The sequence below is a fragment of the Microbispora sp. NBC_01389 genome (genome assembly GCF_045040095.1).
Taxonomy (GTDB): Bacteria; Actinomycetota; Actinomycetes; order Streptosporangiales; family Streptosporangiaceae; genus Microbispora.
The window spans coordinates 5,470,966-5,584,716 of the sequence record NZ_CP109552.1 but is presented as its reverse complement, the minus strand read 5'-3'; the positions used below and the strand labels follow the sequence as shown (position 1 = coordinate 5,584,716).

Genomic DNA, 113,751 nt, shown 5'->3' with positions numbered 1-113,751 from the left:
GGTGCGGGTGCGGGCGCGGGCGCGTGTGGGGGCGCTGACGGGCAGGAGCCTGTCACCGGCCGCGCGGCCGCCGGTAGCTCGCCCATGGACGGTCCGGCTGCCGCCTGGCCGCACTTCGACCCCACCGGCGGCCACGAGCGCGGCAACGAGCGCGGCGATCTGCGCGACGGCGATGGCGTCCAGCAGGGCCACGCCGACGACCACGCCGACGACCACGCCGACGACTCTGACGACGACCCCGGCACTCAGGAAGAGGGCATCGAGCGAGGACATCGCAGAAACCGAGTGCGGCCGCAGCAGGCACCCCCGCAGCAGGCACGCCCGAAGCAGACGCATGCCCCTGATCCCCCACCCGAGCCCGACGCCCCGCCGGATGCGGAAGGGAGCGCCTGCCCGGGAAGCGACGCCTGGCCTGGCGGCGACGCTTGGCCTGGCGGTGGCGCCTGGCCTGGCAGTGATGCCTGGGCGGGGGTGGGAGCCGACGCTCCGCCGGGAAGCAGTCCGCCGGGGGCGGGCGGCAATGTGCCGCCCGGGGTGTGGATGCGGGGGTTGCCGGGGCTGATCCTGGCGACCGGGCATCTGCTGCCCGCCTCCAGCGTGCACCGACTGGCCCGCACCAGCACCCTGGTGAGGATCGTCATGAACGCCGCCGGGCAGGTCCTCGACATGGGCCGCAAGGTCCGCCTGGCCACCCCCGCCCAGCGCCGGGCCGTCTTCGCCCGGTACGCCACCTGCTGGGTCGACGGCTGCCCCCTGCCCGCCACCATGTGCCAGATCGATCATTGCGACAACTGGTGCAGCGGCGGGCTGACCGACCTGAAGCTGCTTGGGCCGGCCTGCCAGTTCCACAACCGCGACCGCTACCGCCACCCCACCCGCTACACCCGCCGCACGATCGGCGACGACCGCTGGGCCTTCACCTACCGCAACCCCCGCAGCAGCACCCGGAAACGCGAATGAGACACGAGAAAGGCTCAGATCGGCACGGGCGGCACGGGCGGCACGGGCGATCGCGATCAGTGGCCTCGGCGGATCCAGTCGTCGAGGTGGGGCTGCTCGGCGCCGATGGTCGTGCTGTCGCCGTGACCGGTGTGCACGACGGTCTCGGGCGGCAGAGTCAGCAGGCGGTCGCGGATCGAGCCGATGATGACCCCGAAGTCGGAGAAGGAGCGCCCCGTTGCTCCGGGGCCGCCCTGGAAGAGGGTGTCGCCGGTGAAGAGGACACCCAGGTCCGGCGAATAGAAACAGCAGGCGCCGGGGGCGTGGCCCGGCGTGTGCAACACTTCGAGCCGGGTCCCGGCGACCTCGATGGTCTGCCCGTCGGCCAGGGTGGCGCCGGGCTCCCGGTCAGGGTGGGTGAGCCGCCAGAGCGGGAGGTCGGCCGGGTGCAGCAGGACGGGCGCCCCGGTGGCGTCGGCCAGGTCCGGAGCGACCCGGACATGGTCGTCGTGCGCGTGGGTGGCCAGGATGGCCAGAACCCGCCGACCGGCGATCAGATCGGTGATCGCCTTGACGTCGTGGGGCGCGTCGAACACGACGCATTCGGCCTCGTCGCCGAGCACCCACACGTTGTTGTCGACGTCGAACGTCTGGCCGTCCAGGCTGAACGTGCCCGAGGTGACAGCATGGTCGATTCGGGCACTCACGAGAAGATCACCACCGAGTTGCGCATGGCCCCATTGTGCAACAGCGCGGGATGTCAGTCCGCCCGCGACGGCTTGGGCGGAAGCACCGGCTCCAGCCGGAACAGGCCCGCCGAGGAGGAGTCCGCGTCCTGTGCCACGACCGTCCGTCTGCCCGCCACCGCCGCCAGCAGGTCGGTCACGGTGACGATGCCCTTCAGCATGCCGGAGGCCCCGATGACGGGCACCACGTCCACCTCCGACTCCAGCATGGCGGCCGCCACTCCGGGCAGGGGCTCGTCCGGCGGCACGTGCGGGCACCTGCGCCCTCCGAGCAGTTGCCGCACCTGGGCGCTCGACTGCTCGGCCGGGCCGCCGGACCAGTGAGCGGCGATGTCCTCCCGGGTGAGCACGCCGATGATGTGGAACCCGGAGTCGACGACGGGCAGATGGTGCATCGACCCGCGGCGCATGAGCTCCCAGGCCATGAGCGGCGACTCGTCCGGCTTCACGGTCACCAGCACGCGGCTCATCACGTCGGCGGCGGTCATAGCTTCCACGGTCATCCTCGTCCACCTCCCGCGGGCGGCGCACCCGGTATCTCCATTGGACCACCGGGACGCGGCCCGGCGCAGGTGCCGAACGTCCCGACCTGCGGGGACCTGCGGCCCGGCCGCCTCGGCGCCACCCCGGGAGAGGATTGGAGGCAGCGGGGATCGAAACAGTGAGGGCGCACAAGTGGGAGGTGGCCATGCTCGCCGGTGAGGTCATGAGCAGCCCGGCGATCACGCTGGGGCGGGGTGACACGGTCCGACGGGCGATCCGGGTGCTGTACGACCACGACATCACGGCCGCTCCCGTGCTGGGGGACCACGGCGAACTGGTCGGGATGGTCAGCGAGATCGACCTGCTGTGCGGCGCGTTCACACCCGGCATGTCCGCGCCGGCCACGGTGGCGGACGTCATGTCACGGCAGGTCAGCACGGTCGAGGAGACCACCGAGACGGCGGTGCTAACCGATCTGATGATCGCCAGGAGGATCAAGAGCGTTCCGGTGCTGCGGGACGAGCGGGTCGTCGGGATGGTCAGCCGCCGGGACCTCATGGCGCTGCTGGCCAGGTCGGACGCCGAGCTGCGCGACGCGGTCCTCGCCGCGCTCCGCGAGCGCTACCCCTCCGAGACCTGGGAGGTGAGCGTGCGGAACGGGGAGATCGACCTGCGCGGCCCCGAGGGCCAAGGGCCCGAGCACGTGGCCGACCTGCTGGAGCGGGCGGCTCCCGGGATACGGCCGTCCCGCCGCTGACACCGGCAACCTGAGACACGGGCGACCTGAGACACGGGCGCGGTCAGGGATTGTGCCGTACGACGGCCACCGGGCAGCGGGCGTGTTCGAGCATGGCCCGGCTCACCGAGCCGAGCAGGGCCACGGTGAGGGCGTTCCTGCCGTGGGAGCCGACGACGAGCAGGGCGGCCCGGGCTGAGGCGTCGACGAGCGCGGAGACCGGGTGGGCGCGGACCATGTCGAGTTCGGTCTCGACGTCGGCGAACCTGTCCCGCCACGCGGTCAGCAGGCGCCGCGCCCGGTCCTCCCGGATCCGCCCGATCTCGCCGGTGTCCACGGCGATCCTGGGCCCGGAGGAGATCGGCGGCTCCCACGCGCAGACGACCCTGAGCCGGTGCCCGCTCAGCCGGGCCTCCTCGAACGCGTACGCGAGAGCGGGCGTCGCCGCGTGCGAACCGTCGAATCCGGCCACGATCTCCGCGGCGGCGCCGGGAGACGCCGGGCGTACGACGACGACCGGCACGTCCACGTGACCGGCGAGCCGGGCGCCGACCGGCCCGTGGCCGCCCAGCACCACTTCGGCCGCGCGGCAGGCCTGCGCGCGCAGCACGCGGCCGGGCCGCCCGTCGGCCAGTTCCGTGGTCACCTCCAGGCCGGGCCACCGGTCCCGGGCGACCTTCTCGGCGTGGTCGAGCAGCTGCCGGCCGGACGGGATCATCCGGTCGTAGCAGTCGGGGATCGGATAGCGGGGGGCGTCGTACGGCAGGCGGTCGGCGGCGTGGACCACCCGCAGGGGCAGGCCCCGCCGGTGGGCCTCGTCGGCCGCCCACTCCACGGCATGGGTGGCCCCGGCCGTGCCGTCGGTGCCCGCCACGATCGGGCGGTCGGCGAAACTAGTCCTCATCGGAAGCCTCTCCATGTGGCGGTAGCGGGACGCTCCAGCTCAGGCAGGTGCCTCCGGCCGGGCCACGCCCGGCCGTGCAGCTCCCGCCCAGGGCCTCGGCCCGTTCCCGCAGGTTGAGCAGGCCGCTGCGGCGGCCCTGTGCCGGGATGCCGATCCCGTCGTCCTCCACGGCCAGCGTCAGCCGGTCGCCGTCCACGCGGACGCTCACCGTGGCGCGGGTCGCGCGGGCGTGCCGTACGACGTTCGACAGGCCCTCGCGCGCCACCGCCAGCAGATGTTCGCCGATGCCGGCGGGGACGCGGGTGTCGAGCGCGCCGTCCAGCCGCAGGGCGGGCAGGAAGCCGAGCTGCGCCCGCGCGCTCTCGACCAGCGCGACGAGCCGGGCGCGCAGCCCGGGATCGCCGGCGGGGGGCTGCAGGGCGAAGATCGTGGAGCGGATCTCCCGGATCGTGCCGTCGAGCTCGTCGATCGCGTACCGCAGGCGGGCGGACGCCTCCGGGCGCTCGACCAGCCGCGCGGCGCCCGTCAGGGTCATGGCGATCGCGAACAGCCGCTGGATGACCACGTCGTGCAGGTCCCTGGCGATGCGGTCGCGGTCTTCGAGCAGGCCGAGCCGCTCGGCGTCCTTGCGCGCCTCGGCCAGTTCCAGCGCGACGGCTGCGTGCCCGGCGAACGCGTGGAGCATGCACACCTCCGACCGGCTGAACGGGATGCGGCCGGGTCGCCGCCCGAGCCACAGCACCCCGCGTACGGCCCCCGGGGCGCCCAGCGGGACGGCGCACACCGGCCCCTCCTCCTCATCGGCGGCGTCCGCTGCCATGCGGGGCTCGGCCAGGGTGAAGGCCCGCCCGGCGAGCGTGCCGTCGACGGGGATCCGGCGCGCCGCCGCGCAGGTCTCGGCGAGAGCGCCGTCCGCGATCGCGACCCGGAGCGTGTGCCCGCCGGTGTCCGGCAGCAGGATCGCCATGGTGTCGGCGCCGGCCATCTGCCGGGCGCGGCGGGCGATCAGCGTGAGCACGCGCGGCGTCTCGGCGCCGGACAGCAGGCTGGTCGTGATCTCGCCCGACGCCTGCAGCCAGGTCTCCCTGCGGCGGGTCTCCTCGTAGAGGCGGGCGTTCTCGATCGCCACCCCGGCGGCCCCGGCGAGGGCGACGACGATCGCCTCGTCGTCCTCGTCGAACTCCCCTACCCCGCGTTTCTCGGTGAGGTAGAGGTTGCCGAACACCTCGCCCCGCACGCGTACGGGGACGCCGAGGAAGCCGTGCATGGGGGGATGGCCGGACGGGAACCCGTACGACTCGGGATGCCGGGAGATGTCGGGCAGCCGCAGCGTCCGGGGCTCCTTGATCAGCAGGCCGAGCAGGCCCAGCCCGTGGGGCCAGTGCCCGATTCTGGCGATCTCCTCCTCGCTCAGCCCGACGGGCACGAACCGGGCCAGGGTGTTGTCCTCCCCGATCAGGCCGAGCGCGCCGTATCTGGCATCGACCAGGGTGGTGGCGGTCTCGACGATGCGCCGCAGAACGGTTTCGAGATCGAGGTCCCCGCCCACCGAGACGACGGCCTCCAGCAGCGCCTGCACCCGGTCACGCGTCACCAGGACCGCCTGCAGCCGCCCGTGCAGCTCGGTCAGCAGCTCGTCCAGGCGCGTCCGCGGGATCACAGCGGGCGTCCCCGCCGCGGCATGTGGGCCACACCTGAAAGTGTCGCAAACAAGGACAGTCCGGACATCAGCTCTTTGCCAGGTCACGACGGGCTTCTTACCGGCACCAGCCCTCGGCGGGCCCGATCGCCCGGAGATACTCGAAACAGGGGGTGGGTCATGCCGGCTGAACAGCGTGACGGGGTCATCAAGGTCGCCTGGCACGGAGCCGGCCGTTTCGACGTCCACATCCGCCGGCACGCCGTCCGGTCCGACCAGCCCAGAGACGTCGGCGGGAGCGACACCGGCCCCACGCCGGCCGAGCTGTTCGTGGGCGGGCTGGCCGCGGGCATCGCGCACTGCGCCGAACGCTTCCTGCGCCAACGCCAGCTTCCGGCGGGAGTCGGCGTCACCGCGCGGTACGGCCTGGGCGTCTGCCCGGGGCGGATCGACCGCGTGGAGCTGTCGGTGGAGGCCCCCGGCCTTCCGGAGGGCCTGCGGGCCTCGCTCCTGTCGGTCCTGGAGCACTGCGCGCTCTACACCACGCTGCGGGTGCCGCCGCGGATCACCTTCGACGTCCGGCACGCCGCTCCCGGGACAGCCGTTCCCGCAGCTCACGAGCCGTACGGCGGACCGCGGCCAGGACGGGCGGGGTCATCGGCGCCCCCGGTGTGAAGTCGCCGCCCTCGATGCCGACGACGACGAGCTCTCCCGGCAGGCGGCCGAGGGCCCGGGCGAGGTCGACGGCGTCCACGAGGCCGAGCGAGTGGGTGCCACCGTGCCATCCCTCCACCGGGAGGGGCGCGGGGAGGGGCACCGGGAGCGACGGTAGGCGGTGGTGCACGGTGCCGGGGGGCGCGCCGGTGCGGACGGCGTCGACCACGATCGCGAGTGCGGCGCCCGACCACGCCTCGACCAGCGCGGCGGCGTCCCCGCAGGCCTCCACGGCGACGCCGGGTGGCGGCGCGTCGCCGTGGAGGCCCGCGAGCAGCCGGGCCACCGCCAGGCCCGCCGCGTCGTCGCCCCGCAGGTCGCTCCCCAGGCCGACGACGACCGTCTCTCCCGCGCTCACCCGCGATCCAGGCGGAAGTCGAGGAAGTGGGCGGAGCAGGAGATGCAGGGATCGTGGTTCCGGATCGCCCTCTCGCACAGGACGGCCAGCTCCGCCTCGGGCGGGTCGAGACCCGGGGCGAGGCGAGGCGCGAGCAGGTCACGCAGGTCCGCCTCGATGCGCGCCTGGTTCTGCGCGGTGGGCGGCACGATGTCCGCCTCCGCGACGAGGCCGTCCTCGTCCAGCCGGTAGCGGTGGTAGAGAGTGCCGCGCGGGGCCTCCGACGCGCCATGGCCGACGCCGGGACGCGGCTCGACCGGCACCGCGGGCCGGTCGGGCTCGGTGTAGCCGTCCAGGATCCGCAGCGCCTCGTCGCACGCGTGCACGATCTCCACGGCGCGTACGACGATGGCCCGGAACGGGTTGCGGCACACGGGCCCGAGGCCGGCGGCGGCGGCCGCCTCCCGCGCGAGGGGGGACAGCCGCGCCGCGTTAAGCGCGTAGCGGGCGAGGGCGCCGACGAGGTAGCCGCTTTCGCCGTCCAGCCGCGCGTGCAGCGCCGTGGAGTGGGGCACCTGTTCCTCGGTCACGTGCTCCGGCCAGTCCTCGACCGCGAAGCCCTCGCGCGTGCCCCGCCCGTCACCCGCCGTCATCATGGTCGCCACCCCTCCGGACAGGATCGCGTACTCCTCCGGATGGCTGAGGGCGAGGAACCGATAGTCGTGCTCGACGTCGGGGAAGTCGAACCCGGCGACCCAGGCGACGGTGGCCAAGGCGTCGTCGCGGGCGCGGCGCAGCCGCTCGGCGACGGGGGCCAGCTCGGCCTGGGCGGGCACCCGGTAGAAGCCGCCGACCCGGACGTTCACGGGGTGGATGGGCCGCCCGCCGATGACCGCGATCAGCTCGTTTCCGGCCTTCTTCAGCGCGAGGCCGCGCTCGACCAGGTCACGGCGGTCCGCGGCCAGCGCGATGCCGCTGTCGTACCCGAGGAAGTCGGGCGCGTGCAGCAGGTAGACGTGCAGCGCGTGCGACTCGATCCACTCGCCGTAGTAGAGCAGCAGCCGCAGGTCCCGCAGCGGGCCGGTCACCTCCGCGCCGCAGGCGGCCTCGATCGCCTGACAGGCGCTCATCTGGTACGCCACGGGACAGATGCCACAGATCCTCGCGGTGATGTCGGGGGGCTCGGTGTGGCCGCGCCCGCGCAGCAGCGCCTCGAAGAACCGGGGCGGCTCGTAGATCCGCAGCTCCAGGCCGGTGATCCGGCCGTCCCTGGCGTGTACGACCAGCCCGCCCTCGCCCTCCACCCGGGTCAGGCCGCCGATCCGCACCGTCTTGTGGGTCACTCGTGCTCCTCGGCTTCCTCGGCCGCTCTCCGGAAGGGCTCGGTGGTGGCGTGGTAGGTCCGGTAGATTCGCACCAGTTCGGGGGTGCTCATCCCCAGCCCGCGCAGCCAGTGGTTCAGCCCGGCGGCGTTGGGGCTCTCCATCGGGCCGAAACAGCCGTAGCAGCCCCGGTTGAGGGACGGGCACAGCGCGCCGCAGCCCGCCTGGGTGACGGGCCCGAGGCAGGGCGTGCCGTGCGCGACCATCACGCAGACGTTGCCCCTGGCCTTGCACTCCACGCAGACGCTGTGCGCGGGCACGACCGGCCGCCGCCCCGCCAGGAACGCGGAGATGACCTCCAGCAGCTGCCGCCGGTCGATCGGGCACCCGCGCAGCTCGAAGTCGACCGGCACGTGCGCCGATATCGGGGTCGAGCGATCCAGGGTGGCGATGTAGTCGGGCCGGGCGTAGACGACCGAGGCGAACTCCTTGACGTCGGCGAAGTCGCGCAGCGCCTGGACGCCGCCCGCGGTGGCGCACGCGCCGATCGTGACCAGGCGCCGCGACACGCGCCGCACGTGCCTGATCCGCTCCAGGTCCTCGGGGGTGGTGATCGACCCCTCCACCAGTGACAGGTCGTACGGACCGGGGCCGGGGGCGCTGGACGCCTCCAGGAAGTAGGCGATCTCCAGCCGGGCGGCCACCGACAGCAACTCGTCCTCGCAGTCGAGCAGCGTGAGCTGGCACCCGTCGCAGGAGGCGAACTTCCAGACCGCGAGGCGCGGCGCCGGCTCGTCCATCACAGCTCCCATCACAGCTCCTCCACGGCCAGCATCGGCCCCGCCTGGTCGTAGCGCAGCACCGGCCCGTCCTCGCAGACGAACAGCGGGCCGAACTGGCAGTGGCCGCAGCGGACCACGGCGCACTTCATGTTGCGCTCCAGCGACAGCTCCACCCGTCCGGGGGCGACCCCGCGTCGCAGCAGCTCCTCCGCCGTCGCCCGCATCATCGCCTCCGGACCGCACACGAACGCGTGCGTACGGCGCGGCTCGAAGACGATCCGGTCGACGAGCCGGGTGACCAGGCCGACCGGGCCGTGCCACGCGTGGTCGGGGTGGTCCACGATCACCTGGACGTCGGCGCCCTGCCGGGCCCACCGGGCCAGCTCCCGGGGGTACACGAGCGTGGCGGGCGACCGCGCACCGGCGATCACGCTGATCCGGCCGTACCTGTCGCGGCCGGCCAGCAGCGCCCGCACGACCGGCCGCAGCGGGGCGATGCCCAGGCCGCCCGCGGCGACGACGACGTCGAGGCCCGCCGCCGCGGGCACGCCCCAGCCGTGCCCGTACGGCCCGCGCACACCGACCACCTCGCCGGGGCGCTTGCCGCACAGGGCGGCGCTGACCGCGCCCACCGCCCTGATCGTCTGGGCGTACCCGCCGGAGCGGGACCGGCCGCTGATCGACACCGGGATCTCCCCGACCCCGGGGGCGTACAGCATGGTGAACTGCCCGGGCAGGAACGGCGGGCAGTCCCCGCGGACCGGCTCCAGCGTCAGCGTCACGGTGTCGACCCGGTCCGGGCGGCGGGAGCGCACCCGGTAGAGAGCTGGAGTCATGGGGTGGGGGGTCATCGGGTGGGGAGTCACGGCGTGGGGGGTCACGGCAGGTTCGCCAGTTCCTCGGTCACGTCGATCCCCACCGGGCACCAGGTGATGCACCTGCCGCAACCGACGCAACCGGACATGCCGAACTGGTCGATCCAGGTGGAGAACTTGTGGGTCAGCCACTGGCGGTAGCGGCCGGGGTTGGAGCTTCGCACGGGCGTCCCGTTGACCTCCGAGAACCCCAGCGTGAAGCAGGAGTCCCAGCGCTCGGCCCGCTCGGCCGTGCCGTCGGCGAGGGACGTGGAGTCCTCGACCGTGGTGCAGAAGCAGGTGGGGCAGACCATCGTGCAGTTGGCGCAGGTGAGGCAGCGGGCGCCGACCTGCTGCCAGCGCGGCGAGTCGTGCGCCGAGAGCCGCTCCTGAATGCCCTCGGTCTCCACGTGACGGCCCATGCGCCCGGCGGCCGTACGGGACACCTCCTCGGCGTCCGCAAGGTCGCGGGCCGGGGCGGGCGCGTACGGGAGCGCCCTGACGATCTCCTCGCCCCGCTCGCTGCCTATCTCGACCAGGAACCGGTGCGGCGCGGCCAGCTCGGTGAGCGCGAGGTCGTGGCCGGCCGTCACCCTGGGCCCGGTGCCCATCGAGACGCAGAAGCAGGTGCCGCCGGGAACCGCGCAGTTGACCGCGATCAGGAGCAGCGCCTCGCGCCGCAGGCGGTAGGCCGGGTCGGGGTGCCGGCCGCCGAGGAAGACCCGGTCCTGCACGCCGATCGCCGCGAGGTCGCAGGCCCGCACGCCGAGCAGGGCGATCCGGGGCGCCTCCTCCTCCGCCTCCTCGATCCGCTCGCCGCGCATGCGGAAGAGCACCTGGCGGGGCGGCTGAGTGTACCGCTTGGCCGAGTCGGGGCTCGCCGCGAACGAGAAGATCATCTCGTCGCCGGTCTCCCGCAGCCGGTAACGGCCGGGGTCCTGGTCGTCGGTGACCCCCCGCGGCAGCCGACCGGCCGAGGCGATCTCCTCGAAGCGGATCGCGCCGTCGCGCACGACCGGGCCCACGACGGCGAAGCCCCGCGACCGCAGCTCGGCGATCAGCGGTTCAAGAGATTCGATCACGACGGCGTCCATGGCGCCCCCTCGCCACTTGCCCTTATGACACATTCCCCGGCGGCCGTGACGGCAACCCTGCTCAGGGGCGTGTGAGGGCCGCCCGGTAGTCGGCGGCGATGCGGGCCGCGACGGCCAGCAGCGGGTCGACCAGGCGGGGCAGCTCGCGCACCCGCCGCGAGGACACCACGATCCCGACGGCCGCGACGGCCCGGTCCCCCTGTTCCCCGGCCGGCCCGTCGCCCGCCAGCACCGGCGCGGCGGCCGAGCACGAGCCGAGCGTCATCTCCTCGTGGGTCGTGGCGTACCCCTGGGCGCGCGCCTGGGCGAGGTCGCGGGCCAGCCGGCCCGGCTCCGTGATCGTGTGCGGCGTCGGCCGCTCCAGCGGCCGGGAGAGATAGGACATCACAAACCATTCCGGTTCGTACGCCAGCAGGGCCTTGCCGACGCCGGTCGGGTGCATCGGCAGGCGGGAGCCGGTCCGCGACAGGATCGGCACGGCCCGCTTGCCGTACACCTTGTCGACGTAGAGGACCTCCAGCCCGTCCCGCACGGCCAGGTGGACGTTCTCGCCGGTGTCGCCGAACAGCTCCTGCAGCCAGGGCCGGGCCACCTCCTGCAGCGGGTCGGGGGCGAGCTGCCCCAGCTCCCACAGGCGGCGGCCGACCTGGAAGCGCCCGTCGGCGCCGCGGCGGAGCGCCCGCCACTCCTCCAGCTCCCCCGCCAGCCGGTGGACGGTGCTGAGCGCCAGGCCGGTGCGCGCGGCGATCTCCGTCAGCGTGAGCCGTGGATGCCGGGCGTCGAAGGCGCCGAGGATCGCCAGCGCCCGGGACGTCACGGAACGCCCTGATTCACGTGCGCCGCCGGACATGTGACTCCCTCTTCCACTGATGGCTTCCACTGATGGCTTCCACTGGGCGGAAGCAAAGCCTAGGCGGCGCGGCGGGCGGCGCCGATGCTTGGGCCATGCGAACCCAGGTCGGGATCATCGGGGCGGGGCCGGCCGGCCTGCTGCTCTCCCATCTGCTCCACCTGCGCGGGATCGAGTCGGTCGTGCTGGAACGCCGGAGCAGGGAGTACGTCGAGCGGCGGGTGCGGGCGGGGGTGCTCGAACAGGGCACGGTGGACACGCTCGTCGAGGCGGGCGTGGGCGAGCGGCTGAAGCGCGAGGGTCTCCCCCACCACGGCATCGAGCTGCGGTATGGCGGAGCGGGCCACCGGATCGCCTTCGAGCGGCTGGTGCCCGGCCGGTGCATCACCGTCTACGGCCAGCAGGAGGTCGTCAAGGACCTCGTCGCGGCGCGGCTCGCGGCCGGGGGCGACGTCCGCTTCGAGGTGGACGACGTGGCCCTGCACGACATCGGCACCGACCGGCCCTTCCTCACCTTCGGCGGCGAGCGGCTGGACTGCGACGTGATCGCGGGCTGTGACGGCTTCCACGGTGTGTCCCGCGACTCGATCCCGGGCGGTGTGCTGACCGAGTATCGCCGGGACTACCCGTTCGCCTGGCTCGGGATCCTCGCCCGGGTGAAGCCGTCGTCGGAGGAGCTGATCTACGCGCGGACCGAGCGCGGCTTCGCCCTGCACAGCATGCGCTCCTCGGAGATCAGCCGCTTCTACCTCCAGGTGGCCCCGGACGAGGACGTCGCCGCCTGGCCCGGCGAGCGGATCTGGGCCGAGCTGCGGGCGCGACTGGAGACCGTGCCCGGCTTCGCCCTGGCGACCGGCGAGATCATCGAGAGGAGCGTCACGCCCATGCGGAGCTTCGTGGCCGAGCCCATGCAGTACGGCAGGCTGTTCCTGGCCGGGGACGCGGCCCACATCGTGCCGCCGACCGGCGCGAAGGGGCTCAACCTGGCGGTGGCCGACGTGCGGGCGCTGACCGAGGCGCTGGCCCGGTTCTTCGCCGGCGGCTCGGCGGAGGCTCTGGACGGCTACTCGCGGGCCTGCCTGCCCCGGGTGTGGCGGGCGCAGCACTTCTCGTGGTGGATGACGACGCTGCTGCACACTTTCGATTCCGACGACGCCTACGCCCGGCGGCTGCAGACCTCTCATCTCGACTACGTCACCTCCTCGGACGCGGCGGGTACGACGCTCGCGGAGAACTACGTGGGCCTGCCGTACGAGGAGAGCCTGTGAACAGCCCGGTGAACAGCCCGGTGACCAAGGTCGTGACGAGTCCGGCGGAGGCGGTGGCGGACGTCGGCGAGGGAGCGTCGCTGGCCGTGGGCGGCTTCGGGCTGTCCGGTGTGCCGTCGGTGCTGATCCGCGCGGTGCTGGAGCGCGGCGTCGGCGGGCTGCACGTGGTGTCGAACAACTGCGGCACCAACGGCGGCACCGGCGGCGGCACCGGCGGCGGCACCAGGGGGCGGGGCCTCGGCGAGTTGCTGGCGGCCGGCCGGATCGCCCGCGTCATCGGCTCGTACGTCGGGGAGAACAAGGAGTTCGCCCGGCAGTACCTGGCGGGCGAGGTCGAGGTGGAGCTGATCCCGCAGGGCACGCTGGCCGAGCGGCTGCGGGCGGGCGGCTGCGGCATCCCGGCCTTCTACACCCCGGCGGGGGTGGGGACGATGGTCGCCGAGGGCGGGCTGCCCTGGCGCCACCACCCCGACGGCAGCGTGGCGGTGGCCTCGCCGCCGAAGGAGGTGCGCGAGTTCGACGGCGTGCCGTACGTGCTGGAACGCGGCATCGTGACCGACTTCGCCCTGGTCAGGGCGGCGAAGGGGGACGCGTACGGCAACCTCGTCTTCGCCAAGGCGGCGCGTAACTTCAACCCGCTCGCGGCGATGGCGGGCCGGGTGACGATCGCGGAGGTCGAGGAGCTGTGCGAGCTCGACCCCGACGAGGTGCACCTGCCGGGGGTGTTCGTGCGGCGCGTGCTGCCGCTCACCCCCGAGCAGGCCGCCGGCAAGGGCGTCGAGAAGCGGACCGTGAGGGAGGCGTAGGTGGCCTGGACCCGGGACGAGATGGCCGCGCGGGCGGCTCGTGAGCTGCCCGACGGCGGCTACGTCAATCTGGGGATCGGGCTGCCGACGCTGATCCCCGCTCACCTGGACGGCCGGCGCGTGGTGATCCACTCGGAGAACGGCGTGCTCGGCGTCGGCCCCTACCCCGCCGAGGACGAGGTCGACCCCGACCTGATCAACGCGGGCAAGGAGACGATCACCGTGCTGCCCGGGGCGTCGTTCTTCGACTCGTCGCTGTCGTTCGGCATGATCCGCGGCGGGCACATCGACGTCGCCGTGCTCGGCGCGATGCAGGTGTCGGCCCGGGGCGACCTCGCCAACTGGGCCGTCCCCGGCAAGATGATCAAAGGGATGGGCGGCGCGATGGACCTGGTCCACGGTGCGAGACGGCTGGTCGTGCTGATGGAGCACACCGCGAAGGACGGCACGCCGAAGATCGTGCCGGAGTGCACGCTGCCGCTGACCGGCCGGGCGTGCGTCCACCGGATCATCACCGACCTCGCCGTGGTCGACGTGACCACCGGCGGCCTGCGGCTGGCGGAGACCGCGCCGGGCGTCACCGCCGGCGAGGTGCGGGCGAGGACGGGAGCCGAGATCTCATGAAGGCCGCGATGAAGGACGTGTTCGTCGCCGACGCCGTACGGACCCCGATCGGGAGGTACGGCGGCGCGCTCGCCGGGATCCGCCCCGACGACCTGGCGGCCGGGGTGATCAGGGCGCTGCTCGCCCGCGCCCCCGGCCTCGACCCGGAGCGCGTCGACGACGTGGTCCTCGGCGCGGCCAACGGCGCCGGGGAGGACAACCGCAACGTGGGCCGGATGGCCGCGCTGCTGGCCGGGCTGCCGGTCACGGTCCCCGGCACGACCGTCAACCGCCTGTGCGCCTCCGGCCTGGAGGCGGTGATCCAGGCGGCCAGGGCCGTGGCCTGCGGCGACGCCTCCGTGGTGGTGGCCGGCGGGGTCGAGTCGATGAGCCGCGCGCCCTGGGTGCTGCCCAAGCCCGAGCGTGGCTTCCCCCGGGGCCACGAGCAGCTCTACTCCACCACCCTCGGCTGGCGGATGGTCAACCCCGGGATGCCGGAGCGGTGGACGGTCTCCCTCGGCGAGGCGACCGAGACGCTCGCCCGCAGGCGCGGCGTGAGCCGCGAGGAGCAGGACGCCTTCGCCGTGCGCAGCCACCGCCGGGCCGCCGCCGCCTGGCGGGACGGCCTGTTCGACGCCGAGATCGTCCCGCCGGAGGGACCGGCCCGCGACGATACGGCCCACGACGAGACGACCAGGGACGAGACGATCAGGGACGACACGTCCGCCGAGGCGCTGGCCCGGCTGAAGCCCGCCTTCGCCGCCGACGGCACGATCACCGCGGGCAACTCCTCGCCGCTCAGCGACGGCGCCGCCGCGCTGCTGGTCACCGACGCCGACGGCCTCGCCGCGCACGGCCTGCGCCCGCTCGCCCGGGTGGTGTCCACCGGGGTCGCGGGCGTGGACCCGGCCGACTTCGGCATCGGGCCCGTCCCCGCGGTCGCCGGGGCCCTGGACCGGGCCGGTCTCGGTCTCGCCGACCTGGCCTCCGTCGAGATCAACGAGGCGTTCGCCGCGCAGGTGCTCGCCTGCCTCGGCGAGTGGAAGGAGCTCGACCCCGAGGTGGTCAACCCGCAGGGCGGCGCGATCGCGATCGGGCACCCGCTCGGCTGCTCGGGCGCTCGCCTCGCGGGCACCCTCGCCCACCGCCTCTCCCGCACCGGCGGGTACGGCGTGGCGACCCTGTGCGTCGGCGTCGGCCAGGGACTGGCCCTCATCCTCGAAGGAACCCCATGACCCAGCCGCCCTACCTGTATCCGGGCTACGCGAGCACGGTCCTGCGCGCGCCCTCCCACGCCCCGCTCCCGATGAAGGAGGACCCGGAGGCGGCCGAGCTGAGCGGCCCCGTCTTCGGGCACGAGGACGTGGACCCGCTCGACGCCGACCTGACCATCGGGCACGCGGGCGGGCCGCTCGGTGAGCGGATCATCGTCACCGGGCGGATCCTCGACTCCTCGGGCCGGCCGGTGCCGCGCACGCTGGTGGAGATCTGGCAGGCCAACGCGGCCGGCCGGTACGCCCATCCGGTCGACCGGCACCCGGCGCCGCTCGACCCCGACTTCACCGGCGCGGGCCGGTGCCTGACCGACGACGAGGGACGCTACCGGTTCGTCACGATCAAGCCCGGCCCCTATCCCTGGCGCAACCATCCCAACGCCTGGCGGCCGGCGCACATCCACTTCTCGGTCTTCGGCACCGCGTTCACCCAGCGCCTGGTGACGCAGATGTACTTCCCCGGCGACCCGTTGTTCGCGTTCGACCCGATCTTCCAGTCCGTCCCGGACCCGGCCGCCCGCGAACGGCTCGTCTCCGCCTTCGACCTCGACGTCACCGAGCCGGAGTGGGCGCTCGGCTACCGCTGGGACGTCGTGCTGGGCCGTACGCCCATCGAGACACCGATCGAGAGCACGCTGGAGGGCTCGTGACCACTCCCTCGCAGACCATCGGGCCGTTCTTCGGGTTCGCCCTGCCGTACGACGGCGGCTGGGAGCTCGTGCCCGAGGGGCATCCGGGCGCGGTCACGATCACCGGCCAGGTCCTGGACGGCGCGGGCGAGCCGGTGCCCGACGCGCTGCTGGAGCTCTGGACCGGTGCCCCTGGACAGGTCCGGCAGCGGGGCCCCGGCAGCACAGAGCCCGGCAGCGCAGGCAGCGCCGGGTTCGGTAGAGGTTTCGGCAGGGGGTTCGGCCGGTGCGCCACCGAGCCCGACGGCTCCTACCGGTTCCGCACCGCGCCACCCGTCCGGCCGTACCTCCCCCTGCTGGTCTTCGCCCGGGGGCTGCTGAAGCCGGTGCGGACCCGCGTCTACCTCGCCGACGTGCCCGACCCCCTGCTCGGCTCGCTGGAGCCGGACCGCCGCGCGACGTTGCTCGCCCGCGCGGACGGGAAGGACGCCTACCGGTTCGACGTACGGCTGCAGGGTGAGCGGGAGACGGTCTTCCTTGACTTCTGACGCGAGTTCCGAGGCGAGTTCCGAGGCGAGTTCCGACGCGGGTGCTGATCGGGGCCTGCTGTCCCCGGTCTGGGCGGGCACGGCGGTCGAGGCTGTCACGGGCGACGCCGCCTGGCTGCGGGCGATGCTGGAGGCGGAGGCCTGCCTCGCGCGGGCGCAGGCCCGCCTCGGCGTCGTCCCCGAGCTCGCCGCTGCCGCGATCCGCGAGGCGGCCCGGTTCCTGGGCGGAGAGGACGGCTACGACGTGGCCGGGCTCGCCCGGCGGGCCAGGGACGCCGGCAACCCCGTCGTACCGCTGGTCGAGGACCTGCGCGCCGCCGCCGGGGACGCGGGGAGGTGGGTGCATCACGGCGCGACCAGCCAGGACGTGCTCGACACGGCGGCGATGCTGGTGGCGGCGCGGGCCCGCGCGGTGATCCTGCCCTGTCTGGACCGGGTGCTCGCCGCGCTCGCCCGGCTGGCTGCCGAGCACCGCGACACCCCGATGGCCGGGCGTACGCTCATGCAGCGGGCGGTGCCCACCACGTTCGGACTGAAGGCCGCCGGCTGGCTGCTCGGCTGCCGGGACGCCCGCGACCGCCTCGCGGCGGTGCGGCTGCCGGTCCAGCTCGGCGGCGCGGCCGGGACGATGGCCGGGTACGGTGCTCGGGCCCTGGAGCTCCTGCCGCTCTTCGCCGCCGAGACCGGGCTGGCCGAGCCGGTGCTGCCCTGGCACACCTCGCGCGCCCCGGTCACGGACCTCGCCGCCGCGCTCGCCGCCGTCACCGGCGCGCTCGGCAAGCTCGCCGTCGACGTGATCCTGCTGGCACAGAGCGAGGTGGGCGAGGTCGCCGAGCCCGCCGCGCCGGGGCGGGGCGGCTCGTCGGCGATGGCGCACAAGCGCAACCCCGTGCTCGCCACCATGATCAGGTCGGCGGCGCTGCAGGCGCCCGCCCTGGCACAGATCCTGCTGTCGTCGCGGGTCGCCGAGCACGAGCGGCCCGCCGGAGGCTGGCACGCCGAATGGCAGCCGCTCCGCGAGTGCCTGCGCCTCGCCGGCGGCGCGGCGGAGACGGCCGCCGAGCTGACCGGGGGCCTGGAGGTGTTCCCCGGCCGCATGCGGCAGAATCTCGACGAGCTGCTCGCCGTGCTGCGCGAGCACGGGGAGGACACCGGGGCCGGGCCGGCCCCCGCCCTGGTGGACCGCGCCCTGCAATTCCACGCCGGGAAGTTCCACGCCGGGAAGTTCCATGCCGGAGAGTTCCATGCCGGAGAGTTCCACACGAGGAAAGACGGATGATCCCGCACCACCGATTCGACGGCCCGCCGGACGCCCCGGTCGTCGTGCTCGGCCCGTCCCTGGGCACGACGCTCGACCTGTGGGAGCCCCAGCTCGCGGCGCTCACCCGCACCTGGCGGGTGCTCCGCTACGACCTGCCCGGCCACGGCCGCTCACCCGCCGCCTCCCCCGGCCTGACCTGCGGCCTCACCGTCGACGATCTCGCCGCCGGGGTGCTGGCGCTGCTCGACCGCCACGGCCTGGCCCAGGGACACGGCCGCGTGGCGTACGCGGGGGTGTCGCTGGGCGGAGCCGTCGGGACCGCCCTCGCGCTGCGCGCGCCGGACCGGGTCGCGAGCCTGGTGCTGTGCTGCACCTCCGCCAGGTTCGGCGCCGCGGAGAGCTGGCGCGAACGCGCCGCGCTGGTGCGCGCGGAGGGCACCGCGCCCCTGGTGGAGGCGACCCGGTCGCGGTGGTTCACGGCGGGCTTCCCCGGCGCCGAGCGCTACCTCGACATGCTGCGCGGCGCCGATCCCGAGGGGTACGCGGCCTGCTGCGACGCCCTGGCGGCCTTCGACGTCCGCGACCGGCTCGGGGAGGTCCGCGCGCCCACGCTGGTGGTCGCCGGGGCCGAGGACCCGGCGACCCCGCCCGCGCACGCCGAAGTCCTGGCCGAGGGCATCCCGGACGCCACGCTGCTGGTGGTGCCGGGGGCGGCCCACCTGGCCAACGCCGAACGGCCGGACGTCGTCACCGAGGCGATCGTCCGGCACCTGACCACGACCATCGCCCGGAGGACGGCATGAGCGACGACGACGGCATGCGGGTGCGGCGGGAGGTGCTGGGCGACGCGCACGTGGACCGGGCGCAGGCGGCGACCACCGAGTTCACCGCCGACTTCCAGGACCTCATCACCCGGTACGCCTGGGGCGAGATATGGACCCGGCCCGGGCTCGACCGCAGGACCCGCAGCTGCGTCACGCTCACCGCCCTCGTGGCCCGGGGCCAGCTCGACGAGCTGGCCATGCACGTGCGGGCCGCGCGGCGCAACGGGCTCACCACCGGCGAGATCAAGGAGGTCCTGCTGCAGACCGCGATCTACTGCGGGGTGCCCGCCGCCAACGCCGCCTTCGCCGTCGCCCAGCGCGTGCTGGCGGAGGACCCAGGGGAGAATTCCGGGGAGGATACGGGAGAGGACGCCGCATGACGTTCCTCGTGACGGGCGAGAGCCTCGTCGACCTGATCGGCGCGCCGGGGTCGTGGACCTTCACCACCGTGCCCGGCGGCAGCCCGCTCAACGTGGCGGTGGCGCTGGCCGCGCTGGGCCGCCCGGTGCGGTTCGCCGGGGAGACCGGCGACGACTTCTTCGGCGGCCTGCTCCGCGACCACCTGATCCGCCACGGGATCGGCATCGGCGACCTCTCCCCCGCGGCGGCGACCGGCCTCGCCTTCGCCCGGGTGGGCGCGGACGGCTCGGCGTCGTACGACTTCCGCTTCGAGTGGCGGTTGTCCGCCCCGGTCGCGCTCGACGGGGTCGCCTGCCTGCACACCGGCTCCCTGGCCACCCTCGTGTCCCCTGGCGGTGATCACGTCAGGGCCCTGATGCGGGCCGCGAAGGCGGCGGGCGTCACGGTCTCCTACGACCCGAACATCCGGCCGTCGCTGGCCGGCGACCATGCCGGGGCCGTGGCCCTCACCGAGGAGTGCGTACGGCTGTCGCACCTGGTCAAGGTGAGCGCCGAGGACCTGGACTGGCTCTATCCCGGCGAGCCCGGCCTCGACGTGGCGCGGCGCTGGGCCGGGCTCGGCCCGGAGCTGGTGGTGGTCACCCTTGGCGGCGACGGCGCGGCGGCGGTGCTGCGTGCCGGGAGTCCGGGCGGCGAGGTGATCACCTGCCCGGCGCCGGCCGTCGAGGTCGTGGACACGGTCGGCGCGGGCGACACCTTCACCGCCGCCTACCTCGACGCGCTACACGACGACGCGCTACACGACGGCGCCCTCACCCCCGCGCGGGTGGCCGAGGCGCTGCGGCGCGGCTGCGCCGCGGCGGCGATCGTGTGCACCCGCGCCGGCGCGGTCCCGCCCACCCGGGCGGAGGTGAATTCCTTCTCCCTGGGTACGGGTCTGTCCCGAGCCGAGGAGGGACATACATGATCGAAATCGTCGCCGTCGGCACCCCCTCGCTGGGCGACCGCAGCTACCTCGTCACCGACGGGGAGGTCGCCTTCGTCGTGGATCCGCAGCGGGACGTCGACCGGATGCTCCGCCTGGCCGAACGGCACGGCGTCGAGATCCGCGACGTCTTCGAGACCCACGTGCACAACGACTACGTCACGGGCGGGCCGGCCTTGGCCGCGGCGACCGGCGCGGACTACCACGTCAACGCGGCCGACCCGGTGGAGATCCACCACTGCCCGATCCAGGACGGCGACGTGATCGAGGCCGGGGTCATGCGCCTGCGTGCGCTGGCCACTCCCGGCCACACCTTCACCCACCTGTCGTACGCGCTGGAGGCCCCGGGCCGGCCGCCCGCGGTCTTCACCGGCGGCTCGCTCCTCTACGGCGCGACCGGGCGGCCCGACCTGCTCGGCCCCGAGCACACCGGCACGCTGGTGCGGGCCCAGTACGCCTCGGCGCACCGCCTGGCCCGCGAACTGCCCCCGGAGACGGAGGTCTACCCCACGCACGGCTTCGGGAGCTTCTGCGCGTCCACCCAGTCGGAGGAGGTCACCGAGTCGACGATCGGCCGCGAGTCGAAGACCAATCCGGTCCTGACGCGGGGCGAGGAGGAGTACGCCGAGTCGCTGCTCGCCGGGCTGGACGCCTATCCGGCTTACTACGCGCACATGGCGGCCCTCAACCTGGCCGGTCCGGAGGCACCCGACCTGTCCCCGCCGCACCGGGCCGGCGCCGCCGAGTTGCGCCGCCGCCTGCGGGACGGCGAGTGGGTGGTCGACCTGCGGTCCCGCACGGCGTTCGCGGCGGGCCACCTGCCGGGGGCGCTCAACTTCGGGCTCGACGGCGGCTTCGCCGTCCACCTGGGCTGGCTGATCCCCTGGGGCACGCCGGTGACGCTGCTCGGCGAGACGCCGGAGGACGTGGCGGAGGCGCAGCGCGAACTGGTGCGGATCGGCGTCGACCGCCCGGCCGCGGCCGCCACCGGAGGCCCGGCCGACTGGACCGGCGACAACGGCGAGAAGCCCGCGTCCCTGCCGACGGCGACGTTCGCCGACCTGTCCGCCGTACGCCGCGAGCGGCCGGTCGTGGTCCTCGACGTGCGCCGCGAGGCGGAGTGGCGCGAGTCGCACCTGCCCGGGGCGGTCAACATCCCGCTGCACGACCTGCCCGCCCGGCTCGGCGAGGTACCGCCCGGCGAGGTGTGGGCGCACTGCGCGACCGGCTACCGGGCGGCCGTCGCCGCCTCCCTGCTCGCCGCCGCGGGCCGCGACGTCGTCGCCGTCGACGACACCTACACTCCCCCAACCGGGTGATTCGTACTGCCGGAAAGCAGACGTTCCACCCTGCGCGTCCCGGACGCGGGGGACCATAATGGCCGCCATGGCGGGAATATGGGCACTGGGGTTCACCGCCCTACTGCTGCTCGCGCCGGCGTCGGCGGCACACAGCGGTTCCGAGTGGGCCGTTCTGGCCGTCGCGGGGCTGTCGTTCGCGGGCGCGGTGCTCACCTTCCGCCGTCCCCCGCCGTCCGCGCGGTTCCTGCCGACGGCGCTGGCCGGGCTGCTCGCGGTGGCCGCGGTCGCGGCCAACGCCGCCTACGAGGCGACGGAGTGGCGGACGCTGTTCTCCCTGCTCGCGGTGGCCGTGGGCGTCGTCGCGCCCCTCCGCGTGGCGCCCTGGCTCGTCGCCGCGACGGCCGTGCTGTCCGCGGCCGTGGTGCTGGCCCGGGGCGGCTCCTTCGACTCCGCCCTGTGGGGCACCGCGCTGACCACCACGCTCGCGGGGATCACGGCGTACGGGTTCCGCCGGATGGGCCAGATCATCGGGGAGCTCGCCCACACCCGGGAGCAGCTGGCGGCCGCCGCCGTCTCGGCCGAGCGGCTGCGCTTCTCCCGGGACCTGCACGACCTGCTCGGGCACACGCTCTCGATGGTGGTCGTGAAGGCCGAGGCGGTGCGCCGGCTGGCCCCGCGCGACGTCGCGGCGGCCGTGCGGCACGCTGAGGACATCGAGGCGATCGGGCGGCAGGCGCTGACGGAGGTGCGCGAGGCGGTCACGGGCTACCGGGACGCGAGCCTCACGTACGAGCTGGACACCGCCCGGGCGGCGCTCGCCGCGGCCGGCATCGACTGCGAGGTGCGGGAGTCGGGGCCCGCGCTGCCCCGGGAGGCCGACGTGCTGCTGAGCTGGGTCGTCCGGGAGGGGGTCACGAACGTCGTGCGGCACTCCGGCGCGCGGCGCTGCGTCATCACGCTCCGCCGCGACCGTGACCCGGTGCTGGTGGAGGTCAGCGACGACGGCGCCGCCACCGGCACGGGCGGGGAGGTCCGGGAGGTCCGGGAGGTCCGGGAGGTCCGGGAGGTCCGGGAGGTCCGGGAGGAGGACGGCAGCGGCCTGCGCGGGCTGCGCGAGCGCCTGGCCGCCGCGGGCGGGCGGCTGCGGGCCACCCGGCTGCCCCGGGGGTTCGTCCTCTCCGCCGAGATCCCGCGCCTCGGCGGGGACCAGGGCCCGTGACGGAACCCACGAATCCGCCTGTGACCCCGCCCGTGACCCGGGTGCTGATCGCCGAGGACCAGGCGATGATGCGCGACGCGCTCGCCGTCCTGCTCGACCTGGAGGACGACTTCGAGGTGGTCGCGCAGGTCGCGAGCGGAGACGAGATCCTGCCCGCGGCGCTGCGGACGGAGCCCGGCGTGGCCCTGCTCGACATCGAGATGCCGGGCGGCGGCGGGCTCGACGCGACCGCCGGGCTGCGGGCGGCGCTGCCCTCGTGCGCCGTGGTCATCGTGACCACGTTCGGCCGGCCCGGCTACCTGCGCCGGGCGCTGGACGCGGGCGCCCGCGGCTTCGTGGTGAAGGACCGGCCCGTCGGCGAGCTGGCCCAGGCCATCCGGCGGGTGCTGGCGGGCGAGGTCGTGGTCGACCCCGCCCTGGCCGCCGCCGCCCTCAGCGCGGGGCCGAGCCCGCTGACGCCGCGCGAGCGGGAGGTGCTCGTCGCGGCGGCCGACGGCTCGACGGCCGCCGACATCTCCCGCCGCCTCCACCTGTCGGAGAGCACCGTACGCAACCACCTGTCGTCGTGCATCGCCAAGACCGGCACCCGCAACCGCATGGAGGCCGTCCGGGCCGCCCGCCACAGCGGCTGGCTCTGACCGTCTGGACCACTGTTGCCGGGGGGTGGGCCGCGGCGTAGCGTTGACGTCCGCCGCACGTGAAAGACGCACTTGTACGCACCTGACGCGACGTACCTGGCACGTGGAGGTTGGCATGAGCACTCCCGGCACGACGTCCGGCACCACATCCGGCACCACCGTCGTCGACCTGTTCGACCCGGAGCTGGCGAGCGACCCGTTCGGGGGCTACTCGCGGCTGCGGGAGCAGGCCCCGATGACGCGCGGTTCCTTCCCCGGCCTGAGCTCCCCGATCTGGATCGTCATGCGGTACGAGGACGTGAAGACGGTGCTGAGCGACCGCCGGTTCGTCAACAACCCGGCCAACGTGCCGGGCGCGGACGTGCAGAACATCCGCGAGGATCTCATCGAGGCCCGCGGCATCCCCCGCGAGTACGCACCGTACGTGCTCGACTCCGTCCTCGACGCCGACGGCGACGACCACCTGCGACTGCGCAGGCTGGTCTCCCGCGCCTTCACCGCGCGCCGGGTGGCGGACCTGCGCCCCCGGGTGGAGGCGATCACCGAGGACCTGCTCGACCGGCTCCCCGGGCACGCCGAGGACGGCGTCGTGGATCTGATCGAGCACTTCGCCTATCCCCTGCCGATCACCGTCATCTGCGAGCTGGTCGGCATCCCGGAGGAGGACCGCCCGCGGTGGCGGGAGTGGGGCAGGGGCCTCTTCTCACTCGAACCGGGAGCGGTGAGCGAGCCGCTGCGGGCCATGGTGGACTACATCCACGACCTCGTCGGCCGCCGTCGCGCCGATCCCACCGGCGACCTGCTCACCGGCCTGATCCGGGCCCACGACGAGGACGGCGACCGCCTGTCGGACACCGAACTGGTCACGATGGTCCTCACGCTCGTCCTCGCCGGGCACGAGACCACCGCCCATCTGATCGGCAACGGGACCGCCGCCCTGCTGACCCACCCCGGCCAGCTCGCCGCGCTGCGGGACGATCCCGGGCTGCTGCCGCGCGCCGTACACGAGCTCATGCGCTGGTGCGGGCCCGTGCAGGGCACCCGCATCAGGTACGCCGCCGAGGACGTGCCGATCGGCGACCTGACCGTGCGGCGGGGCGAACCGGTGATGGCGGTCCTGGTGTCGGCCAACTACGACCCCCGCCGCTTCGACGACCCCGAACGGCTCGACATCGCGCGGGAGTCCGACGGCCACAAGGAGGTCCACGTCGGCTTCGGCCACGGCCTGCACTACTGTCTGGGCGCCGCGCTGGCCCGGCAGGAGGGCGAGGTGGCCTTTGGCGCCCTCCTGCGCCGCCATCCCCGCCTCGCGCTCGCGGTCGCGCCGGAGGACCTCGGCCGCCAGTTCCTGCCGTTCTCCTGGCGCCTCACCCGCCTCCCCGTACGCCTGGGCTAGGACGCGCGGGACGCGGATCAGCCCTGGCCGGCGATGAGCGGCTCCAGGGTCAGGCCCTCGTGCTCGCGCTGGATCGACCGCATGCGCCACTGGTCGGTGAACACCGCGAGCAGGGCCTGGTCCCGGCCGCGCATGAGCACCTCCGCGCCGCGCTGGCGGCGCAGCACCTCGGCCGACTCGGCGTCGGTGCGGCGGGCCAGGGTGTACTCCAGCCGGTCCAGCACGATCTCCGCGCCGAACTCGGCGGCCAGGCGGTGCTGCACGACCTCGAACTGCATGGGCCCGACCGCCGCCAGCACGGGCGCCTGGTCGCCCCGCAGGTCGGAGCGCAGCACCTGGATCACGCCCTCGCCGTCGAGCTGGTCGATGCCGCGGCGGAACTGCTTGGCCTTGGCGGTGCTCCGGGAGCGGGCCACGGCGAAGTGCTCGGGGGCGAAGCTCGGGATCGGCGGGAACTCCACGGCCGCGCCCTCGTAGAGGGTGTCGCCGGGGCGCAGGGCGGTCGCGTTCACCAGCCCGACGACGTCCCCGGGGAAGGCCTCGTCGATGGTGGCGCGCTCCTGGCCGAACACCGACTGGGCGTACTTCGTGGCGAACGGCCGTCCGGTCGCGGCGTGGGTGAGCACCATCCCGCGCTCGAAGCGGCCGGAGCAGACCCGGACGAACGCGATGCGGTCCCGGTGGGCCGGGTCCATGTTGGCCTGCACCTTGAACACCAGGCCCGCGAACGGAGCGTCCAGCGGCCGGGCCGCGCCCTCGACGTCCGCCCGGGGCGCCGGCGCGGGCGCGAGGTCGACCAGCAGGTCCAGCAGCCGGGCCACGCCGAAGTTGGACAACGCCGCGCCGAACAGCACCGGCGTCGCCTCGTGCGCCTCGAACGCCTTCTGGTCGTGCTCGGCGCCGATGGCGGCGAGCAGGTCGCTCTCCTCCCGCGCCCTGGTCCAGTCGGCCCCGAGATCGGCCTCCGCCTCCCCCGGCGTCAACGTCGTCTCCAGCGCCTTGGTGGCGCCGCCCGGGGTGCGGGTGTAGCGGACGGCGCGGCCGTCGATCCGGTCGACCACCCCGTGGAAGTTCCCGGCGGCGCCGATGGGCCAGGTCACCGGGGTGGGCCGCAGGCCGGTCCGCTCCTCGATCTCGTCGAGCAGTTCCAGCGGCTCGTGGCCCGGCCGGTCCCACTTGTTGACGAACGTGATGACCGGGATGCGGCGGTGGCGGCAGACCTCGAACAGCTTCATGGTCTGCGGCTCCATGCCCTTGGCCGCGTCGAGCAACATCACCGCGCAGTCGACCGCGGCCAGCACGCGGTAGGTGTCCTCGGAGAAGTCGGCGTGGCCGGGGGTGTCGACGAGGTTGAACACGTGGCCGCGGTAGTCGAAGCGGAGCGCCGCCGAGGTGATGGAGATGCCGCGGGCGCGCTCCATCTCCATCCAGTCGGACGTCACGCCCCGCCGCCCGGCCTTGCCGTGCACCGCACCGGCCTGGGTGATCGCCGAGGCGTGCAGGGCGAGCGCCTCGGTCATCGTGGACTTTCCGGCGTCCGGGTGGCTGATCACAGCGAACGTCCGGCGCCGCGCCGCCTCACCCGTCACGGCGCTCATCGCCGCGTCTCCGGCGTACGGGCGAGGGTCGTCGTGGTGTGATCGTGCGATCGAGGCATCCGGGCTCCCAACTGCGGTGAACACCGTAGGTTACCGCGTCCGCGGGCACCTCCCACCCCATGACGTCAGACGGCGGGCTCCCGGTGGGCGGAGGCGACGACGAAGGACTCCAGCCGGTGCAGCAGGGTCTCCATCTCGCCCTCGGACAGGCGGGTGGTGTCGGCGTTCACCTCCACGCCGAGCGTGCCCTTGTGGCGCATCAAAGCCACGCAGAAGTCGCAGCTGCGCTGATCGGTGCCGGGAAGCCACTCCAGCTCGGACTCCTCGTCCGCGCGGCCGGCGGTGCCCTGATCCTCGCCGGGGCGCAGGTCGTTGAAGCAGCACGACGGGAACACCGAGACGCCCCGGTCGGCGCCGAGCCGGTCGATCATGGCCTGCATGGCCGGTGTGTCGTAGCGGGCCCGCCGGTAGGACGCGAGAACCGCCGGATACGCGCTCACGACCGTCTCGGCGAGGCCTCCGCCCGGGCCCAGGGTGAACAGCCCGAGCTGGTTGAGGCTGGTGACCAGGTCCCGGGTCCGGTCGTCGAAGCGGTTGTGCACGATCGGGGTGATCGCGGACACCTCGTGCCCGGTCAGTTCTCGCAGCAGCATGGCGACCGCCACCAGCAGGACGGTGGCGGTGCTGACCCGCGCCTGGCGGGCGAGCACGTACGCGGCGTGGTTCAGCCGGGGCGACGTCAGCACGGCCCGCGCGAACCTCGGCGTCGAGGCGGGCCGCGCCGCCTCCGGGAACATGGCGGACGGCACGGTCCGAAGCAGCGCCTCCCACTGCGCGATCGCGCGGTCCGAACGGGCGGGCGCCGCCCGCTCCTCCCGCACCAGGTCGAGCAGCTGCGACGACGGCGGGCGCGCGATCGCGCCGCGGAGCAGCAGCGTCCGCAGGTCGTTCACCACGACGCCGGCCGCGTGCCAGTCCGCGACGACATGGCTGATCACGAGGGCCACGTGCGTGACGGCGCCGTCGCGGACCACGAACCCGGCGCGCAGCGGCCGCTCGCCGTCCCCGAAGGACCGTGCGGCCAGCCGGGCGACCAGGGCCGCCGCCACGTCAGCCGCCTCGTCGCGGGCCGCCTCGGTCAGTTCCACCGGCAGCGTCCCGGCCGCGGCCACCTCCTGGTACGGGCCGCCCGCGCCGAGCCGCACCAGGGACCGCAGGGCGTCGTGCCGGCCCGTCACCTCGGCCAGGGCGGCGGCCACGGCCTCGGGAGGGCGCGGGCCGCCCGCGCGCGGGACGGCGAGGACCCTGGGCACGTTGAAGTAGTGCGCGCTGTCCGGCCCGACCTGCTGGACGGCTCCCCAGATAGCCCGCTGTCCCCAGGCGAGCTCCGCTGTACCGGAACGGCTGGCGGCGAAGCCGACCTCAAGCCGCATAGCTCTCCTTCGACGCGGGTGGCCGTGGTGCTATGAAGGCTAGGATGCGCCTCCGACCGGGTCAAGATCCGCCCGCGCGGTCAGATGAGGTTGTCCTCCACGGGCAGGCCGAACTCTCCCCTGCCGTACATCGCGAGGGCGCGCTCGACGTCGTTGGCCACATGGACGCCACCGGCGTGGGCGTCGCGCCAGGCCCGCTCGACGGGGTTGCCGCGGCGCAGGGAGTTGCCCCCCGCCGTCTTGAACAGGACGTCGATGGCCTCCAGCGCCCGCTCGGTGGCGCGGACCTGGTCCCGGCGCACCCGCAGCCGCAGCTCGGGCGGGATCGCCTCGCCCCGCACCGCGTGCTCGTAGACCTCCCGCATGTTGCGGTCGGTCTGCAGGGCCGCCGCGTCGATCTCCGAGGCCGCCCGGGCGACGGCGACCTGCGCGAACTGGTCGTCGGCGAACCGGCCGCCGCCGCCCAGGCTGAGCCGTACGCGGTCGCGCATGGCCGACACGTACGACCGGTAACAACCGGACGCCATCCCGATGATCGGCGCGGTGATCGTGGTGGTGAACACGGAGCCGAACGGGATCCGGTACAGCGGGCCGGTGTTCACCTGCTGACCCGGCCCGCGCAGCCGGGCCAGGTCGTGGTTGCGCACCACCCGGTGCGCGGGCACGAAGGCGTCCTCGGCGACGATGTCGTCGCTGGCCGTGCCGCGCAGCCCGATGACGTCCCAGACGTCGTCGATCGCGTAGTCGGAGCGGGGCACCAGCACGGTGACGACGTCCGCCGGCCGGCCCGCGGCGCCCATCACGAGACCGCCGAGCAGAGCCCACGACGCGTGCCCGCAGCCCGAGGAGAACCGCCACCGGCCGGACAGGCGGTATCCCCCCTCGGCCGGGACGAGCCGCCCGACCGGCGCGTACGACGAGCAGACCAGCACGCCGGGGTCGCTCCCCCAGACCTCGCCCTGGGCGGCCTCCTCGAACAGGGCGAGCTGCCAGGGGTGCACGCCGAGGACGGACACGAGCCAGCCGGTCGACCCGCACACCGCCGAGATCTCCCGCACCACCTCGTAGAAGCGCACCGGGTCGCTCTCCGCGCCGCCGTACCTCTTGGGCTGCAGCATCCGGAAGACCCCGGCCCGGGACAGCTCGCCGATCGACTCCGCGGGGACCCGCCGTTCCTCGTCGACGGCGCGGGCGCGGGCGGCGATCTCCGGCAGCAGCGCGCGTACCTCGTCCAGGACCTCGTTGCTCATGGGGGAATCCTTCGTCTCTCGGTCAGATGCCCAGCCGGGCCGCGACGCCGTCGAGCACGCAGTCGAGCCCCAGCTCGAACTGCCACTCGCCGTCGTCCTTGCGGACGCCCTCGCGGATGTAGCGCTCGAAGGCGGGATAGCGGCCCGACTCCAGCAGCCACCTCAGGTGCGAGGAGTAGAGGCCGCGCAGTTCGTCCGCCCGGGTGACGCCCTCGCGGCGCATGAGCTCGGCCAGTCCGACGGCGACCGCCACCGTCCCGTTGACGTAGGCGCTCACCGTGCCGACCACGGCCATGCGGCCGTCGGCGTCCAGACCGAGGTCCTCCAGCGAGGCGAGCAGCCGGTCGGCCCGCGCGACGAGGTGCGGCGTGAGCTGGCCCGACCTGGCCGTCGTCCGGACCATCCAGGGGTGCCGCAGCACGGCGCGCCGCAGGCCGCAGGCCGCCTCGCGCAGCGTCGTGCGCCAGTCCGCCGCGGGCTCCACCTGCGCCTCCTCCGCGATGACGGCGTCCAGCATCAGCTCGATCACGTCGTCCTTGCCGCGCACGTACCGGTAGAGCCCCATGGTCGCCACGCCGAGCCGATCGGCCAGGTGGCGCATCGAGACGGCGTTGAGTCCCTCGGCGTCCGCGATCTCCACCGCCGCGGCGGCGATCTGGGCGTGGGTCAGCGCCGCGCGGGGCGGCCGGGCGGGGCGTTCCATCCGCTGCCAGATGGATTCGACGGCGTCGCCCGCGACCTCGTCCGCGCTCTTCCCGGCCATCGCCACACTCCTCACCCTCGGTGCGGGTACATCGTACCTGTGCTTGTACGTCGTACGCAGTTGCGCGTACGGTGTACTCGCTGCGTACGACGTACTCACTCACGGAGGAACCATGCCCGGCGACGACCGGCTCGGAATCGCGTTGATCATCGGCAGCGTCCGGGACGGGCGGGTGGCGCCCCTCGTCGCGAACTGGTTCGCCGCCCAGGCCGAACGGCGCGGCGACCTCGCCCTCGACGTGATCGACCTCGCCGAGACCCGGCTCCCCGACGGGTTGCGCGGGCATTTCGGCGGCGACCGGCCCGAGGAGGTCACGGCGCTGCGGCCGCGGGTGGACGAGGCGGACGCCTTCGTCGTCGTGACCCCGGAGTACAACCGGAGCTTCCCCGCGGCCCTCAAGCTGATGATCGACAGCTATCACCGGGAGTGGGCGGGCGCCTGACCCCGCCTCCCCGGCACTCCCCTCAGCCCGTCGCCGGGCGGGCCCGTCCCGGCGGATCTCGTCGGGACGGGCGGGGCCGGGACGGCGTCAGCGGGCCTCGTGGCGCCGCTGACAGACGATGCAGTAGCGGGCCAGGGGCCGGATCTTCAACCGGCCGAACGGGATGGCCGCCGCGCAGTCGGCGCACCGGCCGTAGTGTCCCTCCTCCATCCGCTCCAGCGTCCGGCGCACCTCGGTGACCGCCCGCTCGGTGGCGGCGACGTCGGCGAGCAGGGCGAGCCGGGCCGTGTCCTGCTCGCCGCTGTCGACCGCGGCCCGCAGGTCGCGCAACTGCACCTCCCGCCACTGGAGCTGCTCCTCCAGCTCGGTGCGGATCAGCCGTGTCTGCGGCTCACTGATGGCGGTGAAATCGTCACCGGCGGTCGTCGTCTCATTGGTGGTCATCGTCTCATTGGTGGTCATAGTCGAGGTCCTTCGTTTCGTCGGCGGGGAGGAGGGCGGCGCGGCGCGCGACCGCCGGCAGCAGGCAGGCCAGGCCTCTGACGGTCGCCTGCGCGGGATCGACGGCGGGGGTGACGGTGATCCGCAGCCCGGCGCAGAGCGCGCGGGCCAGCTCCGGATCACGGGCGCCGCCGCCAGTGATCAGCAGGCCGCGCCCCCGCGCGATGCCCCGCAGGTGGGCGGGAACGCGCGCGAGGAGGTCGGCGACCATGGCGACGATGCGTTCCCGTACGTACGGCGGGAACCGCGGACCGTCCGGCAGGTCGCGGGCCCGGTCTTCGGCCTGGTTGTGGGCACGATCGTGGGAGCGGTCGTGGGCACGGTCATGGGCACGGTCCTCCGTGCCCATCTGGACGGCCCCCGCGTCGGCGATCCGGCCGCCGCGGATGACGACGGCCTCGGCGATCCCCGCACCGGCGTCGAGGAGCAGCCGGGGCCTCGGATCGCCGATGTCGACGCCGCAGCCGACCGCGGCGGCGAGCGGCTCCTCGATGATCGTGACCGGGCAACGGGCGGCGTTGCCGACCGCCGCGTACGCCGCGCGCCGGTCCAGCCGTGAGGCCGCCACCGGCACGCCGAGCAGGACGCGTTCCAGCGGCTCCTGCCCGGCGACCTCGCTCAGCGCGGCGCTGACCAGCCGCGCGCAGCCGGGCATGTCGGCGACCATCCCATGCCGCACCGGCCAGTGGCGCGGCGCGGCCGGAGCGCCGACCGCGGAGGGCCGCTCCCGGATCACCGGACTGCCGGACAGCAGCAGGCGGGTCCGCGCGGTGCCGAGGTCGAGGGCCAGGGCGGTCCCTCCGGCCGCTCCCCCGCCCGTCCCGCCACCGATACGGGTCGTGCCGTGCCCGGCCGTCATGCCGGTTGTGCCGGTCATGCCGACATCCGGCTCTCACCGGCGCAGGCGGCGCACAGTTGCACGTGCGGCGCCAGGCGGAGCCGGTCGAGCGGCAGGAACGCCTCGCACTCCGTGCACGTGCCGTAGAGGCCGAGGTCCATCCGTTCGATCGCCGCCTCGATCGCGGCGACGTCGCGGCTCGCCCGCCGTACGGCTTCGGCGGACGGGCGGACCCGCGTGACGGTCGGCGTCACCTCGTGTGGTTCACCCGCCAGGGCCAGCTCGGCCCGGGCGGCGTGCAGCCGCTCGTCGAGCAGCATGCGCAGCTCGGAGAGCTGCGCGTCGTACTGCCGGCACTCCTCCATGAGAGAGCCCGGCGACCTGATCTCCGCCATGATCGGCATCACTCCAGGTATGGGAAAGGTGGGTGGGACGCGACGCCCCCGCACCGGCGCGAGACGGGTGCGCGAGCGGCGGCCAGGGCTGACGGCCGGATCGGAGCGCGGCGAGCGGCCGCAGCCCGGGCCGCCCACTTACGCGGAACAGACGCGGAACGGACGCGGAACGGACGCGGAACGGACGCGGAACGGACGCGGAACAGACGCGGAACAGACGCGGAACAGACGCGGAACAGACGCGAGGTGGAGCGGCGGGCCCGGACGAGCACGCCCCCCGATCCGCCACACCGCCCCGCCACACCGCTCGAAGAGGCGGCGGCCTGGCGGGACGAGCGGGAGTGCACCTGACGCAAGCGGGATGCCCGACTACGCCACGTGCCCTGTCCCCGATCAGCAGACGGTGTCGCGGATCGCAGCCGGCGGTCACCCGGCGCGCGGACCGGCCCGCACCACTGGACGGGCCAGACGGCCGGGACGGCTCGGCGACGAGACCGGGTCGGGCCGGGACGAGGACGCGGCTCGGCGTGCTCCGGGGTTCTAGACCAGCGGTGGGCTACGTGATCCGACCGTGCGATGCCCGGTTTGCTGCGGGCTGAGGATGACGTCCTCGTCATGCCGGACGAGCGCCGGGGCGGGCGCCGGAGCCGCCACCGCGGCCACAGTGCTCCGCAGCCGCGACGACAGCGGCATGTGCTCTGAGCCGGCGCCCGCGGGCAGGGTGGCGGACTGGGGCGACCACGCCCCGGGCGTCCACACTTCGGCGGCGGTCTCGGGCGCGCGCTGCGCGGGATCGCCGCCGTACCAGGCGGGCGTGGAGGCGACCAGGGCGAGCCCGAGCATCAGCAGGCCCACCACCCACGTGAGGGCGGTGGACCCGCACATGTCACGTCGTGAGGTCGCCATGAGACCGACCATAGCCCACCTTCTCGAAACGGTCATCTACGTTTTCTGTTGCCCGTTTCTCCTCTTATTTCCACCCATTTCTGAAGATCGCTGCATTTTTCGCTCCAGTCCGGAATTACTGGACTCGGCGGGTCCGGGCCGGAGCGGCTACGGTGACCTGAGACCGGGCCGTCACGGGAGGGAGGGATCGTGCGAAGCAGGCCGACCGCCGCGCTGCTGTTCCTGCTGCACGCGATCTTCCTGACCAGTTGCTTCCTGACCAGTTGCTTCCTGACCAGTGGCTTCCTGACCACGGGTTTCCTGACCACCGGCGGCTCGCCCGCCGCGGCGGCGGCCACGGGCGCGCAGGGCGCCGCAGCGATCAACGGGCGACCGGCGGTCACGACGGGCATCGCACATCAGGCGGCCCGCGCCTGGTCCTCGGCGGCCGGCGACGCCCGCCTCCCGGCAACCCGCACCACGACCACAGCACCTACGGCAGCGCGCCCCATGATCGCCCGCCCCGCGAGGGCGGAGAACACGAGCGCACGAGACACGGCGGCGCGGCACCCGGCAACACGGCACTGGGAGTCGCCGAGCGCGGGCCGGCCCGCGCAGAGCGACCAGCCCCGGGTCCACGCGGGCGCCGGCGGCCCCGGCGCCACCGCCGGGCCCGCCCTGCCGCCCGCCTCCGCGTCGCCGCGCGGCGGCGCCCGGGTCACCCGCGCCGGGCCGCGGCACGACGATTCTCCCGCCCAGCGCCCGCGCCGCACGACGGCCGCGCGGGCTCCCCCCTCCACGGCGTACTGAGCCCCTTTTCTTCCTCGTACCCGCCTGTGGAGGCACGATGTCACGTGCGCCTTTGTGGCGCGCGGTGGCGGCGCTCGCCGTCATCGCCACCTCACTGCTGATCGCCCTCACCATGGCCCCGCGCCTCGGTCTCGACCTGCGCGGCGGCACCCAGCTCGTCTTCGAGACGAAGGACTCCCCCACGGTCAGGGCGGACGCCGACGCCACCGACCGTGCCCTCGACGTGCTCCGGCGCCGGGCGGACGCCCTCGGAGTCGTCGATCCCACCCTGGTCCGCTCCGGCGAGAAGCGGATCATCGTGGAACTGCCCGGCGTGCTCGACCCGCGCGAGGCCGCCGAGGTCATCGGCAAGACCGCACAGCTCAACTTCCATCCGGTGCTCGGCCCGGCCGACGACGGCGACAAGGACGGCGACAAGGACGCGATCGCCGATGAGAGCGGCCAGAAGCTCAAGCTCGGCCCGGTCGCCCTCAGCGGTGCCGGCGTCACCGACGCCGCCGCCGGCACCGACCCCCAGCTCGGGCCCGGCTGGTTCGTGACGATCGACTTCCGGGAACCGGGCCCCTGGCGGGAGCTGACCGGCAAAGCGGCCTGCGAACCGGCCGGCGATCCCAGGCGCAGGGTCGCCATCGTGCTCGACGACAAGATCATCTCCTCACCCCAGGTGAACGAGACGGTGGCCTGCGGGGCGGGCATCTCCGGCGGCACCACCCAGATCACCGGGTCGTTCTCCGCCGAGGAGGCGCAGAACCTCGCCGTGCTCGTCAAGGGCGGTTCGCTCCCGGTGCCCCTGGAGCTGGTCGAGCAGCGTACGGTCGGCCCGACCCTCGGCGCCGACGCGATCGCGGCGAGCGCCAAGGCGGGCGTCGCCGGGGTGATCCTCACCGCGGTGTTCATCGGCCTCGTCTACCGCCTGGTGGGCCTGCTGGCCGCGGTCGCGCTGGCCTGCTACGGCCTGATCTCGTACGCGGGGCTGTTGGCGATGGGCGCCACGCTCACGCTGCCCGGCCTGGCCGGGTTCGTCCTGGCGATCGGCATGGCGGTGGACGCCAACGTGCTGGTCTTCGAACGGGCCAGGGAGGAGTACGGCGCGGCGCCCCGCCGGGGCCTCAGGGCGGCCCTCGACCGAGGGTTCAAGAACGCCTGGAGCGCGATCGCCGACTCCAACATCACCACCCTGCTCGCCGCCGGGCTGCTGTTCTGGCTGGCCTCGGGACCGGTGAAGGGCTTCGGCGTGACGCTGGCCATCGGCGTGCTCGCCTCGCTGGTCTCGGCCATGCTGATCACCCGGGTGCTCGCCTCGGCCCTGATCGGCAGGGTCGGCCCGGGGGTCTCGGGCCTCGGCTCGATCGGCCGGGTCAGGACCTGGCTGACCCGGCGCGATCCCGACCTGATGCGGGCGGGACGGCGCTGGCTCGCCGTCGCGGCCGGACTGCTCGTGCTGGTGGGCGCGGGGCTGGTCACCCGCGGCCTGAACTACGGCGTCGAGTTCACCGGCGGGCGGATCGTGGAGTTCGCCACGAGCAGGCCGGTCGACGTCGCCGCGGCACGGCAGGCGGTGGCGGACGCCGGCTTCCCCACCGCCGTGGTGCAGCGGTCGGACGACGCGATCTCCGTACGGACCGGGCAGATCACCGCCGACGACGTCGTCCGCGTCGAGGAGGCCCTGGACCGGAGCGTCGGGGAGGTCGTCAAGCAGCGCGACGAGCTCGTCGGGCCGAGCCTGGGCGCGGAACTGCGCCGCAACGCGCTCATCGCGCTCGGCGTCGCGCTCGCGGCCCAGCTCGCCTACCTGGCGTTCCGGTTCCGGTGGACGTTCGGCGCCGCCGCCGTGGCGGCGCTGTTCGTGGACGCGGCCGTCGTCGTCGGCGCGTTCGCCTGGCTGGGCAAGCCGATCGACGGCGTCTTCCTGGCCGCGATGCTGACGATCATCGGATACTCGGTCAACGACAAGGTCGTGCTCTTCGACCGGGTCCGCGAGCTCTGGCCGATGTCGCGGAAGACGCCCTTCGGGCGGGTGGTGAACACGGCGATCCTGCAGACCGTGCCGCGTACGGTCAACACGGGACTCGGCGCGTTGTTCATCCTGGCGGCGCTGGCGGTGTTCGGGGGCGACTCGCTGCGCGACTTCGCGATCGCCCTGCTGATCGGCATCGTCGTGGGCACGCTGTCGTCGTCGTTCGTGGCGGGGCCGGCCGCGATCGAGCTGGAGCGGCGCGCCGGTCAGCCGCCGCCCCTGCCCGCCGCACCCCGTCGCCGGCCCGTGGCGCGCGACGGATCCGGCGCGGTGGTCTGAATCTGAAGGGGCCTGAATCCGAAGGGGTCTGAATCCGAAGGGGCCTGAATCCGAAGGGGTCTGAATCCGAAGTGGTCTGAGCGGGCCCTTCCCGGGGCGGGTGGCGCCCGCCCCGGGAACGGGCCTCAGGGACGGCCGAGGGCGCGCAGCTCGACCGGGCTGAGCGAGGAGACATTCTGGTCGATCGGTGAGTCGGTGTACTGGTGGATCGCCCAGGTCTTCCAGTCGGCCGGCGGGCTGATGTCGCCCGGGTTCCGGCTGTAGTGGGCCACCCACAGCGGATAGTCGCCCAGGCCCTGGCCGTACTTGTCGGCGAAGTTCCAGCCGCTGTAGAACATCGGCCTGACGCCGGTCTTGGCGGTCACGTACTCCAGCCACTTCCTGGCCCAGGCGTTGACGCGCGGCACCGACTGGCCGTCGGTGGTCTCCAGGTCGAGCACGAGGATGTCGCCCGGCTTGCCCGGCTGCGCGTTCACCACCCGGAGGAAGTGGTCGGCCTCGGCGATCGGGTCGTTGGCGGGATGGCCGTAGTGGTAGACACCGCGGACGATCCCCTTCTTGTCCAGCTCGCGCCAGTGCCGGGGGAAGGACGAGTCGACCCAGTCCGTTCCTTCGGTGGCCTTGATGAAGCCGAACTGCGCCCGGCTGTTGATCCAGTCGTGGTCGGCCTCATAGCCGGAGACGTCCTGGCCGTACGTGTGCGGGTTCGCGTAGGCGGGAGCGGGCGCGGCCGCGGTGGCGGCGAGCGTGGCGGCGGTGATGGTGGCCGTGCCGGCCGAGACCGCGAGTGTCGCCGCGGCGAGGGCGGCGCGCAGGCGGCGGGAGGGCCGCCCGGCGAGAGAGAACCTGAGGGTGGGCATGACGCGGGTTGAGCTCCTTGCTTCCATGCCGCCTACCGGGTTAGCTGACGGGTTCGGGCAGGAAGTGCCCTACGAGCGCATCTGGGGGGCTGCGCGGCGATTCACCCCGAAAAGTGGGTCCCCGGCTCCGCGGAACGCGGACTCGGCGGCCGCACGCCCTGGTGAGCGCACGGTCCGGGCAACGACACGGCAAGGGAGGCGACACGGAGGTCACCGGCACGCATGCCGTGACACCCAAAGGTACATACAGCTCAACAATGGTGTAAACCTGACAAAACATGTTTTTACCTGGGCGGACTCGTCGCACGGGCGGCCCGCTGGACGGGATCCCGTGCGAAGCGGCGCCGAGGAGGTTTGTAAGTTCGTGACTGACCTGAGCGCTGAGTCACGCGAGAGGTGGACCCATGACCGCAGCTTCCGCCGGCCCCGACCTCGGCGACCCCGGCTCCGGCGACGTGCCGCCGCCGTCGCCCGCGGAGTTCCGGCGCGCGCTCGGCACGTTCGCGACCGGCGTGACCGTGGTCACGGGTCTGGACGACGGAGAGCCGGTGGGGTTCGCCTGCCAGTCGTTCGCGTCGGTGTCCCTCGATCCGCCGCTCGTGCTCTTCTGCGCCGACCACAGGGGCCGCGCCTGGCCGCGGATCAGGAGGTCCGGCCGCTTCTGCGTCAACGTCCTCGGCGAGGAGCAGGTCGACGTGTGCGCCAGGTTCGGATCGAGCAACGGCGACAAGTTCGCCGGGCTCGCCTGGGACCTGTCCCACCGGGGCACGCCCGCCCTGCGTGACGTGCTGCTGCGCGTCCACGGCGAGGTGCGGGAGGTGCACGTGGCCGGAGATCACGACGTGGTGATCGGCCTGGTCCGCGAACTCGAACCCGTCCACCCGGAGCAGCGGCCGATGCTGTTCTTCCGCGGCAGGTTCGGCGTGTACCACGACGACCCCGCCACGGCGCTCGGCCCCAACCTGTGGGGCTGGGGCGACCACTGGGGGTGAGACGGCGGCGCGGGGACGACGCGAGGACGACGCGGGGTGCGGGGCGGTGACCTGCCGGTGACTTGACAGCCTGCCCGCTCCGCGAGATCGGTGAACAGGCGGCGAATCGGGGGCCTGATGCGGGAAGGGCGGGTGCGGCTCGGCGGAGCGCTGGACACGGCCCTGGACACGGCCGGGATCCTGTTCGCCGCGATCTTCTTCTGCCTGTCCCTCACGCCGTCGCTGCTGCCCCGCTCCTGGCCGCTGCAGGGGATCATCGCGGGGGTGCTGACCGCGACCGGATACCTCGCCGGGGTGACCGCAGGCGCCCTGGCCCGCCGGAGCGCCGCCACGGCCGCCCGGTGGTGTCCCGGGACCCGGCGCGAGAAATGGCGCGAGGGACGGCGCGAGGGACGTTGCGAGGGACGTTGCGAGAAATGGCGCGAGAAATGGCGCCGTACGGGACGGCGGCGGGTGCGCCGCCTGGTCGCGACGTTCGGCTGCGGGCTGGGCGCCGCGTCGCTGGTCCTCGGCGTACGCGCCCAGCGGGCCATCTACCCGCTGATGGGGCTGCGCCCGCCGGAACGGCTCGGCTATCTCGGCGTGCCGTTCGTCGCGGCGGCGGTCTTCCTGCTCCTGCTGGCCGCCGCCCGCGCGCTGCGCGTCGCGGCCCGGGCGCTCGGAGGCGTGCTCGGGCGATGGATCCCCGCCGCGGCGGCGCGGCTGGCCGCGGGGCTCGGCGTGGGCGTGCTGGCCGTCCTGCTGACCGACGGGATCCTCACGGAGGCCCTGCTCAGAGGGGCCGACAACAGCTTCGCGGCGATCAACAGCGAGACCGCCCCCGGCACCTCGCCGCCCCGGTCCGCCGCCGTCTCGGGCGGCCCCTCCTCTCTGGTCTCCTTCGCGTCGCTCGGCCTGGAGGGCCGGGCGTTCGTCGCCGGCGCCCCCGCCGTCGGGGAGCTGAGCGGTTTCACCGGGCGGCCCGCGCTCCCGCCGGTCCGGGTCTACGCGGGGCTCGACTCGGCGGCGACCGCCCGCGAGCGGGCCGCCCTCGCCGTACGGGAACTGGACCGGACCGGCGCGTTCCACCGGGCGGTGCTGTGCGTGATCACGACGACCGGCACGGGCTGGGTGGATCCCCAGGCGGCCGCCGCGCTGGAGTTCATGTACGGCGGGGACTCCGCGCTCGTCTCGATGCAGTACTCCTACCTGCCGAGCTGGCTGTCGTTCCTGGTGGACCGCGAGCGCGTCACGGCGGCGGGGCGCGAGCTGTTCGGCCAGGTGTACGCCCGGTGGTCGCGGCTGCCCGCCGGTCACCGGCCCCGGCTGCTGGTGTTCGGGGAGAGCCTGGGAGCGTTCGGCGCGGAGTCGGCCTTCCGCGACGACCGCGACCTGCGCGAGCGCACCGACGGCGCGCTGTTCGTCGGGCCGCCCGACAGCAGCCCGCTGTGGCGGCGGTTCGTGGACGGCCGCGCCCCGGGCAGCCGGGAGGTGCTGCCCGTCTACCGGGACGGCGAGACCGTGCGCTTCGCCAACGGGCCCGCCGATCTGGCCGCGCCCGCCTCCGCCTGGGCCGGGTCACGGGTGGTCTACCTCCAGCATCCCTCCGATCCGATCGTGTGGTGGACCCCGCGGCTGGTCCTCGGCCGCCCGGACTGGCTGGAGGAACGGCGCGGCGACGACGTGCTGCCCTGGATCCACTGGTATCCGTTCGTCACGTTCTGGCAGGTCACCGCGGATCTGGTGTTCTCCCTCGACGCGCCGCCCGGCCACGGCCACGACTACGACGGCGAGGTGGCCAACGCCTGGGCGCGGATCGCGCCGCCGGACGGCTGGGACGCCGCCCGGACCACCGCCCTGACCGCGCTCCTGGCGCGGCGCGGAGGCGGCTCGGACCGGACAGGCTCAGCCGGGCAGTGAGCCGATCTCGCAACGGGTCACCAGTTGGCCGGCAGGCCCGGCGTCGTGGCGGGCAGCCGGTGGCCCGGCGGGTGGATGACGTACACGATCCCGCCACTGCCGGTGCTGCGCAGCCAGACGTTCTCGAAGTTCGCCCGGGGGTAGACCCGCCGCACCGCGGCGTCGTCCCGCGAGGCGGGGTCGTTGGCGATCACGTCGCCCGTGGCGGTGAAGCCGATGATCACCATGAGGTGGCCGTTCGTGCTGTATCCCGCGCCGGGCAGTTCCTCCGCCTTGAACGACTGGGAGGTGACGACCGGGACGCCCGCCCTGATCAGCCGCTCCAGCTCGGTCAGTGAGCGCAGCCGGGTGACGAACCCCTCCATGCCGTAACGCCCGGCGTAGGCGGTGTTGAACGGCCAGTTGCCCGCGCCCTCGTACGCGTAGTCGTAGGTGTGGCGGGCGGCGTAGTCGACCTCGGGGGCCGGATCGGCGGGGTCCACCCAGGAGGTGTCCCGCGCGCTCGGCCACCTGCCCCATTGACGCGCTCCCCGGGCTGAAGGCCGGGGATTCAGCCCGTGCCGCGTCATGCGGCACCTCTGTGGCTTCCTGCTTCATCGGGCTGTGCCACCGCGAGCGGCGGTCTTACCGGCCCTCGACAGGCGTTTAGCCTGTCCGCCCGTCCGGCGGCCAGGATGTTACGTGCGGCGTTGACGTCCCGATCGTGGACCGCCCCGCAGGGGCAGGTCCACTCCCGGACGGAAAGCGGCATCGTGGCGGTGACAGTCCCGCACGCGGAGCACAGCTTCGAACTGGGGAACCACCGGTTGATCCGGTGGAAGACACGCCCGTACAGGGCGGCCTTGTACTCCAGCATGCCGACGAACGCCGACCAGCCCGCGTCGTGCACGCTCTTGGCCAGCCTCGTGCGCGCCAGTCCCTTCACGGCCAGGTCTTCCACGATCACCGTTTGATTCTCACGAATGATCTTTGTGGATTCCTGGTGGTGGAACTCGCGGCGCGCGTCGGCGACCTTCGCATGCCGGCGGGCAACCTTCTGCCGGGCTTTGGCCCGGTTGTTCGACCCCTTGGTCGTGCGGGACAGCGCCCGCTGGAGCCGCTTGAGTTTCTTCTCGGCCCGGCGCAGGAAACGCGGGGCGTCGATCTTCTGCCCGTTGGACAGGACGGCGAAGGCGGTCAGTCCGAGGTCGATCCCGGTCTCCGGCTCTACCGGAGGCAGGGGTTGTCCGGCGACCTCGACCACGAACGAGGCGAAGTACCGCCCGGCCGCGTCCTTGACCACCGTCACCGATGAGGGTTCGGCGGGCAGGGTGCGGGACCAGCGGACCGGAACGTCTCCGATCTTCGGTAGGCGAAGCTTCCCGCCCGCGGTGATGGCGAAGCGGGCGTTGCGGGTGAAGCGGATCGCCTGCCGGTTGTCCCTCTTGGACCGGAACCGGGGCGGGGCGACCTTCGGCCCCTTCCGCTTGCCGGTGATCGAGTCCAGGAAGTTCCGGTACGCCTTGTTCAGGTCGGCGAGCGCCTGCTGTAACACCACGGCGGAGACCTCGCCCAGCCAGGAACGCTTCGGGGTCTTCTTCGCGTCGGTGATGACCCGCGTGGACAACTCGCCATCGGAGATGTACGGCAGCCCGGCGGCCTGGGCGTCCTGCCGTGCGCGCAGCCCGTCGTTGAACACGACCCGCGCGCACCCGAACGCCCGGGCCAGCGCTTGACGCTGGCCCGGTGTCGGGTGGAGGCGGTAGTTGTACCTGAGCTGCACACTATGATTTTACCGATGATGCATGGCCGATTACAGGGAGATATCGGAACTGGCAGGCACTGCGTTTTCGTCCTGCACGCCCACTTGGTCTTGGTGACCATGTTCCGGCATCGGGTATTCACCGGCGCCCACTTGGAACGCATGGAATAAAAGGTGTCCTCCCGCAGGATGCGGACCGAGTTCCCCGAGCTGGCCCGCCACTACTACCGGGCGAACAAGCTGTGGTCGGGCTCCTACTTCGCCGGGAGCGTCGACGGCGCTCCGATCAGCGTCCTACGCCAATACATCGAGCAGCAAAACCGTCCCGTCTGATCCGCCAGGACGCTTCACCCCCGGCCTGAAGGCCGGAGCACGTCCCACTGCGGGTAGTGGCCCTCGTGGACGTTCTGCGAGCGGCGCGGCACGGGCAGTTCGACGCCCCACGCAACGCCGTCCGGGCCCACCGGAACGGTCTCCCGGTCCGGCACGGCGGAGGCCATCGCGCCGAGCGTGCGGACCACCGGCCGTACGGCCGAGCCCGGCGTGCGGTACAACGTCACGCGCAGCTGGTACGCGGTGATCGCCCTGCCCGCCGCGGCCACGAACGTGTCGACCGAGACCGTGCCGTCGGCGTCACGCTGTCCTGACAGCGACGTGCGGCGGATGTCCTCGTCGCCGTACGCCCAGCGGCCGAGGACATACCACTTCGTCTGCCCGGCGGCGTGGCGGCCGCGCATCTCGACCTGCAGCCAGCTTCCGGCCGGGACGTCGGCGGTCCACGAGGCCACCAGTTCGGTGGCGGCGAACCCGACCGGCCGCTCGGGGCCGGTCCACCGGGCGTACTCCCAGCTCTTCGTGCCGAGCGCGTCGGCGTAGGAGATCGTGCCCACGGGGGCGGCGAAGGAGAGGGTCTTCCCCGCCTGCACGCCCTCCTGCGTGCCGGGGCCGAAGACGGCCCGCTGGTAGACGACGTCGACGCCGGGCGGGGGTTTGGTCCCGGCCACTGCGGTGGTGGCCGCACACGCCGGCCCTCACCGCGCTACCAGTTATTTCTCAAACCTCCAGAAGTCACATTAGTCACGCGCTTTGCCGATTCTTTGCTGTTAATCATCCAAAGTGCAGGAATCGTCATGGCACGCTGAAACGCATGCCGACCCGTAAGCTTTCCCTTGGTGTCTTCATGGCGGCCTTTGCCCTGTTCACGGGGGTCGCGTCGCCCGCGCTCGCGCAGCCCGCCACGGCCGCTCCCGGCTTGCCCATCGCCTCGGTCCGCGAGCACACCGCGGCGTTTCCCGCGTACGCGGCGCCGCACGCGTACGGCCGGGCCGTCTATCTTTTCGACGCGACCACGGGCCGGGAACTGCTGGACAAGAACGCCGGCGAGCGGATGCCGGTCGCCAGCCTCACCAAGATCATGACCGCCTACGTCGTGTTGCGCGAGGCGAACCTGTCCGACCAGGTGACGATCAAGCGCGAGGACGTCTCCTACGCCGGCGACAACGACGGCACGGCGGCCGATCTCGACGCCGGCGACAGCCTTCCGGTCGGGGAACTGCTCTACGCGCTGCTGCTCCCCTCGGGCGCGGACGCCGCGCACGCCCTGGCCCGCGCGTACGGCCCGGGAGTGGCCGGCTTCGTGGCCAAGATGAACGCCGCCGCCAAGAGCCTCGGGCTGAACGACACGCACTACGTCAACGCCGACGGGCTGCCCACGCGGGGCGGGGACGGCTACTCCACCGCCCGCGACCAGGCCCGACTCGCGGCGATCGCGCTGCGCGACCCGATCTTCACCAAAATCACCTCGACCCGTCACCACTCGACCGATGACGGCAGGTACGACTGGTCCAACACCAACCACATGCTCGGCCTGCCCGGCGCGATCGGCGTGAAGACCGGCTTCACCAACGCCGCCGGGTTCTGCCTGGCGTTCGCGGCCGACCGCCACGACCACCGGCTGGTCGGCGTCATCCTCGGCGAGGACGACTCCAGCCGCCGCTGGGACACCGCCGGGTCCCTGCTCGACTGGGCGGCCGAAAGCTGATTTTTTACCAGGAAAGGTGGCGTCCGGAAAACCTTCCGGAAAAGAGGGCCTTCCCACATTGGCGGAACGCGGTTAGTTTCCCGATCAGTGTCCAGCGGAGGCCGATCTCGGTCCCCAGCCTGCTGGGCCGTCTCGGATCGTCATTGGACCCGAAGGAGAGCCCAATGCGCGCCACCCTCGGCATGCGGGCCGCAGCCGCCGTCGCGGCGTCCGCCCTCGTGCTTCCCCTCCTGCCCGCCGCACCGGCGAGCGCCGACCCCGATCCCGCGCTGATCGCGCAGACGATCGTCGCGTCGGCGGTGAAGAAGCACCTGACGAAGCTGCAGCAGATCGCCGACGCCAACGGTCACACCCGGGCCGCCGGCACACCCGGCCACGTGGCCTCCCGCGACTACGTCGCCGGGGTGCTGAAGAAGGCCGGCTACAAGGTGACCCTGCAGGCGTTCGAGTTCCCGTTCTTCAAGGAGAACGCCACCGCGGCCCTGGAGCGCACCGCTCCGGCCCCGAAGACGTACGCGCCGACTCCGCCGGACGGCAGCAGCGTCGGGGAGTTCGCGACGATGACCTACTCCGGCTCCGGCGACGTCACGGCCGCCGTCCGGAACGTCGACCTGATGCTGCCGCCCGGGCCGGCCCCCAGCAGTTCCACCTCCGGTTGCGAGGCCGCCGACTTCGCCTCGTTCCCGGCCGGCGCGGTCGCGCTGGTGCAGCGCGGCACCTGCACCTTCCAGGTCAAGGCGGAGAACGCGCAGGCCGCCGGGGCCGCCGGCGTCATCATCATGAACGAGGGCCAGCCGGGGCGCACCGAGACCCTGCAGGGCACCCTGGGCGCGCCCACCGTGCACATCCCCGTCGTGGGCGTGAGCTTCGCGGTCGGCCAGGAACTGGCCGGCGCCGCCGGGACCGTCGTCCACGTCAGGACGAGCACCACCAGCGAGATCCGCACCACCCACAACGTCATCGCCGACTCCAGGTGGGGCGACCCGAACAAGGTCGTGCAGCTCGGGGCGCACCTCGACAGCGTGCTGCCGGGGCCGGGCATCAACGACAACGGCTCGGGCAGCGCCGCGATCCTGGAGGTCGCCGCGAAGCTCGGCGCCATCCCGACCCGGAACGCGCTGCGCTTCTCCTTCTGGAGCGGCGAGGAGCTGGGCCTGCTCGGCTCGGAGCACTACGTCGCGAGCCTGCCGCCGGCGGACCTGGCGAAGATCAAGCTGTATCTCAACTTCGACATGGTCGCCTCTCCCAACTACGCGTTGAAGATCTACGACGGCGACGACTCCGACGCCACCGGCGCGCCCGCCGGCCCAGCCGGCTCCGACGAGATCGAGAAGCTCTTCGAGAAGTACTTCGACACCATCCGGCAGGGCCACGTCGGCACCGACTTCGACGGGCGGTCGGACTACGGGCCGTTCATCGACGCCGGGATTCCTGCCGGCGGCGTGTTCACCGGCGCGGAGGGCGTCAAGACCCCCGCGGAGCAGGCGTTGTTCGGCGGCACCGCCGGCCAGGCGTACGACGACTGCTATCACAAGGCGTGCGACACCATCGCGAACATCAACGACAAGGCCCTCGCGCTGAACACCGGCGCGATCGCCACGGCGGCCGTCGTATACGCCTTCAGCCGTGACCTGCCCGGGCCGGACACCCGTCCCACCGCCCGGATCGCCGGGGCGTCGGCCGCGGCCTCCGCGGGCGCCCACGCGGACCACGGGCACGTCCTGACCGTCAGCTGACTCCCCGGCCGTACGCGGGTCGTCACCGGGCCCCGCCGGACTTCGCGTCCGGCGGGGCCCGCCGGTGTCGGCGAGGCGTCGGGCGTCCGCGTCGCACCGGGGTGGACACCCGCGCAGACCCCGTGCCGCAGCCCGCCTGACCTGGCCGTCCACAGGATGACGCCGCGACTGGTGCTCGGCGGAGAACCGACCCGGCGCCCATGTACCTTTCAGGCCGTTGCCGCTCGCCGCCGGCTCAAGGCGCGGCGGGGCGGCCGTTCGGCCCCTGCTCCGACTTGTGCAGGAAGGGCGAGCGGCCGAGGACGACGATGCCCGCCACCAGCGCGACGAGCCCGCCCACCTCCCCCGCCAGGGCCGGCGGGTCGACGCGCAGGCGCTCGCCGAAAAGGACGACGCCGAGGAGGATGCCGACGATCGGCTCGGTCGCCGTGGTGGCGGGCAGCGAGATCCGCAGCGGCGCGGCGTCGAACGCGCTCTGGTTGAGCAGGATGCCGGTCACCGCGATCACCGGCAGCGCGTAGAGCTGCCAGGAGGCCAGCAGCGCCCCCGGTCCCCGCGCCAGCGTGAGCAGGGCCCCCCGGGTCAGCGCGTCCTGCAGGCCGTACAACGCCCCGGCCGCGGCGGCGAACAGCATCGCCTTGGTCTGCAGGGGCACGCGCAGCGCCACCACGACCATCCCCGCGGCGACGGCGACCACGACGAGCACGGCGATCCACACCAGGGATCCCGACGCCGGCATCCCGCCCCCGTGCGGGCGCCCGGCCACCAGGAACGCGGCGACGCCCCCGCTGACCAGCACCGCGCCCAGCCACTCCGTCCCGCCCAGGCGCTCCTGGTACAGCAGGGCCGCCGCGCCCAGGGCGAAGATGAGGTTGGTCGCGAGAAGCGGCTCCACGGACGCCACGTCGGCGCGCCGCAGCGCCAGCGCGCCGGCGACCTGGCCGCCGACCATCAGGGCGATCCCGGCCCGCCACACCGGCTTGCGCGCGAGGTCGAACAGCAGGCGCATGTGCAGCATCTCGCCCAGCGGCTCGGTGTACGCGACGTGCTGCTGCGCGACGAAGCCCAGCCCGAGGAGGGCCGCGGCCACGAGGCCGAGGAACACCGTGACAGTCATGATCCCGGGCGTCACCCCCTTGCGCGCCGGTCGCGTCCTCCCAGGTTACGCACCCGTCCCCACCGGGAGCCGGCCGCGCGCCACACGTGGTCCGCCGCCGAACGCCACCTCGCCTTCTACGCGGCACTCGCCGCGTGATCCGTAAGTAGGCTCTGGACCATGGCGGGCAGACCATTCGACGCGGTGTTGTGCGACTTCGACGGCGTCCTGAAACTGCAGGACCTGGAGCAGCAGACGGAGATCGAGCGCGCGTACGGCGTGGAGCCGGGGACCGTGGCCCGGGTGACCGGCGCGTCGCCGCTGCTCGTCCCGGCGCTGACCGGCCTGGTGACCCGTGAGGAGTGGCTGGCGTCGGCCGTACCGGTCCTCGCCGGGCTGGTGGGCTCGGCCGCGCGGGCGGGCGCGCTGATCGGCGAGTGGATCACGGCCCGCACCTGGGCCGACGAGGAGGTGCTGGCGCTGCTCACGCGGGCCCGCGCCCGCGTCCCCGTCGTGCTCGTCAGCAACGCGACCTCCGAGCTGGCCGCCCACCTGCGCGAGCTGGAGCTGCACGACGCCTTCGATCACGTGGTGAGCAGCTACGACGTGGGCGTGATCAAACCCGACCGGCGGATCTTCGAGATCGCCGTCGAGCACGCGGGCGCGCCGGCGGAGCGCTGCCTTTTCGTGGACGACCGGGCCGAGAACGTCGCCGCGGCGAGTTCCCTCGGCATGACCGGCGTCCACTACCGCGCGCCGGCGGACCTGGAAGCCGCGCTGCTCCCCCTGCTTGCGGATTAGTGCCGCGACCGCCAAGGTTCGTCCGGGGTGAAGACCGGCGGGAACGCACCAGGCTCCCGCTCATGGTGCGCTGGATCGTGGCCTTCGTCGACCGGCCCCGCGACCGTTTCGCGGCGGGCGCGGCGTTCGTGGCGGCGTTCGTGGCGCGCGGGCGGCACTGGATCGTCACGCGCGACCCGGCCGGCGGGGTCTACTGTCTCACCGGTCGGGATCCCGAGACCGGCTCCCTGCCCGGGTGACCACCCCCGGCCGGATCCCGGCCGTGTTCCGGGTGTCAGGCGGCGGGGCGCAGGTGCCGCAGCGCGGCGGCGAGCCGGGCGAGCTCGGCCAGCATCGCGTCCGCCGCGCCGTCCATGACGTCGTTGGGCCGCAGGCGGCCCTCCTCGTCGAGGAACTGGGCGACGAACGGGATCGACACCGCCTCGGACACCGGCACCATCTTCAGCGTGGTGACGACCTGCTTGAGCATCTGCACCGCGCGCGTCCCGGCGGAGACGCCGCCGTAGCTGACGAACCCGACCGGCTTGTACTGCCACTCGTGGTGCAGGTAGTCGATGGCGTTCTTCAGCACCGCGTTGAACCCGTAGTTGTACTCCGGCGTGACGAACACGAACGCGTCGCCGCGTTCGATGGTCGCGCTCCACTCCTTGGTGTGCTGGTTGACGTACTGGCGCAGCCGGGGATGGTGGGGCTCGTCCAGGAACGGGAGGTTCACCTCCGCCAGGTCGACGAGCTCGACCTCGAAGGCGTCGTGCGCGGTGGCGCGCTCCCGGAACCACCGCGCGACCGGCAGCCCCGTCCGCCCCGGACGCGTGCTGGCGACGACGATCTGCAGAACTGGCTTCCCCACGATTCCCCCAAAAAGTCATACAAGGGATATAACGCCCACCACGGTACGCCGTGATCGGAACGGGCACCGACCGGGTGGCCCGGTGGGGGTCGTCAGCCGGAGAAGCGCTTCGCGAGGTCCCGGGCCCATCGCGCGGCCTCGGCCGCCTGGGCGCCGGTCACGGGCGCGCCCGGCATCCGGGCCAGGCTCTCCACCTGCTCGGCGTAGCGCAGGTGCTCCCGGTGCGCGTGCTCGCGGCACGCGAGGCAGGTGACGCTCTCCGGGCGAGGCGAGGTCATCGCGTAGGGTACCTGCAGTCCGCACCTCCGTCCGCATCGTCCCGGTGGGAGATTCTAAAGGATGTAGCGATTCGGCCACGAAGCCGTCAGGCCGGCACGGCGACGGGGTCCAATTGAGCCATGAGTAAGGACTCGGAAACCCCCTCCAGTCACTCGCCTTCCCCGCTGCCCAAGAGCGGCAAGCGTCTCGTGCAGGGTGTGTACAAGGCCGCGACTTATGTTGCCATCGCCTTGACCACCGCCACCGCCCTTACGTTGATTGATCGGATTCCAGCTCCCGAAATCAATCCGCTGAGTCCTCTCTGGATTTTGACCGGTGCTCTCTTGTCGATACCGTATGTCGCCCTCGGGATTCTGGGCTGGCTGGGCCGTGGCCGCAACCGGGAACGACTCGGCGCAGCCGCTGACAAGCCCGGTAAGCGGCTGAACGACTGGATCAAAGCCGTCAACGACGCGTTCACCGAAGCCGCCACCCTGATGCACGAACTCCAGCGCGATCTCAGAGCCCAGCAGGCGGCCCGCGAAGCACTCCTCACCGAAGCCGAACGGCAGCAGAAGCTTCTCGAAGTCGACCAGGAGCAGGCCGAGAAGATCCGGGAGATCCTCGTCGGTGAGACCAAGGCCACCATTCGCGCCGAGCGGCGCCAGCAGTTGCTGTTCTTCGCGCTCGGCCTCGCCGCGTCCGTGCCTATCGGCGTTTTCGTCAACTGGATCAGCTGAGCCGTGGAACCGGCTTTCCGTACCCTGCTCCATGGCCGCGGCAACCCGCCCGCCTCCGTCAGCGACCGGTGCACGGACCTGGACGTATAGGGCCACTTCTCGCGGTGTTGGCCGAAACCGGACGTCGGCTCCCCTTGATTCCCTCTTTCCCGGTGAGAAGGTGGAGTCCCCGAATCAAAGAGGACGCGATGTCACACACTCACGCTCAAAACCCCGACGCGCGAACCGCGGCAATTGTGCGAGAACTTGCCACACTCCACGAATTCGCCTCAAAGGACCATCAAGTAGGAGAACCCGGGCTGTACTCCCGCATCATGGTGATCGTCGACGGCAACATCCCGTCCGAGGGCGACAGTGAGAATTGTTACCTGACCCCGGTCGCGGCACCCAGGTCCGGCCAGGGCTACTACACCCTCACGACGGCAGACGGTGCCGCACGTCCCGCAGAGATCAGCTTGGACGAGGCCAAGCTCTCGCAGCAGGACAGCGAGGTCACCACCCTGCTCGAAGCCTACGAGTGGATCACTGATCAAGGATTCAACGTCGCCGCCGAAAGCATCCAGGTCATCCTGATCAGCAATATCGGGCCGTGCACGGGCTGCAAGGCCCGCGTCCAGATCTTCCACGGTGACCTCCTCTCCGCGGCCCAGCAGGCCGGGAGCAAGGTCCCCATCACCGTCGAAAGCGTCTACGACACCCCCGAAGCCTCCCGGGACAGGACACGGGGCAACCAGATCCCCACGACGTACGGTTATCCGGACGCGGTGAGGACGCCGTACAACGTCTCGGGCCAGCAGGGAGCGTACTGGGTCTACAGGCTGCCCAAGCCCCAGTGACCTGCACCAGGCCGGCTGGCGGGTGTCGAAGAACCAGGTCGATGAGCTACTTGGCGAGGTGGCGGCTGATGACGAGGCGCTGGATCTGGTTGGTGCCCTCGAAGATCTGCATGATCTTGGCTTCGCGCATGTAGCGCTCGACCCGGAACTCGCGCGTGTAGCCGTACCCGCCGAAGACCTGGACGGCGTCGGTGGTGACCCGCATCGCGGTGTCGGTCGCGACCAGCTTGGCGACGCTGGCCTGCCTGCCGTACGGCAGGCAGGCGTCGCGGCGGCGGGCCGCGTCGATGTACGTGGCCCGGGCGGCGTCGACTCCGGCGGCCATGTCGGCGAGCAGGAAGCCGAGCCCCTGGTGGTCGATGATCTTCTTGCCGAACGTCTCGCGCTCCTTGGCGTACGCGACGGCCTCGTCGAGCGCGGCCTGGGCGAGACCGGTCGCGCAGGCGGCGATGCCCAGCCTGCCGGAGTCGAGCGCCCCGAAGGCGATGGAGAGGCCCTGTCCCTCCACGCCGACGAGCCGGTCCGCCTCGATCAGCGCGCCGTCCCAGTGCGCGGTGGTGGTCGGGATGGCGTGCAGGCCCATCTTCTCCTCGGGACGGCCGAACGTCAGGCCCTCGGCCGCGCCGGGCGCGAGGAAGCAGGAGACGCCGCGCGGGCCCGGGCCGGTGCGGGCGAACAGCGCGTAGAAGTCCGCCCGGCCGCCGTGCGTGATCCATGCCTTGGTGCCGGTGATCCGGTAGCCGCCCTCGGTCCTGTCGGCCCGGCAGGTCAGGGCGGCGGCGTCCGAGCCGGCCTGCGGCTCCGACAGGCTGTAGCCGCCGATCAGCCGCCCGGCCAGCATGTCCGGCAGCAGGCGCGCCCGCTGCTCCGGCGTGCCGTACGCCGCCAGGGGGTAGCAGGCCAGCGTGTGGACGCTGACCGCGACCGCGACGGCCGCCCACCGCGCCGCCAGCTCCTCGATGACCTGGAGATACACCTCGTACGGCTGGCCGCCCCCGCCGTATTCCTCCGGATAGGGCAGGCCAAGCAGCCCGGCGGAGCCGAGCGTGGCGAACAGCCCCTCGGGATAGGTCTCGGCGCGCTCGTGCTCGTCGACCCGGCGGCCGAGCTCCTTGTCGGCGATCTCCCGGGTCAGCTCGATCAGGTCCCGGGCGTCCTGCCCGGGCAGCAGCCGCTCGACAGTCACCGCGCCTCCCGAATCACTGTGCCTCCACAGGCGATGGGTCGTCCAGCCGGGCGAGAAGGGTCGCGGCCCGGTCGCGGAACTCGGCCACCCTGGCGAGCTTGATGCCCTCGTAACCGCGGATCATGTCCGGTAGCGCGGCGATCTCGGCGACGGCGGCGGCGTTCACCGGGGTGAGCCGGTCGAGGGCGCGCCGCACCAGCTCGCGATACTCCCCGGGCAGCGTGCGCTCCACCCTGCGGACGGCGGCGTACCCGAACACGTCGGCCGCGGTGCCGCGCAGCGCGCGGGCGGCCCGCAGCCCGCGGAACACGACACCGGCCGACCGGCGCAGCCTGATCTTCCGCTTCAGGCCCATCGCCCGCAGCAACGGCGGATGCAGTAGCACCGACACGTCGGCGTCCGCGCCGAACTCCCGCTCGCGCCTGGCGCGCTCCACCGGGTCGAGGTGCAGCCGCGCGACCTCGTACTCGTCCTTGTACGCCAGCAGCTTGTGCAGCCCCCGGGCGTACGCGATCGCGATCCGGTCGCCCGCCTTCTCCCCCGCGCGCTCGGCGGCGAGGGCCGCCACGCGGCGCACCTCGCGGGCGTACGACCCGGCGTACCCGGCGTTCTGGTATCCGGTCAGGTCGGCGATCCGCACGGCCAGCGCGGCTTCCAGGGTCTCCTCCGCGTTCTCCTCCGCGGTCTTCTCAGGGGCAGGCGCCCCCGGGATCGCGGCCCGGAACACGGCCTCGCGGTCCAGCACGGCGGCCCGGCCCCACCGGAAGGCCGCGAGGTTCGTCTCGACGGCGGCGCCGTTGAGCCTGATCGCCCGCTCGATCGCGTCCGCCGAGATCGGCAGGCAGCCGTGCTGGTAGGCCGCGCCCACCAGCACGAGGTTGGCGGGCATGTGGTCGCCGAACAGCGCGTCGGCCAGCGCGCCCGCGTCCAGGTGGACGTTGCCACCCGGCACGGTGGCCGACTCCAGGCGGGCGAGCGCGTCCTCGGGCCCGGGAAGCGCGGCGCGGCCGGTCACCATGGCGGCGGTCGGCACGATCGCGGTGTTCACGACGGCGACCGTGCGCCCGGGCGAGGCGACGGCGAGCGTGCCGTCCGCGGCGGCGCCGAGCACGTCGAAGCAGAGCAGGACGTCGGCCGCGCCCCGGGTGGCGCGCACCGAGCCCGTGATCGGGTGCGGGGAGACGCGCACGTCGCTGACGACCGGGCCGCCCTTCTGCGCCAGCCCGGTCTGGTCGAGCCCGGCGGCGTGCAGGCCGTCCAGGTGCGCGGCCATCTGGAGGATCTGCGAGACGGTGACGACGCCGGTGCCGCCGATGCCGGGCAGCCGCAGCAGCACCGGCCGCCCGGGGAACCTCGGCGCCGGCTCGGTCAGCGCGACCGGCGGCCCGGGCACCTCGTCCCGGGCCCGGGGGCGGGGACGGGGCTCGACGAGCAGGAACGACGGGCAGTCGCCCTTGAGGCAGCTCAGATCGGAGTTGCACGACGCCTGGTGGATGCGGGTCTTGCGGCCGAACTCGGTCTCCACCGGCTGGACCGACAGGCAGGTGGAGGCGTCGCCGCAGTCGCCGCAGCCCTCGCACACCCGCTCGTTGACCACCACCTTGGCCGTCGGCGTGGGCAGTTCGCCGCGTTTGCGCAGCCGCCGCTCCTCCGCCGCGCAGCGGTCGTCGTAAATCAGCACGGTCACCCCGTCGACCTCGGCGAGTTCCCGTTCCACCGCCGGGAGGTCGTCGCGGTGCCGTACGGACGCGATCGGCGCCAGCCGGATGCCGCGGTAGGTCTCCGGCTCGGGCGTGGCGACCACGATCCGGCGCACCCCCTCGGCGGCCAGCGACCGGGTGAGCGCAGGCACGTCGAGACGGCCCTCGGCGCGCTGGCCGCCGGTCATCGCCACCGCGTCGTTGTAGAGCAGCTTGTACGTGATCGGGACCTCGGCGGCCACGGCGGCGCGGATCGCCAGCGAGCCCGAGTGGTGGAAGGTGCCGTCGCCGAGGTTCTGGGTGAAGTGCCGGTCGGAGGTGAAGGGAGCCAGGCCGAACCACAGGGCGCCCTCGCCGCCCATCTGCGTGATGCCGACCTGCCTGCCGCGCCCCTCGGTGTGCAGCGCGACCATCGCGTGGCAGCCGATGCCCGGACCGACCAGCGTGTCGCCGGAGGCGCGGGTGGAGATGTTGTGCGGGCAGCCCGAGCAGAAGTACGGCGTGCGGGCAGCCACGAGCGGCAGCAGGGGGCGCGCCGCCGGGCGGGCGGACAGGGCGACCGCGCGGCGGGGCAGCCGCTCCCTGCCGAGGCAGACGGCGAGCGCCTCGGCGACGTCCTCGGCGGCGAGGGAGCCGCGGGCGGTCAGCAGTTCGCGGCCGATGACGTCGGGCCGGTGGTCGGCGTCGTACAACGCCTGCTTGAGATGGCCCTCCAGGAACGGCACCTTGTCCTCGACGACCAGCACCCGGTCGAGGCCGGCGGCCATGGCCGCGAGGTGGTCGTACGCGAGGGGGAACGGCATGGCGAGCCGGATGAGCCGCAGGCCGAGGTCGTCCATCGCGGTCTCGTCCAGGCCGAGGTCGGCCAGGGCGCGCAGGACCACCGCGTAGGAGGTGCCGGACGCGAGCACGCCCGTCGTGGCCCGCGGCGCGTCGTGCGTCACCCGGTTGAGGTCGTGGGCGCGGGCGTACTCGCGGGCCAGGCCGAGCCTGCGGGTGAGCATGTCGTGCTCGGCGTCGAGCGAGGCCGGGCCGACCAGGGTGGGCGGCGCCCCGCGGGGGGTGCGGTCCGGCGCGGGGACGCCCGCACGGAGCGGCCCGAGGTCGACGGTCGCCGAGGAGTCGGCGACGTCGGTGACGATCTTCATCCCGGCCCACAGGCCGGTGGCCCGCGACAGCGCCACGGCGTGCAGCCCGAGCTCGATGATCTCCGCCACGGAGCCGGGGGCGAACAGCGGCATCGTCAGGCTCTGGCACATCGGCTCGCACGTGCTGGGGACGGTCGACGACTTGCTGCCGGGGTCGTCGCCGATCCAGGCCACCGCGCCGCCGAGCGCCGCCGTGCCGGCGATGTTGCCGTGCCGGATCGCGTCCGCGGCGCGGTCGAGGCCGGGGTTCTTGCCGTACCAGAAGCCGGTCACGCCCTCGTGCCGGCGGCCCGGCAGCACGTCGAGCAACTGCGTGCCGGCGACCGCCGTCGCGGCGAGCTCCTCGTTCAGCGCGGGCCTGGCCACCACGCCCGCCGCCGCCAGGAACCGCGCGGCCCGCGCCATCTCCAGGTCGACCCCGCCGAGCGGCGAGCCGGGGTATCCGGAGACGAAGACCCGCGTGTCCAGGCCGCGCGCCGTGTCCAGGCGGCGCTGCTCAAGGGTCAGGCGGACCAGCGCCTGGACGCCCGACATCAGCACGGTGCCGCTCTCGGCGGCGTACCTGTCGTCGAGCGAGACGGGACGCGGAGACATGCTCACGCTCACGCGAACCTCCTGGGCTACTGGGGGTGACCCACAGCACAGCAATCTCCCGCCCCGTACGCAAGCACGGCGCGGCAGACGGCGGCCACGACGCAAAACTATGCAGATCCGCTCTCATATGAGTACTGTTCTTTGCGTCGGTTATGGAGGTGGCCCCATCGCGGAGATAGACGAGATCGACCACCAGGTGCTACGCCTGCTGCGCGAGGACGGGCGGAGGACCTTCTCGGAGATGGCGGCCGAGATCGGCCTCTCGGTGGCCGCGGTGAAGCGGCGCGTCGACCGGCTGCGCGAGATCGGCGTCATCACGGGCTTCACCGTGCGGGTCGACTACGCCAAGCTCGGCTGGGGCATCGAGGCGTTCACCGAACTGCGGTATCCCGGCACGACCCCGGTCGCGAAGATCATCCGCACCGCCACGGACGTGCCCGAGGTGCAGGAGGTGTTCACGATCGCCGGCGACCCGGACGCGCTCATCCACGTCCGTGTCCGCGATCTCAGCCACCTGCAGCAGGTGATCGACCGGCTGCGCCGCGCCGGTGAGGTGACCGGCACCAAGACCCTGCTGGTGCTCGGCTCCTGGACCCGCGACACCGGATCGGCCAAAGACACCAGATCGGCCAGAGACACCGGCGCCGCCGGAGACGCAGGCCGCCGCTCTCCCCGCTGATGCCTCAGCGTGGGCGGTCCGCGCCGCCGCCGGTGCCGACGCCGGTGGTGTTCAGGAAGCTCGTCAGCGGGCCGTCGGCGAGGCGGCCGTCGCCATGCGCCTTCCGCAGCTCGCGGACCAGGTCGTAGACGCGCCTCGCGCCCTTGTCGCCTCTGCCTCTGCCTCTGCCCCGGCCGCGGTCGTGGAGGAGGTCCCTGGCCGCCTTCCTGATCGTGTCGTGCGCCCGGCGCGCCAGCCCCTGCTCGATGCCGCCCTGGCTCTCCTGCTCCTGTACGGCGTGGTCGAACGCGGCCAGCCACTCCTGATATCCCCCGTAGACACGGCGCACGGCCGGGGTGGGCGCGGCCGTCGGGCTGCTGGACGCCATTGGCGTCGCGGGCCGGGGCGTCGGGCGCGGCGAGGCGGTCCTCGTGAGAGCGGGCGAGGTCTCGGCGCGGGTGGCCGTCACCGGGGACGCCGTGGGGGCGGCGGCCGTGGACCCGCTCTGCCCTCCGGGATTGGACAGCGCTGCCACTCCGATGACGATCACGGCCAATCCCCCCACCGCCGCGCCGAGCCGGATGAGCGTCCGCCGCTCGGGCGACCCACCCGCCGCCGACGGCCCGCCGGATGACGACCCACCGTACGGCGGCCCGCCGAAGGAGGGCACGTCCAGCAGCGCGGTGTCCCCCGCGCGGGCGCCGCCTCCGGCGGCGGGGAGCCCCGCGGCCGGGTGCGGAGCTCCCTGACCGGTGGTGGGAGCGACTGCGGCGAGGACCCGGCGCGTGACCTCCGCGGTGGGGCGGACGGCGGGGTCCTTGTCCAGCAGCGCCATGACGAGCCGCTCCAGCTCGGCGGGAATGTCCGGCCGATGCCGGCTCGGTGGCACCGGAGCCTCGTGAATGTGCCGGTATATCAGTTGCGGAGCCGACCCGGTGAACGGCGGCTGCCCGCACAGCAACTCGTAGCAGACGCACCCCAGGGCGTAGAGGTCGCAGGCCGCCCCGGCGCTCTGGCCCTCGATCTGTTCGGGGGCGAGGTAGGCGGCGGTGCCGACGACGGCGCCCACCGCGGTGAGCCGGGCCGCCTCCGTCGCGACCTGCGCGACGCCGAAGTCGACCACCTTGAGCGCGCCGCTCGCCGTCCGGTGCAGGTTGGCGGGCTTGACGTCCCGGTGCACGACCCCCGCGCGATGCGCGGCGTCCAGGCCGGCGGCGGCCTGGCTCGTCAGGTCGCACGCCTCAGCCACGGAGTAGCGGCCCCGGTCGGCCAGCTCCTCGGCCAGGCTGCGGCCGGTGAGCAGTTCCATCACGAGATACGGCCGGGCGTCCTCCTCGCCGACGTCCAGCACGGTCACCACATTGGGGTGGACGATCCGCGCGGCGGCGCGGGCCTCGCGGGCGAAGCGCTCCCGCGAGGCGAGGTCGGCGACCTGCGGCGCGAGGATCTTGACCGCGACCGGGCGGTGGGCCCGCAGGTCCCGGCCGCGCCAGACCTCGCCCATCCCGCCCCGGCCGATCAGCCCCTCCAGCTCGTAACGACCGCCGAGCACGGACGGCACCACGTCCCGCACCTCCCAGGAGCGACTCGCGCCAGATGATCGGGAGCCAACCTATCCTTCCCGGAGACCGGGAGAGGGCACGCGCCTCTCGCCCTGAGACGGCGGCCCGGGGGAAGACGCGTGAAACTTCCAGAGGATCGGCCTGTGGTGCGGGGTGGATCCTCCGCCGCGCACCGGTGGTCCGGCACAGGCCGGACCAGTGCGACTTCCGGGCCCGTCGCCCCGGCCGTCGCCGGGTCACGAGCGGCCGGGCCGAGCGAGGGTCTCCCGTACCTTGACACCTTTCATGGTCGTTTTCACACTGTCCCAAGACGGCTCCCCTGCCTGGTCGGTGGTGGCGGCAGGGCTCGCCGGACGTGGTACGCGTGCCCCGTCCGGCGACGCGGCGGGCCGTGCGTTTCACGTGCCTGGATCGTCGTATCCGTTGTCATGTCCGGTGTCATGTCCGTTGTCATGGTCCACGGCTCGACCAGGGTGAACCGGGCGGGAGCGCCGCCCCGCGGACACATGGAAGCGAACAGGTCACCGGCTCCACGGATCCGGTGTGCCCGAACCTGTTCCGCTGTCCGCGTCCGGTTCACACATTCGAACAGGCCGGCCGGGCACCCTCGGCCGGCGCCACCACGCACGGCGGTCTCACCGCCGTGTCCCTCCCTGGAGTGTGAATGACCACGTTCGCAAGACTCCGTACGGCGCTCGCCGCCGCCTCGGTGGCGGGGTTGGCCCTCGCGGCCGCTCCGGCCGGCGGCGCCTCCGCGTCGGCGGCCCCTGCCTCCGCCCCTGCCTCCGCACTGGCCGCCACACTGGCCGCCGCGCGGCTGGCCGCCTGGCCCTCCCCCAGCGGCCAGCAGGCCGTCGGCGCCACGATCAGCGTCTCGGGGACGTACGACGGGAAGCTCAAGCGCTACTACGGCACCGGCGCCCTCGGCTCCGGCGGCCAGGAGGAGGGCCAGTCACCGATCTTCAAGCTGGCCGACGGCGCCGTCCTGAAGAACGTCATCCTCGGCTCGCCCGCCGCCGACGGCGTCCACTGCATGGGCACCTGCACCCTGCAGAACGTGTGGTGGGAGGACGTCGGCGAGGACGCGGCGACCTTCAAGGGCACCTCGTCGTCGCAGACGATGACCGTCGACGGCGGCGGCGCGCGGGCCGCGAGTGACAAGGTCTTCCAGCACAACGGCCCGGGCACCATGGTCATCAAGAACTTCCAGGTGCAGGACTTCGGCAAGCTCTACCGCTCCTGCGGCAACTGCTCCAAGCAGTACAAGCGCAACGTCGTCATCCAGAACGTCACCGCGACGACGCCGGGCAAGGTCCTCGCCGGCATCAACACCAACTACGGCGACACGGCGCGCCTCTCGCAGATCACGATCGTGAACGACGGGAGCAGGAAGGTCGTCGTCTGCGACAAGTACAAGGGCGTGACCAGCGGGGAGCCGACGAGGATCGGCAGCGGCGCCGACGGCGTCAACTGCCTCTACTCGTCGTCGGACATCGTCTACCGGTGAACCCGGTCCGCGCCTCCCACGACCTCCGGGCCCGGCGGCGGTTCCCCTTCCCGCCGCCGGGCCCGGGCCGACCGTCGCGACAGGTCCTCCAGCACGCGCACCGCCCGGGCGGCGTGCTGGTACGGCACGAACAGGTGATCATGATGGAAACCGGCGACGACATTGCAGCTCAGGCCAGCGGCGGCGAGCTCCCGCGCGACGGCGGCGGTCAGGCCGACCGCGTCGAGCGCCGAGTGGACCCCCAGGGTGATCCACCCGGCGACGTACTCGTATTTCAGCCCCGCCGCGTCGGCGTCCCGCTGCGGCACGACCAGCGTGAGCCCCTCGTCCTCGGCCACCGTGACGACGGGACGGACCCCGGGCGGGATGTCGCCGTCGACGACGGTGAACACGTAACGCCCGGGGTTCCGCCGCGGGCGCATCGTGGTCAGCAGTTCGCGCAGGTCGGTCTCGCCGGTCACGATCAGCACCCTACAAGCGCCGCGCCGGGACACCGATACGAGCACGTGCCGGTGACCGCACATGGAGCTCCCGGACGCACGCGTCGTGATGTCAACGCTCACACCAGGAGGCATCCCTCATGAAGGCCCGTTCACCGGTACGCGGCGCTCTGGCGTCGGCGCTCACGTTGCTCCTGGCCTTGGGCCTCGGGCTCGTCCTGGCCGGCCCCTCCCGGGCGGCGACGATCGACACGAACGCGTCGTACGTGCTGGTCAACCGCAACAGCGGCAAGGTCCTGGACGTGTACAACTGGGCCACCAACGACGGCGCGCCGCTGGACCAATGGTCCCGCAACGACGGTGCCTGGCAGCAGTGGCAGTTCGTCGACTCCGGCGGCGGCTACTACCGCCTCAAGTCGCGCCACAGCGGGAAGGTCGTCGACATCTCCGGCCGCTCGACCGCCGACGGGGCCGACGTCATCCAGTACACCGACAAGAACGCCACCAACCAGCAGTTCCGGGCCGTCGACACCGACGGCGGCTACGTCAAACTCATCAACCGCAACAGTGGCAAGGCCCTCGAAGTCTGGGAGTGGTCCACCGCCGACGGCGGCCGCGTCTCCCAGTACACCGACCTCAACGGCGCCAACCAGCAGTGGCAGCTCGTCAAGCTCGTCTCCTACCCCGATCCGGGGTACATCACCGGTGACGTCACCGCGCACGACCCCGAGGTGACCAAGAAGCCGGACGGCTCCTACCTGCTCGCCTACACCGGCGACAACATCGCGCTCAAGACCTCGGCCGACCGGACCGCCTGGCGCAACGCGGGCGTGGCCTTCCCCGGCGGGGCCTCGTGGACCCATGCCTACACCAACGGCGGCAACACGCTGTGGGCGCCGGACATCACCTACCTCAACGGCAGGTACTACATGTACTACGCGGCCTCGACCTTTGGCTCCAACCACTCGGGGATCTTCCTGGCGACGAGCACGACCGGGGCGTCGGGGTCGTGGACCAACCAGGGCCTGGTCATCGAGTCGAACACCTCCGACAACTGGAACGCCATCGACCCCAACCTCGTCGTCGACGACCAGGGCCGCTGGTGGCTCGACTTCGGCTCGTTCTGGTCGGGGATCAAGATGGTCCAGCTCGACCCGGCCACCGGGAAGCGGCTGAACAGCACCATCCTCAGCATCTCGGGCCGTAACGGCGGTGCGACCGAGGCGCCGTTCGTCTACCGGCACGGCGGCTACTACTACCAGTTCGTCTCCTTCGACCTGTGCTGCAAGGGGGCGTCGAGCACGTACCGGATCATGGTGGGCCGTTCCACCTCGGTCACCGGCCCGTACGCCGACCGCAACGGGACGGCGATGACCTCGGGAGGCGGCACGCAGGTGCTGGCCGGACACGGGAGCATCCACGGCCCCGGACACCAGTCCGTCCTCGCCGACAACGACGGAGACATCCTCTTCTACCACTGGTACGCCGACGACGGCTCCTCGCGTCTCGGCATCAACAAGCTCGGCTGGGACAGCGCGGGCTGGCCCTACGTCTACTGACCGGCCGATCGCACCGGCCGCGGGGCGGGGAATTTCCACCGCGGCCGGAAATCGGGCCTTGACGCGGGAGAGTCAGAAGTCAAAACTGAGCGCACCGATCCCCATGCACAACTGTGAGACGACGACTCACGGTTGTGAATGTTAGCGCTAACAAGAATGGTACGCACACCAGCAAGAGAAACCCCCCACCAGAAGGGCACAAACGATCATGATCTCCGCATTACGACGCCTGAAGACGGCCTCGCTGGCCGCGGGCTCGGCGATCACGCTCACGGCCGGCCTGCTGGCCGGTCTCTCCGCACCGTCGGAGGCCGCGACGCAGGGTCCGTGCGACATCTACGCCGCGGGCGGCACCCCGTGCGTCGCGGCGCACAGCACGACCCGCGCCCTGTACGGCAGTTACAACGGCGCGCTCTACCAGGTGCGCCGCGCCTCGGACAACACCACCCGGGACATCGGCGTGCTGAGCGCCGGCGGAGTGGCCAACGCCGCGACCCAGGACTCCTTCTGCGCCGGCACGACCTGCCTCATCACGATCATCTACGACCAGTCCGGTCGCAACAACCGCCTCACCCAGGCGCCTCCCGGAGGGTTCAACGGCCCGGCCGCGGGCGGGTACGACAACCTCGCCAACGCGACCGCCGCGCCGATCACGGTCGGCGGCCAGAAGGCGTACGGCGTCTACGTCGCGCCCGGCACCGGCTACCGCAACAACGCCACCAACGGCGTCGCCAAGGGCGACCAGCCGGAGGGCATGTACGCCATCTTCGACGGCACCCACTACAACGGCGGCTGCTGCTTCGACTACGGCAACGCCGAGACCAACAGCCGCGACAACGGCAACGGCACCATGGAGGCCATCTACTTCGGCAACATCAAGGTCTGGGGCTACGGCGCCGGCAACGGCCCGTGGATCATGGCCGACCTGGAGAACGGCCTGTTCTCCGGGGTGAACACGGGCTACAACGCGGGCGACCCGAGCATCGGCCACCGCTTCCTGACGGCGATCATCAAGGGCGAGCCGAACCACTGGGCCATCCGCGGCGGCAACGCCCAGTCGGGCGGCCTCGGCACCTTCTACGACGGCAAGCGGCCCAACGCCTCGGGCTACAACCCGATGAAGAAGGAGGGGGCGATCATCCTCGGCATCGGCGGTGACAACAGCGTCGGCGCCCGCGGCACCTTCTACGAGGGTGTGATGACCTCCGGCTATCCGACGGCCGCCACCGAGGACGCGGTGCAGGCGAACATCGTCGCCGCCGGCTACGCCACGTCGGGCGGCGGCACCCCCGGCACCGGCCAGCAGATCGTGGGCGGCCAGTCCGGCCGCTGTGTCGACGTGCCGAACAGCACCACCACCAACGGCACCCAGGTGCAGCTGTGGGACTGCAGCGGCCAGAACAACCAGCGCTGGACCTCCACCTCCAGCAAGGAGCTCCAGGTGTACGGCAACAAGTGCCTCGACGCCAACGGGAAGGGCACGACCAACGGCACCCAGGTGATCATCTGGGACTGCAACGGACAGACCAACCAGCAGTGGAACGTCAACTCCAACGGCACGATCACCGGCGTGCAGTCCGGGCTCTGCCTGGACGCGAACTCGGCCGGCACCGCCAACGGCACGAAGCTCATCCTCTGGGCCTGCAACGGCGGAACCAACCAGCAGTGGAGCCTGCGCAACTGAGGCTCCGCATGATCGTTGCGTGACTCCAGCGTGATCCGCGGCCGGGCGCCCCCCTGACCAGGCGTCCGGCCGTACGCCGAAAAAGTTGCATCAAGCAAAATGCCTGTTAAGCACACCTTTTGAGCTCCGCAAAAGGCCGTGACACGAGGACCGCGCCGTTTGGCGGAAACGGCATCGGGAAGGGCGACCGCGAGCGGCCCGATCCGCCCGCGCCCTATTCGAACGGAGAGGCAGATGACTGAGATCGTCGGTGAGAGCCTGGCCAGACGGCTGGTGGAGTGGGGAGTCGACACGATCTTCGGGCTTCCCGGCGACGGGATCAACGGCCTGATGGAGGGCTTCCGGCGGCAGCGGGAGAAGATCCGCTTCATCCTGGTCCACCACGAGGAGGCCGCCGCCTTCATGGCCACCGGCTACGCCAAGGCCACCGGCCGCCTCGGCGTGTGCGCCGCCACCTCCGGCCCCGGCGCGATCCACCTGCTCAACGGCCTGTACGACGCCAAGCTCGACCACGTCCCGGTGCTGGCGCTGACCGGCATGCAGGAGACTTCCGTCCTCGGCACCCACTACCAGCAGGAAGTGCACCTCGACCGGCTCTACCAGGACCTGGCCTCGTACAACCTGATGATCACCAACCCGCAGCAGATGCCCGGGGTCGTGGACCTCGCGATACGCAACGCGCTGACCAGACGGACGGTCTCCCACCTGACCTTCCCCAACGACATCCAGGTCGCCGCCGCCGCCGAGGACCCCTACCGGCACGTCGGCCCCGGCACCCCGCCGGCCAGCATGCCCAACTGCTCCGTGGCGCCGCTGCGGCCCGCCGAGGACGAACTGGCCCGGGCCGCCGACGTGCTGCGCCAGGGCCACAGGATCGCCATGCTGGTCGGGGTCGGCGCCCGGCACGCCCGCGACGAGATCCTGGCCGTCGCGGAGAAGCTCGCGAGCCCGATCGTGAAGACGCTGCCGGGCAAGTTCACGGTGCCCGACGACCATCCGCTGACCACCGGCGGGCTGGGCCTCCTCGGCACCGCGCCCAGCGAGGAGCTCATGGAGGAGTGCGACACGCTGTTCATGGTCGGCACCTCCTTCCCGTACGGGAAGTATCTGCCGCAGGAGGGACAGGCCCGGGTCGTGCAGATCGACGCCGACCCCACCCTGCTGGGCATCCGCCGGCCCACCGAGGCGCCGGTCGCCGCCGACGCGAAACTCGCCCTCCGGGCGCTGCTGCCGATGCTGGAGGAGGCCAAGGACCGGTCGTTCCTGGAGAAGTACCAGCGCAGGATGGACGACTGGCGCTCGGACATGAAGGCGCTGCAGGACGCCTCCCGCGATCCCGTCGCCCCGCAGTACCTCATGGGCTGCGTGGACGAGGCCGCGACCGGCGACGCGATCCTGACCTGCGACTCGGGCACGATCGCCACCTGGGCCGCCCGGCACTGGACGATCCGCGGCGGCCGCGAGTTCTACCTGTCGGGCAACCTCGCCACGATGGCCCCCGGCCTCCCGTACGCGATCGGGATCCAGCACGCCTATCCGGGCCGGCAGGTGGTCGCCTTCGTCGGCGACGGCGGATTCGCCATGCTCATGGCCGACTTCCTCACCGCGGTCCGGCACGGCCTGCCGATCAAGGTCGTCGTCAACAACAACAACGCCTACGGGCAGATCCTGTGGGAGCAGATCATCCTGGGCTACCCGGAGTACGCCGTCCGCCACCAGCCGCCCGAGGCCGACTTCGCCGCCTGGGCCCGCGCCTGCGGGGCGTACGGAGCGAAGATCAAGGACCCGAAGGACCTGCCCGGCGCGATCCGCGAGGCGCTCGCCCACGACGGCCCCGCCCTGGTCGACTGCGACGTCGACCCCGACGAGCCGCCGATGCCCGGCAGGGTCAAGTACGACCAGGCCAAGCACTTCGCCGAGGCGTTCCTGCGCGGTCAGCCGCACAAGGCGAGCACGCTCGCCGCCGTCGCCCGCGACAAGATCAACGAGCTCCTGTCATGACGGAGACACTCCGCCTCCTGCCCGACCCGGTGACGGTCCCGCCCGCGCCCGGCGGCGTCCGGGTGGATCTCGCGGCGCTCGAACGCGACCTCAGGGAGGCCGTGGACGGCGAGGTCCGCTTCGACGCGACGATGCGTGGCGCCTACTCCACCGACGCATCCAACTACCGCCAGGTGCCCCTCGGGGTGGTGGTCCCCCGGACGGTGGAGGCGGCGGTGGCGGCGGTGGAGGTCTGCCGCCGGCACGGCGCGCCCCTGCTGTCCCGGGGCGGCGGCACCAGCCTCGCCGGCGAGTGCGTGAACACCGCCGTGGTGATCGACTGGTCCAGGCACTGCGACCGGCTGCTGGAGGTCGACCGGGAGAACCGCACCTGCCTGGTGGAGCCGGGCATCGTGCTGGACATCCTCAACGAGCGGCTGCTCGCCACCGGCCTGGAGTTCGGTCCCCGGCCCTCCACCCACAACCACTGCACGATCGGCGGCATGATCGGCAACAACTCCTGCGGGGCGACCGCCCAGCGGGCCGGCAAGGTCGTGGACAACATCGCCGAGATGGAGGTGCTCCTCTACGACGGCACCCGGATGTGGGTGGGCGAGACGGGCGACGAGGAGTACGCGGAGATCCAGCGTCAGGGCGGCCGGAAGGCCGAGGTCTACGCCCGGTTGCGCGCGCTGCGCGACGCGTACCTCGAACAGATCCGCACCCGCTACCCGCACATCCCCCGGCGGGTGTCCGGTTACAACCTCGACAGCCTGCTGCCCGAGAACCGCTTCAACGTGGCGCAGGCCCTGATCGGCTCGGAGGGCACCCTCGTCACGGTGCTGCGGGCCCGGCTGAGGCTGATCCCGGTGGTCAAGGCGCGCACCATGGCCTACGTCGCCTTTCCCGACATCGCCGCCGCCGGGGACGCCGTGCCGGCGATCCTGCCGCACAAGCCGATCGCCCTGGAGGGCATCGACGACAAGCTGATCCACTTCCAGCACGAGAAGCACCTCAATCCGGAGTCGCTGAAGAAGCTGCCGGACGGCGGCGCCTGGCTGCTGGTGCAGATGGGCGGCGAGGACAAGGACGACGCCGACCGCCGGGCCGAGGACATGCTGGCCTCCCTCGGCAAGAAGCGCGACGACGCCGGTGTGGCCGTCTTCGACGACCCGGAGCTGGAGGAGCGGATGTGGCAGATCCGGGAGTCGGGTCTCGGCGCGACGGCCCGGGTGCCCGGCCTGCCCGACACCTGGCCCGGCTGGGAGGACTCCGCGGTCTCCCCCGACCGGCTGGGCGACTACCTGCGCGACCTCAACGGGCTGTTCGAGAGGTATGGCTACCAGCAGACCTCGCTCTACGGGCACTTCGGGCAGGGTTGCGTCCACTGCCGCATCCCGTTCGACCTCACCTCTGCCGAGGGGGTGGCGGCGTTCCGCTCCTTCGTGGAGGAGGCCGCCGACCTGGTCGTCGCGTACGGCGGGTCGTTCTCCGGCGAGCACGGCGACGGGCAGGCCCGCGCGGAGCTGCTGCCGAAGATGTACGGCGGCGACCTCGTGGAGGCGTTCGGCCGGTTCAAGGCGATCTTCGACCCCGGCGACCGGATGAACCCCGGCAAAGTGGCCGCGCCGTACCCGCTCGACGACCTGCTGCGGCTGGGCCCCGACTACAACCACGGCGACGTGGCCACGCAGTTCGGGTATCCCCACGACGGAGGCAGCTTCGGCCGCGCGGTGCTGCGGTGCGTCGGCGTGGGCACCTGCCGCCGCCACGAGGGCGGGGTGATGTGCCCGTCCTACATGGTCACCCGGGCCGAGGAGCACTCCACCCGGGGCCGGGCCCGGCTGCTGTTCGAGATGCTGGACGGCACCGCACGGGGCGGCGCGGTGACGGACGGCTGGAAGTCGGAGGCCGTCCACGAGGCGCTCGACCTGTGCCTCGCCTGCAAGGGCTGCAAGTCCGACTGCCCGGTCAACGTCGACATGGCGACGTACAAGGCGGAGTTCCTGTCCCATCACTACGAGGGGCGGCTGCGCCCGCGCGCCCACTACGCGATGGGGTGGCTGCCCGTGTGGGCGAGGCTCGCGGCGTACGCGCCGCGGGTGGCCAACGCGCTGTCGCACGCGCCGGTGCTGAACCGGCTGGCGAAGACCGCGGCGGGCGTGGACCGGCGGCGGGAGCTGCCGCTGTTCGCGCCGCGGACCTTCCGGGAGTGGTTCGCCGGCCGCGAACCGGCCGGTGACGGCACGCGCGGGGAGGTCGTGCTGTGGCCCGACACCTTCACGAACCACTTCCACCCCGAGGTCGCGCGGGCGGCGGTCGAGGTGATGGAGTCGGCCGGGTGGCGGGTGCGCGTGCCGGACCGCGCGGTGTGCTGCGGCCTCACCTGGATCTCCACCGGCCAGCTCGCCACGGCGAAGAAGGTGCTGCGCCGCACGCTCGACAACCTGCGCCCGCACCTGCGGGCGGGCACCTTCGTGGTCGGCCTGGAGCCGAGCTGCACCGCCGTGTTCCGCGGCGACGCGCCGGAACTGTTCCCCGACGACGAGGACGTACGGCGGCTCGCCGGGCACACGGTGACGCTGGCCGAGCTGCTGCACGACCACACGCCGGGATGGAAGCCGCCGAGGGTGCCGCGCGAGGCGCTGGTGCAGGTGCACTGTCACCAGCACGCGGTCATGCGGCATCGGGCCGACGAGGCGCTGCTCGACGCCGCCGGGGTGGACGCCGAGGTGCTCGACTCCGGCTGCTGTGGCCTGGCGGGGAACTTCGGGTTCGAGAAGGGGCACTACGAGGTGTCGGAGGCCTGCGCCGAGCGGGTGCTGATGCCCGCCGTGCGGCGGGCCGGGCCCGCGACGGTGCTGCTCGCCGACGGGTTCAGCTGCCGCACGCAGATCGAGCAGGGCGACGCGGACGGCCGCCGGGCGATGCACCTGGCCGAGTTGCTGCGGGCCGGGCTGCGCGGCGACCGGGGAGACACGCCGTGCCCGGAGGAGGCGTACGCTCTGCGGCCCGCGCCGCCCTCGGCCGCGGCCGGGGCCGCCGCGACCGCCGTCGTCGTCGCGACCGGCGCGGCCGTGGCGGGCGCCGCGCTGCTCACGGGACTGCGGCTGCTCGCGCGGCGGCTGCCGCGGAGGTGAACCGGTGACGACCGGGACCGAGGCGCATCCGCGGCTCAGCGCGCGGGCATACACGATCCCGGCCGACTTCCCCGAGGCCGACGGGACGCTCGCGTGGACGAGCACGACGATCGTGGTCGTCCACGCGGACGCCGGCGGCGTGCGCGGGCTCGGCTGGACCTACGGCCCCGCCGCCACCGCGCCGGTCGTGACGGACACTCTGGCCCCCGCCGTCGCCGATCTCGACCCGGACGACCTGCCTGCCGCGTGGACCGCGATGGCCCGCGCGATCCGCAACGCGGGACGGCCCGGGATCGCCGGGCTGGCGCTGTCGGCGGCCGACAACGCGCTGTGGGACCTCAAGGCGCGCCGGCACGGGCTGCCGCTCGCCCGGCTGCTCGGCGGGGCCCGCGCCGCCGTCCCCGTGTACGGCAGCGGCGGCTTCACCACCTACGACGCGGAGCGGCAGCACCGGCAGCTCGCCCACTGGGCCCACGAGCTGGGCGTCCCCCGCGTCAAGATCAAGATCGGAGAGTCGTGGGGGCGGTGCGCCGGGCGGGACCTGGAACGCATGGCCGCCGCCCGGCGCACCATCGGCGACGACGCGGAACTGTTCGTCGACGCCAACGGCGCCTACACCCGCAAGCAGGCCGTACGGCTGCTGGACCGGGCCGCCGATCTCGGCGTGCGGTGGTTCGAGGAGCCGGTCTCCTCCGACGACCTGCCGGGCCTCGGGCTCGTCCGCGATCTCGTGCGGGCCGACGTGGCCGCCGGGGAGTACGGCTACGATCTCGTCTACTTCGCCCGCATGGCGCCGTACGTGGACTGCCTGCAGATCGACGTCACCCGGTGCGGCGGGATCAGCGAGTTCCTCCGCGCGGCGGCCGTCGCCGCCGCGCACGGGCTGGAGGTCTCCGGGCACTGCGCCCCGCACCAGCACCTGGCGGTCGCGGCGGCGGTGCCGAACCTGCGGCACCTGGAGTGGTTCCACGACCACGTGCGGATCGAGAGCACGCTGTTCGACGGGGCGGTGTCGCCGGTGGGCGGCGAGGCTCCGGTCGGCCGCGCCGCCCCCGGCAACGGGCTCATGTTCGAGGAGGAGACCGCCGTCCCCTGGCGCGTCGTCTGACCTCTGTTCCGACACCGGTGGACCCCGAAAAGGGATATTTCCTGACTCGGCGCGTCCGGACTCGGTTACGATCTTGGCGAGATCGCGCCAACCCGGTGGCACACGGTGCCCGTCCGGGATCTGCTTCACTCCCGGTCCGGCCCCCGGACCGCCCCCACAGGAACACAGCAGGAAGAGGCCCGCCACGTGAGACGTGCGACCCGCGGCGCGGCCCTGGCTGTCGCGACATTGCTCCTGCCCGCCGCTCCCGCCGCCGCGAACATGCCCGCCCCGGCGCCCGTGCCACAGTCCGTGCCACAGGTCTCCTGCGCGGCGACGCTGTCCGCGCCCACCCGGGAGGCCGCCTTCGCCGCGGCGGCCCGGGACACCGGCGTGCCGGAGCCGCTGCTCAAGGCCGTCTCCTACATGCTCTCCCGGTGGGACGACCACCAGGGCCGGCCCAGCGCGGACGGCGGATTCGGCGTCTTCGACCTGAGCGACCGTACGCCCGGCCCGGGCACCGGCGCGGACAAGGGCCGCGTGGCCGAGGCGAAGAGCCAGATCACCCGGGCGGCCGAACTGACCGGCCTGACGGCCGACGCCCTCAGGCGCGTGCCGAACGCCGGGGTGTGCGGCGGCGCGGCGCTGCTCGCCGCCTACCGGCGCGAAGACCCGCGGCGCGAGGGCCTCCGGAGCGGGGGCGACGACGGCGAACCGGCCGCCTGGCGGGACACCGTCGGGCGTTTCGGCGCCGGGCACGACTTCGTCCGGCAGGTCTACCAGACCCTGCGCGGCGGCGAGAGCCGGGTCACGGCCGACGGCCAGACGGTGACGCTCCCCGCCGACGAGTCGATCCCGCTCCCACAGGCCGGGACCGCCACCGCTCCCGGCACCGGCTGCCCGGACCCCGGCGATGAGCGCCTCGGCTGCGAGGCGATCCCCGCGCCGTACGCCAAGCTCACGTCCACCGACCCGGACAACACCACGAAGTACGGCAACCACGACATCGCCGATCGGACCGGGCCGGGCGGGCCGACGCTGGACTACATCGTCATCCACGACACGGAGGGCTACTACGACCCTTCCGTCCGGCTCGTGCAGGACCCGGCGTACCTCGCCTGGAACTACACGATCCGCTCCGCCGACGGTCACGTCGCCCAGCACCTCGACCCGAAGGACGTGGGCTGGCACGCCGGCAACTGGTACGTCAACATGCACTCCGTCGGCGTGGAGCACGAGGGCTTCGCGGGCGACGCGACCTGGTACACCGAGTCGGCGTACCAGACCTCGGCGACGCTGGTGAAGCACCTCGCGGCGACGTACGGCATCCCGCTCGACCGGGCGCACGTCATCGGGCACGACCAGGTGCCGGGCACCGTCGCGGGCACGACCAAGACGATGCACTGGGACCCGGGGCCGTACTGGGACTGGGACCACTACTTCGAGCTCCTCGGCGCGCCGATCGGCGGCGGCCGGGCGGCCACGACGCAGGTCTCGGCCGGCGACGTCGTGGAGGTCCGCACCGGATACCAGGACAATCGGCAGCCGCTCACCGGCTGCGCCGCGGCGTCGCCGCCCTCGCCGGAGTGCGTCCCGGGAGCGGGCACGAACTTCCTGCCGCTCCGCCAGGCGCCGTCCGAGGACGCCCCGCTCGCCGCCGACCCCGGCTGGAAGCCCGCCGGCGAGGCCGGCACGACGTACGTGAGCGACGTCAGCGCGCGCGTCGTCTCGGGGCACAAGCTCGTGGTCGCGGAGGTTCGGGGCGACTGGCTGGGCGTGTGGTGGGCGGGCTCGCTCGCCTGGCTGCGCAACCCCGCCGACCGGCCCGTCGTGCTCCCGGCGGCGGCGAAGACGGTCACCGTGAAGGTGGACGCGACCGGCCCGGCCGCCGTCTACGGCCGCGCCTACCCGGAGGCGGCCGCCTACACCGGGACCGACGTCCCGGTGCAGGCGGTCTCGGCGCTGGAGTACACGATCCCCGCCGGGCAGACGTACGCGGTGAGCGACGACGACGTGGTGACGGACTACTACCGGGCGACGTCGTTCGACGGGTCGGCCCCCGGCGACCGCACCGACGTCAGGGGCCAGGACCGGTACTACCAGCTCTGGTACGCCCACCGGCAGGTGTTCGTCCGGGCGGCCGACGTGGACCTGCACGAGGCGCGGTCGTCCGCGCTGGTCGCCACCGCGCCCCCGGTGGTGCGCGGCGTCCCGTGGATCGGCCGGCTGCTGACGGCCTCTCCCGGCACGTGGACGCCCTCCCCGAAGAAGGTCCGCTACCAGTGGCTGCGCGACGGCGCGAAGATCAGGGGCGCGACGGGGCGGGCCTACCACGTCACGGGCCGCGACCGCGGGGCCCGGCTGTCCGTACGGGTGACGGCCTCGGCCCCCGGCTACGAGAGCGGCGTCGCCACCTCGGCGGCCACCACCCCCGTCCGCTCCCACTGGCACGCACCCCGGCGCCCCCACCACCGCCGGTAAAGATCTTCCGGGCAGCCCAAGGGATTTCGGTACTTCCGAGCTCTACATGCGAGAGGGTAGGTGGCTGATCAGTAGGGAATCAGACGAGTGCCCAACCCGTTCCCGTCGTTGAAGGCGAGACAGATGCTGGCTGTCCTCCTCAGTCTCGGTTACTGGGAGAGCGCTCGGCGGGGGTCACATCGCAAGCTTGTGTGTGAGGGTAGGCCTACCCTCACCTTCGCGTTCCACGACGGAGCCAGCCTCGCACCGGGAGTAGTGAAGGACATACTTGTCAAGCAAGTGGGACTGGACGTTGACGAGGCGTTGAAGGTGGTGCGCGGTGATGCCTGAGATCATCAATGTGATCATCCGGTCGGGGCCCGATGATCGGGATCTGTATGCCACATCTCCTCAGGCCCCCGGCCTTGTCTACGGTCGCGAAACTCTGGAAGATCTGCGAGCCGAGTTGCAGGACGTTCTCAGCTTCCACTTCGGAGGGCCGGGGCCGTTCGCGGTGGTCGAACACCATGAACGTCACTATGAGATGGCTGGTGGCGAACTGGTGACGCGGATGGCCCTGGATGAGCATGTGCATGACAGACAGGCCGTCTATGCGGCTCTGGGCCGTGCCGCGGGACACAAAGACCAGGCAGCCGGTCTGGTCGCAGCTCCCGCCAATGCGCTGGGAGAAGTGGTTTACGTTTGCGCGGTGATGCCGGACACCATCGGCTGGATTGCCGATCAGCTGGAACAGCGTGGCGATGCGATCAATATCGCCGTATCGGTGGCTGACGCCATGATTCTCACGGCGCCGGCCACGTATGATCCGGACCATAAAGGAATGGTCACCATAAACAGCAAGCCCTATTCTGCGGCCACAACTATCTCTCAAGTCGTCAGAGATATCAGATTTTTCGGTCCGACGAGCCGGGCGGAGACGCCGACTCTGTTCGTCTGATCTGAAGATCAGCGGAAACCATTTCGGGCAGCAGCCGGAGCACCCGCCGGTAGCGTTCCTCCAGCACGCTCATGCCAGACCGCCCGCCTGCCGGAGGCGGAGTCGCTCGACGGCGCGGTGGGCGTTGTCCGCCAGCCGGACGGCCTCCTCCTCCAGCGCTCGCGCCCCCTCGTCGGTCAGCCGGTAGTAGCGGCGCAGCCGTCCCTGCCGCACCTCCTCCCGGTCGGGCGCGACCAGGGCGTCGGCCGCGAGCCGGTCGAGCACGCCGTACAGGGTGCCGATCTTGAGCTGGACGCGCCCCGAGGAGAGCCGCTCCACCTCCTGCGCGATGCCGTAGCCGTGCCGCGGCTCGTCGACCAGTGCGGTGAGGACGAGAAAGGCGGGTTCGGTGATCGGCCGTTGACTCATGCGGCCATCATATATCGAGAGACATGATATTCAAGCCCGGACGGCATCGATGCCCCGTCCGGCCGAGCACGCGGGCAGACCGTCAGGAGGTGATGCGGAAGGTGGCGTCCTGCCGGTCCACGGCGCTGGAGGACGCGCTCAGCGGGTCGATGCGGAGCACGTAGTCGTAGTGCCTGACATAGCGGTCGGGGTAGTTGTAGGAGCGGAACGACGTCCACGCCGAGTCGGCCAGACCGGCGGTGCGGTAGAAGGTGGCGTCGGCGCGGAACGTCGCGGTGTTCTCGGCGGCGGCGAGCCGCAGCTCGTAGTTGTAGTGCCGCAGGTAGCTGCCGGGGTAGTTCACCGACTCGAACGAGACCCCGGCCGAGTCGGCGAGGCCGGGGACCATCCGCCACATCTGGTCGCGGTACGGATCGAAAGGATAGGCGTCGATGCGCGCGACGTTGTTCTGGTGCCGTACGAAACGGTCGGGATAGTTGGAGGACTTCAGCCGCACCCAGGTGGGCGTTCCCCACCGGCTCACCAGGGCGTTGTGCTCGGCGTCGGTGATCTGGGCGATCGAGCCGTGCTTGGAGTTCAGCGGCGGGGTGTAGTCACGCTGGTTCAGCGGGGTCCAGGAGTTGGCGCCGACGTTGGCCGACCCCCAGGCGTAGTAGTCGTTGTTTACGGGACTGTACGAGTCGCCCCACAGCCGCCACCCGCCCTCGTTGGTCCGGTGCAGCAGCGGCGCCTCGATGCCGCTCCCCTGGATCAGGCCGCTGGTGTAGGTGGTGAAGCTGTTGGGGGCGCCCGTGGACGACCGCGCCCCGTAGAGACGGCCGTCGCCGAGGTTCTTGTAGTACAGGTAGGTGGTCGCGCCGTCCACGACGATGTCGCCGTCGAGGACGCCGAAGCCCGGGCTGAAGAAGGTCTGGGCGGCGCCGACGGTCACGAAGTCGGTCGTGTAGTTCACCCTGAGGATCTCGGCCGCGGAGTAGACGATGCCGTACTGCCCGCGCGAGGCGTCCCAGAAGACCGTCGGCGCCCAGGTGTGGTCGTTGGTGGTCTGCATCCGCACCCGGCGGTATCCCGTGAAATTGTTCAGGTTCGCCGAGTCCCAGACGTGCAGATACTGACTGTTCGAGTTCCAGTCGGTGCCCTTGAGGTCGGTGGCGATCACGACGAACGTGCCGTCGTTCTTCCGGAACACCTGCGGGTCGCGCAGGCCGAGCTGGCCGGCCGTCGGGGTGACGACCGGGTTGTTCTGGTTCAGCGGCGTCCAGTTGAGGCCGTCCCGGCTGACCGCGAGGTGCAGGCCGTAGTCCGCGCCCTGGGCCGACGGCGACTCGGTGAAGTACGCGAAGACGTAGGCGGTGTACGTCGCCGCCCGCGCCGCCCGCGGGAACCCCGCCGCGCCCGCGGTGACGAGCGCGGCGGAACCGAGGGCCGCCTTGGTGAAGTCTCTCCGGGACAGGGTCACGAGGAGCCTTCCTTTCTCGATCTCAGGGGCGATCTCGGGGGGGGATCTCGGGGCGATCTCGGGGGGACGGAGCCTCGGAGCGGGAGGCGGGACGGGCGGCTCAGCGGTAGCCGGCGGCGACCACGTCGGCCTGGACCGCGTTCTCGGTCGCGTCGGACGGGTAGCCCGAGACGATCGCTCCTTCGTAGAAGGTGCCCGCGCTGAGGTTGGTGTTGGTGGCGCAGCAGTCGCCGCCGCTGCCGAGGATGATCGCGCCCTGCTTCCTCATCGGGTTGTAGCCGCCGGGGAGCGAGCCGTCGTAGAGCGTGTAGAGGCTGCCGGACTGGGCGTTGCTGCCCTTGATCGCGAACCGGGACGTGCCGTTGTTCTTCAGCGTGGCGGTGACGAACTTGCTGGTGAAGGCCCGCTGGTTGGGGTTCCAGGAGCTGCTGCCGCCGGGGTAGAGGCCGTATTCGAGGTCGGCCTGGACCCACGGGCCGCTTCCGGAGCAGCCGCCGAACCAGCAGCTCGTGCCGAAGTAGATCGCGTCCATGGCGCCCGCGCCGTCGGCCCTCCGGGTCGTCTCGCTGTTGCCGTAGTCGAAGCAGCAGCCGCTGTTGACGTGCGTGCCGCTGGTCACCATGTAGACGCCCTCGGGCGCGCTGCCGGTCGGCACGCCGGTCGTGTGGCCGTCGCGCCAGTAGCTGTTGCCGGGGTTGATGTACAGCGAGTACGCCTTGCTTCCGCCGACCGTCAGCGACTCGGTCGTCGCCTTCGCGGGGGTGGCCCTGCCGCCGGCCCCGCCCGATCCCTGGTACCAGACGTCGTTGCCGCGCCCGGACTGGTCGTACACGACGGTGATGACACAGGTGGTGCCGGAGCAGAACGAGTCCTGGGCGGCGGCGTTGGCGACGCCGCCCGCGCTCAGCACGCCGATGTTGCGGGTCGCGTTGTCGGACGACCGCCTGACCTGGTACAGGTTGCCGTTGTAGGCGCGGTAGAGCGCGCGGGTCGTGCTGTGCGCGGCCACACACGGTGTGCCGCCCGCCGCGTAGATGTCACAGGGCTTGGACGACGCCTGCGGGGTGGACGACGGGCTCGCGGAGGGGCTGGCCGACGGAGTACTCGAGGGGGTGCTCGACGGAGTGCTCGACGGCGTGGTGGAGGGTCCCGTCGAGCCGGTGCAGGTCACCCCGTTGAGGGCGAAGCTCGTCGGCGCCGTGTTGGTGCCGCCGAATGCTCCGTTGAAACCGAAGCTCGTGTTGCCGCCGGTCGGGATGCTGCCGTTGTAGGAGGCGTTGGTCACCGTCACCTGGGAGCCGGACTGGGTGTAGGAGCCGTTCCAGAGCTGGGTGATCGTCTGCCCGGAGGGGAACGACCACGTGAGCCGCCACCCGTTGACGGGGTCACCGAGGTTGGTGATGGTCACGTTGGCGCCGAAGCCGCCGGACCACTGGCTGCTGACCGAGTAGTCCACCCGGCATCCGGTGGCGGCGTGGGCGGTGGTCGTGGTCAGCGCGCCGGCCCCGCCGATCACGGCGGCGACCCCGGCGGCGATCCAGAGCCGCAGACGAGGAATCTTCATGAGCACTCCCGGACAAACTGCGAAAGGAGTTGTTAGCGCTAACACAGGGGGCCTTGAGTGTTAGCGCTAACAAGTCTTCGAGGAGGACAGGCCGTTCTTCTGCCGGATCGGGACGGTGGTGGTGGTGCAGCGGAGCAAACACGAGGCGGCGAGGGCCCGTCAAGGTCCCGACGCCGCCTGCCGACGCCCCCGGGACGCCGGGAACACGCCCCATCTGCCGGTACGAGGGCCGGACCGGAGCCGACGACGGGAACCGGACGGTGAAATTTACAGCGTGGGCGTGCCGGCGCCGGACCTCCTCGGCACGACATCCCCTGATGCGTTTCGCGACATAAATGCTGTTACGGTTAGCCGCCGTGTGCGAGAAGTCTGGTCGGCGACGCCCCGTCGTTTCCGGACAGGGAGGTTTCCGGACAGGGGAGGTTTCCGGGTGGCAGTGAGCACGGCGGGCCGCCGATGAGCGCGCCGGTGCCGGCATGAGGCTGTTCTGGGCGGTGCTGGGGCGTTTCACCCAGCCGGCCCAGGTGATCACGACCGTGTTCGGCGCGGCCGTGCTCCTGGGGACCGCCCTGTTGTCCAGTCCGCTCGCGACGACCTCGGGCAAGCCCTCCGACTGGATCACCGCCCTGTTCACCGCCACCTCCGCGGTGTGCGTGAACGGGCTGACCGTCGTGGACACGTCCGCGCACTGGTCGCCGTTCGGCGAGGCGGTCATCGCGGTCCTGATCCAGATCGGCGGCCTCGGCATCATGACCCTCGCCACCGTCTTCACCCTGCTGGTCTCCCGCAGGCTTGGCCTGCGCGCCCGGTTGTCCGCCCAGGCGGAGACCCGGGTGCTCAACGGGGGCGACCTGCGGCGGGTGGTGGGCAAGGTCGTGGTGTTCAACCTGCTCTGCGAGGCTGTGATCGCGGCCGTCCTCACGCTCAGGTTCGTCCTCGGGTACGGCGAGTCCCCCGGCCGCGGCCTCTACCTGGGCGTGTTCCACGCGGTCTCCGCGTTCAACAACGCCGGTTTCGCGCTGTGGCCCGACAGCCTCGTCCGGTTCGCCGCCGACCCGTGGATCTGCCTGACCGTCGCGGCGGCGGTGATCGTGGGCGGCCTCGGCTATCCCGTGGTGTTCGAGCTGCGCCGGTCCTGGCGCCGCCCGAAGCGCTGGTCACTGCTGACCCGCATCACACTCACGGTCACCGCGGTCCTGCTGGCCGGCGGCACGCTGGTCTTCCTCGTCACCGAGTGGGCCAACCCCCGCACCCTCGGCCCGCTGGACGGGCAGGCCAAGCTGCTGACGGCCTTCTTCACCGCGGTCATGCCGCGCAGCGCCGGCTTCAACAGCGTCGACATCGCGCAGATGCACCCCTCCAGCTGGCTGGTCACCGAGTTGCTGATGTTCGTCGGCGGCGGCAGCGCGGGCACCGCGGGTGGCATCAAGGTCACCACGCTGGGCCTGCTCACGTTCGTCGTGTGGGCGGAGCTGCGCGGCGAGAGCCAGGTGAACATCGGCCATCGTCGCCTCACCGAGGCGGCCCAGCGGCAGGCGGTCTCGCTCACCGTGCTGAGCGTGGGCCTCGTGGCGCTCTTCACCTACGTCCTGCTGGTGCTGACGCCGCACGCCCCGGACAAGGTACTCTTCGAGGTCGTCTCCGCCTTCGGCACGACCGGGCTGTCGGTCGGCGTCGTCTCCGCCGTCTCCCCCGCCGCGCAGACGCTGCTCACGCTGCTGATGTTCGTCGGCCGGATCGGCCCGCTCACGCTGGGCTCCGCGCTGGCGCTCAAGGAACGCACCCGCCGCTATGAATTACCGGAGGAGGACGTCATCGTTGGCTGACATCAGAAACGACCCCGTGGCGGTGATCGGTCTCGGCCGTTTCGGCACCTCACTCGCCCTTGAGCTGGTGCGGCGCGGCACCGAGGTGCTGGCCATCGACCACCGGCCCAAGGTGGTGCAGAGCCTCGCGGGCCAGATCACCCACATCGCCAGGGCCGACGCCACCGACCCCGAGGCGCTGCGCCAGCTCGGGTTGCCGGACTTCTACCGCGCGGTCTGCGCCATCGGCAGCGACCTGGAGGCGAGCATCCTCACCTCGTCGCTGCTGGTAGAGATGGAGATCGACGACATCTGGGCCAAGGCGGTCAGCAGCCAGCACGGCCGCATCCTCAGCCGGATCGGCGTCCAGCACGTCGTCTTCCCCGAGCACGACATGGGCGAGCGCGTGGCCCACCTGGTCAGCGGGCGGATGCTCGACTACATGGAGGTCGACGAGAACTTCGCGCTGGCCAAGACCCTCCCGCCCAAGGAGTACGTCGGCATCCCTCTCGGCGAGTCCAGCCTGCGCCGCAAGTACGGCGTGACGGTCGTGGCCGTGAAGCGGCCGGACGAGGAGTTCACCTACGCCACCGCCGAAACCGAGCTCGGCTACGGCGATGTGATCATCGTGTCCGGCCGTACGGACCGGGTCGAACGGTTCGCCGAGCTGCCCTGAGTCCATGGCGGGGCCGATGGCGCGAATGTCCTCCTTTACCACCCACCACATCACGAATTCGAGTAACGTCATCACTCGGAGTGATCACGCGTCGCGCATAACCACCTGGGTGGGATGACCCTGAAAAGGCGTCATCTACTACGGAAGATCGGGAATGCCCGGTTCCGGAGCCGGGAAGGAGTAAACCCATCACGGAGGTGTCTCATAATGATGCGGGGGCCGGCATTGGAGTCGCGATGAGTTCTCAGAGCGTCCTGCGCGCGTTGCCGTTCATCGCGATTCTCCTGGTTGTCGCCGTCGACCTGATGACGGAGCCCGGTGTGGGCTTCCTACCGCTCCTCACCCTGGGCCCGGCCTTCGCCTCGGTGGCGGGCGGCGTGCGCCGCACGGCCCTGGTGGGGGCGCTGGCCCTCGCCATCTGCCTCCCCCTCTCCGTCTACGACGGCCTGTTCGGCCGGCCGCAGAACAACCTCACGATCGCGGCGCTCGTCGGCGTCATCGCCGCGAGCATGCTGGCCAGCCGGCTGCGGAACCGCCGGGAGCGGGAGCTGGCCAACGTCCGCCTGGTCGCCGAGGCCGCCCAGAGAGTGCTGCTGCGCCCGGTCCCCCGGCGGGCCGGTGACCTGCGCGTGGCGCTCTCCTACACCTCGGCGGCGGCGGAGGCCCAGATCGGCGGCGACCTGTACGAGGTGGTCACCACGCCGGAGGGCGTCCGGATCCTCATCGGCGACGTGCAGGGCAAGGGCCTTGAGGCGGTCGAGACCGCGGCGTGGGTGCTCGGCGCCTTCCGCGAGGCCGCCTACGACGAGTCCGAGCTCTCCGGGGTGGCCGAGCGCGTGGAGGCCAGCCTGGGCCGCCATCTGAGTGGGGAGAAGTTCGTCACCGCGATCCTCTCCGAGGTCCACGAGGGGGAGATCTCGCTGCTCAACTGCGGCCATCCGGCCCCGCTCGTGCTGCGGGCCGACGGCGCGGCCTGCTTCGCCGAACCCCAGGAGGAGGCGCTCCCGCTCGGGCTCGGCTCGCTGGGCTCACCGCGGCCCAAGCCGCACCGGCTGCCCTTCGGTGACGGCGACCAGATCCTCTTCTACACCGACGGCGTGATCGAGGCCCGGGACCGGGCGGGGCGCTACTATCCCCTCGCCGAGCGGGCGCACCTCGCCTGGGGCGCCGATCCCCAGGCGGCCCTCGACGACCTGCGCGCCGACCTGCTGCGCCACGTCGGCGGACCGGTCCCCGACGACGCGGCGATGCTGCTCCTGCGCCGCCACCCCGGCTGACCGGCGGGCGACCCCGCCGTTTACGTGGACGGACGGCGGGAAGGGCCTTCCGGCACACGGGCAGGGTCCCCGGGAACACTGAGAAGGGCACCGCCGACTGGAGCCGACCATGGAATCTCTGAACACCGCCATCAAGAACCTGGGCGACACGGTGGTGTCGGCGGCCGGGAGCGTCGCGGGCGCCGTCGCCGACCCGAAGGGCGGCCTGAAGCAGTTGAAGTCCGCGATGTCGTCACCGCGGGCGCTCGCCGTCGGCGCCGGGCTCGCCGCAGGCTACGCGCTCGGCTGGTGGTGCGGTCACCGCGCCGCCTCTCGCTGACCACCGGCCGCCGGCGAGGGAGGCGGCCCGATCACCGGCGCGCGGCACAATCGTTCAAGACCACGGCCCCGGCGTGCGCTACAACGGTTCACGGCGCCGGTCGTGGCGGTCGGCGCGGGCATCTGCGCGCGGAGGCGGACGATGGACGTGGGCTTCGTCGGGCTCGGGATCATGGGACAGCCCATGGCGCTCAACCTGGCCCGGGCGGGGACACCGCTGGTGGTCTGGAACCGCACGCCCGCCAGGAGCGAGCCGCTGCGGGCCGCGGGCGCGGTGGTCGCGGACGACGTGGCCGGCGTGTTCCGCCGGGCTTCCACGGTGCTCCTCATGCTGGCCGACGAGGCCGCCGTCGACGCCGTTCTGGAGCGCGGCACGCCGCGCTTCGCCGGGCTGGTCGCGGGCCGTGCGGTGGTCCACATGGGCACCACCTCCCCCGGCTACTCGGCCGGACTGGAGGCCGACGTGCTCGCGGCCGGGGGCCGCTACGCCGAGGCGCCGATCTCGGGTTCCCGGGTGCCCGCCGAGGAGGGTCGGCTGGTGGCGATGAAGGCGGTGAAGCTGGCCGGGCGCGACTTCGCCCCCCAGGCCGCCATCGCCGACGTGCTGAAGAACAACCGTCTCATCGCCGAGGCGGCGCGGCAGGCGGGCATCGCCTCGCCGCTGCTGGACGTCTGTCACACCCTGTTCGGCGAGACCCTCGGGCTGGGCCACGGCGGGCTCGACATGGCGGCCGTCGTCCACGCGATCGAGGCGCGGACACGGGCGACCCAGAGGGCACCGGAGACCCAGCGGACACGGGCGACCCAGAGGGCACCGGAGACCCAGAGGGCACCGGAGGCGCAGGGGGCACCGAAGACAGGCGAATCACTCGAAGAAGGAGCATCTGCATGACCTCTCGCCCGGTCGTCGTCGTCACCGGCGGCACCCGCGGCATCGGCCGCCGCATCGTCGAACTCCTCTGCGCGGACGGGTACGGAGTCGTCTTCACGCACTCCGGCTCCGACGCCGACGCCGAGGCGCTGGAGCACGACCTCGGCGGCCGCGGCGCCCTGGTCCGGGGCGTACGCCTGGACGTGACCGACGAGGACGCGCCGGCCCGGCTGTTCGACCTGGCCGAGTCGGCCGGCGAGGTGACGGGCCTGGTGAACAACGCCGGGTCACCGGCAGGCTCGGCCCCGCGGGCATCCGGGTCAACGCCGTCTCGCCGGGGACGATCGACACGACGATCCACGCCAGGGCCGGAGAGCCGGGCCGGGCCGCGCGGGTCGCGGCGCGGGTGCCGCTGGGCCGTCCCGGGAAGGCGGAGGAGATCGCCGAGGCGGTCCGCTGGCTGCTGTCGGACCGCGCGTCGTACGTCAACGGCGCCGTCCTGGAGGTCACCGGCGGGCTCTGACCCGCTCCCCGCCCCGCGAGGAGAGGCCGGAGCACCGTGACGATCCCGGTGACCGCGTGCCTCGTACGAGGCGAACGAGATCAGGTGAGCGGTCAGGCGAGCGCGGCGGCCCACCTCGCGGGCGTGAGACCGTACGTGCGCTTGAACATGCGGGTGAGGTGGGCCTGGTCGGCGAAGCCGGCGAGCTGGGCCGTCTCGGACGGCGGCACGCCGTCACGCAGCAGGCGGCGGGCCCGGTCGAGCTGCCGCATCGTGCGGAAGCGGGTCGGGCTGGTGCCGAACGCCGTGCGGAACTGCCGGGCGATCGTCCACCGGTCCAGGCCCGAGACCGCCTCGAACTCCGCCAGGGAGTGCCGCACCGCCGGATCCTCGGCGATGAGGTCCCGTACGCGGGCCAGCGCCTCCCGCGCCAGCGGAACCGGCCTGCCCGGGCGGCGCACGGCCGCGTGCCTGACCAGCGTCCGAAGTCGTCCAGGGGTTCGTCGATGTCCCGCAGGCACGCGGCGAGCGAGGGGTCGACGTCGCGCCGCCCGATCACGGGATCGGCGACGAAGGGCAGCGGGGCGCCGCCCAGCGCCTCCTGCACGAGGAACGGGTCGAGGTAGATGATCCGATAGCCGAACCCCTCGTCGGTGCCGGCCACGCCGTCGTGCGTCTCGTCGGGGTGCAGCACGTGCAGTTCTCCCGGCAGGCAGTGCCGCGCCTCGCCCCGGTAGCGGAACGTCTGCACCCCTTGGAACGTCATGCCGATCGCGTAGGTGTCGTGGCGGTGGGGGGCGAACCCCTCCCTGGTCAGCGAGGCCTCCAGCCGCTCGATGCCGGCCGCGCCCGGCCCGAACCGCAGGCGGCTGCCGGGCAGGGTCCCGCCGGCCGGCAGGGGCCGGCGCGGGTCCCCGCCGCCCCCTGTCTCCCCGCGCCGTGAGTCGTTCCGCACGAGGTGAGGCTACAAGCGGACGCCGGTCATCTCGGCGGGAGCCCGGCCCGGCCGGCGGGGCGCGATCGTCAGGTGCGGCCCAGGCGCAGCGGCAGCGTGCGGGGGCCCCGCACCTGACCGGCGGCCCAGGTCACCGCCGCGGGGTCGGCGAGGCCGAACACCGGGATCCGCTCCAGCCAGACCTCCAGGGCGACCCGCAACTCCATCCGGGCGAGGTGCGACCCCACGCACCGGTGGATGCCGAGGCCGAAGGCGACGTGCCGGTTGACCTCGCGGTCGATGACGACCTCGCCGGCCCGCTCGAACTGCCCGGGGTCGCGGTTGGCGGCCGGGAACGACAGCAGGACCCAGTCGTCGGCCCGCATCTCGGCGCCGCGCCAGCTCATGTCCTCCTTGACCAGCCGGGCCATCGTTACCGGGGCGTACGCCCGGAGGAACTCCTCCATGGCCGTGGGCAGCAGACCGGGCTCGGCGACCAGCCGCTCGCGGTCGGCCGGGGTTTTCGCCAGGTGCCACAGCGACGCGCCGATGGCGCTCCACGTCGTGTCGATGCCGGCGATGAGCAGCAGGGCGATCGTGCCGGCGACGTGGTTGGGCTGCAGCTTGTGGCCGTACAGCTCGGCTTCGACCAGATAGGTGGTGAGGTCGTCGCGCGGGTTGTCCACGTGGTCGCGGATCTGGGCGTACAGGTAGTCGAACAGCTCGTCCATGCGTGCCATCCGCTCCTCCGGAGGCAGGTTGACGCCCTCCAGGGCGCTTTCGACGAACCTGCGGAAGCGCGGCCCGTCCTCGGGCGGGAAGCCGAGCATGTCGGCGATCACCCGGATCGGGATGTGCTGGGCGTAGTCGCGGGCGGCGTCCACGACGCCCGCGCCCTCCAGCGCGTCGACGAGCGTGTGGCAGAAGGCCCGCGTCGCCTCCTCCCGCCTCGCCACCGCCTTCTTGGTGAACGCCGGGAGCAGCAGCCTGCGCGCGTCGTGGTGGAACGGCGGGTCGGAGGAGATGGGCGGGGTGGCCCCCACAGGCGCGATCTCCGCGGGCGGCCGGTAGTTGCTCATGATGATCGAACGGGAGGAGAAGCGCTCGGTGTCGTAGGCGATCGCGGCCACGTCCTCGTACCGCGTCGGCAGCCACCCGCCGCCGAACCTGTCGGTGCGCGCGATCGGGCAGCGGGCCCGCAGGTCGTCCTGGATCGGGTACGGATCGGCGGCCCACTCGGGCTCCAGATGCGAGAAGTCGGCCGCCCAGTCCGACACCGGCCCGGTGACGATCTCGTTGCGGGTGCCCGCGGGCGGCCCCTGCTTGCGGAAACCACCGGTGAAGCGGTCGTCGACGGTCATCTCACGCCTCCCCGGTGAGGACGACCGCTCTTTCCGGGCAGTTCGCCGCGGCCAGCCGGGCCGCCTGCTCCTGCCCCGGCGGCACGGCGCCGTCGCCGGGCACCCGTCCGTAGCCCTCGTCGTCCTCCTCGAACAGGCCGGGGGCGAGGTCGTAGCAGCGGCCGTGCCCCTGGCACCGGCCAGGGTCGATCTGCACCTTCATGGTGTCGCTCCCCGTGTTTCCTGGGTCTGGTCGTGGATGAGGGCCGTCGGGGGCGAGGGCGGCGACGAGACGGGTGAGCAGGGCGCTCCACTCCTCGTCGCCGACCCCGTGCAGGTCCGGCGTGACGAGCACGCTGCCCGTCGCGAGCAGCAGGCAGAGATGGGCGAGCGCGCCGGGCGACACCGCGGGGTCGATCGCGCCGTCGTCCTGGGCCGCGCGCACCAGGCCGGTGAGCCACCCGGCCCGTTCTCCGACGTACTCACGCATGAGCCGGGCGACGTCATCGTCGCGGCGGGCCGCGACCAGCGCCTCGGCGATGAGCGAGCTACGCGCGTCGAGGCGGTGCGGGAGCCTGCGGCCCACGGCGACGAGCAGGTCCGCGACCGGCCGGGACGGGTCGGCCGCGAGCAGCCTGGCGAGCAGCCCCGGCCCGTGGGCGTGCAACGCGGCGGCGATCAACTCGGCCTTCGAGCCGAAGTGCGCGTACAGCGCGCCGTTGCTCACCCCGGCCGCCGCGGCGATGTCGGCGACGCGCGTGCCGTCGTACCCCCGCCGGGCGAACACGTCGGCGGCCGCGCGCAGCAGCCGCTCACGTGTCTCGGCGGCGGTGACACCCGCGATCCGCCCCACATATGAATTAAAAGACCGTTCATTTGAATCTGTCAAGACGGGAGGTGCCGAACGGCCGACGCGGCAGGAGGGGTGACGACCATCACCAAACAGCGCAAAATAGCACTATGGGGGATAAAGCAGGCGTTGTGCCGGCGCATCACGAACTGGTCGTCGACGCGTTGCTCGCCTGCGCCGTGCTGGCGTTCACCATTCCGACGTCGATGATCGGCTATAGCTTCGCCGTGTGGGGCAGGGCGCCGTTCTGGATCGAGGTCCTGGTGGGGGTGGTGACGGCGGCGACGATGTTCGTACGGTGCCGCACGCCGTGGCCGGCCGTCGTCGCCTCCGCCGTCTGCGCCTGCGTCACCGGGCAGACCGTGCCGATGGCCCTCGCCGCCTTCTCGATGACGGCCGAGCACCGCCCGCGCAGGTGGCAGTACGTCGCCCTGGCCCTCGTGGCGGTCTACTGGGTCGTCGACTACATGGACCCCCACACCGACCGCTCCGTCTACCTCAACGTCGTGCGCGCGGTGACCCTCATCTACCTGCCCGCCCTGGTCGGCACCTGGGTGTACGCCTACCGGCGGATGGTCTGGGACCTCCGGCGCGGCGTGCGCGAACGGGAGGAGATCGCCGCGGCCGAGGAACGCCGGAAGATCGCCAGGGAGATGCACGACACCGTCACGCACGCGGTCACCGCGATGGTGCTCAGCGCCGGGATGGCGCGCGACGCCACCGAGCCGGGCGAGGTGCGCGAGCTGACCGCCACGATCGAGGACAAGGGGGTGCAGGCGCTCAGCGAGCTGCGTGAGCTGCTCACCGTGCTCCGGCATGAGGAGGGGGACCTCGCCGGGGGCGTCGACGCCATCGCGCGGCTGGTCGGCGAGGCGAAGGCGACCGGCCTCCACGTCGACCTCCGCCTCGACGTCCCCCCGGAAGGCCTGCCGAGGCAGGTCTCGCACGCGTGTTACCGGCTGGTGCAGGAGGGTCTCAGCAACATCCGCAAGCACGCCCCCGCCACCCGGGTGCTGGTGACCTGTGAAGCCGTCGGCGACCAGGTCGCCGTCTCCGTGACCGACACCCCTGACGAGGCACTGCACGGACGAGCCGCCGGCCGGACCGGCGTCCGCGCCGCGCCCTCCCTTGGCGGAGGGTACGGGCTGGCCGGCATCCGGGAGCGCGTGCACCTCGCCCACGGCCGGTTCTCCGCCGGGCCGACCCCCGAGGGCGGCTTCACGATCGCCGCGCGGCTCCCCCTCAAATGAGGCGGCCACGGTCGGCGAAGGCCGTGCGGGCCACCGTTTTCGCACGTCCGGCGGGGGTACGCCTTCTCTTGCCGGCGCATCGCCGGCGCGCGGGCCGAAAGCGCCCGCCCGGCGCGTACGGAGGCGGCGAACCGCCTGCCCCTGCCCTGCTCCGCAGGAAGTCCGATTCCTCCCCCGCCTGAAGGCGGGGGTTTCCACGGAGGATCTTGATGAAAGCCGTGGTCTACGAAGGTCCCCGCAAGGTCGGTGTCGTCACCGTGCCGGACGCCCGGCTGGAGCGGCACACCGACGTGCTCGTCCGCGTGACCGCGGCCAACATCTGCGGCTCCGACCTGCACATGTACGAGGGCCGCACCGACTTCGAGCCGGGCCGGATCCTCGGTCACGAGAACCTCGGCGAGGTGGTCGAGGTCGGCGCGGCCGTCGACCGGGTCAGGGTCGGCGACATGGTCTGCATGCCGTTCAACGTCTCGTGCGGCTTCTGCGCCAACTGCGAGAACGGCCTGACGGCCTTCTGCCTGACCACCAACCCCGAGCCGGGCCGGGCCGGCGCCGCGTACGGCTACGCCGGCATGGGACCCTACCAGGGCGGCCAGGCCGAACTGCTGCGCGTGCCGTACGGCGACTTCAACTGTCTCGTGCTGCCCGAGGACGCGCGGGAGAGGCAGAACGACTACGTCATGCTCGCCGACGTGTGGCCCACCGGCTGGCACGCGACCGTGCTGGCCAGAGTGCAGCCGGGCGACACCGTCGTGGTCTACGGCGCGGGGCCGGTCGGCCTGATGGCCGCCTACTCCGCCCTCCTCAGGAATGCGAGCGGCGTGATGGTGATCGACCATCATCCGGACCGGCTGGCCAAGGCCGAGGAGATCGGCGCGATCGCGATCGACGACTCCGTGTCGTCCCCGGTGGAGCAGGTCCTGGAGCTCACCGAGGGTGCGGGCGCCGACCGGGGGTGCGAGTGCGTGGGCTTCCAGGCGCACGACGCGGAGGGCTCCGAGCGTCCCAGCATGACCCTCAACAACCTGGTGAAGTCGGTGAAGTTCACCGGATGCATCGCCGTCGTGGGGCTGTTCGTCCCGACCGACCCCAGCGGCGGCGACGCCCTCTACCGGCGGGGATCGGTGGCGATCGACTACGGCACCTTCTGGTCGAAGGGGCAGACGATGAGCACCGGCCAGTGCAACGTCAAGACCTACAACCGGCAGTTGTGCGCCCTCATCCACGAGGTCGGCGCCCGGCCGTCCTGGATCGTCTCGCACGACCTGGACCTCGACGACGCGCCCGAGGCGTACGCGCGCTTCGACGCGCGGGACCCGGGCTGGACCAAGGTCGTGCTGCACCCCGGCAAGCCCGGCTGACGCCCGTCTGTGCTCACGGGCCGGCCTTGGCGGGTCAGTGCGAGTCGCGTGGCACCGGGTGGCCGCTGGAGCCGGTGAGGAAGCCCAGGTCGGCGCCGGTGTTCGCCTGGCCGACCGTCTCGACGTACAACCGCTCCCAGCCGCGGCTCGGGGCGGCGAAGGCCCGGGTCATCGCCGGGGATGGCTCGCGGGCGGCCCACTCCTCCGCCGGGACCTCGACGTCGAGCCTGCGGGCGTCGACGTCGAGGACGATCATGTCGCCGTCGCGGACGAGGCCGAGCGGGCCGCCCGCGGCCGCCTCGGGCGCGACGTGCAGCACGACCGTGCCGTAGGCGGTGCCGCTCATCCGCCCGTCGCAGACGCGGACCATGTCGCGTATGCCCTGGGCGAGCAGCTTCGCGGGCAGCGGCATGTTGGCGACCTCCGGCATGCCGGGGTAGCCCCGGGGCCCGCACCCGCGCAGGACGAGCACCGAGTCGGGCGTGACGTCGAGGTCCGGGTCGTCGATCCGCGCGTGGAAGTCCTCCACGGAGTCGAACACGACGGCGGGCCCGCGATGCCGCAGCAGGTGCGGCGAGGCGGCGGCCGGCTTGATCACCGCGCCGCCGGGGGCGAGGTCGCCGTACAGCACGGCGATCCCGGCGTTCTCCAGCAGCGGCGTCTCTCGCGGCCGGATGACCTCGGGGTCGTGGATGCGCGCGGCGCCGAGCCAGTCGACCAGGGGGCGGCCGGTGACGGTGATCGCCTCCGGGTCGAGCAGGTCGCGGACCTCGCGGAGGACGGCGTGCAGGCCCCCGGCGCGGTGCAGGTCGTCCATGAGGAACCGCCCGGCGGGCAGCAGGTCCACCAGCAGCGGCACCCCCGACCCCGTACGGTCGAAGTCGTCCTGGGTGAGCTCCACCCCGAGACGCCCGGCGATCGCGAGCAGGTGGACGACGGCGTTGGTGGACCCGCCGAGCACGGCGAGCGCGACGACGGCGTTGAGGAAGGACCCGCGGGTCAGCACCGTGCTGGGGCGGCGGTCGGCGGCGACCATCTCCACGGCGAGCGAGCCGCTGGCGTGGGCGGCCTCCAGCAGCCGGCTGTCGGCGGCCGGCGTGCCGGCGACGCCGGGCAGGGTCATGCCGAGCACCTCGGCGAGCAGCCCCATCGTGGAGGCCGTGCCCATCGTGTTGCAGTGGCCCCTGCTGCGGATCATCGACGACTCCGAGCGCATGAACTCGGCCTCGGTCAGCGTCCCGGCCCGGACCTCCTCGCTGAGCTTCCACACGTCCGTACCGCAGCCGAGCGGGACGCCGCGGAAGTGGCCGGTGAGCATGGGCCCGCCCGGCACGACGATCGCGGGCAGGTCCACCGACGCCGCGGCCATCAGCAGCGCGGGGATCGTCTTGTCGCACCCGCCGAGCAGCACGACCCCGTCGATCGGGTTGGCCCGCAGCAGCTCCTCGGCGGCCATCGCGGCCATGTTGCGCCACAGCATGGCGGTGGGACGCACCTGCGTCTCCCCCAGCGAGACCACCGGCAGGTTCAGCGGGACGCCGCCCGCCTCCCACACGCCGCGCTTGACGTGCTCGGCGACCTCGTCGAGGTGCGCGTTGCAGGGGGTGAGGTCCGACGCGGTGTTGGCGATCGCGATGTGCGGCCGCCCGTCGAAGGCGTGGGCCGGCAGCCCGCGCCGCATCCACGCGCGGTGGATGTAGGAGTTGCGGCCGGCTCCGCCGTACCACTCGGCGCTTCGCGTCCCCATGCGGCACCCAGGTTCCTCGGGAGGTCAGAGACAGATGTCAGAGACAGGGGTCAGAGACTCTGCGAGGCTAACCCACGCCTCGCTTGTCCCGGAAGAGGCGAGTGATCCACTTTTCTGCCAGTCGCAAATGTAACCTGAGGCACCCTAATATCCGGAAATATGACCATGTGGTTCACCGCGAGCCAGGCCGGCCGGGACGTCTACGCCCTCGGCGAGGGTCCCGTGTGGGATCCCGCCCGGGAGCGCCTGCTGTGGGTGGACATCGACGCGGGCGCCGTACACGAGGGGCGGCTCGATCCCGCGACCGGCATGATCGAGGCCGCGACGCCGCACACCTTCGAGGGCACGGTGGGCGCGGTCGCCGTCTCCGCCGGGGGCGACCTCGTCGTCGCCGAACAGGCGGTCCTCACCAGGGTCGGCGTCACCGGACGGCGCACCGAACTCGCCCGGGTGCTGCCCCCCGGCGTACGGAGCAGGCTCAACGACGGCGCCGTCGACCCGGCCGGGCGTTTCCTGGTCGGCAGCATGGCCCTCGACGACCGGAAGGGCCGGGAGGTGCTGGCCCGGCTCGACGGCACGGCCTGTGTCCACCTCGACGAGGACCTGACCCTGTCGAACGGCCTCGCCTGGAGTCCCTCCGGCGACCGCCTCTACAGCGTCGACAGCGTGCCCCGGGTGGTGTGGGCGCGCGACTACGATCCGGCCACCGGCCGGACCGGGCCGAGACGGGAGCTGTTCACGCTGGACGACTTGCCGCCCGGCACGCTGCCCGACGGGATGTGCGCCGACGCCGAGGGCAACCTGTGGATCGCCGTTTTCGGCGGCGGGCGGGTCGAGTGCCGCGACCCGGCGGGCCGCCTGCTCGCCGTGGTCGAGGTCGGCGCTCCGAAGCCCACCTGCCCGGCCTTCGCGGGGCCGGATCTCGACATCCTGGTGATCACCACGGCCACCGAGGGCATGTCACCCCGGGACCTGGCCGAGCATCCCGGCTCGGGGCACCTGTTCACCGCCAGGGTCGGCGTACGCGGCGTTCCGGCACCCTACTGGGAGCCGCCCGCCACCCCTTCCGGATCGTGAGGCTCCGTCATGCGGGCACTGGTCATCATGGGACCCGGCGCGGCCGAGGTCCGCGACGTCGAACCACCGGTCGCCGCGCCCGGTCAGGTGGTCGTCGACGTCGAGCGGGCCGGCGTCTGCGGCACCGACCTGGAACTGTTCAGCGGCGCGATGAGCTATCTCCACTCCGGCCAGGCCTGGTATCCGCTGCGCCCGGGGCACGAGTGGTGCGGGGTCGTCACGGCGCTCGGGGAGGGCGTCGACCCCGGCTGGCTGGGTCGCCGCGTCACCGGCGACACGATGCTCGGCTGTGGCCACTGCCGCTTCTGCCGGACCGGTGTGAGCCACGTCTGTCCCGACCGGGCCGAGATCGGGATCCGCATGGGCTTCCCCGGGGGGCTGGCCGAACGGCTCGCCGTACCGGCCTCGGCCCTGCACGCGCTGCCGGAGACGATCGACGCGACGCTCGGCGCGCTCGTCGAGCCCGGCGCCAACTCCCTGCGCGCCGTACGGGCGGCCGCCGCAGGGCCCGGCGACCGGCTGCTGGTGCTGGGCACCGGCACGATCGGGCTCCTCGTCGCGCTGCTCGCGCGGGCGCGGGGGGCCGAGGTGCACCTGCTGGGCCGCGACGAGCCCGCGCTGCGGCTCCCCCACGAACTCGGCTTCGCGAACGTCTGGACTCGTCCGTCACTCCCGTCGCACCCGTGGGACTCGGTGGTCGACGCGTCCAACGCGGCGGACCTTCCGGCGCTCGCGCTCGACCTGGTCAGGCCCGCGGGCCGGGTAGTGTATATCGGAATCGCGGCCTCCCCCAGCCGCGTCGACACCCGCGACCTCGTGTTCAAGGACGTCACCGCCGTCGGCGTGCTCAGCGGCTCGGGCGGGCTGGCCGGAACGATCGAGGCGTACGCGGACGGATCGGTCGACGCCCATCCACTCGTGGCGGCCACCGTCGGGCTCGGCGACGCCGCCGAGGTGCTGGCGGGACGACGCCCGGCGGGCGCCGGGCCGGGCCCCAAGATCCACATTGATCCGCGGCGATAGCGGAGGCGCTCGCCCACCGACTCCGCTCCGCAGCGAGCACGATCTCTGCCCCGCCCGAAGGCGGGGGTGTCCACGGAGGGATTCCGATGAGCCCTAGCGATGCCGGAGCGCGCCGGCTGGCGCCGCCGGACCCCGCCGCCCTCGCGGCGGTGGAGGCGGCCGTCCCGGGGATCACCCGTGCGCGGGCGAGCGACCGGCTCGGCATGGCGCACGACGCCTCGCACTACCTGCTGACTCCGCAGGCGGTGCTGGTGCCCGAGAACGCCGAGCAGGTCGCGGCGCTGCTGCGGACCGGCCTGCCGCTGACCTTCCGGTCCGGCGGCACCAGCCTGAGCGGGCAGGGCGTGAGCGAGCACCTGCTCGTCGACACCCGCAGGCACTTCCGGGACATCGAGGTGCTGGACGACGGCGCCCGCGTGCGGGTGCAGCCCGGCGCCGTGCTGCGGCAGGTCAACGCCCGGCTCGCGGCGTACGGCCGCAGGCTCGGGCCCGACCCGGCCAGCGAGGCGGCGTGCACGATCGGCGGGGTCGTCGCCAACAACTCCAGCGGGATGACCTGCGGCACCCACGCCAACACCTACCGGACGCTGGAGTCGATGGTCCTCGTGCTGGCGAGCGGGACCGTCGTCGACACCGGCGCGCCCGACGCCGACGCGCGGCTGCGCGCCCTGGAGCCCGCGCTCGCCGAGGGCCTGGAACGGCTGCGCGACCGCGTCCGCGGCGACCCGGAGTCGGTGCGGAGGCTCACGGCGCAGTTCGCCCTCAAGAACACCATGGGCTACGGCCTCAACAGCTTCCTCGACCACGACTCCCCCGCCCAGATCCTCGCCCGCCTCGTCGTGGGCAGCGAGGGCACGCTCGCGTTCGTCGCCCGGGCCGTCCTGCGTACGGTGCCGGCGCACCGGCTCGCCGCGACCGGCCTGGTCGTCTTCCCGACCCTGCGGGCGGCGATGGCGGCGGTGCCGGAGATCGTCGCGGCGGGTCCCGCCGCCGTCGAGCTGCTGGACGCCGAGTCGCTGCGGGTCGCGCGGACCGATCCGGGCGCCGACGGCGTGCTGCGCGCGCTGGAGGTGCGCGACCACGCCGCGCTCCTGGTCGAGTGGCAGGAGTCCGTGCCCGAGGTGCTCGCCGGCCGCGAGCGGGAGGCCGCGGAGGTCTTCGCCCGACTGGACCTCGCCGCCCCGGCCCGGCTGAGCGGGGACGCCGCCGGACGTGCGGCCCTGTGGCGCATCCGCAAGGGACTGTACGCCGCGGTCGCCGGGGCCCGGCCCAGCGGCACGACGGCGCTGCTGGAGGACGTGGCCGTCCCGGTGCCCGTCCTCGCCGACCTCTGCGACGACCTCGCCGGGCTGTTCGCCCGGCACCGGTACGAGCGCAGCGTGATCTTCGGCCACGCCAAGGACGGCAACCTGCACTTCATGCTCAACGAGCGCTTCGGCGCCGATCCGGAGCGGTACGCCGAGTTCACCGAGGAGATGGTCGGCGCCGTGCTCGATCGCGGCGGCACGCTCAAGGCGGAGCACGGCACCGGGCGGGTCATGGCCCCCTTCGTCCGCCGCCAGTACGGCGACGAGCTGTACGAGGTCATGCGGGAGGTCAAGCGGCTCTGCGACCCCGGCGGCACGCTCAACCCGGGCGTCGTGCTCACCGACGACCCGCGGGCGCACCTGCGCGACCTCAAGCCCGTCGTCGCCGTCGAGCCCGAGGTGGACCGCTGCGTGGAGTGCGGCTACTGCGAGCCGGTGTGCCCGAGCCGCGACCTCACCACGACCCCGCGCCAGCGGATCGTGCTGCGCCGCGAGATCGCCGCCGCCCGGGCGGCGGGCGACGAGGCGCTCGCGCTGCGACTGGAGCGGGAGTACGACTACGACGCCGTCGACACCTGCGCGGTGGACGGCATGTGCGCCACCGCCTGCCCCGTACTGATCAACACGGGCGACCTCACCAAGCGGCTGCGGGCCGAGCGCCATGGACGCGCGGCGCAGGCAGGCTGGACGTCCGCCGCCCGGCACTGGGGAGCGGTGACCCGGGCCATGGACCTCGCCATGGACGCCGCCGCGGCGGCCCCGGCCGGGCTCGCCGAGCGGGCGAGCCGGGCGGCCCGCGCGGCCGGCGACCCCGACACGATCCCCCAGTGGAGCCGCGACCTGCCGCGCGGCGGCGTCCCCCGGCGGGCCGCATCCGCGGAGCGGGCCGACGCGGTGTACGTGCCGTCGTGCCTGAACACGATGTTCGCCCCCGCCGACGGCGGTCCGGGAGTCATGGCCGCGGTCTTCCGACTCGCCGTACGGGCCGGTCTGCGGCTGCGCGTGCCGGAGGGCGTCCAGAGCCTGTGCTGCGGCACGCCGTGGTCGTCCAAGGGGTTCACGGAGGGCTACGAGGTGATGCGCGAGCGGGTGCGGAAGGCCCTGCTGGCCGCCACCGAGGGCGGCCGCCTCCCGGTGATCAGCGACGCCGCCTCCTGCACCGAGGGGTTCGAACGCCTGGTCGCCGCGGCGGCTCCCGCCGTCCGGGTGGTCGACGCCGTGACCTTCGTGGGCGAGCACGTCCTGCCCCGCCTGCCCGAGCCTCCGGAGGGCCGGAAGCGGGCGTCGCTGGCCCTGCATCCGACCTGCTCCTCCACCCGCCTCGGCCTCGACGCCGCCGTCGCGAAGATCGCCGCGGCCGTCGCGGACGAAGTCGTCGTGCCGGAGGGATGGCAGTGCTGCGCCTTCGCGGGCGACCGCGGCCTGCTGCACCCGGAACTGACCGCGTCCGCCACCCGCGCCGAGGCCGCCTCGGTGGCCGAGGGCGGCTTCGACGCCCACGCGTCGGTCAACCGCACGTGCGAGATCGGCCTCACCCGCGCCACCGGCAAGACTTATCACCACCTGCTCGAACTGCTCGACCAGGTCACCCGCTGAGCCTCGCAGACCCGGGGTGGCCGGCCGCACCCGGCGCGTCCGGCAGTGCCCGGCGGCCTGGGGGTTCGGCAGCGCATGCGGGTTTGACGCGGGCCTCAGTTCTCGGCGTCACCGGCCCGGCGCCGGTCGAGCTGCCCGAGCAGCCGCTTCGGCGCGATCATCCGATAGCTGTCCTCGACGAGTTCGGCGATCTCCGCCCAGTCCTGTGCGGCGTCGAGGCGCGCGCCCACCCAGCCCTTCGGGCCGACGTACGGAGGGACGAAGAAGCGCTCGGGGTCCGAGGCCACGAGGGCCTGCTGCACCCCCGGGCCCGCCTTGAAGGTGAGGGACCGCCCGTCCTCGCTGGTCATGGCGAAGAGCTTGTCGCCGATCCGGAACGACGGCGCGGTGTGGCCGCCGAACGGCTTCTCCACCGCCTCCGGCAGGGACAGGCAGATCTCCCGGAGCCGCGCCACCGCGTTCTCGTCGCCCACCGCGCCCGTCCTCTCTCCCTCGCCGGGCCGCCCCGGCAGGCGCCCGTACCGCCCCAGTATGGCCGCCCCAGTATGGCCGTGCCGGACCGTGACGCGCGTGCCGGGGTTCGGCGTACTGTCCGGTGGACGGACCACGCCCTGACCCGAGGACTCCGCATGCCGAAGCTCAACCGCCCCCCGCTGCCGGTCGTCGTCGAGCACGACACCCCCATGCCGATGCGCGACGGCACCGTCCTGCGCGGCTCCGTCCATCGCCCGGCCGACGGCGGGCCGTTCCCGGCGCTGCTCGTGCGCACGCCGTACGGCGAGGACTCGCTGCGTACGGAGCCGGTGCTGCCGGCGCTGCGGGCCGGGTTCGCGGTCGTGCTGCAGCACTGCCGGGGGCGGGGCACCAGCGACGGCGAGTTCCGGCCGTGGCTGGACGAGGGCGCCGACGGCCACGACACGATCGCCTGGATCACCTCGCGGCCCTGGTCGAACGGCGAGGTCGTGATGAGCGGCATGTCCTATCTCGCCGGGTGCGCGTTGCAGGCGGCGGCCACCCGTCCGCCCGGGCTGAAGGCGGTGGTCGCGGCGATGACGCCGCACGACTTCCACGACGGCCTGAAGTATCACGGCGGAGCCTTCGCGCTGGGGTCGGCCCTGAACTGGGGGGCGTTCCAGGCGATGCTCGGCCTGCTGCACGCCGCAGAGGCGGGCGAGGACGCCGGCGCGGCCCTCGGTGAGGTGCTGCGCGTCCTGGCCGACCAGGAGACCGCCGTACGCACCCTGCCCGTCGGCGACGTCCCGGGCATTCCGTGGTGGCGCGACTGGACCTCACACGTGACGCGCGACGCGTACTGGGAGGACCTGGCCGAGACGCTGCGGCACGACCGCGTCGAAGTGCCGGTGATGCATGTGGCGGGCTGGTTCGACCTGTTCCTCGCGGGGACTCTGGAGAACCACCGCCGTCTGGGCGGCCCGCTGGTCATCGGGCCGTGGTCCCATCTCGCGCCGGGCGCCACCGGAAGCGGGCGGCTGTTCTTCGGCGCGGCCGCGTCGGCGCAGGCGATCGGCCTGGAGGAACGGCAGCTGGCCTTCCTCCTGGGCAAGGACGACGGCCCGGCGGTGCGGATCTTCGTGATGGGCGACGACGTCTGGCGGGACGAGGAGGCCTGGCCGCTGGAGCGCGCCGTCGGCACCCCCCACTACCTGCACGCGGACGGCCTGCTCTCCCCCGAGCCGCCCTCGGCGGCGGAACCGGCCGTCTTCGTCTTCGACCCGCGCGACCCCGTTCCGACCGTCGGCGGCCCGACCCTGCTGGCCGATCCCACCAACGTCGGTCCCCAGGACCAGCGGGACGTGGAACGTCGGCCGGACGTGCTCTGTTACTCGTCGGAGGTGCTCGCCTCCGACGTCGAGGTGACCGGTCCGGTGTCGGTGACCCTCCACGCGGAGACCTCGGCCGCCTCGACCGACTGGACGGCCAAGCTCGTCGACGTCCATCCGGACGGCCGGGCGATGAGCGTGATCGACGGCATCGTCCGCGTTCGCGTGCCGTCCGGGACGTTCGTCATCGATCTCGTCGCCACCAGCCAGGTCTTCAAGGCGGGCCACCGCATCAGGGTGGAGATATCCAGCTCCAACTTCCCCCGCTTCGACCGCAACCCCGGCACCGGCCGCACCGACAGCGGCGAGGCGGACCTGGTCGTCCAGCACCAGAAGGTCCACCCCGACTCGTACGTCACCCTCCCGATCATCCCCCGCTGAGCGGCTCCGCGGGCTCGCCGTCTTCCCGGTGGGACGCGTCCGAACGCCGAATCACCACCGCTTTCAGCAGGCGATTCGGCGTTCAGCGGACGGTTCTGGTCAGAGCTCGTCATGCAGGAGGGCATCCGCGGACTGGACCGTGGCGGCGGCGCGGATCCACGCGTCCAGCCGGTCGAGGTCACGACACTTCCTGATCTTGTCGTTGAGCTCGTCGGGCACCTCGATCCCGCGGGCGGCCAGCACGGTCAGGATCGCCTCGGTCTTGCCCTCGGTCTGGCCCTTGGCGATGTTCTCGCGGGCCCAGTCGCTGAGGTATTCGTAGCTCTCTGTCTTCATGTGCCTCTCCAAGTGATCCCAGATCTCTCGGGGGAGCGCCGCACGCACCATGTCAGCATACATACCCCCCTGGTCACGGTCGAGATTGTGCAGCGCGGCGAACAGCGCGTTGAGGATATCGGGGCCCTGCGGCGTGGTGGCGTGGTGAATCACCGACAGCATCGCCAGTTCGATGTCGTCGGCCGCCTGGCCGGGATCGGTGATGACGGGGACTTCGTCGGGGCCCGCGACCAGCGGCGTCAGCACCAGCCCGGGGTGGCCGAGGTCGATCGGCCGGGAGCACCACCGGGCGACGGCCGCCTCCGGGCAGATCACCAGCAGCATGACCGGGCATTCCAGGCGCGTGCGCAGACTGACGAGGTACATCGGCCAGGACCAGAGCTTGCCGGGATCGCGGCCCCGCTGCACCTCAACGATCACGGCGACGACCGGCTCGGGGTCGGCGCCCGGACGCTTGCGCCGGAACACGATGACCGAGTCGGCGTGACGAGAGGCGGGTGTGACCTCGGTGAGGTCGGCCGACTCCACCGCGGCGTAGTCGAACTCTGGGAGCTGTACGTCAAGGGAGCGGGCCAGGAGTCCGGCGGCCAGATCGGGCCGTTCCTGGAACAGTCGTATCACCGCTTCGTGTTCAATCGTAAGCATGGAGTGACCATAGGAGCGTGCCGAAGGTCGACATTGATCGTTATTACTGATAGTTATCAAACAGTTACAATCGATGAATGCCGACCGTAAGGCCGGCTATCGGAGGTAGGCCGGGGGGACGTGGTCGACCAGCCAGACGCCGTTGGCGCTCAACCGGAACTGGTGCCCGGCCGCGTGCATCGCCGCCGCGTCCACGACGAGGACGACCGGCGTGCCCCTGCGCTCGCCGACGCAGGTGGCGGTCTCCCGGTCCGGCGACAGGTGGACGTGGTGACGTTCCATCGGCCGCAGGCCCTCCTCACGGATCGCCTCAACGTTCCGGGCGACCGTGCCGTGATAGAGGATCGGGGGCGGCTCGGCCACCGGGAGGTCGAGGTCGACGGCCACCGAGTGCCCCTGACTGGCCCGGATCCGCTCGCCGTCGATCACGTACCGCCGCTTGTCGTTGTCGGCGACCACCTGCTCCAGCTCGGCACGCGAGATCGGGAACCCGTGCGCGGCCGCCGCCGTCAGCAACGTGTCGACGGCGACCCAGCCGTGCGCGTCCAGTCCGATGCCGATCCGCTCGGGTTCGTGGCGCAGATGCTTGGCCAGGTACTTCGAGACCCGCACCAGCCTGCGTTCGTCCATCAGCCTCTCCCGGTGTCCTTGACGAGCCCGCTGAACGCCGCGGGGACCGGCCGGACGGCCGGTGAGGAGGGCTCGGAGGCTGGATGTGCCGGCAGGCCCGTCGACGGGCCCACCTGGAATCGAACCAGGAGGAGAAGGAAGCCTCCGAATGGCCTCACCGGGCCGGAGCGCGAGGAAAGCGGGAAGACTAGACAGGCGCCCTTGCGGGCAATCCGGTTCCCATAAAGGTAGAAGGAAGCCTTCCCATGGCCTCGCGATCTTCACGATATCAGGCGGGGATCAGCTCGTGCAGAGTCGCGGGCGTGTGGACGCGCGCCCCCTCCGGGAGGCCGGCGGGTGCGTCGAGCCCGATGTACGTGACGTGACCGCCCGCGGACGGCTTGGCCCGGAGCAGATCGGCCAGGTAGCCGACCCGCAGGTAGTCCCGCTCCACGATCGAGCGTACGAGCAGCGACGTGGTGACCCGGTTGCCCTCCACCTGGTTGAACGCCGGATGGCCGGACAGGTGGAGATGCAGCCATTTCACCCGCCACGCGCCGTCGTCTCCGCGCAGGAAGACCAGGGGAAGCGCGACGCGGCCGGACCCGCGCAGGTCGGACTTCATGCGCACGGTGCGCGGCTCGAACGGCCTGCCCTCCTGCGCGGCGTCCCTGGTCATGAAGCCGAAGAACGCCTCGGCGGCCTCGTCGAACCGCTCCCCGGCGTAGATGTGGACCTGGGGGATGACGATCGGCTGGGTCGCCTGCGGAAGTCGTATGTCGATGAACTCCGACGCGCCCTCGGCGGCGTCGGTGAGGTCACCCGAGTAGGTCGCGAAGTCGTTGCCGTAGGACGTCCACGAGATGTGCGTCGGGTTGTCATAGGTGGCGTCGAGCATGAGCGCGGACAGATCGTAGTCGGTGCTCCGGCTCGCCTGGCGCCAGTAGACGAAGAAGCGGAGCAGCTCACCGTCCACGGGTGACAGCGACCCGCGGGGCAGCACCCCGAGCCCCGGCGCGGCGCTCTTGCCCGACAGGGGCAGCGCCACGTCGAGCACGGCGGGATCGATGATCAGTTCGCCCGGGTCGGGGAGGCGGCGGGTGATCTCCTCGTCGAGGACTGAGAGGGTACGGTCGAGTGCCTCCTCGTCGAGCGGTGCGCGGGTGTCGGGGGTCGCCCACGCCCCGCCGTGCCGGTTGGTGAAGACCCGGTCCGCGGGGGCGATCCGGTTCTGCAGGTGCTCGCGCAGGGAGAGCAGCACGCGGCCGGAGGCGTGCGCGGCGGCCCGCTCCGCCGCCTCCAGCACGGCCGGGCCGCCACCCGTACGCAGCAGGTGGTCGAGGCGGCGCAGCAGCGCGCCGGGCGTGTGCTCCAGCAGTGCGACGGCGTCGTCGGCCCGGCCCTCGGCCAGCGCGGCCTCGACCCGGCCACCGAAGCTCGCCGCCTTGCGCACACCCCTGGCCACGTCGAAGACCTGGGCCGCCCCGGGGAACCGCGGGTGCTCGTGGGGGTGCAGCCGCTCGCCGAGCCGCTTCCACTGCTCCCGGTGGCGGAGCACGTCGCCGTGTTTGGCGGCAGGGACAGCGTCGAGGGCGGCCAGCAGGATCCGGCGTTCGGCGCGGCGGAAGGAGCGCAGGCGGGTGGGGGTGGACAGGGTGACGTCACCGCCGGAGCAGAGCGCGGCCACCCTGAGCACGTCCGTCACGGTGTCGACGAGCAGCGGCTGCCCGGCGGCCAGCCGCACCTCGTTGAGGACGGCCCGGTTCTCGCGTACGGGGACGTGCTCGGGCCGGTCGCCGGCGCAGAAGGCGGCGAGCGCGCGCAGAGCTGTGAGGTCCTCGGCGGCGAGCGGGACCTCGGAGCCGGCGAGCGAGAAGTAGAGCTCGCGCGCCTCATCCCGCAGGCTCCCGCCCAGCTCCAGCACGGTCACCCGATCCCTCGCCAGGGGGATCAGCTCGTCGTGCGCGGCGAGCAGGTCGGCGTAGGTGTGCTGGTAGCGGCCGTACCGCGGCAGATCGAGCAGGTTGAGGGTGCCCGGCTGGAGCCGGGCGGCGGCGACCGGGTCGAGCATGGCCTCGCGCAGCAGCCCCGCCCAGAACTCCAGCGTGTCCGGGACGTTCCTCGGGAAGTCGGCGAAGTAGGCGTTGTGCTCGACGTGGTCGCCGACCAGGCGGCGGACCGCGGCCAGGACCCGCAGGCCGAGGTCGATCACCTGTTCCCCGGGCAACCGGGCCAGGCGGTCGAGCAGCGCCGGCGAGCACGTGAAGCCGACGCTGAGCAGCGCCGCGTCGAGCTGCCGGGCGGCCACCTCACCCCAACCGGGCGTGCCGTCCCCCTCCGCGTCGACGGGAACGCGCAGGCGCCGGGCAATGACGAGATCTTCCACGCAGGCACGATATACGGCCACTACCGGCGCATCGCCACTCGAAATCCGCTCCGCGTCGACGGCGACGGGCCGCTTTCTCGCAGCAGGCGAGGATGTTCGGCACGGCCCCCGGCCGGATCGGGAGGCTCTGGATTGGCATCTCGACGAGGTGTTCCTCGGAGCGTGACGCGCGCATATCGACTCGGACACGGGACGTCGTCGCGGATGAAGGTCACCGTAGGGTGCCGGTCATGGACTGGGTCGAGCGCGTCGCCGGCATCAAGCCCTGGAAGCGGCACGGCGAGCGGGCGCCGCACAAGCCGCTCCTGCTGCTCTACGCCCTCGGGCGGTTCCAGCGCGACGGCGGCCGGCCGATCCCCTTCAGCTCCGCCGAGGCCGAGCTCGGTCTCCTGCTCAAGGAGTTCGGGCCGCCACGGAGGACCAGTCCCGGTTATCCCTTCCATCACCTGACGAACGACGACAGTCTCTGGCTGGTCGAGACCATGCACGGTCCGGGCAGTCCCGGCGCCGAACTCGGGCGGCTGCGCGAGGCCCAGGCCATTGGACGGCTCCATCCCGACCTGCTGCGCGCCCTGACCGACGACTCCGGCCTCGTCGTACGGCTCGCGCGGTACCTGCTGGACGCCAACTTCGAGCCGTCTCTGCACCCGGACATCTGCCGTCTCGTCGGCCTCGAACTCAACGACCAGGTCGCCGCCGCCGAGCAGGCCTCTCTTTCCGCGGCCCGCCGGAACCCGGCGTTCCGGGAGCGCGTGCTCGTCGCGTACGAGTACTGCTGCGCCTTCTGCGCATACGAAGGGTGGCTGGACGGCACGGCGGCCGGCCTGGACGCCGCGCACGTCCGCTGGTGGGCCTTCGACGGGCCCGACGACCTGGACAACGGGCTGTGCCTGTGCGCGATCCACCACAAGCTGTTCGACAAGGGCGTCCTCGGGCTCACCCCGCAGCGTACGATCGCCGTATCCCGGAAATTCGCGAGCCGCAGCCCGGCGGCCGGGCAGATGGTCCTCTCCCTGGCCGGACGCCCCTTACGGGAACCCCAGCGCGGGCTCGACCCCGTCGACGGTGGCCACATCGACTGGCACATCCGGCAGGTGTTCCGCGGGCCCGCCCGGCACTGACGGGCCGCCCGCCGCCGGGTCAGCGTGGCGTCCAGGTCGGCGTGGGCGCCGAGCGGAAGAGGAAGACCTGGTCGCGCCGTCCCGTGCAGGACTTCTGGGCGATCTCCGCCCCCGCCCGCATGTCGGACTCGCCGTACAGCGTGCCGACGCACAGGCCGCTGTGCAGGGGATGCACGACGAATCCCGATCCGGCGGGCTTCAGCAGGAACTGCTGATGAGGCGCCCCCGTGCAGTCCTCGGGCGCGATCAGCGCACCGGGAGCCTTCAGCGCCTCGTCCACGGTGAGGCAGCCGACGCCCTCTACGGGATGATGCCACTCGATCTGCGTACGGTCGCCGACCGCCCGCAGATAGGTGTCCGGAACCAGGCCCGCGCAGGGACGCTGCACGGCCAGAAGGCGATCCGTCCTTCCGCTGCGCTCGCGTCCCTCCCCGATGCACAGGTCGCCCTCCGCGACGTGCGCTGGAACCATGTGATACCACCCGTCGGACGGCACGCGGTCGCTGAGGACGGTCGCGGCGGCGCGGGACGGTGAGGGCTCCGGGGTCTCGACGCCGGCCCGGGGCTCGTAGAGCGACGGCAGGATTGAGACCACCGCGAGGAGCACCAGGAGGACACCCGCTCCGACTCCCACCAGGGCCGGCCACTGCGGCCCTCGTCGCGCCGGGCCCCCGGGCGGATGAACCCGGCCGCCGGGGTCGCCGGGTGCGACGGACGAGAGCGGCATCTCGGCGGCCAGGCGTTTCCTCGCCGCCACCCATCGAGCCGACTCCGCCTCGTCGAGCCCGCACGCCCGTACGAACGCGGCCACGAACTCCTCCCTCGGGAGGGTCACCCGCCCCAGGGCGCCGGCGATGGTGCTGGCGGGCAGCACGTCGCCGTTCGCCTTGGCGGCAGCCGTGAGCTGACGGAAGGTCCGGCCCGACCACTGGCGCAGACTGCCCAGGGCGGCGACGAACTCGGCGGTCGTGGTGAGCCCATCGGGCTGCGGCGGCGCGTCGAACGGACCTGCCACGACGATTCCCCCAAGCCCCGGTCCAGCGTCAATCCAGGCGAAACCCTAACAAAAATCAGTGCTGCGAGGCGGCCCGTCGAGTCAGCGGTCTCCGTCCGGCGAGCCCGTTCACGAGCGTCTGGAATGGATCTTCGGATGGACGTCCAGCACGGCCTGGTCGGCGGCGGCGCGGCCGGAGATCCAGCCCTCGCGGTTGCTGACCGAGCCCGTCCTGACCATGCTGAGCCCGGGGAACATCTTCTCCACCGCCGCGTCGACCACCTGGTCCCTGGCCGCCAGCACCGGCAGCAGGTCTCGGCCGGTCTCGGCCGTCGCCTGCCGGACCGCCTCCCCCGCCGCCTCGTGCAGCCGTTCCCCGATCCGATAGGCGTAGGCGGCGAGGAACGACTGCCGAAACGACCGCGTGCGGGACCGGCCGGCGCCGTCCCGGCGTGCGCCGGCCTGCCGAATCGCGGTGGTGGCCTGCACCAGCAGGGAGGTGAACAGCACCTCCACCGCCGCCAGTTCGGCCGGGAACCCCAGCACGGTGGCGAACCCGAGGTGGCGGGTCCAGATCGAGCGGCAGTGGTTGGCCGAGGCGATGACGTCCAGCAGCACCGCCTTGGGCTCCTCGTAGGGCGCGTCGATGCCCAGGCGCCGCCCCTGCGGTTCGTCGTCCGTACGGCTCGCCTCTCCGGCGGCCAGCAGCGCGGCGTCGATGCTGTACCGGGCCATCAGCGACTGGGCGGCGGCGGTGAACGTCTCGGCCTCCGCCTCGAACTCCGTCGACTCGGCCTTGGCCAGCAGCGCCCGCACCCGCGTCAGCATCCGCTCGTCCACCCGCCCGGCCGCCCGGGCCGTACGGCGGGCCGAACCGGGCGGCGGGCACAGCCGTTCCAGCGGCTGCAGCGTCGCCAGCAGGATGATCACCTCCAGCGCCCGGGCGACCATCCCCGCCCGGTCGCCGTCCTCGCGCAGGTACTCCTCGTCTCTCCCCCACCAGACGGTGGCGTCCAGGGCGGTCAGCTGGTCCTGCCAGCGCTCGTCCACGGTCGCCGGGGCGTAGGCCCGCATCTCGGCGGCGACGGCGTCGGTGGCCAGGCACACGTGCCGCGCCCCGAACCGCCGCCCCACGAGCCGGACCACGTCGGCCGGCATCCACCCGTTGCGCCAGGCACGTGTCAGGTGATCGCCGAGCATGCCCAGCAACGCGCGGTCGACGACGGTCCGCAGGCCCGGGTCGCCGGTCAGCGTCTCCACGAGCCGCGGAAACTGCGGCGCGTCCGCGTGCAGTCGCGCGGCCACCGCGGCCGACAGCAGCTCGGTCACCATCTCCTCCGGCGGTGGCTCCGCCCGCCCTCGGGGGAAGGCCCCCACCCCACCGGGCGGCCCCTGCCACCGGCTCCCGCGCTCGTCCTCCCCGGCCCTGTGCCACTCCCGGCCCGCCCTGCCCATGTGTCCTCCCACCTCGCCCTTCCCCCCGCCGGGGGCTCCTCACCGAGGTCACGATTCTGACAGCGTCCCGGCCGCTCCGAAGACGTTGTCCACAGGCGGGCCGCCGGTGGATCGCGCGCGCCGGCCGAGCCGCGCCTCCCGGCCGTCACCCGGCGGGCGAGCAGCGGCTAGCCCCACGTTTGTGGGGTTTCTCGCCCCCTTCTCACCTGCGCATACTCGATTCACACCGCATTTTCCCGTCAGACAGAGAGGTGAAGGCATGGCCTTCGATCCGAGGGAAGCTCTGCGTGAAGCGGGCGTCCTCAACAGCCCCCTGGCCGCCGAAGTCGAGGCGGCGTTCGCCACCTTGACCAGGGAGGAAGTCGACCTGCTCATCTCGCTCAAGGACAAGCTCCCCAACGCGCTGCCCGGTGTGCTGGCGCACGCCGGCGCGGGCGGCGAGTGGTCCCGGCCCGAGGTGGAGGCCCACACCGTGCCGGTCGAGGCCAAGTGCCTGTGCGGAGCCTGGTCGGGCTCCGGATCCGGCGCGGCGGAGTAGTCCGGGCAGTTCGCGGGTGCGGCTCCGGCCGCGCGTCGCCCACAGACGTCTGGGGCCGCACCTGCGGCTGGGAGCGTAAGGGGAATGATGTCTGGGAAGCTCGCCCGGAACCGCTCGTTGATCGAAGTGCCGGCTGACCTGACCTACTTCGTGCACGACGATGAGTATCTGGTCGTCAACCCGCAGGTGGGTGGCCGGTGCGTCCTCGACGCGCGCGAGTTCGCCGTCCTGGCGGCCCTGGCCCGTCCCGGGGCGGGCGGGGAGCAGGCCCGCCTCGACGAGACAGAGCCCGGCGAGTCCGACGAGACCGATCGGACGCTCGCCAAGCTCATCCTGAACTACATCGTCTACTACAACGGGAACCGCCCGGGGCTCACCTTCAAGGAGCCGTCGCTCCGCCAGGTGTATTACGCGATCACCGACGGCTGCAACCTGCGCTGCCCGTACTGCTACGCCTCCTCGGAGAAGTGCCTCCCGGGTGAGCTCACCACCGCCGAGTCGCTCGACCTGGTCTCCCAGGTCGCCGCGTTCGGCGCGAGTACCATGATCTTCACCGGCGGCGAGCCGATGCTCCGCAAGGACCTGTTCCAGATCGTGGAACACGCCAACGAGAGCGGGCTGACGTCGAACATCATCACCAACGCCACGATGATCCGGAAGCCGGCGCAGGCCAAACGGTTCGCCGAGCTGTTCGGCATGGTCACGGTGAGCGTCGACGGCGGCACGGCCGAGACCCACGACCGAACCCGCGGCGCCGGCTCCTTCGCCCGGACCCACCGCGCCCTCCAGCTGCTCAACGAGGCCGGCGTGGTGCCCCGGATCAACCACATCGTCACGTCGGACAACGTCGACGAGCTGGAGGACTTCGCGAAGTTCGCCGAAGGGCTCGAGGTGCACAGCATCCGGCTGATGTACCACAACGACCTGGGCCGGGGAGAGCGCGACGAGTACGACTTCGGCTGGGACGACCACATGCGGATCCAGCGACTCACCTGGACGTCCCCGGCGGCCGGGAAGCTGCTGCCGGACGGCCCGCGGCCGGTCACGCCGTGCTCGGTGAAGGCCAACTGCGGGATGGGCGGCAACGAGATCTACATCAACTCGCTGGGCGACGTGTATCCGTGCAAGCTGGTCACCGGGCAGGCGCACCACGCGGGCAACGTACGGAGGCAGTCGCTGGCGGAGATCTTCGGCGGGCCGCTCCTCCGCGGGATGCGCACCAGCACCGTGCTCGGCGGCGACTACCACGCCGACTGCGCCAAGTGCTACATCAAGGCGTCCTGCGGCGGCGGGTGCCGGGCCTCGCACATGTCCGAGTCCAAGGACCTGAAGCGCAACAGCCGCCACCAGTGCCGGATCCTGCGGCACGGCGTCGCCACGCAGCTGTGGCTCGAAGCCGGTGTCGACCGGTCGGAGCTCGCCACCAAGGACCGCGAGATGACGACGCCCCGCCTGGTCGTCAACGGCGACGTCCACCCCGTCTTCGACGACTGGAAGACCTATGTCCGCCCCTCGCCCTCCATCAGGGTCGGCGAGCTGCTTCCCATCACGCCGGTATAGAGGAGGTCAGTGTGTCGCTCCGGATCAGCGAAGCCGTGATCTGGCAGGAGACCGGGGAGGGCGTCTCGCTCTACCACACCGAGACGGGCGACTTCCACAGCCTGAACGACACGGGCTCCAGGATATGGAAGCTCGTGGCGAGCGACGGCGAATGTGAGCCGGTCATGTTCAAGCTGTCCCGCGAGTTCGCCGGCAGCAACTCCGCGATGAGCAGGCAGATCGTGGCGGACGTGCGCGACTTCATCGGCGCGATGATCGAGCAGGGCCTGATCGAGGAGGTCCCGTCCGAGAAGGCCGAGAAGGCCGTCACGTGACCGGTTCGGACACGACCGATTCGGACGCGACCAGCGCAGATGCGACCGTACGGGAGCCTGCTGGAGGAGCGCACGTCCGGACCGGCATCGTCGTGCCGCGCCCCCCGGCTCTCCGCCGATGAGCCGGGCGGTCGTCCTCGGCGGGGGCTTCGCGGGTGTGCTCGCCGCCGCCGTGCTCGCGCGCCACGCGGACGAGGTCGTGGTGGTGGAGGGCGATCACTACCCGTCCGGTCCCCGCCCGCGCCGGGGGCTGCCGCAGTCGCACCACAGCCACGTGCTCGTGGCCGGCGGCGCGAGGGCACTGGAGGCACTGCTGCCCGGCACGGTCGGCGCCCTCCTCGCGCGTGGCGCGCATCTGCGCGGCCTCCCCGGCGACGCCCTCATCCTCACCGCGGACGGCTGGTTCCGCCGGATGCGCACCGACGCCCACCTGATCTCCTGCACCCGCGGGCTGCTGGACGAGGTGGTGCGGCGCCGGGCACTCGACGGCGGCACCGTCGCGGTGTGGGAGGACACGCGGGCGCTCGGTCTCCTCGGGGACGCGGCCCGGATCGGCGGCGTGTCGGTCAGCAGGCGGGGCGCCCCGCCCGAGACCGTACGCGCCGACCTCGTCGTCGACGCCACGGGACGCAGATCGGCGGCGCCGCGATGGCTCGCCGAGATCGGCGCCGGGGACGTCGAGGAGTCGGCGGTCGCCACCGGCCTGGCCTACGCCACGCGGCTCTACCGGGCGCCCGCCGACCTCGACGCGGCGATCCCCGCGATCATGCTGCATCCCGGGCCGGACCCGGGACGGCCGGCCCGGGGGGCGACGTTGTTCCCCGTCGAGGACGGCCGGTGGGTGGTCACGCTGACCGGCACCCGGGGTGGCGAGCCGCCGACCGACGAGCAGGGCTTCGCGGCCTTCGCCCGCGCGCTGCGCGACCCCCTCGTGGCGGACCTGATGGCGGAGGCCGCCCCCCTCGGCCTCATCCGGCCGTACCGGGACACCGTCAACCGGAGGCGGTTCTTCGAGCGGGCCCGGCTGCCCGCCGGGTTCGCCGTGATCGGCGACGCGGCCGTCGCGGTCAATCCGATCCATTCGCACGGCATGACGGTCGCCGCGCGCTGCGCGCTCCGGCTCGACGAGGAGCTGACCCGGCACGGCGGGATCGGGCCGGCGCTGTTCCCCGGGCTGCAGTCCGCGCTCGCGGCGGAGGCGGAGCAGTCCTGGCGTATGGCGGTCGAGGCGGACGGCGAACGGGCCGGCGCGGGCACAGGAGAGTGGGCTGAAGGTACCGGCGCAGGTGCCGGGGCAGGCACCATTGATACAGCCGGTGCAGGTGCCGCTGGCAGGGCCGGTGCAGGCGCCGTGGAAAGGGCCGGTGCAGGCGCCGTGGAAAGGGCCGGTGCGGGGACCGGACGCGACGATGCGCCGCGACGCGCGCCGAACGCCTTCGAACGCGAGATCCGCACCCGCCTCGCGCAGGCGAAGCTGAGCAGCCCGCGGATCGCCGCCGGGCTCTTCGCCACCCAGACATTGCTCTCCGACGACACCGCGACGGACAAGCCGGAGATCGCCCGGGTGCTGACCGGACGGCCGGAGCCCCTCCTCACCAGTGAGGAGGCGATCGGGCAGTACCCCGGCCTGGCCGCGTGGCTGCGCTCGCGCCTCGCCACCGCCACCCGCTGAACCCCCGCCGCCTCCCGAAGTCCCCCGCCTCCCGAAGTCCCCCGCCTCCCGAAGTCCCCCGCCTCCCGAAGTCCCCCGCCTCCCGAAACCACCCGGCTCCAGGAGAACGCGGAGCCCCGCTGGAACCACCGCGACCCGCCGCGTCGCCCTGACGCGCCGAGTTCCCGCGACCGCCGCGGCTACGCGCGCGGCGGCAGGCCGGGGCTCAGGCGGGCCGCGCGACGAGGATCCGGATCTCCGAGCCGCCGAGCGGCGGCGTCACCTCGGTCAGGTCGAACCCGGCCGCGGCGAGCAGGTCGGCGAACTCGGCCCTGCCGCGTTCCCGGCCGCCGGTGTAGACGAGCATCGCGATGTCGCTCATGACGGCCCCGGCGGCCTCCGGCGTGCCGAGGGCGGACGGCATCACCGGCTCCAGCACGAGCAGGCGCCCGTCCGCCGCGATCGACCGGCGGCAGCCACGCAGCAGGTCGACGCAGCGCCGGTCGTCCCAGTCGTGCAGCACGCCCTTGACCAGCATGACGTCACCCCCGGGCACGGCCTCGAAGAAGTCGCCGGTCTCGATGACGCACCGGTCCGACAACCCCGCCCGCCGGAACCCCTCGTCGGCGCCGGCGACCCCCTCGGCGGTGTCGAACAGGATCCCCTTGAGGCCCGGGACGGCCGCGAGCACCGCCGCCAGCAGCGTGCCGTCGCCGCCGCCGACGTCGACCACGGTCTGCGCGCCGGTGAAGTCGTACGCCTTGGGGAGCGCGGGCGCGATCCGTTCGGTGCCCTCGCGCATCGCCCTGTTGAACACCGCCGACAGGTCCGGGTGGCGGGCGAGGTGGTCGAACAGCGGGCTGCCGTGCGCGTGGTCCCACGCCGTCTCACCGGTCCGCACGCTGTGGGTCAGCGCCCCCCACGCCTGCCACGTCGCCGGGTCGCCGAGCAGCAGGAGGCTGGAGCGCATCGACCACGGGTGGTCGGCGCAGAGCGGCCGTCCCTGCGGCGTCAGCGTGAAGCATCCGGGCTCCCCCTCCTCCGCCACGCCGAGCACCACCAGCGCGCGGAGCAGCCGGTGCAGCGCGCCGGGGTCCGACCCGGTGCGCTCCGCGAGCCGCGCGACCGGTACGGCCTCCTCCGCGAGCAGGTCCGGCACGCCGAGCCGGACGGCGGCGTAGAGGATCTGCGAGGTGGCGTAGCCGAAGGCCATCCGGGACAGGTTCGCCTGCCCCGCGAGGCCTCGCGGTAGTTCGCTCATGGGCCGGTTCCTTCCGAAGGCTCTGACAGGCGCGGGGCGGGTGTCACGCGGCGCCCGCCTCCAGGTGCAGCCGCAGCGGCAGGCGGCGTACGCCGTGCAGGAACAGGTCGGGCGTCCACTCCAGGCCGGCGGGATCGACCGCGAGGGCGATGCCGGGGAACCGCCGCACCAGCGCCCCGATGGCGGCCGCGGCCTGTAGCCGCGCGAGCGCAGCGCCGAGGCAGAAGTGCGCGCCGTGGCCGAAGCCCAGATGCCGGTTGGGACTGCGGCCGATGTCGAAGACGTCCGGCCGGGGGAAGACCGCCGGGTCGCGGTTGGCCGCCAGCAGCACCGGCACGACCACGTCCCCCTGGGGGATCACGGTCCCGCCGATCTCCACGTCGGCGAGGACGTACAGCGGGCGGGAGTGGCCGACCGGGCCGTTGTACCGCAGCGCCTCTTCGACCATGGAGCCGATCAGCTCCGGGCGCGCCCGAAGCCGCTCCAGCTGGCGGGGGTGCCGCAGCAACTCCAGCACGCCGTTCCCGATCAGGTTGACGGTCGTCTCGTCCCCGGCGAGCAGCAGCTGGAACACGCTGGAGACCAGCTCGGCGCGGCTGATCCCGCCCGTCCGCTCGGCCTCGGCGAGCCGGCTCAGCAGGTCCTCCCCCGGGTGCGCCAGCCGCTCGTCGATCCTCTCATTGGCGTACGCGGCGAACTCCAGGCCGGCCCGGCGGATCCGGCCCGCGTCCCCGCTGCCCACGATCTCGTCGCTCCACCCGCGCAGCCGGGCGCGGTCCTCGGGGGGCAGGCCGAGCAGGTCGGCGACGACCAGGACCGGCAGCGGCAGCGCCAGCTCCCGGATCAGGTCGGCCTCGCCGCCCACCGCCGCCGTCGCCGCCATGCCGCCCACGAGCTCGCCGGCGACCCGGTGGACGCGCCGCTCCAGCGCGGCCACCGTACGGGCGCCGAAGGCCGGCGCCATCAGCCTGCGGATGCGGGTGTGGTCGGGCGGATCGAGGTGGAAGACGTTGCGCCGCAGTATGGCCAGCGGGTCGCGCATCTCGGCCCGGCGGTGCGGCGCGGCGAGCTCGGGCGGCAGCCGGTCGAGCTGACGCCCGACGTCCGGATCGAGCAGCGCACGCTGCACGTCGGCGTACCGCGTCAGGTACCACAGCACCCGGCCGTTCGCCGGGCCCACATACCGGTAGACCGGCGTGTGCTCGCGCATGCGGTGGAACAACGGGTGGGGGTCCGGCCGGTGCCGCGCGGCCGCCGGGTCGAACGGCTGCGCGGCCGGGCCGGACGGCTGCCCGGGCGTGGTCACGGTCACGACCCTCTCCTCACGCGGACTCACCGGCGTTCCGGGACACGGACCACAGTTGGCCCCGCGCCGGGCCCCCGCGCCGGGCCCCCGCGCCGGCCCGGCGTCACCGGTTCCCGGAGGCACGCGCGTTCTGGACGTCGAGGGCGAAGAACCTCCGGACGGCGTGTCCCAGCTCCTGCGGGCCGGTGAATCCGCGCCGGGCCATCTCCACCTCGGCCGACGTCCCCTTCCCGTGCCAGTGGCGCAGGAAGAGCTTCGTGCAGATCTCCGGCGGCGGGACGGCGAGCCGGCCACGGGTCCGCTCCGCCGCCTCGTCGGCGCGGGCGACGATCTGCGACCACTCCTGCCAGTGGCCCGACTCCCGGACCCGTTCCAGCACGACCGGCCGCCAGTCCTCCGACTGCCAGACCGGCCAGACCCGCACCATGACCAGCCGCAGCTGTTCTCCGACAGGGAGGGCTGCCCGCTCGGTCTCGGTGAGCCACGGCGCGAGGACGGGCGGCAGGGGCTCGGCTCCGGCGACCCCGAGCCCGGCGCGGACGTACGCCTCCAGGTCGAGGCCCCGGTCGGCGGCGAAGCCGGTCAGCAGGCCGGTCAGCGTCTCCTCGTGCAGGCGCGGATAGTCGTCGCCGAACAGCCGCCCCGCGGTCACGACGTCGAGGTCGGTCATCCACCGGCCCGGCGCGTACTCGCGCCTCGACCGCCACTTCAGCGCCTCGTAGTGGGTGATCCCCGTCAGCGCCGTGTCGGCCGTCCAGGCCGCGGGCTCCGCACCGGGCCGCTCGACGGGCCTTTCGGCGCGGCGCTCGCCGGCCGCCCGCAGCGCGGCCAGCGCGTCCAGCCGTTTGACGTCCCACTCCCCCGTGCCGATCAGCCGCCGCAGCGTCTCCAGGCAGGCGCGGTCGCCGGAGTCCACCACCGCGTCGAGGTCGCGCCAGGTGCGGTTCGCGAACGGCATCGCCTTGGCCGCGCGGACGATGCGTTCCCCGGCCTCCGCCGGGATCCGGCCCGTCCTCGCCCCCTCCCGGCAGCCGTACCGGAGGTTGACCAGCGCGACCGTCCCGGCCGGATAGCCGAGGTCGGCGGGGCCGTGCAGCACCGCGACCTCGTCGTCGCCGTCGACCTCGCCCGTCGCGTACATGTCGAACACGGTCCCGGCGCCGGTCATGCCGTACGGGCTCAGCTCGGCCGCGCGTAGGGCGCCCATGCTGGCCGCGCCGACGACGCGCACGCCCTCGGCGATCAGCCAGAGGATCTCCTTGTGGCCCACCGCCAGCTTCTCGCGGTAGTAGCCGTCGATGATGACGGCGGTGTCGTCCGGGCTCCAGCTCTCGCTGAGCAGGTCGCCCCGGGCGACGGGCGGCCGCACCCGCGCGTGCGGCACGACGCCGCGGACCTCGTCGGCGGAGATCGTCGGACCGGCGTAGACGACCACGTCCGGCGAGCTCGTCAGAACATCCCCGCTCATCAGAAGACCTCCGGGCAGACGCGGCTCCCCGGCGCCAGCACCCTGACGACCGGCACTCCGAGGTCCTCCCGCGTCAGGTCGACGACGAGAGGCGCGTGGGAGAAGGCGACCGTGGCGCGCTTCACCACGTCGTCGAGGTCGTCGACCAGGCTCTCGTGCGCGTGCAGCGGCGTGATCGGCGCGCCGGGCTCCCGCGGCGGCTCCGGTCGTCGCGGTGCGCCCTGGCCGTCGTGGACGTTCGCGTGCAGGTCGTCGCGCGACCCCGCGATGTAGCCCAGCCTCGCCTGCGCGGCCTCGGTGACGGCGCGGCTGAGCGCGATCTCCGAGCTGAGGTGGCAGCCGAAGCCGAGGAACGGCGGCGGATAGTCATCGCAGGTGATCCGGGCGAGGAAGCACGGCAGCCCGGTCGGCGAGGCCAGCGACCTGACCTCCATGCGGACGTGGGCCCGTTCCATCGTGACGCACAGGTCGTCGACGACCGGCGAGCCGAGCGAGCGCGGGTCGACCAGGGTTCCCCGGTCGCCGCCGGTCATGAAGACGGTCACGGCGTCCCGCTCGATCACCTCGTACAACGCGTGCAGCACGCCCTCCGTCAGCGTGTTCCCGCTGGCCAGGCCGTTGGTCGAGGAGAAGAACACCGGCGGGTGCCAGCCCGTCCTGCGGACGAGGGTGAACTGCGCGAGCTCCATCGGGACGAGCGTCGGCGAGCCGTCGGCGAATGATCTGGCGGCCACCCAGTCCACGGGCAGCCCTTCGTGCAGCAGGCTCGGCGCGCAGCGCGGAAGGGCGCCCACGTCGTAGCCCAGGTCCCCGGCCAGCTCACGGGGGGACGCGGTCGTGACCGGCCGCATGGGCTGCTCGGCGTGCCAGAGTTCGACGGACTCCATCATGGCGGACAGCTTCGCCAGGTCCGCCGTGACGCCCTTGCCCTGGGAGACGGCGAGGGTCCGCGCGGCAGGCCTGATCGCCTGGTACGTCGGGATGCCGAGGGTGTCGAGCCGGGTGATGTCCGCGACCCGGGTGACCCCGGCCCGGCGCGCGGCGTGGCCGGCCATCTCCAGTGTGGCGGCGGGGTCCCGGGCCCGGTCCGTCCCCGGCAGCCGGACCTTCGACTGGTCGGAACCGGAGAGGAGCCAGGAGTGGGAGGAGGTTTCTGTCCGCATCGTCCCCTTGCCCGTGTCGAGGTGAGGCGCCCTGTCAGGCCGGTCGTGTCAGGCGCCGAGTGCTGGATACCGAGTGCTGGATGCCGGGTGTCAGATGTTGCGTGCGCGGTTGATCAGGGCGCGGCCGCCCACGGTGTAGCCGACGACCGCCATGACCGCCAGCACGAGCAGGTCCACCCAGGCCTCGCCGACCCCGAAGACCGCGGCGTCCCGCATCCCGTTGATCGCGTACGTCAGCGGGTTGACCACCGAGATCCACTGCAGCACCGTCGGCATGCTCTCGGTGGTGTACATCGACGGGGCGCTGAAGACGAGGACGGGCATCGACACGTTCGACAGCACCATGAAGGCCTGGTAGTCCGTGATCGTGATCGCCGCCGCGAGGTACAGCCCGTTGAGCGCCAGGGCGGACAGCGCGAGCGCCGACAGCAGCCCCACCCAGTTCTCCGGGCCGAACGGCAGATCGAAGATGAGCGCCGCCACACCGAGCCCCAGCAGGGTCTGCCCCAGCACCAGCGACACACCGGCGATCATCTTGCCGAGCAGGAAGCGCGACCTGCGCATGGGGTAGGACCACAGCTGGGTCGCCACCCCGCTCATCTCCTCCTGGAACACGGCCATGGCGGACGTGGCCGCCGCGCTCACGACCGACATCGCCAGCGTCATGGGGAGCAGGAAGACCGCGAACCCGACGCTGACGCCCTTGTAGTCGACGACCCGGACGAGGTTGCTCAGCGAGGTGTTCACCAGCAGGAGGTAGACCAGCATCGGCGTCAGCCCGAGGATCAGGTAGACCCGGTTGCGGGCGAGCAGCGCGTACTCCCGGTAGAGCACCGCGAGCAGGTCCGTCGCCCGCGCCGTGGGGGCGGGGGGCGCGGCGTGGAAGTGCAGCCCGGCGGCCATCGTCAGCCCTCGTTCCCGGTCATCCGGAGGAAGACCTCCTCAAGCGAGTCCACGGCGGTCGACACCCCGGTGATCGCGACGGCGTGGTCCTGGCAGTAGCGGGACAGCTCCGGCAGCAGGTCGCGTGCCTTCGCGTCGTCGATGCGCACCTCGTTGTCCTCGGCCTTGGCCCTGAGCCCGGCCGACTCCGCCCAGGCGGCCACGAGGCCGCCCGACGCCGGGTCCTCGACGGTCACCAGCAGGTGGGTGCTGCCGAACTCCTCCACGAGCTCACGCGGCTTGGCGAACCGCACCACCCGCCCGCTGTCGACGACCAGCACGCGCTGGCTGTTGCGCTCCAGTTCGTCGATGTGGTGGCTGGTCCACAGCACCGTCACGCCGTGCTCCTCGCGCAGCCAGGTCACGAACCGCTCGACCTGGCGCCGCCCCGCGACGTCCAGGCCCGCGGAGGGCTCGTCGAGGATGAGCAGCCGCGGGATGGTGAGCAGCGCCCGCACCAGTTGGAGCCGCTGCCGCTGACCACCCGACATCTGGAACACCAGGCGCTGCATCGAGCCGGTGACGCCGAGGAAGTCCGCCACCTCGAACGCCCAGGGCCGTACGTCGCGCCACCGCAGCCCGCGGAACCGGGCGGCGATGCGCAGGTTGTCCAGCGCCGGCAGCATCATGTCGAACGGACCGGACTGGTGCATCGCGCCGATGCCGCTCTTGGCGAGGACGGGCTGACGCACCGGATCGGCGTCGAAGACCCGGATCTCCCCGGAGGTCGGAGTGGTGACGCCGCAGATCATCTTGATCAGGGTGGTCTTGCCGGCGCCGTTGGGGCCCAGGAGGCCGATGGTCTCCCCCTGGGCGATCTCGAAGGAGACGTCGTCCACGGCCGGTCTCTCGCTGCCCCGATAGCGTTTGGTCAGCCCCACGGCCGTCACGACGTCTCTCAACACAGCCTGCCCTTCACTTCGCCCTCCCGCTGCCCAGCGATGTGAGTCGCCCTCCGATCGTCCCCCGGCCTGCTCGGAACGCGTCGCTGGTCGAGTATGAGCCGGGGACGAGCAGGTGACACAACCCCACAAACGTGGGCTACCGGCGTTGCCCGGAGGGCCATAACCGAGGCCATGGCCCGGCCATACCGATCGTTAAGCGCGCCTTTCTAGGGTCGCCGCAGAGGGGGGCCTCACCAGGTCACACAATCGAGCGGCGATCGAAGCGGGACTGCGC

The 113,751-nt window shown here is 72.7% G+C and carries 102 protein-coding genes, 4 pseudogenes and 1 riboswitch (1 of these 107 only partly in view); of the genes and pseudogenes, 57 read left to right on the top strand and 49 right to left on the bottom strand.

The genetic code is table 11. The features are described from left to right. A protein-coding gene (locus OG344_RS24560; protein WP_405085100.1) for a DUF222 domain-containing protein crosses the window boundary here: on the top strand, positions 1-960 show its final stretch. The gene continues 1,662 nt to the left of window position 1, outside the view; only the last 960 of its 2,622 coding nucleotides appear in the window; its start codon lies off the left edge, out of view; the stop codon is at positions 958-960. A gap of 56 nt (positions 961-1,016) precedes the next feature. Here the strand turns inward: OG344_RS24560 and OG344_RS24555 are convergent, their stop codons facing one another. Next, on the bottom strand, positions 1,017-1,646 hold the full coding sequence (locus tag OG344_RS24555) for an MBL fold metallo-hydrolase (RefSeq protein WP_327045637.1): 630 nt from the start codon (positions 1,644-1,646) through the stop codon (positions 1,017-1,019). A 53-nt stretch (positions 1,647-1,699) separates the two neighbouring features. Continuing rightward, a complete protein-coding gene (locus OG344_RS24550; RefSeq protein WP_405085099.1) occupies positions 1,700-2,188 on the bottom strand; it encodes an HPP family protein in 489 nt (162 codons plus the stop codon). Between the two features lie 158 nt (positions 2,189-2,346). Here OG344_RS24550 and OG344_RS24545 point away from each other — a divergent pair, with 158 nt between their 5' ends. Beyond that, the gene (locus tag OG344_RS24545) at positions 2,347-2,925 is read left to right on the top strand and encodes an HPP family protein (protein WP_405085098.1); all 579 of its coding nucleotides are present in this window, start codon (positions 2,347-2,349) and stop codon (positions 2,923-2,925) included. A 43-nt stretch (positions 2,926-2,968) separates the two neighbouring features. Here the strand turns inward: OG344_RS24545 and OG344_RS24540 are convergent, their stop codons facing one another. Together OG344_RS24540 and OG344_RS24535 are read right to left on the bottom strand one after the other, a co-directional pair. Beyond that, complete coding sequence (locus OG344_RS24540; RefSeq protein ID WP_405085097.1) at positions 2,969-3,808, bottom strand: universal stress protein; 840 nt, start codon at positions 3,806-3,808, stop codon at positions 2,969-2,971. After that, positions 3,798-5,468 carry a GAF domain-containing protein gene (locus OG344_RS24535; RefSeq protein WP_405085096.1) on the bottom strand — a complete coding sequence of 557 codons (1,671 nt, stop codon included), beginning with the start codon at positions 5,466-5,468 and terminating at the stop codon, positions 3,798-3,800. Before OG344_RS24535 ends, OG344_RS24540 begins: the two co-directional genes overlap by 11 nt. A 159-nt stretch (positions 5,469-5,627) precedes the next feature. Between OG344_RS24535 and OG344_RS24530 the strand changes: the two genes are divergently transcribed. Further along, on the top strand, positions 5,628-6,122 hold the full coding sequence (locus OG344_RS24530; RefSeq protein WP_405085095.1) for an OsmC family protein: 495 nt from the start codon (positions 5,628-5,630) through the stop codon (positions 6,120-6,122). Here OG344_RS24530 and OG344_RS24525 read toward each other — a convergent pair. From OG344_RS24525 to OG344_RS24500, 6 genes are all read right to left on the bottom strand, one after another. Then, positions 6,013-6,519, bottom strand: a complete 507-nt coding sequence (locus OG344_RS24525; RefSeq protein WP_405085094.1) for a hydrogenase maturation protease — start codon at positions 6,517-6,519, stop codon at positions 6,013-6,015. The two genes, OG344_RS24530 and OG344_RS24525, sit on opposite strands and share 110 nt — an antisense overlap. Then, positions 6,516-7,841, bottom strand: a complete 1,326-nt coding sequence (locus tag OG344_RS24520; protein ID WP_405085093.1) for a Ni/Fe hydrogenase subunit alpha — start codon at positions 7,839-7,841, stop codon at positions 6,516-6,518. The genes OG344_RS24525 and OG344_RS24520 overlap by 4 nt, the downstream gene beginning before the upstream one ends. Then, on the bottom strand, positions 7,838-8,632 hold the full coding sequence (locus OG344_RS24515) for an oxidoreductase (RefSeq protein ID WP_405085092.1): 795 nt from the start codon (positions 8,630-8,632) through the stop codon (positions 7,838-7,840). Before OG344_RS24515 ends, OG344_RS24520 begins: the two co-directional genes overlap by 4 nt. Further along, positions 8,632-9,438, bottom strand: a complete 807-nt coding sequence (locus tag OG344_RS24510; protein WP_405085091.1) for an FAD/NAD(P)-binding protein — start codon at positions 9,436-9,438, stop codon at positions 8,632-8,634. The genes OG344_RS24515 and OG344_RS24510 overlap by 1 nt, the downstream gene beginning before the upstream one ends. A 41-nt stretch (positions 9,439-9,479) precedes the next feature. Then, the gene (locus OG344_RS24505; RefSeq protein ID WP_327045627.1) at positions 9,480-10,550 is read right to left on the bottom strand and encodes a 4Fe-4S dicluster domain-containing protein; all 1,071 of its coding nucleotides are present in this window, start codon (positions 10,548-10,550) and stop codon (positions 9,480-9,482) included. A 61-nt stretch (positions 10,551-10,611) separates the two neighbouring features. After that, the gene (locus tag OG344_RS24500) at positions 10,612-11,367 is read right to left on the bottom strand and encodes an IclR family transcriptional regulator (RefSeq protein WP_405085090.1); all 756 of its coding nucleotides are present in this window, start codon (positions 11,365-11,367) and stop codon (positions 10,612-10,614) included. 128 nt (positions 11,368-11,495) lie between these two features. On the opposite strand from OG344_RS24500, the gene OG344_RS24495 reads away from it, so the two are divergent. The 14 genes from OG344_RS24495 to OG344_RS24430 all read left to right on the top strand — a co-directional run bounded on the left by OG344_RS24495 (position 11,496) and on the right by OG344_RS24430 (position 24,512). Then, complete coding sequence (locus tag OG344_RS24495; RefSeq protein ID WP_405085089.1) at positions 11,496-12,668, top strand: 4-hydroxybenzoate 3-monooxygenase; 1,173 nt, start codon at positions 11,496-11,498, stop codon at positions 12,666-12,668. A 20-nt stretch (positions 12,669-12,688) separates the two neighbouring features. Continuing rightward, complete coding sequence (locus OG344_RS24490) at positions 12,689-13,474, top strand: CoA transferase subunit A (RefSeq protein ID WP_405089164.1); 786 nt, start codon at positions 12,689-12,691, stop codon at positions 13,472-13,474. Then, positions 13,475-14,098: a CoA transferase subunit B gene (locus OG344_RS24485; RefSeq protein WP_327045624.1), complete on the top strand. Its 624-nt coding sequence runs from the start codon at positions 13,475-13,477 to the stop codon at positions 14,096-14,098. A gap of 8 nt (positions 14,099-14,106) precedes the next feature. Continuing rightward, complete coding sequence (locus OG344_RS24480) at positions 14,107-15,312, top strand: thiolase family protein (protein WP_405089163.1); 1,206 nt, start codon at positions 14,107-14,109, stop codon at positions 15,310-15,312. Then, positions 15,309-16,001: a protocatechuate 3,4-dioxygenase subunit beta gene (gene pcaH / locus OG344_RS24475; RefSeq protein ID WP_405085088.1), complete on the top strand. Its 693-nt coding sequence runs from the start codon at positions 15,309-15,311 to the stop codon at positions 15,999-16,001. Before OG344_RS24480 ends, pcaH begins: the two co-directional genes overlap by 4 nt. Beyond that, positions 15,998-16,528 carry a protocatechuate 3,4-dioxygenase subunit alpha gene (locus tag OG344_RS24470; RefSeq protein WP_405085087.1) on the top strand — a complete coding sequence of 177 codons (531 nt, stop codon included), beginning with the start codon at positions 15,998-16,000 and terminating at the stop codon, positions 16,526-16,528. The genes pcaH and OG344_RS24470 overlap by 4 nt, the downstream gene beginning before the upstream one ends. Then, the gene (gene pcaB / locus OG344_RS24465; protein WP_405085086.1) at positions 16,518-17,807 is read left to right on the top strand and encodes a 3-carboxy-cis,cis-muconate cycloisomerase; all 1,290 of its coding nucleotides are present in this window, start codon (positions 16,518-16,520) and stop codon (positions 17,805-17,807) included. The genes OG344_RS24470 and pcaB overlap by 11 nt, the downstream gene beginning before the upstream one ends. Beyond that, the gene (gene pcaD, locus OG344_RS24460; RefSeq protein ID WP_405085085.1) at positions 17,804-18,592 is read left to right on the top strand and encodes a 3-oxoadipate enol-lactonase; all 789 of its coding nucleotides are present in this window, start codon (positions 17,804-17,806) and stop codon (positions 18,590-18,592) included. Before pcaB ends, pcaD begins: the two co-directional genes overlap by 4 nt. Then, positions 18,589-18,993, top strand: coding sequence for a 4-carboxymuconolactone decarboxylase (gene pcaC, locus OG344_RS24455; RefSeq protein WP_405085084.1), 405 nt, complete (start codon positions 18,589-18,591; stop codon positions 18,991-18,993). The genes pcaD and pcaC overlap by 4 nt, the downstream gene beginning before the upstream one ends. Then, positions 18,990-19,940, top strand: coding sequence for a carbohydrate kinase (locus tag OG344_RS24450; RefSeq protein WP_405085083.1), 951 nt, complete (start codon positions 18,990-18,992; stop codon positions 19,938-19,940). Before pcaC ends, OG344_RS24450 begins: the two co-directional genes overlap by 4 nt. Then, positions 19,937-21,277 (top strand): rhodanese-like domain-containing protein, encoded by a 1,341-nt coding sequence (locus OG344_RS24445; protein ID WP_405085082.1) that lies wholly within the window; start codon positions 19,937-19,939, stop codon positions 21,275-21,277. Before OG344_RS24450 ends, OG344_RS24445 begins: the two co-directional genes overlap by 4 nt. A gap of 67 nt (positions 21,278-21,344) precedes the next feature. Continuing rightward, complete coding sequence (locus OG344_RS24440) at positions 21,345-22,478, top strand: sensor histidine kinase (protein WP_405085081.1); 1,134 nt, start codon at positions 21,345-21,347, stop codon at positions 22,476-22,478. Positions 22,479-22,510: 32 nt separating this feature from the next. Then, the gene (locus tag OG344_RS24435; RefSeq protein ID WP_310738139.1) at positions 22,511-23,116 is read left to right on the top strand and encodes a response regulator transcription factor; all 606 of its coding nucleotides are present in this window, start codon (positions 22,511-22,513) and stop codon (positions 23,114-23,116) included. Between the two features lie 115 nt (positions 23,117-23,231). After that, positions 23,232-24,512 (top strand): cytochrome P450, encoded by a 1,281-nt coding sequence (locus OG344_RS24430; protein WP_405085080.1) that lies wholly within the window; start codon positions 23,232-23,234, stop codon positions 24,510-24,512. Positions 24,513-24,529: 17 nt separating this feature from the next. On the opposite strand, the gene OG344_RS24425 is transcribed toward OG344_RS24430, so the two are convergent. From OG344_RS24425 to OG344_RS24410, 4 genes are all read right to left on the bottom strand, one after another. Further along, positions 24,530-26,110 (bottom strand): peptide chain release factor 3, encoded by a 1,581-nt coding sequence (locus tag OG344_RS24425; RefSeq protein ID WP_327045614.1) that lies wholly within the window; start codon positions 26,108-26,110, stop codon positions 24,530-24,532. A gap of 125 nt (positions 26,111-26,235) precedes the next feature. Further along, positions 26,236-27,543 carry a condensation domain-containing protein gene (locus OG344_RS24420; RefSeq protein ID WP_405085079.1) on the bottom strand — a complete coding sequence of 436 codons (1,308 nt, stop codon included), beginning with the start codon at positions 27,541-27,543 and terminating at the stop codon, positions 26,236-26,238. Positions 27,544-27,623: 80 nt separating this feature from the next. Beyond that, a complete protein-coding gene (gene hsaA, locus OG344_RS24415) occupies positions 27,624-28,793 on the bottom strand; it encodes a 3-hydroxy-9,10-secoandrosta-1,3,5(10)-triene-9,17-dione monooxygenase oxygenase subunit (protein ID WP_405085078.1) in 1,170 nt (389 codons plus the stop codon). Positions 28,794-28,815: 22 nt separating this feature from the next. Then, positions 28,816-29,556 carry a TetR/AcrR family transcriptional regulator C-terminal domain-containing protein gene (locus tag OG344_RS24410; protein WP_405085077.1) on the bottom strand — a complete coding sequence of 247 codons (741 nt, stop codon included), beginning with the start codon at positions 29,554-29,556 and terminating at the stop codon, positions 28,816-28,818. A gap of 112 nt (positions 29,557-29,668) precedes the next feature. Between OG344_RS24410 and OG344_RS24405 the strand changes: the two genes are divergently transcribed. Beyond that, on the top strand, positions 29,669-29,998 hold the full coding sequence (locus OG344_RS24405; protein WP_405085076.1) for an NADPH-dependent FMN reductase: 330 nt from the start codon (positions 29,669-29,671) through the stop codon (positions 29,996-29,998). Between the two features lie 87 nt (positions 29,999-30,085). Here the strand turns inward: OG344_RS24405 and OG344_RS24400 are convergent, their stop codons facing one another. The 4 genes from OG344_RS24400 to OG344_RS24385 form a co-directional block, all read right to left on the bottom strand. Next, positions 30,086-30,460 carry a TraR/DksA family transcriptional regulator gene (locus OG344_RS24400; protein WP_405085075.1) on the bottom strand — a complete coding sequence of 125 codons (375 nt, stop codon included), beginning with the start codon at positions 30,458-30,460 and terminating at the stop codon, positions 30,086-30,088. Further along, positions 30,447-31,376 carry a rod shape-determining protein gene (locus OG344_RS24395; RefSeq protein WP_405085074.1) on the bottom strand — a complete coding sequence of 310 codons (930 nt, stop codon included), beginning with the start codon at positions 31,374-31,376 and terminating at the stop codon, positions 30,447-30,449. Before OG344_RS24395 ends, OG344_RS24400 begins: the two co-directional genes overlap by 14 nt. Continuing rightward, a complete protein-coding gene (locus OG344_RS24390) occupies positions 31,373-31,732 on the bottom strand; it encodes a TraR/DksA family transcriptional regulator (RefSeq protein WP_405085073.1) in 360 nt (119 codons plus the stop codon). Before OG344_RS24390 ends, OG344_RS24395 begins: the two co-directional genes overlap by 4 nt. A 540-nt stretch (positions 31,733-32,272) precedes the next feature. Next, positions 32,273-32,638 carry a hypothetical protein gene (locus OG344_RS24385; protein WP_405085072.1) on the bottom strand — a complete coding sequence of 122 codons (366 nt, stop codon included), beginning with the start codon at positions 32,636-32,638 and terminating at the stop codon, positions 32,273-32,275. Between the two features lie 189 nt (positions 32,639-32,827). On the opposite strand from OG344_RS24385, the gene OG344_RS24380 reads away from it, so the two are divergent. Further along, complete coding sequence (locus tag OG344_RS24380; protein WP_405085071.1) at positions 32,828-33,427, top strand: hypothetical protein; 600 nt, start codon at positions 32,828-32,830, stop codon at positions 33,425-33,427. A gap of 37 nt (positions 33,428-33,464) precedes the next feature. Beyond that, a complete protein-coding gene (gene secD, locus OG344_RS24375; protein WP_405085070.1) occupies positions 33,465-35,723 on the top strand; it encodes a protein translocase subunit SecD in 2,259 nt (752 codons plus the stop codon). Positions 35,724-35,848: 125 nt separating this feature from the next. Here secD and OG344_RS24370 read toward each other — a convergent pair whose 3' ends face one another. Continuing rightward, positions 35,849-36,583 carry a glycoside hydrolase family 25 protein gene (locus OG344_RS24370; RefSeq protein WP_405085069.1) on the bottom strand — a complete coding sequence of 245 codons (735 nt, stop codon included), beginning with the start codon at positions 36,581-36,583 and terminating at the stop codon, positions 35,849-35,851. A 14-nt stretch (positions 36,584-36,597) separates the two neighbouring features. After that, positions 36,598-36,741, bottom strand: a riboswitch (cyclic di-AMP (ydaO/yuaA leader). Between the two features lie 246 nt (positions 36,742-36,987). Between OG344_RS24370 and OG344_RS24365 the strand changes: the two genes are divergently transcribed. Beyond that, entirely contained in the window at positions 36,988-37,575 is a 588-nt protein-coding gene (locus OG344_RS24365) for a flavin reductase family protein (RefSeq protein ID WP_405085068.1), read from the top strand. A gap of 117 nt (positions 37,576-37,692) precedes the next feature. Then, positions 37,693-39,474, top strand: a complete 1,782-nt coding sequence (locus OG344_RS24360) for an alpha/beta hydrolase (protein ID WP_405085067.1) — start codon at positions 37,693-37,695, stop codon at positions 39,472-39,474. A gap of 17 nt (positions 39,475-39,491) precedes the next feature. On the opposite strand, the gene OG344_RS24355 is transcribed toward OG344_RS24360, so the two are convergent. Both OG344_RS24355 and OG344_RS24350 read right to left on the bottom strand, forming a co-directional pair. Then, complete coding sequence (locus OG344_RS24355) at positions 39,492-40,043, bottom strand: C39 family peptidase (RefSeq protein WP_405085066.1); 552 nt, start codon at positions 40,041-40,043, stop codon at positions 39,492-39,494. Continuing rightward, positions 40,040-41,236 (bottom strand): RNA-guided endonuclease InsQ/TnpB family protein, encoded by a 1,197-nt coding sequence (locus OG344_RS24350; protein ID WP_405085065.1) that lies wholly within the window; start codon positions 41,234-41,236, stop codon positions 40,040-40,042. Before OG344_RS24350 ends, OG344_RS24355 begins: the two co-directional genes overlap by 4 nt. 18 nt (positions 41,237-41,254) lie before the next feature. On the opposite strand from OG344_RS24350, the pseudogene OG344_RS24345 reads away from it, so the two are divergent. Further along, positions 41,255-41,548, top strand: a pseudogene (locus tag OG344_RS24345) (transposase). A 14-nt stretch (positions 41,549-41,562) separates the two neighbouring features. Here OG344_RS24345 and OG344_RS24340 read toward each other — a convergent pair. After that, positions 41,563-42,219, bottom strand: coding sequence for a hypothetical protein (locus OG344_RS24340; RefSeq protein ID WP_405085064.1), 657 nt, complete (start codon positions 42,217-42,219; stop codon positions 41,563-41,565). Between the two features lie 143 nt (positions 42,220-42,362). Between OG344_RS24340 and OG344_RS24335 the strand changes: the two genes are divergently transcribed. Beyond that, positions 42,363-43,256, top strand: a complete 894-nt coding sequence (locus tag OG344_RS24335; RefSeq protein WP_405085063.1) for a D-alanyl-D-alanine carboxypeptidase family protein — start codon at positions 42,363-42,365, stop codon at positions 43,254-43,256. A 164-nt stretch (positions 43,257-43,420) separates the two neighbouring features. After that, entirely contained in the window at positions 43,421-44,992 is a 1,572-nt protein-coding gene (locus OG344_RS24330; protein ID WP_405085062.1) for a M28 family metallopeptidase, read from the top strand. A gap of 235 nt (positions 44,993-45,227) precedes the next feature. Here the strand turns inward: OG344_RS24330 and OG344_RS24325 are convergent, their stop codons facing one another. Continuing rightward, positions 45,228-46,109 carry a DMT family transporter gene (locus OG344_RS24325; RefSeq protein ID WP_405085061.1) on the bottom strand — a complete coding sequence of 294 codons (882 nt, stop codon included), beginning with the start codon at positions 46,107-46,109 and terminating at the stop codon, positions 45,228-45,230. A 159-nt stretch (positions 46,110-46,268) separates the two neighbouring features. On the opposite strand from OG344_RS24325, the gene OG344_RS24320 reads away from it, so the two are divergent. Then, positions 46,269-46,889, top strand: a complete 621-nt coding sequence (locus OG344_RS24320) for an HAD-IA family hydrolase (protein ID WP_405085060.1) — start codon at positions 46,269-46,271, stop codon at positions 46,887-46,889. A 62-nt stretch (positions 46,890-46,951) separates the two neighbouring features. Continuing rightward, positions 46,952-47,128 carry a hypothetical protein gene (locus tag OG344_RS24315; RefSeq protein WP_405085059.1) on the top strand — a complete coding sequence of 59 codons (177 nt, stop codon included), beginning with the start codon at positions 46,952-46,954 and terminating at the stop codon, positions 47,126-47,128. A gap of 35 nt (positions 47,129-47,163) precedes the next feature. Here the strand turns inward: OG344_RS24315 and OG344_RS24310 are convergent, their stop codons facing one another. Together OG344_RS24310 and OG344_RS24305 are read right to left on the bottom strand one after the other, a co-directional pair. Beyond that, positions 47,164-47,739, bottom strand: a complete 576-nt coding sequence (locus tag OG344_RS24310; protein WP_405085058.1) for an NADPH-dependent FMN reductase — start codon at positions 47,737-47,739, stop codon at positions 47,164-47,166. 92 nt (positions 47,740-47,831) lie between these two features. Then, positions 47,832-48,017: a hypothetical protein gene (locus OG344_RS24305; protein WP_405085057.1), complete on the bottom strand. Its 186-nt coding sequence runs from the start codon at positions 48,015-48,017 to the stop codon at positions 47,832-47,834. 120 nt (positions 48,018-48,137) lie between these two features. Between OG344_RS24305 and OG344_RS24300 the strand changes: the two genes are divergently transcribed. Together OG344_RS24300 and OG344_RS24295 are read left to right on the top strand one after the other, a co-directional pair. Then, complete coding sequence (locus OG344_RS24300) at positions 48,138-48,737, top strand: hypothetical protein (RefSeq protein ID WP_405085056.1); 600 nt, start codon at positions 48,138-48,140, stop codon at positions 48,735-48,737. Between the two features lie 314 nt (positions 48,738-49,051). Beyond that, entirely contained in the window at positions 49,052-49,573 is a 522-nt protein-coding gene (locus tag OG344_RS24295) for a hypothetical protein (protein ID WP_405085055.1), read from the top strand. Positions 49,574-49,619: 46 nt separating this feature from the next. On the opposite strand, the gene OG344_RS24290 is transcribed toward OG344_RS24295, so the two are convergent. Then, the gene (locus OG344_RS24290) at positions 49,620-50,759 is read right to left on the bottom strand and encodes an acyl-CoA dehydrogenase family protein (RefSeq protein WP_405085054.1); all 1,140 of its coding nucleotides are present in this window, start codon (positions 50,757-50,759) and stop codon (positions 49,620-49,622) included. A gap of 13 nt (positions 50,760-50,772) precedes the next feature. Next, positions 50,773-54,213 carry an indolepyruvate ferredoxin oxidoreductase family protein gene (locus OG344_RS24285; RefSeq protein ID WP_405085053.1) on the bottom strand — a complete coding sequence of 1,147 codons (3,441 nt, stop codon included), beginning with the start codon at positions 54,211-54,213 and terminating at the stop codon, positions 50,773-50,775. 115 nt (positions 54,214-54,328) lie between these two features. On the opposite strand from OG344_RS24285, the gene OG344_RS24280 reads away from it, so the two are divergent. Continuing rightward, positions 54,329-54,880, top strand: coding sequence for an Lrp/AsnC family transcriptional regulator (locus OG344_RS24280; RefSeq protein ID WP_405085052.1), 552 nt, complete (start codon positions 54,329-54,331; stop codon positions 54,878-54,880). 4 nt (positions 54,881-54,884) lie between these two features. Here the strand turns inward: OG344_RS24280 and OG344_RS24275 are convergent, their stop codons facing one another. Then, positions 54,885-56,423, bottom strand: coding sequence for a serine/threonine-protein kinase (locus OG344_RS24275; protein WP_405085051.1), 1,539 nt, complete (start codon positions 56,421-56,423; stop codon positions 54,885-54,887). Between the two features lie 662 nt (positions 56,424-57,085). Between OG344_RS24275 and OG344_RS24270 the strand changes: the two genes are divergently transcribed. Further along, positions 57,086-57,928 (top strand): pectate lyase, encoded by an 843-nt coding sequence (locus tag OG344_RS24270; protein WP_405085050.1) that lies wholly within the window; start codon positions 57,086-57,088, stop codon positions 57,926-57,928. Here OG344_RS24270 and OG344_RS24265 read toward each other — a convergent pair. Next, positions 57,919-58,389: an ACT domain-containing protein gene (locus tag OG344_RS24265; RefSeq protein WP_405085049.1), complete on the bottom strand. Its 471-nt coding sequence runs from the start codon at positions 58,387-58,389 to the stop codon at positions 57,919-57,921. The two genes, OG344_RS24270 and OG344_RS24265, sit on opposite strands and share 10 nt — an antisense overlap. A 119-nt stretch (positions 58,390-58,508) precedes the next feature. On the opposite strand from OG344_RS24265, the gene OG344_RS24260 reads away from it, so the two are divergent. The 8 genes from OG344_RS24260 (at position 58,509) to OG344_RS24225 (ending at position 71,236) form a co-directional block, all read left to right on the top strand. After that, on the top strand, positions 58,509-59,927 hold the full coding sequence (locus OG344_RS24260; protein ID WP_405085048.1) for a family 43 glycosylhydrolase: 1,419 nt from the start codon (positions 58,509-58,511) through the stop codon (positions 59,925-59,927). Between the two features lie 208 nt (positions 59,928-60,135). Continuing rightward, positions 60,136-61,611 carry an arabinofuranosidase catalytic domain-containing protein gene (locus OG344_RS24255; RefSeq protein ID WP_405085047.1) on the top strand — a complete coding sequence of 492 codons (1,476 nt, stop codon included), beginning with the start codon at positions 60,136-60,138 and terminating at the stop codon, positions 61,609-61,611. A gap of 234 nt (positions 61,612-61,845) precedes the next feature. After that, a complete protein-coding gene (locus OG344_RS24250) occupies positions 61,846-63,612 on the top strand; it encodes a thiamine pyrophosphate-dependent enzyme (protein ID WP_405085046.1) in 1,767 nt (588 codons plus the stop codon). After that, on the top strand, positions 63,609-66,731 hold the full coding sequence (locus tag OG344_RS24245) for an FAD-linked oxidase C-terminal domain-containing protein (RefSeq protein ID WP_405085045.1): 3,123 nt from the start codon (positions 63,609-63,611) through the stop codon (positions 66,729-66,731). The genes OG344_RS24250 and OG344_RS24245 overlap by 4 nt, the downstream gene beginning before the upstream one ends. 4 nt (positions 66,732-66,735) lie before the next feature. Next, complete coding sequence (locus OG344_RS24240) at positions 66,736-67,839, top strand: enolase C-terminal domain-like protein (RefSeq protein ID WP_405085044.1); 1,104 nt, start codon at positions 66,736-66,738, stop codon at positions 67,837-67,839. Between the two features lie 186 nt (positions 67,840-68,025). Further along, entirely contained in the window at positions 68,026-70,299 is a 2,274-nt protein-coding gene (locus OG344_RS24235; RefSeq protein ID WP_405085043.1) for an N-acetylmuramoyl-L-alanine amidase, read from the top strand. A gap of 87 nt (positions 70,300-70,386) precedes the next feature. Beyond that, positions 70,387-70,629 (top strand): type II toxin-antitoxin system HicA family toxin, encoded by a 243-nt coding sequence (locus OG344_RS24230; RefSeq protein WP_405085042.1) that lies wholly within the window; start codon positions 70,387-70,389, stop codon positions 70,627-70,629. Continuing rightward, a complete protein-coding gene (locus tag OG344_RS24225; protein WP_405085041.1) occupies positions 70,622-71,236 on the top strand; it encodes a hypothetical protein in 615 nt (204 codons plus the stop codon). The genes OG344_RS24230 and OG344_RS24225 overlap by 8 nt, the downstream gene beginning before the upstream one ends. Positions 71,237-71,305: 69 nt before the next feature. Here OG344_RS24225 and OG344_RS24220 read toward each other — a convergent pair whose 3' ends face one another. The 3 genes from OG344_RS24220 to OG344_RS24210 all read right to left on the bottom strand — a co-directional run bounded on the left by OG344_RS24220 (position 71,306) and on the right by OG344_RS24210 (position 74,667). Beyond that, on the bottom strand, positions 71,306-71,644 hold the full coding sequence (locus tag OG344_RS24220) for a PadR family transcriptional regulator (RefSeq protein WP_405085040.1): 339 nt from the start codon (positions 71,642-71,644) through the stop codon (positions 71,306-71,308). Positions 71,645-71,726: 82 nt separating this feature from the next. Beyond that, a complete protein-coding gene (locus tag OG344_RS24215) occupies positions 71,727-73,103 on the bottom strand; it encodes a glycoside hydrolase family 43 protein (protein WP_405085039.1) in 1,377 nt (458 codons plus the stop codon). Positions 73,104-73,203: 100 nt separating this feature from the next. Then, positions 73,204-74,667, bottom strand: coding sequence for an arabinofuranosidase catalytic domain-containing protein (locus tag OG344_RS24210; RefSeq protein ID WP_405085038.1), 1,464 nt, complete (start codon positions 74,665-74,667; stop codon positions 73,204-73,206). A 476-nt stretch (positions 74,668-75,143) separates the two neighbouring features. On the opposite strand from OG344_RS24210, the gene OG344_RS24205 reads away from it, so the two are divergent. The 7 genes and pseudogenes from OG344_RS24205 to OG344_RS24175 all read left to right on the top strand — a co-directional run. Continuing rightward, complete coding sequence (locus OG344_RS24205; RefSeq protein WP_405085036.1) at positions 75,144-76,493, top strand: TrkH family potassium uptake protein; 1,350 nt, start codon at positions 75,144-75,146, stop codon at positions 76,491-76,493. Then, positions 76,486-77,148, top strand: coding sequence for a potassium channel family protein (locus OG344_RS24200; RefSeq protein ID WP_405085035.1), 663 nt, complete (start codon positions 76,486-76,488; stop codon positions 77,146-77,148). Before OG344_RS24205 ends, OG344_RS24200 begins: the two co-directional genes overlap by 8 nt. A gap of 236 nt (positions 77,149-77,384) precedes the next feature. Continuing rightward, the gene (locus tag OG344_RS24195) at positions 77,385-78,425 is read left to right on the top strand and encodes a PP2C family protein-serine/threonine phosphatase (RefSeq protein ID WP_405085034.1); all 1,041 of its coding nucleotides are present in this window, start codon (positions 77,385-77,387) and stop codon (positions 78,423-78,425) included. Between the two features lie 109 nt (positions 78,426-78,534). Continuing rightward, the gene (locus tag OG344_RS24190; protein WP_405085033.1) at positions 78,535-78,744 is read left to right on the top strand and encodes a hypothetical protein; all 210 of its coding nucleotides are present in this window, start codon (positions 78,535-78,537) and stop codon (positions 78,742-78,744) included. Between the two features lie 141 nt (positions 78,745-78,885). Beyond that, on the top strand, positions 78,886-79,635 hold the full coding sequence (locus OG344_RS24185) for an NAD(P)-dependent oxidoreductase (protein WP_405085032.1): 750 nt from the start codon (positions 78,886-78,888) through the stop codon (positions 79,633-79,635). After that, a pseudogene (locus OG344_RS24180) lies at positions 79,632-79,892 on the top strand (SDR family NAD(P)-dependent oxidoreductase); the annotation flags it as partial. The gene OG344_RS24185 and the pseudogene OG344_RS24180, both read left to right, overlap by 4 nt. Before the next feature lie 26 nt (positions 79,893-79,918). Continuing rightward, positions 79,919-80,137: pseudogene (locus OG344_RS24175) on the top strand (SDR family oxidoreductase); the annotation flags it as partial. Between the two features lie 92 nt (positions 80,138-80,229). On the opposite strand, the gene OG344_RS24170 reads toward OG344_RS24175, so the two are convergent. The 4 genes and pseudogenes from OG344_RS24170 to OG344_RS24155 form a co-directional block, all read right to left on the bottom strand. Next, positions 80,230-80,577 (bottom strand): helix-turn-helix transcriptional regulator, encoded by a 348-nt coding sequence (locus OG344_RS24170; RefSeq protein WP_405085031.1) that lies wholly within the window; start codon positions 80,575-80,577, stop codon positions 80,230-80,232. Positions 80,578-80,681: 104 nt separating this feature from the next. Beyond that, a pseudogene (locus OG344_RS24165) lies at positions 80,682-81,071 on the bottom strand (AraC family ligand binding domain-containing protein); the annotation flags it as partial. A gap of 68 nt (positions 81,072-81,139) precedes the next feature. Further along, complete coding sequence (locus OG344_RS24160; protein WP_327045565.1) at positions 81,140-82,411, bottom strand: cytochrome P450; 1,272 nt, start codon at positions 82,409-82,411, stop codon at positions 81,140-81,142. 1 nt (position 82,412) lies between these two features. Then, a complete protein-coding gene (locus tag OG344_RS24155) occupies positions 82,413-83,243 on the bottom strand; it encodes a TetR family transcriptional regulator (protein WP_405085030.1) in 831 nt (276 codons plus the stop codon). Between the two features lie 107 nt (positions 83,244-83,350). Between OG344_RS24155 and OG344_RS24150 the strand changes: the two genes are divergently transcribed. Both OG344_RS24150 and OG344_RS24145 read left to right on the top strand, forming a co-directional pair. Beyond that, complete coding sequence (locus tag OG344_RS24150) at positions 83,351-84,490, top strand: sensor histidine kinase (RefSeq protein WP_405085029.1); 1,140 nt, start codon at positions 83,351-83,353, stop codon at positions 84,488-84,490. 209 nt (positions 84,491-84,699) lie between these two features. Next, positions 84,700-85,851 carry a glutathione-independent formaldehyde dehydrogenase gene (locus OG344_RS24145; protein WP_405085028.1) on the top strand — a complete coding sequence of 384 codons (1,152 nt, stop codon included), beginning with the start codon at positions 84,700-84,702 and terminating at the stop codon, positions 85,849-85,851. A 34-nt stretch (positions 85,852-85,885) separates the two neighbouring features. On the opposite strand, the gene OG344_RS24140 is transcribed toward OG344_RS24145, so the two are convergent. Then, positions 85,886-87,598, bottom strand: coding sequence for an IlvD/Edd family dehydratase (locus OG344_RS24140; RefSeq protein WP_405085027.1), 1,713 nt, complete (start codon positions 87,596-87,598; stop codon positions 85,886-85,888). Between the two features lie 159 nt (positions 87,599-87,757). Between OG344_RS24140 and OG344_RS24135 the strand changes: the two genes are divergently transcribed. The 3 genes from OG344_RS24135 (at position 87,758) to OG344_RS24125 (ending at position 92,601) form a co-directional block, all read left to right on the top strand. Continuing rightward, positions 87,758-88,675 (top strand): SMP-30/gluconolactonase/LRE family protein, encoded by a 918-nt coding sequence (locus OG344_RS24135; RefSeq protein WP_405085026.1) that lies wholly within the window; start codon positions 87,758-87,760, stop codon positions 88,673-88,675. A gap of 9 nt (positions 88,676-88,684) precedes the next feature. After that, positions 88,685-89,698 carry a zinc-binding dehydrogenase gene (locus tag OG344_RS24130; protein WP_405085025.1) on the top strand — a complete coding sequence of 338 codons (1,014 nt, stop codon included), beginning with the start codon at positions 88,685-88,687 and terminating at the stop codon, positions 89,696-89,698. 86 nt (positions 89,699-89,784) lie between these two features. Then, entirely contained in the window at positions 89,785-92,601 is a 2,817-nt protein-coding gene (locus tag OG344_RS24125; protein ID WP_405085024.1) for an FAD-binding and (Fe-S)-binding domain-containing protein, read from the top strand. A 95-nt stretch (positions 92,602-92,696) separates the two neighbouring features. On the opposite strand, the gene OG344_RS24120 is transcribed toward OG344_RS24125, so the two are convergent. After that, complete coding sequence (locus OG344_RS24120; RefSeq protein WP_405085023.1) at positions 92,697-93,074, bottom strand: MmcQ/YjbR family DNA-binding protein; 378 nt, start codon at positions 93,072-93,074, stop codon at positions 92,697-92,699. A 156-nt stretch (positions 93,075-93,230) separates the two neighbouring features. Here OG344_RS24120 and OG344_RS24115 point away from each other — a divergent pair, with 156 nt between their 5' ends. Next, positions 93,231-94,823: a CocE/NonD family hydrolase gene (locus tag OG344_RS24115; protein WP_405085022.1), complete on the top strand. Its 1,593-nt coding sequence runs from the start codon at positions 93,231-93,233 to the stop codon at positions 94,821-94,823. 99 nt (positions 94,824-94,922) lie between these two features. Here the strand turns inward: OG344_RS24115 and OG344_RS24110 are convergent, their stop codons facing one another. The 3 genes from OG344_RS24110 to OG344_RS24100 all read right to left on the bottom strand — a co-directional run bounded on the left by OG344_RS24110 (position 94,923) and on the right by OG344_RS24100 (position 98,799). Then, on the bottom strand, positions 94,923-95,804 hold the full coding sequence (locus OG344_RS24110) for a hypothetical protein (RefSeq protein WP_405085021.1): 882 nt from the start codon (positions 95,802-95,804) through the stop codon (positions 94,923-94,925). Positions 95,805-95,900: 96 nt separating this feature from the next. Beyond that, positions 95,901-96,434: an RNA 2'-phosphotransferase gene (locus OG344_RS24105; protein WP_405085020.1), complete on the bottom strand. Its 534-nt coding sequence runs from the start codon at positions 96,432-96,434 to the stop codon at positions 95,901-95,903. A gap of 268 nt (positions 96,435-96,702) precedes the next feature. Beyond that, entirely contained in the window at positions 96,703-98,799 is a 2,097-nt protein-coding gene (locus tag OG344_RS24100; protein WP_405085019.1) for a hypothetical protein, read from the bottom strand. Positions 98,800-99,029: 230 nt separating this feature from the next. Here OG344_RS24100 and OG344_RS24095 point away from each other — a divergent pair, with 230 nt between their 5' ends. Further along, complete coding sequence (locus OG344_RS24095) at positions 99,030-99,920, top strand: phosphorothioated DNA-binding restriction endonuclease (RefSeq protein WP_405085018.1); 891 nt, start codon at positions 99,030-99,032, stop codon at positions 99,918-99,920. A gap of 19 nt (positions 99,921-99,939) precedes the next feature. Here OG344_RS24095 and OG344_RS24090 read toward each other — a convergent pair whose 3' ends face one another. Next, positions 99,940-100,935 (bottom strand): hypothetical protein, encoded by a 996-nt coding sequence (locus OG344_RS24090; protein ID WP_405085017.1) that lies wholly within the window; start codon positions 100,933-100,935, stop codon positions 99,940-99,942. Between the two features lie 108 nt (positions 100,936-101,043). Beyond that, positions 101,044-102,369, bottom strand: coding sequence for a DUF2786 domain-containing protein (locus OG344_RS24085; protein WP_405085016.1), 1,326 nt, complete (start codon positions 102,367-102,369; stop codon positions 101,044-101,046). 259 nt (positions 102,370-102,628) lie between these two features. Between OG344_RS24085 and OG344_RS24080 the strand changes: the two genes are divergently transcribed. The 4 genes from OG344_RS24080 (at position 102,629) to OG344_RS24065 (ending at position 106,453) form a co-directional block, all read left to right on the top strand. Continuing rightward, positions 102,629-102,907: a StsA-related sactipeptide RiPP gene (locus tag OG344_RS24080; protein WP_150934441.1), complete on the top strand. Its 279-nt coding sequence runs from the start codon at positions 102,629-102,631 to the stop codon at positions 102,905-102,907. An 84-nt stretch (positions 102,908-102,991) separates the two neighbouring features. Continuing rightward, complete coding sequence (stsB, locus tag OG344_RS24075) at positions 102,992-104,467, top strand: StsB family radical SAM/SPASM domain sactipeptide maturase (RefSeq protein ID WP_405085015.1); 1,476 nt, start codon at positions 102,992-102,994, stop codon at positions 104,465-104,467. An 11-nt stretch (positions 104,468-104,478) separates the two neighbouring features. Continuing rightward, a complete protein-coding gene (locus tag OG344_RS24070; protein WP_405085014.1) occupies positions 104,479-104,781 on the top strand; it encodes a PqqD family protein in 303 nt (100 codons plus the stop codon). Between the two features lie 118 nt (positions 104,782-104,899). Continuing rightward, on the top strand, positions 104,900-106,453 hold the full coding sequence (locus tag OG344_RS24065) for an NAD(P)/FAD-dependent oxidoreductase (protein ID WP_405085013.1): 1,554 nt from the start codon (positions 104,900-104,902) through the stop codon (positions 106,451-106,453). Between the two features lie 205 nt (positions 106,454-106,658). Here OG344_RS24065 and OG344_RS24060 read toward each other — a convergent pair whose 3' ends face one another. The 6 genes from OG344_RS24060 to OG344_RS24035 form a co-directional block, all read right to left on the bottom strand. After that, positions 106,659-107,693, bottom strand: a complete 1,035-nt coding sequence (locus tag OG344_RS24060) for a methyltransferase (RefSeq protein WP_405085012.1) — start codon at positions 107,691-107,693, stop codon at positions 106,659-106,661. A 43-nt stretch (positions 107,694-107,736) separates the two neighbouring features. Next, on the bottom strand, positions 107,737-109,005 hold the full coding sequence (locus OG344_RS24055; protein WP_405085011.1) for a cytochrome P450: 1,269 nt from the start codon (positions 109,003-109,005) through the stop codon (positions 107,737-107,739). Between the two features lie 97 nt (positions 109,006-109,102). After that, a complete protein-coding gene (locus tag OG344_RS24050; protein WP_405085010.1) occupies positions 109,103-110,467 on the bottom strand; it encodes a TfuA-like protein in 1,365 nt (454 codons plus the stop codon). Beyond that, a complete protein-coding gene (locus tag OG344_RS24045; protein ID WP_405085009.1) occupies positions 110,467-111,630 on the bottom strand; it encodes a YcaO-like family protein in 1,164 nt (387 codons plus the stop codon). Before OG344_RS24045 ends, OG344_RS24050 begins: the two co-directional genes overlap by 1 nt. Before the next feature lie 90 nt (positions 111,631-111,720). Continuing rightward, positions 111,721-112,533 (bottom strand): ABC transporter permease, encoded by an 813-nt coding sequence (locus tag OG344_RS24040; RefSeq protein WP_327045532.1) that lies wholly within the window; start codon positions 112,531-112,533, stop codon positions 111,721-111,723. A gap of 2 nt (positions 112,534-112,535) precedes the next feature. Continuing rightward, positions 112,536-113,477, bottom strand: coding sequence for an ABC transporter ATP-binding protein (locus OG344_RS24035; protein ID WP_327045531.1), 942 nt, complete (start codon positions 113,475-113,477; stop codon positions 112,536-112,538). Positions 113,478-113,751 lie beyond the last annotated feature (274 nt).

Bases quoted from the DNA above. Each gene is read 5' to 3' on its own strand.
- OG344_RS24550 (WP_405085099.1), bottom strand. From the start codon at position 2,188: ATGACCGTGGAAGCTATGACCGCCGCCGACGTGATGAGCCGCGTGCTG.
- OG344_RS24540 (WP_405085097.1), bottom strand. From the start codon at position 3,808: ATGAGGACTAGTTTCGCCGACCGCCCGATCGTGGCGGGCACCGACGGC.
- OG344_RS24530 (WP_405085095.1), top strand. From the start codon at position 5,628: ATGCCGGCTGAACAGCGTGACGGGGTCATCAAGGTCGCCTGGCACGGA.
- OG344_RS24515 (WP_405085092.1), bottom strand. From the start codon at position 8,632: ATGGGAGCTGTGATGGACGAGCCGGCGCCGCGCCTCGCGGTCTGGAAG.
- OG344_RS24510 (WP_405085091.1), bottom strand. From the start codon at position 9,438: ATGACTCCAGCTCTCTACCGGGTGCGCTCCCGCCGCCCGGACCGGGTC.
- OG344_RS24505 (WP_327045627.1), bottom strand. From the start codon at position 10,550: ATGGACGCCGTCGTGATCGAATCTCTTGAACCGCTGATCGCCGAGCTG.
- OG344_RS24495 (WP_405085089.1), top strand. From the start codon at position 11,496: ATGCGAACCCAGGTCGGGATCATCGGGGCGGGGCCGGCCGGCCTGCTG.
- OG344_RS24480 (WP_405089163.1), top strand. From the start codon at position 14,107: ATGAAGGACGTGTTCGTCGCCGACGCCGTACGGACCCCGATCGGGAGG.
- pcaH (WP_405085088.1), top strand. From the start codon at position 15,309: ATGACCCAGCCGCCCTACCTGTATCCGGGCTACGCGAGCACGGTCCTG.
- pcaD (WP_405085085.1), top strand. From the start codon at position 17,804: ATGATCCCGCACCACCGATTCGACGGCCCGCCGGACGCCCCGGTCGTC.
- pcaC (WP_405085084.1), top strand. From the start codon at position 18,589: ATGAGCGACGACGACGGCATGCGGGTGCGGCGGGAGGTGCTGGGCGAC.
- OG344_RS24450 (WP_405085083.1), top strand. From the start codon at position 18,990: ATGACGTTCCTCGTGACGGGCGAGAGCCTCGTCGACCTGATCGGCGCG.
- OG344_RS24445 (WP_405085082.1), top strand. From the start codon at position 19,937: ATGATCGAAATCGTCGCCGTCGGCACCCCCTCGCTGGGCGACCGCAGC.
- OG344_RS24440 (WP_405085081.1), top strand. From the start codon at position 21,345: ATGGCGGGAATATGGGCACTGGGGTTCACCGCCCTACTGCTGCTCGCG.
- OG344_RS24430 (WP_405085080.1), top strand. From the start codon at position 23,232: ATGAGCACTCCCGGCACGACGTCCGGCACCACATCCGGCACCACCGTC.
- OG344_RS24425 (WP_327045614.1), bottom strand. From the start codon at position 26,110: ATGAGCGCCGTGACGGGTGAGGCGGCGCGGCGCCGGACGTTCGCTGTG.
- OG344_RS24420 (WP_405085079.1), bottom strand. From the start codon at position 27,543: ATGCGGCTTGAGGTCGGCTTCGCCGCCAGCCGTTCCGGTACAGCGGAG.
- hsaA (WP_405085078.1), bottom strand. From the start codon at position 28,793: ATGAGCAACGAGGTCCTGGACGAGGTACGCGCGCTGCTGCCGGAGATC.
- OG344_RS24410 (WP_405085077.1), bottom strand. From the start codon at position 29,556: ATGGCCGGGAAGAGCGCGGACGAGGTCGCGGGCGACGCCGTCGAATCC.
- OG344_RS24405 (WP_405085076.1), top strand. From the start codon at position 29,669: ATGCCCGGCGACGACCGGCTCGGAATCGCGTTGATCATCGGCAGCGTC.
- OG344_RS24400 (WP_405085075.1), bottom strand. From the start codon at position 30,460: ATGACCACCAATGAGACGATGACCACCAATGAGACGACGACCGCCGGT.
- OG344_RS24395 (WP_405085074.1), bottom strand. From the start codon at position 31,376: ATGACCGGCACAACCGGCATGACGGCCGGGCACGGCACGACCCGTATC.
- OG344_RS24390 (WP_405085073.1), bottom strand. From the start codon at position 31,732: ATGGCGGAGATCAGGTCGCCGGGCTCTCTCATGGAGGAGTGCCGGCAG.
- OG344_RS24385 (WP_405085072.1), bottom strand. From the start codon at position 32,638: ATGGCGACCTCACGACGTGACATGTGCGGGTCCACCGCCCTCACGTGG.
- secD (WP_405085070.1), top strand. From the start codon at position 33,465: ATGTCACGTGCGCCTTTGTGGCGCGCGGTGGCGGCGCTCGCCGTCATC.
- OG344_RS24370 (WP_405085069.1), bottom strand. From the start codon at position 36,583: ATGCCCACCCTCAGGTTCTCTCTCGCCGGGCGGCCCTCCCGCCGCCTG.
- OG344_RS24365 (WP_405085068.1), top strand. From the start codon at position 36,988: ATGACCGCAGCTTCCGCCGGCCCCGACCTCGGCGACCCCGGCTCCGGC.
- OG344_RS24360 (WP_405085067.1), top strand. From the start codon at position 37,693: ATGCGGGAAGGGCGGGTGCGGCTCGGCGGAGCGCTGGACACGGCCCTG.
- OG344_RS24355 (WP_405085066.1), bottom strand. From the start codon at position 40,043: ATGACGCGGCACGGGCTGAATCCCCGGCCTTCAGCCCGGGGAGCGCGT.
- OG344_RS24335 (WP_405085063.1), top strand. From the start codon at position 42,363: ATGCCGACCCGTAAGCTTTCCCTTGGTGTCTTCATGGCGGCCTTTGCC.
- OG344_RS24330 (WP_405085062.1), top strand. From the start codon at position 43,421: ATGCGCGCCACCCTCGGCATGCGGGCCGCAGCCGCCGTCGCGGCGTCC.
- OG344_RS24325 (WP_405085061.1), bottom strand. From the start codon at position 46,109: ATGACTGTCACGGTGTTCCTCGGCCTCGTGGCCGCGGCCCTCCTCGGG.
- OG344_RS24320 (WP_405085060.1), top strand. From the start codon at position 46,269: ATGGCGGGCAGACCATTCGACGCGGTGTTGTGCGACTTCGACGGCGTC.
- OG344_RS24315 (WP_405085059.1), top strand. From the start codon at position 46,952: ATGGTGCGCTGGATCGTGGCCTTCGTCGACCGGCCCCGCGACCGTTTC.
- OG344_RS24305 (WP_405085057.1), bottom strand. From the start codon at position 48,017: ATGACCTCGCCTCGCCCGGAGAGCGTCACCTGCCTCGCGTGCCGCGAG.
- OG344_RS24300 (WP_405085056.1), top strand. From the start codon at position 48,138: ATGAGTAAGGACTCGGAAACCCCCTCCAGTCACTCGCCTTCCCCGCTG.
- OG344_RS24295 (WP_405085055.1), top strand. From the start codon at position 49,052: ATGGTGATCGTCGACGGCAACATCCCGTCCGAGGGCGACAGTGAGAAT.
- OG344_RS24280 (WP_405085052.1), top strand. From the start codon at position 54,329: ATGAGTACTGTTCTTTGCGTCGGTTATGGAGGTGGCCCCATCGCGGAG.
- OG344_RS24270 (WP_405085050.1), top strand. From the start codon at position 57,086: ATGACCACGTTCGCAAGACTCCGTACGGCGCTCGCCGCCGCCTCGGTG.
- OG344_RS24260 (WP_405085048.1), top strand. From the start codon at position 58,509: ATGAAGGCCCGTTCACCGGTACGCGGCGCTCTGGCGTCGGCGCTCACG.
- OG344_RS24255 (WP_405085047.1), top strand. From the start codon at position 60,136: ATGATCTCCGCATTACGACGCCTGAAGACGGCCTCGCTGGCCGCGGGC.
- OG344_RS24250 (WP_405085046.1), top strand. From the start codon at position 61,846: ATGACTGAGATCGTCGGTGAGAGCCTGGCCAGACGGCTGGTGGAGTGG.
- OG344_RS24245 (WP_405085045.1), top strand. From the start codon at position 63,609: ATGACGGAGACACTCCGCCTCCTGCCCGACCCGGTGACGGTCCCGCCC.
- OG344_RS24225 (WP_405085041.1), top strand. From the start codon at position 70,622: ATGCCTGAGATCATCAATGTGATCATCCGGTCGGGGCCCGATGATCGG.
- OG344_RS24220 (WP_405085040.1), bottom strand. From the start codon at position 71,644: ATGAGTCAACGGCCGATCACCGAACCCGCCTTTCTCGTCCTCACCGCA.
- OG344_RS24210 (WP_405085038.1), bottom strand. From the start codon at position 74,667: ATGAAGATTCCTCGTCTGCGGCTCTGGATCGCCGCCGGGGTCGCCGCC.
- OG344_RS24205 (WP_405085036.1), top strand. From the start codon at position 75,144: ATGAGGCTGTTCTGGGCGGTGCTGGGGCGTTTCACCCAGCCGGCCCAG.
- OG344_RS24195 (WP_405085034.1), top strand. From the start codon at position 77,385: ATGAGTTCTCAGAGCGTCCTGCGCGCGTTGCCGTTCATCGCGATTCTC.
- OG344_RS24190 (WP_405085033.1), top strand. From the start codon at position 78,535: ATGGAATCTCTGAACACCGCCATCAAGAACCTGGGCGACACGGTGGTG.
- OG344_RS24185 (WP_405085032.1), top strand. From the start codon at position 78,886: ATGGACGTGGGCTTCGTCGGGCTCGGGATCATGGGACAGCCCATGGCG.
- OG344_RS24160 (WP_327045565.1), bottom strand. From the start codon at position 82,411: ATGACCGTCGACGACCGCTTCACCGGTGGTTTCCGCAAGCAGGGGCCG.
- OG344_RS24150 (WP_405085029.1), top strand. From the start codon at position 83,351: ATGGGGGATAAAGCAGGCGTTGTGCCGGCGCATCACGAACTGGTCGTC.
- OG344_RS24145 (WP_405085028.1), top strand. From the start codon at position 84,700: ATGAAAGCCGTGGTCTACGAAGGTCCCCGCAAGGTCGGTGTCGTCACC.
- OG344_RS24140 (WP_405085027.1), bottom strand. From the start codon at position 87,598: ATGGGGACGCGAAGCGCCGAGTGGTACGGCGGAGCCGGCCGCAACTCC.
- OG344_RS24135 (WP_405085026.1), top strand. From the start codon at position 87,758: ATGACCATGTGGTTCACCGCGAGCCAGGCCGGCCGGGACGTCTACGCC.
- OG344_RS24130 (WP_405085025.1), top strand. From the start codon at position 88,685: ATGCGGGCACTGGTCATCATGGGACCCGGCGCGGCCGAGGTCCGCGAC.
- OG344_RS24125 (WP_405085024.1), top strand. From the start codon at position 89,785: ATGAGCCCTAGCGATGCCGGAGCGCGCCGGCTGGCGCCGCCGGACCCC.
- OG344_RS24115 (WP_405085022.1), top strand. From the start codon at position 93,231: ATGCCGAAGCTCAACCGCCCCCCGCTGCCGGTCGTCGTCGAGCACGAC.
- OG344_RS24110 (WP_405085021.1), bottom strand. From the start codon at position 95,804: ATGCTTACGATTGAACACGAAGCGGTGATACGACTGTTCCAGGAACGG.
- OG344_RS24105 (WP_405085020.1), bottom strand. From the start codon at position 96,434: ATGGACGAACGCAGGCTGGTGCGGGTCTCGAAGTACCTGGCCAAGCAT.
- OG344_RS24095 (WP_405085018.1), top strand. From the start codon at position 99,030: ATGGACTGGGTCGAGCGCGTCGCCGGCATCAAGCCCTGGAAGCGGCAC.
- OG344_RS24085 (WP_405085016.1), bottom strand. From the start codon at position 102,369: ATGGGCAGGGCGGGCCGGGAGTGGCACAGGGCCGGGGAGGACGAGCGC.
- OG344_RS24080 (WP_150934441.1), top strand. From the start codon at position 102,629: ATGGCCTTCGATCCGAGGGAAGCTCTGCGTGAAGCGGGCGTCCTCAAC.
- stsB (WP_405085015.1), top strand. From the start codon at position 102,992: ATGATGTCTGGGAAGCTCGCCCGGAACCGCTCGTTGATCGAAGTGCCG.
- OG344_RS24065 (WP_405085013.1), top strand. From the start codon at position 104,900: ATGAGCCGGGCGGTCGTCCTCGGCGGGGGCTTCGCGGGTGTGCTCGCC.
- OG344_RS24060 (WP_405085012.1), bottom strand. From the start codon at position 107,693: ATGAGCGAACTACCGCGAGGCCTCGCGGGGCAGGCGAACCTGTCCCGG.
- OG344_RS24050 (WP_405085010.1), bottom strand. From the start codon at position 110,467: ATGAGCGGGGATGTTCTGACGAGCTCGCCGGACGTGGTCGTCTACGCC.
- OG344_RS24045 (WP_405085009.1), bottom strand. From the start codon at position 111,630: ATGCGGACAGAAACCTCCTCCCACTCCTGGCTCCTCTCCGGTTCCGAC.
- OG344_RS24040 (WP_327045532.1), bottom strand. From the start codon at position 112,533: ATGGCCGCCGGGCTGCACTTCCACGCCGCGCCCCCCGCCCCCACGGCG.